Source organism: Sphingopyxis sp. LC81, from assembly GCF_000756375.1.
Taxonomy (GTDB): Bacteria; Pseudomonadota; Alphaproteobacteria; order Sphingomonadales; family Sphingomonadaceae; genus Sphingopyxis.
The window spans coordinates 207,307-292,346 of the sequence record NZ_JNFD01000035.1; the positions used below are offsets into that span (position 1 = coordinate 207,307).

Here is an 85,040-nt window from a genome sequence, read left to right on the forward strand (position 1 = left end):
GCGACGACTTCGACGCCATGAACCGGACCGCGCAGGAAATCGCCGCGATCTTGCGGAAGACCGACGGCGCGACCGATGTGCGTGTCGAAGAAACCGAAGGTCTCTCGATGCTCGATATTCGGGCGAACCGCGAGGCGATGGCGCGACTCGGCGTCACCGCACAGGATGTGCAGGATGTCGTAACCGCGACGATCGGCGGCCGCCAGGCCGGCACGATCTTCGAGGGCGACCGCCGCTTCCCCGTGGTCGTCCGGCTGTCGGACGCGCAGCGCTCGGACCTCTCGGTGCTCGAACAGGTGCAGGTCCGCGTTCCCGGCGGCTCTTTCGTGCCGCTCGCCAGCGTCGCCGACATCCGCGTCGTCGATGGACCCAACCAGATCAGTCGCGAAAATGGCAAGCGGCGCGTCGTCGTCCAGGCCAATGTTCGCGGCCGCGCGATTTCCGACGTCGTCGCCGATGCCAAGGCAGGTATCGCGAAGGACGTCCGCTTACCCGCGGGCAGCTACCTCGAATGGGGCGGCCAGTTCGAGAATCTGGCCTCCGCTCGCGATCGGCTCCTGCTCGTCATCCCGGCGTGTTTCATCCTGATCCTGCTGCTGCTCTACGGCGCGCTTCGTTCGCCGCGCGACGCGGCGATCGTGTTCACCGGGGTGCCGCTGGCGTTGATCGGCGGCGTGCTTGCCCTGTTCCTGCGCGGCATGGACTTCTCCATCTCGGCAGCGGTCGGGTTCATCGCGCTGTCGGGTATCGCGGTGCTCAACGGGCTCGTGATGGTGTCGTCGATCCAGGAGCTGATGCGCTCGGGCATGGCGCGCGCCGAAGCCGCGCGGCAAGGCGCGCTCATGCGCCTTCGCCCGGTGGTGATGACCGCGCTTGTCGCAAGTCTCGGATTCGTGCCGATGGCGCTAGCGACCGGCGCTGGCGCCGAGGTGCAGAAACCGCTCGCGACGGTGGTGATCGGGGGGCTGATCTCGGCGACCTTGCTCACCCTGTTCGTACTTCCGACGCTCTACGCGCGTTATGGAGGCGGACGCGCGCTGAAGGACGAAAGGACGAACGATGGCGCATTCGCATAGTCAAGAAGAGGGCGGCCATTCCGGGCACGACCATGCGGCGGGCGCGAACAGCCGGAGCCTGACAATCGCGCTGGCGCTGACGGGCACATTTCTCGTCGCCGAACTGGTGGGGGCGTGGCTGTTCAACAGCCTCGCCCTGCTCTCCGATGCCGCGCATATGTTCACCGATGCGGCCGCGCTCGCGATTGCGCTGGCCGCGATCCGCATCGGCCGCCGCCCCGCCGACGTCAAGCGAACCTATGGCTACCGCCGCTTCGAAATCCTCGCCGCAGCGTTCAATGCCCTGCTGCTCTTCGCGGTTGCCGCTTATGTTCTCTACGAAGGGATCAAGCGTTTCGTCGAGCCGCAGGAGGTTCAGTCGCTCGGCATGCTGGCGGTTGCCGCCGCAGGGCTCATCATCAATCTTGTATCGATGCGCGTGCTTTCGCGCGGCAAGGACGAGAGCCTCAACGTCAAGGGCGCCTATCTCGAGGTTTGGGCCGATATGCTCGGTTCGCTCGGGGTCATCGGGGCCGCGATCCTGATCTATTTCACCGGCTGGAGCTGGGTCGACCCGATCGTCGCGATCGCGATCGGTCTCTGGGTGCTGCCGCGGACGTGGATTCTTCTGCGCGACACCACCAATATCCTGCTGCAAGGCGTTCCGCGCGGCGTCGATCTTGGGGCGGTGCGCGCAAGCATCGCAGCTGTCGAGGGTGTGGCCGAAGTCCATGACCTCCATCTCTGGTCCATCGCTGGCCGCGATATGAGCCTGACGGCGCATGTCGTCCTGACACCGGGGCATGAAGCAGACGCGGTTCGGCTGGCGGTTTCGGAAGCGTTGCACGACGCGTTCGAAATCTCGCACGCAACATTGCAGATGGAATCCGCCAGCGAGCAATGCGCCGAGCCGGAGCATGACTAGCCGCGGCGCGGGCTAGCGCTCCGCCCGATAGAGGGAGATCGATCCCGTCGGGGTCGGGATGGCCCGGACTTCCTCGACATCGCGAAAACCCGCGCCGCGCAGGATTTCGGGGACGCAGCCCCGCGCATTCGGCTCGGTAAGCTCGAAGCCATCGATCATCTGAACCTGCCGGAACAAAGTTCGCATCAGGAGCGAGCGTTGCTCGCCATAGTCGGCGATGTAGAGCCCGCCGCCCGGTTTCAGCAGCCGCCACATCTGACCGACGATCGCTTCCTTCACCTCCATCGGACATTGATGGAGCACGAGGCTCGAGACGATCTTGTCGCATTGCTGGAGCGGGCCGATTTGATCGAGCGCATCGCCCATCGCCTCGAACCAGAGGATATCCGCATCCGCCTCTCTTGCCTTTCTCCGGGCGATGTCGAGCACCTCCGGATCGGGATCGACGCCCAAGATGATGCTGGTCGGGGCCGCCGCCTTGAGCGCTATCGCAAGCGTTCCGGTGCCGCATCCGATATCGACGATCGTCTCACCGGCCCCCGGCGCGACGAGCTTCACCAGCTCGCCGCGCCACCTCTTCTCGCGCGTCATCAAGGCGAGCACCGCATCATATCGCTTGATATTGCCTACCTTGCCCAGCGCGGGCACGAAATCTCGATTTGTATCTGCCATGATCAGAACGCTAACCCCGCAGGGACCGGCACGCTTGAACGATGCGGCTATCGCTCCAGAAGGATGTCGCTGGCGCGGACGCCGAACATGGCCTTGATCGTCCGGGCAAAATGCGCGGCGTCGGCAAAGCCGGCTGCATGGGCCGCCTCGGTGATGTTCGATCCTGCCAGCAGCTCCTCGAACGCCGCGCTCAGGCGCCGCCACAGGATATAGCGTTGGAACGGCATGCCAATCTCGGAAGCGAACAGGTGCCGAAGCCGGCCGACCGAAAGCCGCGTCCCGGCGGCGACATCGAACAGACGAACCGTGCCGAGCGGGAGGCGCCGTTCGATCGTCGCAATCACGTCCGAGATGCGCGTGTCGATGCTTCGCCGCGGGGCGCGCATCACCCAGTCTTGCCAGAAGGGACGCGTCGCAGCGCCCGGCACGATCTGAAACCGGCCTGCTTCGATGCGATCCCGCAGCCTGTCCGGCGGACCGAAACCGGCGGTCGGTTCGACAAAACAGATATCCGCACCGGCGGACGGGAGCAGTTGGTGCCGGGCGTTGGGTTCGATCAACAGGCAGGTGCCCGAAATTTCGCGGCCGTCGCTCCCGATGGCTCGCACGGGCGAATCCGCGAAGACCGCCTGGGCCGCAAAATGACGATGGGGAATCGCATCGCCGATCGTGCCCGACCACCAGGCCGTCTCACCCTCGATGCGCAAGGCGCCCTGCCAGAAATTCCTCGCCATCGGCGGCAGGCTAACGCGGCGATCCGGCGCCGTCATTCGTCGATTGTCTCGCGGACGGGATAATTATGGCTGATCTCGCCGACGAGCGCCCTCCCAGCCATTACCCATCCCGGAAGTCCGGAATACCTCTCACTCTCGCTGCGCTCCACCGGGAACAAGCGGCTCCCGCGGAGACGCAATCCGCGCCTCACTAAATCACTGATTTTATGAAGAAAACTGGAGCGGGCGAAGGGATTCGAACCCTCGACCCCAACCTTGGCAACTTTGGGGCATTGCGTCCGCGGCGTATCGCTGCAATACGTGCTCGGCCACTAAAACATTGATATTTAGATATTTCTAGTTCGCACATGGCCGTCGCCGTCCGCTGACGTCCGCCGGAAACCGACTCATTTGCTACCCCAATCTGACCCCAATTAGGATTGCCCATGACGACAAGTGCCCCGAATAGCAAGCTGACAGACGTCCGCTTGCGCGCGTTGCTGGATCGCCCACCCAGCGAACGCATCGAACTTAAGGACGGGACTATCGACGGCTTGACCCTGCGCGTCGGCCCACGCGGACGCCCGACATGGACATTCAGGTTCAGGATTCGCGGCGAAGGTGGGATCACCGAGCGAGGCACAAAGCTCAATGGTGTTCGCTATCACCGAGTCAGCTTGGGAAGCTATCCCGACGTAACGATCAAGGAAGCGCGTCGCAAAGCGGCTGCTTATGCCGACGACGCGGCGGCGGGCCGGAATCCGCTGACTGATTTCCAAGAGCGCGCGATCGACAAAAGGGATACGGTCGCCGCGCTGGTTGAAGACTATGTGGCCCATGCCGAGCAATCGATGCGATCTTGGCGCAATGCGAAGTGGACGCTTGAACGACACATAGTGTCGGCATGGGGTGAAAGGCCAACGGGCGGCATCACCGACAGCGATGCAAAATCCCTCATAAACAAGGTGGCACAGGGAACCCCTGACCCGGAGACAGGCATTATTGTTCCACGTCCCGGCGCAGCGAATGAAACCCGCAAATGGGGTTCGCTGTTGTTCCAGTGGGCGATCGACGAACGCCGGGCAAAGGCCAATCCGTTTACGAAGGTGAAAACGCCTAAGCTGGGCACCCGTCAAAGATATCTCAGCATGGAAGAGGCCCGAGCGGTATGGGCCGCGGCGGATGCCATGCGCGAGCCGTGGGGTCCGGCGATCCAATTGTTGATGCTCACAGGCTGCCGCGAGATGGAAATATGCGCTGCGCGCTGGTCTTGGTTCGATGCCCAGAATGCTGAACTGATCGTCCCGCCCGAACACTACAAGTCGGGTCGCCATTTCCTTGTGGGCCTGCCCTTCCAGGCAATGACCGTGATCGATACGTTGACGCGATGGAATGAAGGCGATTTCATGTTGTCGACCACGAACGGCGCAAAGCCCATCGCCGGCGTGCCGCGTAAGATCATCGATCAACTCCATAGCAGCGCCGAGAAAATCCTTGGCAGCCCCATGCCCCGATTTGCACTGCACGATTTTCGCCGATCAGTGCGCACCCACCTTTCCCGGCTCGAGGTCGATGCTCACGTGGCTGAAATGGTGCTCGGGCATGCGATCAAAGGTCTCCGGGCAAGCTATGATTTGTATGGCTATTCCAAAGAGAAGAGACACGCGCTTGCTCTATGGGCAACGGACCTTCTGGTCCCCCCAGAAGACGAAGGGGGCAATGGCGTCTCGGTTCTTTCAACGGCGTTGGAGGCGCTGGCAGCCAACGAACCGCTGAGTGAAGAGCAGCGCGAAGCACTGCTAGCGCACGTAGGGGAACCAAGCAGATGAGGGCGCCCTCAAAATATGAACCATTTGACAATTTCGTGGTGACCGAGGGCGTTCGGTCGCTGCCCGATTTTGACCTTCCTCAACTGATAAAAGTCGTTACCGATATCATTGAATCGGAAAGGGGCGCTTGGCCCTCAGAAGCCGCCGCGCCCATGTCCTTTGATCTCTTCGGGGCATGTTTGGCCGTGGCATTCGATGGCGACGAACTTGTTTACGATCTGGGCGCCAGCGCACCGTCATCACCCTTCGGCATCTTAACGGTGATGCTGGCATCTGAGCGGGCAGACGGGCAGTGACAACTACGCCAGTCGCTTACCCAGTTTCATTCAAGAGTGCGATGAGCTCATCCAGAGTTAGGCAAGGATAACGTGAATGCACGATGCGGTGGCAACTTGCACAAATTAAAGCGATATCCTCTTCTCGAGTGACGCTATCGGGTTGCAGTTCCTGAATCGGAATTCGATGATGCGCCTCAATGCAGCGCTCGCCTTCCGCTCCGTAGGTGGTCAACGGGTCTAAGCCGCAAGCCTCGCATGGAATTTTACCATTTAGCTTCTTTCGATGCTTTTTCACCTTTGCCACAAAGGCGCGATCGCGTTCCCGGTACGAATGTATCCTAGTGAGGATACGGCCTTCTTTTCCGGTGATCGCTTCCTCGATCTCGCTTTCAGGCAGTTTTTGATATTTTAGCACCTCATCCGCAGAGCCGGCATTCGTGTCGCCAAAGGCTGCGGCGCTTTCAGTATTGAACTTCGTCGCCACGGTTCGGATCGAAGCGGAGTTCACTCCCTTCATCACTTCAGCATAATGCCCGCGAATCGCATCCGCCAAAGCTGGAAATTCCGACTCTATGGGGGTGAGGTCGGCTACATCCTTCGCGATGGCAGTTAGCCGGTCCTCCAAATTGATCACATAGCCTGAGTGCATGATGGACACTCGCAAGGGTGCCAATGTGGCTACGCCCGCATTCATATCCACGATGTCGAAGTCCATCGCGTCGATCAGAAACGACTTATCGCGCAAAGGGAAGTGAGCCGTATTGTCTAAATCTTGACGCCTCGGTTCCGGCAATCTGCACACCGCCATGACCAGCGCCGGAAGATGCAGTTTGTTCCGATTATCCTTTTCCAGCTTTCTAAGGCGCGGCTTGCCCTGCACCTTACGGGCCATCACCTCAGCTGGGATGGTGATACCAAGCGGATCAAAGCTAACTTCGATGGCATGATCCGTCAGGCTGTCGGCAGGCACATACTCCCATTCCCCCCGACCCCCTGACGATCTCCATCGGATGGAGCAGGTGGACATAGTTTCGTGTCGAACACGATTTTGGGTGGATTGCCAGAAATTTTTGTGCGATTCCCGGCAACAGAGCCGATTGACGGCGAGGGGACAATCATACTATGGCGCACCTGTTCCCCATTTGTTCTCAATGAGGGTGGGTTTGTCGTACTCTGTTGCATCTTTCTTTTCGGGTATCGGCGGACTCGATTTGGGCTTGGAAAGAGCCGGCTTTGAGGTCCTCTTTCAATGCGAGGCCAAGCCTTTTTGCCGCGACATTCTAAAGCGGCACTGGCCCGACTTGCCTCTCGACCATGACATCAGGAAGCTCGATGAAACAGACATCCCTGAAGCTGATATATGGGCAGCAGGATTCCCCTGCCAAGACCTCTCGCTTGCACGAATGGGGAAGCGGTCGGGGCTTCGAGGGAGCCAATCTGGACTCTTTCACGACTTTATCTCTCTCGTTGGAGACCGTTCTCCAAGAGGAATTATCCTCGAAAATGTTCACGGGCTTCTGTCTAGCCACGGAGGACGTGACTTCTCCATCGTACTCAAGGCGTTGGACGAACTCGGGTATGGTGTCGCATGGCGTGTGCTTAACAGTAAAGACTTCGGAGTCCCCCAGCAACGTCGTCGAGTCTACATTGTTGCCCTCCATCGAGACGCAAGAGGTGCCGCAGAAGTACTTTTTGAGCCCCAATGCGGCGACTGGAATTCTCCGAAGGGTCGATCGAATGGGGAGAAATCTCCCTCCGTCTTTCAGACAATCCTTGGAGATCCTAGCCAAGGCCCCCTCGTAAAAAGCATCGCCCATTGCATTTACGCGGAATCGGCCCGCCATACCGGAACCGACTGGTCGCGAAACTACGTCTGGTATCCAGATGGCAGGGTCCGCCGGTTTACGCCAAATGAAGTGGAGCGAGTGCAAGGTTTCCCCGAGGATTGGACTCTTCCCGAGAACTTCGATGCCCGTCAGGCTGACAGGATTGACAGTCTGCGTTATCACGCTGTGGGCAACGCCGTAACGCCGCCTGTCGCGGAATGGGTAGGTCGCCGCTTGCGCAATGTTCTTGAGGCTCAAGATCGGAATCTGCTTCGGACGACCCTCAACGGGACGGCAGTGGCCGCGGGATAAGCCGCTCACTTGGAAATCCAATGGTGGATCAAGTTTCGCCGGAACGCCGCTCGGCAATAATGGCCCGCATCTCAGGGAAAAATACTGGTCCCGAAATGCGTGTCCGAAAGCTTGCTCACGCGATGGGTTTCCGCTTTCGGCTTCATCGATCAGATTTGCCCGGCAAGCCGGATATCGTCTTTCCCAAGCGGCGCATCGCATTGTTCGTCCACGGCTGCTTTTGGCACCAACACGAAGGATGCCGAAGAGCCTCCATGCCAAAGTCCCGCCAAGACTATTGGACTCACAAACTCCGCCGGAACCGGGAGAGAGATGCAGTCAATCAGGACAAGCTCGTCAAAGCCGGTTGGAAGGTCGTGGTTATTTGGGAGTGCCAGACCAATGATACCGCAAAGCTGGCGGAAATCATATCCGAGAGAATTGTCTGACGGCTTGCCCGCTGCGACAGAAACCGCATTGGCGCTTACTAGGTAAACCGCGTTTTTTGGCATCACCGCGGCTCCATGCTACACTGGCGGTGCGCCAACGGCGTTTTGATCCCCATAAAAACAATTCATGATGATGTTGAAGCCGAAGTGATTTCGGCTCGGAGATCGGCATTGCTCGGTCAACGGCGCGCGCGTCGCGAGTGCTGTCAACCTGGGGATTACCGACGCATCGTTGCTGCAATGCTGGCCCGATAATTTCGGCAGCATTTTCCTTCACACTCAAACTTCAGGAATCTTTGTCATGGATGGCAACGACACGACGACGCACGCCCATATGCCTACGTCACGCACATCGCGAATTGCATATTTGAACGACGAACTCCGATGCCATCTCAGAGGCGGGCAGCTCGCCGTAACTTACGGAATCTTGGATTTTCATGGCGGCGTATATGTTCCCGAAATTCTCGAGCGCGTCCGAGCTTTCAGTGATTTTTCGGCCGACAACGACCCATATTACGAAAGGGATTTCGGAGCGTTCGATTTCCTCGGACACCGGATCAACTGGAAGATCGACTATTACGACCTCGATATGCGGTATCGGTCGACAGACCCCGCCGACCCGGCGATCACAATTCGTCTGCTCACCGTGATGCTAGCGGCAGAATATTGATGGCGGGGCGCATAGCGATGGCCAATCCGGTTGCCCGAGCCGCCGCCCGGCTGACACCTTTCCGACAGGGGCAGCTCGGCGCACTTTGCGGGATCTATTGCACGTTGAATGCGCTGCAGATCGCTGCCTATCCTTTGCGGCCGCTCGGCTTGCCCAAAGCGCGGTCTCTGTTCGCCTCGGCAGTCGCCATAACGCGCAAACAGCATCCTTCCCTGAACCCAGTCACGCATGGCATGGCAAACGAAAGGATGATTTGGCTCGCGCATCACATGGCCAAGTTGGCCAGCACGAAACAGATGCGGTTCGTCGCCGAGGCTTGCGATCGCGAAGACATCCGAGGCTGGATCGAAGAGAGCCTCAATTCTGGGGCGCCGGTGGTAGCTTGCCTCATCGATTGGGCGCATTTCAGCGTCATCGTCGACATGACGCCTAACAGGCTGGTCCTTTTCGACAGTCAGGGCATGTCATCTCTGCCGGTCAGCCTGAACGACCCGCTCGCCGATGTCATCGACCGGGCCGGGACAATTCGAGTTCGCCGAAATACGCTAACATAGACCGGTAGGATCGAAGAAATCCCTATCAGACACCCGCTCGCTCGAACAGGGTCGCGATTGGTAGATTGAGCGCACCAGCCACACGCTTGACGTTCAGCACGGTCACGTTGCGCTCGCCACGCTCGATTTTGCCCATATGGCTCCGGTCGATTCCAGCGGCATCTGCCAACGCCTCCTGCGATATCTCTCGATCCGCACGAGCGCGACGGATGGCATCGCCAAGCGCGATAAGAACGGGATCGCCTGATTTTCCTGAAACACGAGGCATCAGGATCATCAAGCGTCATTCTGTATTTATGGCCACGGTATTTAAGGACACTGTATTTACGACCCGTAGTTGTCTCGGCTACACAACCTTCAACCATCGAACAGGGGGAATACCAAATGCACTTAAGTGGAATCTGGCGACTAGCGGTGATTGCTGCCGCTGCAACAACCGCGGCCATTACGATCCAGTCCGTTTCCTATGCGCAAGTCTCGGGCGAAAAGCCGACCGTCTGCCACGGTTTTTATTCGCATGTTCCTGATGGCTTCCATCCCAACAGCACCAGAAAATTCGACAGCTATCCCTTTTCGGTCGAAGTGCAGCCGCGCGCCGTGAAGATCATGTGGCTCGACTTCGTGACTGAGTATGTCGAGAAACAGCCTAGCATCGGCGAGATCGTGACCGGTTATGATGATTGGGCATTCGGAAACTTCCGCATCCTGTGCGGCGACAAAGGGTCCGTCGTGCTTGTCGCGGATCGCAAAGGCGAAGGCGTGCAGACGTTGAAGCTGTCGCGATCGAACGGCGACATTTTTACCGTGGCCGAAGCTCGCGGCTGGCCGATGGCCGAGTAGGTCCATTGGACGGCGGACTGATAAGGGGAGGGTACGATGGATTTAGCTTGTCCGAATTGCCGAAGCGACAACACGCAGAAGCTATCGCTCGCCGTTGAGGGTGGGACATTCAGCAGCAAGGCAACGACTGTGGGCGTCGGTGCGACCGGAGGCAGTGCTGGCTTAATGGCAGCATCCACGAGCGGTTCTTCGACGTCAACGCTCGCTCAGAAACATGCCGCGCCGGAGAAGTGGCCTGTCATTTCAGGTGGAATAGGGATCATAGCGACATCTTGGATCGCGTCTCTTTTTGCCGGACACTGGGTGTTCCTTTCCGGGTGCGTACTGGCTGCGATACTGGCCGTCATCGGTTGGAAATACAATCTCAAAGACTACCCTCGCGAATTGGCCGAGTGGAACGCGAAATTCCTATGTCTGAGATGCTCAGAAATCTTCACGCCGGACCGCGGCGCTGAGGATGCCTTCGCGGTGAAAGCCGAGGCCACTAACTAAAAACCGATCCGACGCCCCTCAGGCAAAATCATGAGGAATCCAAAATGACCATCAAGAAGTCGCTGTTGGCCGTAGCGTGCGTCATCGCCGGCTGCTCGGAAGTTCCCCAGGAAAAGGAAAACGCCGCTCCTCATTCAAGTAGCGCCGCAGGGACCTTCGAAGAACAGGTAGCGCAGGCCGAATCCGAGCTGGGGACCTCCTCTTCAGCGGCTGCGCCTGCTCCTTCTGCGCCTGAATCGTACTTCGCTAAATCCGATCTCCTCACAGCAGAAGAACAAACTGCCATCGACAATTCGGCTGCGTCCCCTCAGGCGAGGGCGCTCCTTGCCGCCGTCTTGATGGCCGAGAAACGAGACAAGCGCCTCGGGATCAAGCGAACTTCATTGGAAGAACAAACAGCGCAGTTCCGAAAGAAGCACGATGAGGATGCGCGCCGATATGCCAAAGAGTATGAGTTGGAGAAGGCGCGGTCCGATGCCGAAGCAGCGGAGTCTCAAAAGCGCAATCAGGCTCACGAGGAACGTCGGCAAACAGCGATACAATGCAAAGAAAGGAAGGAGATCGAAATTCTCCGGCATCTGAAAGACACCGGATCACCGCCGGATGGTTCACAGGATCGAAGCAGCGCTTTTTGGGCAGAATGCCGCCTTGAGAATCTTTGATTTGGAATTGGGCGAAGGGAATGAAAACGTAAAACCCAGAGCCCAATTCTCCGCAAACTTTGTACACGAATACGCCTTGGTCACCTCGCTTCGTTGTGTTCGCTTGAATCCGCCATTATCCGATCAGACCCCAAGCTATACCCAAGTAGGGGGAACACTGTCGCGCCATTTGCCTCTCCCATCGAACATCGTCAGCATGACGGGCGAGAACGAGACTACGATGGGGCGAACATCAATGTACGCAAGCCATCGGTATTCGTCCGTGTGAAGGGCAAAAGCCCAATAGCAGTGTTACCCCTTGGTATAACTCTATATGGCCACTCCCTGCCTCAACAGGCGCCATAGTCGATTGGCTTGATCGATCAGGCTTCACTTTACGTGTACACTCTCAGTGTACCTCAAAGCGCCCTTCTCGCACCGACATCCCCATCAGAAGCGCCAGATTCTGTATGCTCCACCGGTCCTGCCAGAGCAGATGTTCGGCAAACGGTTGGAGATAGTTGATGCGTCGCTTTCCACGCGGTCTCTTTGGCTTCATCTCCGCATCTTCGAACACCGGTCGCTCGCACCAGAAACTTTTCATACAATATGTCGCCAGTTTTTTGGGCGTCCTCACCATCCTTTTGAACTGAACCGGTAAGCGCACCGCGCCCGGCAACTTTGACTTGCCCTCGGGCTGAAGGTTTCGAGCATTCTTAATGCGCCGCACAACATCAATCATCTCGCCAGATGCAAGGCCATGGACATGGAGGCGAAATGTGCGAGACGTGGGATCATACTCGCCGTCAATATATGCAAACAGCCAGCCGGATGCTCGATCGGCTCCTTTTCGCCTTAGTGCTTGCCGAAGTGCCGCCAAGAGTTTGATGGCGTCGGCTCCATGGAGCGATCCTGCCGGATACACCCAGTTTGCGGGGAGTAATGTGAAGAATCTGACATCGCCACCGGTCCGGTGTCTGAACCACTCCAAGTGCCCGCCAACTCGCTTGCGGTGTTTTCGCATTCGAACCGACGAGGCGATCGTCGATGCAGATTCGATGCAATCAACAAGGGCACGGATTTCACGACGGCGCCACTGATGATCAATCCTGCTCTTCTTGCTTGTAAGCCGAGACAGAATCTTAACGCGCGTCTCGTCCTCCGATCGCGCTTCATCCAATGTTTCGAATGCGAACCAGCTACCGTCTTCGAGGATACCGGCTTTGATCCGGTATTTTTTTGGAGGCTTGGAAAGCCCGCCTATTCCTCGACGGCTCATCCTTGCTCGCCTTCGCTCAGCAGATTCTTGACGTACGCTTTCGCGCTTCTGCGGCAGACAAGCCGACGACGGCCGATCTTTACGGATTTAACCCCGGGCAAAATTTCATAAGCCTTGGTCTTTTGAACTCCAAGCATTTTGCAGAACTCGGTCATCGATATTAGCTCTCTTTTCATTGCCTTACTCCTTGTTACGGCAAGGCCCGTCGTGCGGAACCTCCATTCGCAGACGTGCCTCAACTCATTCGGCGTATGGAATTTAGCGAGCTTGGGAGAGCGGATACGAAATCGCCCGTCCGGCTCAGACGGCAACGGGCTAAACTCGGCCGTTAGAGATGTCTGCGAGATGTGTAGAAGGCGCTGCGAGGAGCAATGCATCGCTTCTAGATGCGATTCTGATATTTGCAGTGATGAACCCAGATTGATGGAAGGTTTGTGTGGCTATGGCGCCAAGGCGTGACAGGAATGCTAAACCTAGGCGCAGCAAAGGTGAGCCTTCCGAGGCTGAACTCGACTTTATGATCCATGCGGAGAAAATTTTGGCAGGCTACCGCGCAAGACAAAAGGAGCGCGAAGCAAATCCGGGGAAGCAGCCACGCCCTCCCTTCGATCAAGCCGAAGGGTTCTTGAAACGCGAATGTTACTCGCTCATCCGCAATTGCATCTCTGGAAAGAAGGGGGCGCAAATCATCAAATCGATAGTACGGAGGAACCTCATAGAGCCGCCCTACCATCGATACGCCGACAACCCATATTTCTGGGGTCTCATAGCAATCGACGCGCCAGATCAGGAACTCGGAGCTCAGCGCATCTCCAGATATGCCATGCAGATGTTCTATGCGCACCAGAACTATGTGCCGCCGATCCATCTCGTCGGGTTTCTATATCAGATCGGAGGACACGTCGCGCTGCGAGAAATCAGATCGGATGCACGCAAGCATCCGTCGCTTACGATGGCTAGCTTGGACGAGTATTGGGGTTAGGCAATGGGCAGTGGAAATGAGCACTACGCAGCCGATTATCTCAAGATCGCACCCCAATCTGGCCCCAAATACGCGAATCTCACCCAAACGCAGAATGCAATTCTGCGCCAAATCACTGATATACATTGGAAAAACTGGAGCGGGCGAAGGGATTCGAACCCTCGACCCCAACCTTGGCAAGGTTGTGCTCTACCCCTGAGCTACGCCCGCTCTGGCGGCTGGAAACCGGTCGGTTCCAGCGGGTGAGGCGGGCGATTAGCACCGGCTTTTTGACTCGGCAACCCCTGATTGTGCATTTTCTCCGAAGGGTTGGCATATCGCCCGCAAATCCCACATAAGCGGGGCAAGAGTCTTTCCGCCGGCGCAGAAGCGACGGCAAATCAAAACAGGAGCATATCTGCGTGGCCACGCTCGGTCTGAATCCCACCGAAAAGGAAGCTGTCGAAGCCTTCCGCCGCGATGTCGTCGAACCGTCGATGACCAGTCTCGTCATCCTCGATTTCTGGGCCGAATGGTGCGGTCCGTGCAAGCAGCTCGGCCCGGTGCTCGAAAAAGTCGCCGCCGATTATGCCGACAAGGGCGTCGTGCTGGTGAAGGTCGACGTCGATGCGAATCGCTTCATCGCCGGCCAGTTCCAGGTCCAGTCGATCCCGACCGTCTATGCGATCTTTCAGGGCCAGCCGGTCGCGAACCTGACCAACGCGCGCACCGAAAGCCAATTGAAGGCGATTCTCGATCAGCTGCTCGCGCAGCTCCCGATCGAGAGCGAAGCGACCGCGCGCGCGGTCGAGATCGCGCCGCTGATCGAAATGGGCGAAAGCGTTCTCGCCGAAGGCGACGGTCCCCGCGCCGCGAGCCTCTTTGCGCAAATCCTCGACATGGCGCCCGACAATGCCGCGGCGCATGGCGGGCTGATTCGGGCGCTTGTGCTCGCGGGCGATATCGAGGGCGCGCAGGCCGCGCTCGACGTGGTGCCGGCCGAGGTCAGCGAAGATCCCGCGGTCGCGCAGGCGAAAAGCGCGCTCGCGCTCGCCGCCGATGCCCCCGATGCGGGCGAGCTCGCCGCGTTCGAGGCCGCTGTGGCCGCGAATCCCGGCGACCATCAGGCACGCTTCGACCTTGCGAGCGCGCAGATCGGCGCCGGCCAGCGCGATGCCGCCGCGGAAAATTTGCTCCACATTGTCGCCGCCGACCGCGAATGGAACGAGGACGCCGCGCGCGCCAAGCTGCTCTCGCTGTTCGAGGCCGTCGGCCTCGAAGACGCGTGGGTCGCCGCGCAGCGCCGCCGCCTGTCGCTCATCCTGTTCGGCTGATGGGCGAAACCGCGCCTCTGACTATCCAGCGGATCGCGATCTTTCCGCTCACCGGCGCGGTGCTGTTTCCCGGGCTGCACCTGCCGCTGCACATTTTCGAGCCGCGCTATTCGGCGATGGTGCAGGAGGTGCTGGCGCGCGACCGGCAGATCGGGATGATCCAGCCGCGCCAGCTTCCCGGCGAAGAGGATCGCGAGCCGCCCGCGCTCTATGACGTCGGCTGCGTCGGCCGCATCGTCGATGTCGAGGCGCTCGACGAGGGGCGCTTCAACCTCGTTCTCGAAGGCGTCGCGCGCTTTCGCGTCCGCCGCGAGCTCGACGTCACGACGCCGTTCCGGCAGGTCGAGGCCGAGATCGAACTCGAAGCCGAGGACGAGGCGGTCCTCGCGAGCATCGAGCGCGCCAGCCTCGAACGCGAGGCCAAGCGCTTTGCGGCGCGGCAGGGCTATGTCGTCGACTGGGATTCGGTGGGCCAGCTCGACGATGCGACGCTGGTGAACGGCATCGCACAGGTCGCTCCGTTCGATGCCGCCGCCAAGCAGGCGCTGCTCGAAGCGTCGCCGATCGACGCGCGCGCCGAACTGGTCGTCCAGCTGATGCAGTTTTTCGGCCGTTTCGACGGCGACGACGGCCGCGCCACGCTGCAATAGACGATTAGTGCGGCTTGCGGACCGGCGCATGATGGACGATGTCGGCGAGCGCCCGGCGTACGATATGCCGGTCGCTTTCGCGCAAGCGTTCCGCCGCGTCGCTCACCATCAGATGATGGCGAACGAGTTTCTTTTCGGCGGCAAGCCGGGTTTCCATCCGGCTTTCATCGCCGCGCGATGCGCCCAGCCTGGCGCGGCGACGGCCCGCCCACGCCTCGACCAACCGGTCGGCCAAAAGCGCGGCAAGATTGTCGGCGGCGCCCTGTTCGGTCGCGCTTTCGGCGGCCGGATCGGTCAGCCAGGCGTCGGCGCCTTCCTCCTGCAACGCGTCGAGCGATAGCGTCGCGGTGACATGCCGCCGCCCGGCGCAACGCTGGTCGCCGTGAAGCCGGTGCCGCAGCGCCTGCAGTTCGGCGCGGAATTGCCAGTTCACATAGGTGGTGAAACGTGCGCGCGCCGGATCATAGCGTTCGGCGGCGCGATGCAGCGCGATCGCGCATACCTGCGCGGCATCCTCGGCGACATCGGTCAGGCCGTAGCTGCGCGTGAAATAGCGGATACGCGGCGCGGCGAGCGCTGCCAGCCGGGCGAAGCGGCGGTCGGCCAAAGCCCGCGTCCGCGCGCCCGGCGCCGCGTCGAGCGCGGTTCGCGCCTGAATATAGTCCGTCACCGCTGCTTCGAGCGCGTCGCTTTTTGCCGACATGGTCCCGTCCCCATCCTGCCCGCGGCGTGGTTACCGCGCGCTCAGGGATAGGATGTCATGCTTAGCGCCACGCTGCCGGCGGCCTAGGTAGTAATACCTAGACCTCGGTGCCCGCGAGCAGGCGCGGCAGGTCGCCCGCCTCGCCGCGCGCCTCGTCCATGAAAAAGCGCTTGAGCACCGGCATCCGCTGCACCGCGCCGAGCCCGGTGCGGCGCACCGCGGCGGCGGTGCGCCCCGGAATGCCGAACAGCCGCGTCAGCCCGTCGGTCGCGAGGCTGACCATCATATTGTCGAGCCCGCGCCAGCGCTGATAGCGCGCGAGCAGCGCCGCATCGCCAAGGTCGAGCCCGAGCCGCGCGCCCTCGACGAGCACTTCGGTCAGCGCCGCAACGTCGCGGAGGCCGAGGTTGAGCCCCTGCCCCGCGATCGGATGGATGCCGTGCGCGGCATCGCCGACGAGCGCGATGCGGTCGGCGACGATCGACGCGCTGTGATGAAAGCCGAGCGGATAGGTCATGCGCGGCGCGACGAGCTCCATCGCGCCGAGCACGCCGCCGGCGCGCTTCTGCAGCTCGGCAACGAAGCCGCGCTCGCCGAGCTTGGCGAAACCGGGACCGTCCTTTTCGGCGACCGTCCACACGAACGCCGAACGGTGCCGCCCCTGCTCGTCGTCAACGAGCGGCAGCAGCGCGAACGGCCCCGACGGATAGAAGATTTCGTGCGCGACATTCCCGTGCGGCTTTTCGTGCGCGACCGCGCCGATCATCGCGTGGTGATGGTACGACCAGTTCGCGATGCTGAATCCCGCGGCATCGCGCGTTGGCGAGCGGCGGCCCTCGGCGACTATCAGCAGCGGCGCCGCGAGCTTTGTCCCGTCGGTCAGCGTCAGCGTGACGCCATGCGCATCGATCTCGCGCGATACGACCTGCGCCGGCATCAGCAGCCGCACCAGCGGCGCCTCGGCGAGCGCCGCGGCAAGCACGAGGCGGAGCTGGCGATTCTCGACCATCGTGCCGAGCGGCGGATCACCCTCGGCGGTGACGAAGTCGAGTTCGCCGCCGCGGCCGCTGTCGGGGGCACCGTCGCCCACTTTAATGGCGCGGATCGGGCAGCCGTGACCGGCAAGGCGCTCCGCAATCCCCAGCACTTCGAACATCTGCCATGTCGCGCTCGCGATCGCCGAGGCGCGCCCGTCAAACCCCGGCGCGATCGTCGTGACCGGATCGGCGGGATCGACCACCTGCACCGACAGGCCGTGATGGGCAAGGGCAAGGGCGAGCGCCTGGCCGACCAGGCCGCCACCCGAAATCAGGACATCGCTGCGCAGCGTTTCACTCATGCCGTTGCCCTAGCGTGCGGCAGGGCGGTTGGAAAGGCTGTGGGCGAGCGCGGGGCCGTGCTTGACGACGAGTCCGCCCCATGCGCATATCGCCGTGGTTAACTGACAGGGACCGGAAAAGAGCATGGCTAGCCGCAAGGCCGCACCCGCAAAGGCCGATTGGCGCACGGTTTTCCGCCAAAGCATCGCGCGATCGCTCGTGATCGCCGCCGCGGTGGCGCTCGGCCTGTTCACGCTCTTCCTGACCCTCGCGCTCGTCACCTATGACAGCACCGACGCGGCGCTCAACACCGCCGCGCACGGCACCGCCGCCAACTGGATGGGCGCTGCGGGCGCGTGGTTCGCCGACCTTGGCCTGTCGATCGGTGGCGCGCCGATCGTCCTGCTGCTGCCGCTGCTCGGTGTCATCGCGTGGCGGCTGTGGACGGGCGAGGCGCAGCCCTATTGGCCGCGCCAGCTTGCCTACAGCTTCATCGGCATATTGCTCGTCGGGCTCGGTGCCGAACTCTGGTCGCCGGCGACGAACGCGCCGATGCCCGCAGGTTGGGGCGGGATCATCGCGCTGCTGATCGGCGGCGCGGTCGCACCGCTGTTCGCGCAGGCGGGCGAACCCGCCGCGGCGCTGATCCGCTTTGCGACGATCCTGCTGCTCGTCGGGCTCGGCCTGTGGCTCGCGTGGCGCGCGCTGCGGCTCGAAAAGGGCTGGGCGTCGCGCTTCAAACTGCCCGCGGCCGAGGGCAGCAGCCGCATTGTCGAACCCGCGCGCGTGCCAAGCGACGAGGTGAAGGCGCCGAACCTGATGGACCGTGTCGTGCGGCCGCGCGCAGTTGCCGAGCCGAGCGATCGCGCCCCGCCCGAAATCGCCGACCCGGCGGAGCGCACCGCGCCCTCGAAACCCAAGCCGAAACCGCAGACCGAGCTGTTCACCAATTACCAGCTGCCGTCGATCGATCTGCTCGCGCCCCCGCCGCCGGGGCCGACCGGGCAGATCGACAAGGCGGGGCTGGAACGCAACGCGCGCTTGCTCGAATCGGTGCTCGAGGATTTCCAGGTCAAGGGCGTCGTCACTGCGGTGCGCCCCGGCCCGGTGGTCACCATGTACGAACTCGAGCCCGCGCCGGGCACGAAAGCGAGCCGCGTGTCGAACCTCGCCGACGATATCGCGCGCAACATGTCGGCGCTGTCGGCGCGTATCGCGCCGATCCCTGGCCGCACCGTGATCGGTATCGAACTGCCGAACGCGCACCGCGAATCGGTGGTGCTGCACGAAATCATCGGCAGCGCGCTGTTTCAGGACCAGACCGGCGCGCTGCCGATCATCCTGGGGAAGAATATCAGCGGCGACGCGATGATCGCCGACCTCGCGCCGATGCCGCATCTGCTGATCGCGGGTACGACGGGGTCGGGTAAGTCGGTCGGCCTCAACGCGATGATCCTCTCTTTGCTCTATCGCCTTGGTCCCGACCAGGTGAAGATGATCATGATCGATCCCAAGATGCTGGAACTCAGCGTCTATGACGACATTCCGCACCTGCTCGCCCCCGTCGTGACCGAGCCCAAGAAGGCGATCCGCGCGCTCAAATGGGCGGTCGAGCAGATGGAGGACCGCTACCGCATGATGTCGTCGCTGTCGGTGCGCAACCTCGCATCCTACAACGACAAGGTGCGCGGCGCGCTCGCCAAGGGCAAGTCGCTCGGGCGCCGCGTCCAGACGGGCTATGATCCCGACACCGGCCAGCCGGTCTATGAGGAAGAGACGCTCGACTATGCGCCGCTGCCGCAGATCGTCGTCGTCGTCGACGAACTCGCCGACCTGATGATGACCGCAGGCAAGGAAGTCGAATTCCTGATCCAGCGTCTCGCGCAAAAAGCGCGTGCCGCGGGCATCCACCTGATCCTCGCGACGCAGCGCCCCTCGGTCGACGTCATCACCGGCGTGATCAAGGCGAACCTGCCGACGCGCATCAGCTTCAACGTGACCTCGAAGATCGACAGCCGCACCATCCTTGGCGAAGCGGGCGCCGAACAACTGCTCGGCAAGGGCGACATGCTCTATGTGCCGGGCGGCAAGCAGATCACGCGTATCCACGGGCCGTTCGTGTCGGATGACGAGGTGCGCGCGGTCGCCGATCACTGGAAAGGTCAGGGCCGCCCCGACTATATCGAAAGCGTCACCGAAGACCCCGAGGACGGCGGTTTCGCGATGGAAGGCGCCCCCGCGGGCGGCGACAGCGCCGAGGACCGCATGTACGCCAAGGCTTGCCAGATCGTGGTCGAAAGCCAGAAGGCCTCGACGAGCTGGCTGCAGCGTCAACTCCGCATCGGCTACAACAGCGCGGCGCGCCTGATCGAACGGATGGAGGAGGAAGGGCTGGTGAGTCCGCCCAACCACGTCGGCCGCCGCGACGTGCTCACCGACCAGTACGGCCAGCAAAGATGAGGAACCATTGCTGGCCTCACGACTTGAACAGCGTCTAACGAGAGGTTCAGCGCGGGTTCAATGCCCGCCTGCGATGACCGGCCACCATGTTTGAAAATGAGAGCCAGATGACCCTGAAGACGAATATGACCCGCCTTGCTGCCTGGACGCTCGCGCCGCTGGCTGCCGCCGGCCTCGCCATCGGCGCGCCCGCAATCGCCCAATCGGCGAGCGCACTGTCGTCGGTGCAGTCGCATCTCAAGTCGACCAGCTCGATGACCGCCGATTTCGTGCAGACCGATCGCAACGGCCAGCGCCTGAGCGGCAAGTTGACGCTGAAACGCCCGGGCAAGATCCGGTTCCAGTATCAGAAAGACGTGCCTTTGCTGATCGTCGGCGACGGCAGCTCGCTGACGATGATCGACTATGAGGTGAGGCAGGTGCAGCGCTGGCCGGTGAAGAATTCACCGCTCGGCGCGCTGCTCGATCCCGACCGCGACCTCACCAAATATGCCAAGGTTCTGCCGACCGGCAGCGGCGACGTGCTGAGCGTCGAGGTCAAGGATCCGAAGCGCCCCGAATATGGTACGATCACCATGGTATTCGTCCGCGACGGCTCGGCGCCCGCAGGGCTGCGCCTTCGCGGCTGGGTCGCGCTCGATTCGCAGAACAACCGGACGCGGATCGACCTCAGCAACCAGAAATTCAACGTCGCGGTCGCCGATTCGGCGTTCAAATGGACCGACCCGCGGCCCAAGCAGCGCGGCCGCGCGGGCTGACACCACGAGCTCTTTTGACGACCGATTCAGGCGGCGCCGGATCCCCCAACGGATTCGGCGCCGTTTTCCGGACCAACCGTCGCCCTGCATCGACGAACTGCAAAAAACGGCTCGAAGGCGTCCATTTTCGTTCAGCTTGGCGACAGGGAAGACCGGCTATTCCATCTCTCGAAGGCGCCAACACGGCCCCCGGATTTGGGTTTCCCCCTGTTGCCCCACCGGGTTGCCAGGCACCTTCATTCAAGAGCGTGACGAACGCTGACCTTGAACCCCCGTTCCACCGCCCCTGGGACGGGGGTTTAATTTATCCGGTGTTTGGGACGTTGCGCCCCTCGGCGCGCGCCGATAGAGCCACCGCATGACTCGCACCAGCATCGCTTCGTGGAACATCAACAGCGTTCGCGCCCGCATCGGCATCGTCGAAAAATTCCTTCGCGAAGAAGCGCCTGACGTCCTTTGCCTGCAGGAGACGAAGGTCGAATGCACGCTGTTCCCGCCCGAGATGTTCAAGCGGCTGGGCTATGAACATATCGTCACCCACGGCCAGCGCATGCACCACGGCGTCGCGATCGTCAGCAAGCTGCCGCTGACCGACGTGCGCAAATATGACTGGCAGGCGAATGGCGAGGCGCGCCATGTCGGCGTGACGCTGCCGTCCGGCGTGCGGCTCGACAATGTCTATATTCCCGCCGGCGGCGACATTCCCGACCGCGAACTCAATCCGAAATTCGGCCAGAAACTCGATTTCTTCGGCCGCATGACCGAATGGTCGAGCGCCCTTGTCGACGCGCCAACGGTGCTGACCGGCGATTTTAACGTCGCACCGCTCGAAAGCGACGTCTGGAACCACAAGGCGCTGCTCGACGTCGTCAGCCACACCCCGATCGAGGTCGAAACGCTCGCACGGCTGCAGGCGGCATCGAACTGGGTCGACCTCGGGCGCCACTTCATCCCGGCGCCGGAGCGTCTCTACACCTGGTGGAGCTACCGCGCGAAGGATTGGGAAGCGTCGAACCGCGGCCGCCGCCTCGACCATATGTGGGTGACCCCCGACCTGATGCCCAAGGCGGTATCGCACCGCATCGTCCAGCCCGCGCGTAGCTGGGAACGGCCGTCGGACCATATCCCACTGATCACCGAGTTCGATTTTTGAGCGATGCCGGCGCCCGTCGGGCGGCGCGCGCCATCGACGCGCTGCGGCGCGGCTGGCCGTTTCGCGTCGAGGCCGCGGACGGGTCGCTCGACCTGCTAGCGGTCGAAAGCGCGCGCGATGAGGCGCTGGTCGAGTTTGGAAGCCATGACGTGCTGCTCTCGGGCGAGCGCGCGGTCACCCTCAAGCTCACCAATCAGCGCGTCGCCGCAACCCCGGGTCCGGTCCGGCTGGCGGGTGCCGGCGATACGGTCACTGCGGCGCTCGCGATTGCCGATCCGGCGCTCGACCTTGCAAACCCGCTCAAGGGGCCCTTTCGTACCATCGCGACGGGCGGGGAAGCGGCAGCGGACGCCGCGATGACCATGGCGCGTCATGCGGGGCTGCTCCCCGCTTTCTTCGTGCGCGAGGCGACTGGCGAAGCTGAGACCGAGTGCAGTGTCGACGATGTCGCCGCGCTGCTCGACCCGGCGCGCCTCCAGATTGCCGCGCGCGCGCGGCTGCCCGTCGAGGCCAGCGAAAGCGCCGAAATCGTCGCCTTCCGTAGCCCCGAAGAAGCGTCGGACCATGTCGCGCTCGTCATTGGCAAACGCGATGGTAATCCGCCCGTCGTTCGCCTGCACAGCGAATGCCTGACCGGCGATGTCCTCGGCAGCCTCAAATGCGATTGCGGGCCGCAGCTCCACGCCGCGCTCCACGCCATGGCCGATGCGCCGTGGGGGGTGCTGCTCTACTTGCGACAGGAGGGGCGCGGCATCGGCCTCGTCAACAAGTTACGCGCCTATGCGCTGCAGGATCAGGGCTATGACACGGTCGATGCGAACCTCAGGCTCGGCTTCCCGGTCGAGGCGCGCGATTTCGCGATTGCCGGGCGGATGCTCGAACTGCTCAATATCCCGCGCATCCGGCTGATGACGAACAATCCGGAGAAGGTCGCACGACTGGAAAAGGAAGGCGTCGAAGTCGCCGAACGCATTCCGCTCGCGCTGCCGACGAACAAATATAACGAGCAATATCTGGCGACAAAGCGCGATCGCACGGGACACCAGCTTTAGAATCCCTCCCCCTTGATGGGGGAGGCAGCGAGACTTGGCCATTTATGGCCCTAGTCGCAGCGGTGGGGGTGAGTTCGCAGGCGCAAACCGACGCACGCGAACCCACCCCCACCCAACCCTCCCCCATCAAGGGGGAGGGCTATTCATTAATGCACGAACCGCGCGACGACGTCGCGATAGCTGCGGCTGACCTTTACCTGCGCGCCCGATCCGAGCACGAGGAAGCATTCGCCGTTGGTGTGCGGCTTGACCTGCTTCACCTGCGACAAATTCACGATCGTCGAGCGATGCACGCGCTGGAAGTTGCGCGGGTCGAGCCGTTTTTCCAGATCCTTCATCGTCTCGCGCAGGATCAGGCTGTTGTCGGCGGTGTAGATGCACATATAGTCGCCCGCGGCGTCGATGCGTTCGATGCTGTCGACGTCGACGCGGAAAATCTGGCCGCGATCCTTGATGTTGATCATCTTTTCATAGCGATCGGCGGCGTGCGTGTCGGGGGCGACCTCGGCATCATAATCCTCGACCGCTTCGGGCGCGACTTCGGCGAGCACGGTCTTGAGGCGTTCGACCTCGGCGACGCCGCGCTTTTCGGCGAGGCGCTGGCGGACGCGGTCGAGCGCATCGGCGAGCCTTTCGGGCTCGACCGGCTTGACGAGATAATCGACCGCCTGCGCCTCGAACGCGCGGATGGCGTGATCCGAGTAAGCGGTGACGAACACCACCAGCGGCGGTTCGACTTCCATCAATCCCTGGATCACCGAAAAGCCGTCGAAACCCGGCATCTGGATGTCGAGGAAAACCAGGTCGGGCTTGTGGGTCTTGATCTTTCTGATGGCTTCGCGGCCATTTTGCGCGGTGTCGACGATTTCGACGTCCGTATGCGGTTCGAGCCGCAGTTGCAGGCCTTGGGTGGCCAATTTTTCATCATCCACCAGGATGGTTCTGATCGTCATGTTCTTTCGGTTCCAATCGTCATTTGCCCATCGGGCTGGAACGGAAACTCGATAACCACCGTGAAGCCGCCCTCAGTGCCCACATGGACGTCGAACCGGTGCTGGTCGCCAAAAGCCTGCGCCAGCCGGTCCCTGATATTGGCTAAACCCACACCGGTCGATTCCGTTGCAATGCCTGTGGTGGGGTCGGTGCGGTCGGCTGACAATCCCGCGCCGGTGTCGGACACGGTAATCCGAACATTTTGACCGGCCAACTGTGCGGACAGCGTGATATCGGCGCCGTCCTCCTGCGGCGTCACCGCATATTTGATCGCATTTTCGATGAGCGGCTGAAGCAAAAGCGAGGGCAAACGCGCCCGCGCGACCGCCGGATCGATCGCAAAGTGCGGACGCAGCCGCTCCTCGAACCGCATTTTCTCGATTTCGAGATAGAGCTTCAGCGTCTCGATCTCCTGCGCCAGCGTCACCTGCGCGGTCGGCTCGTTCGCGAGCGTATAGCGGAGGAATGCCGACAGCCGCGACAGCATCGCGTTGGCGGGCTCGGCCTGCTTCAGGAGCACGAGGGTCGAAATGCTGTTCAGCGTGTTGAACAGGAAATGCGGGTTGAGCTGATAACGCAGCATCGCGAGCTGCGCCGACGCCGCCTGCGCCTCGAGCCGCAGCACGCGATCATTCTGTTCCTCAAGCTGAAGGAAATAGTTGATCGCGAAATAAAGCGCCGACCAGGCCGCGAGCGAGGTCGCGTCGATATACATCGCGCCGAGGAGCAGGCTGGTGAAGCCCGCATCACTCGCCGGATTCTGGATTTGCGCGACCCACGCATCGATAAAGGCCCAGAGCGCGGTCGCGATCCCGGCAAGCCCGAAACTGACGCCCCACATCAAAAGCGGCCGCCGGTTGATCAGCGCGCGGTAACAGGCCGACAAGATCAGCGTCAGCGAAAAGCCGGTGATCGCCGAAATCGTCTGGGGAATCAGAAAGGTGAAGGCCTGGCCATTGGCAAGCCCCGACACCCCGCGCAGGCCGAGCCATGCGGCCCAGCCCAATATCTGCAGGTTCCAGAAGGCGCGGACCTTATTGTCGAAAAAGGGCCCCGGCGAGGACAGTCGGAAAAGCGGCATGGGTGTCCGTGCGATGTCGATGGTCAGTCGCCGCGCGCGCGGCAGCCGGCGCAGCCGGTCATTCGGCGGCCACCGGCGCGAGTCCGCCGTCGCTGCGCACGCGCGCCTGGCCGAGCGGCTGCAATTCGGCACGATGCTTCCACAGCAATTCCTTATACCCGATCACCCGGCCGTCGTGCGCGGTCAGCGTAACGGGGCCGATCGGCTGTTCGTCGCGCGCATCGACCAGCACCGGGGTCGACGGCACGCCAGCGCCCCATTTCTCGCCCCATTGGCGGAGCGCGATCATCGCGGGGAGCAGCTCGATGCCCTTTTCGGTCAGCTGATATTGAACCTTGCGGCGGTCCTCGGCCATCACTTCGCGCGCCATAATGCCATGATCGACCAGCCGCGACAGCCGGTTCGACAGGATGTTGCGCGCGATGTTCAGTTCCTGCTGGAACTCCTCGAAATGATGGACGCCGTTGAAGGCCGCGCGAAGGATCATGAACGACCATCGTTCGCCCATCGCTTCCAGCGCCAGCGGCAGGGCGCAATTGCCCCCGTCCATGTCGTTCAGCAGTTCGCGTAATTTTCCCATGACCCAAGCCCTAACGTAAAATCGGCATATCCGTCAAAAAAATATAGGGCCTCCGTTGCATTTCGCAACTCAAACTCTAGGTAGCGCTTCGCAACCTATCGGTTGCGCAAAAACAGGAGGTCCTAATGCCCATATTCAAGCTTTCTCCCCACTCCCGTTCCTTCGCGATCGCAGGCGCCGCGCTGTTCGGCGGGCTCGCCTTCGCATCCACGGCCGCAACCGCCGCGGGCGGCTCCTTTTATCGCGCCGAGCTTGCCAGCCCGACTACCCAGGCGCGTTTCGTCGCACGCGACGTGGTGTGGGTCTGCAAGGATGCGAGCTGCGCCGCGGGCCAGGGAACGAGCCGCCCGCTGATCATGTGCTCGGCGCTCGCGAAAGCCGCCGGTCCGGTGACGAGCTTCACCGCGGGCGGCAAGGCGCTCGAAGCCGACGACCTCGCGCGCTGCAACGCCGCGAAATAATTTAGCCTCAAGCCTTGGAAAGCCGTCACGCTTCGCCCCCCCTCGCGGGCGGGACGCGGCGGCTTTCCAGCGCCTTTTTCCGCACCGCGAACGATGCTTCCAACCGGCTTTATCAAAGTTGCTGATCTCAGGCCGTTCCACGCAAGCAAATTTCGCATTGCAATATTGCCTGCATGAACGACATTGGTCGCGATGCTGAGGCAATATGAACTTGTCGAGCGCGTGCGCGCTTATGATCCCGACGTCGACGAGGCGCTGCTCAATCGCGCCTATGTGTTTACCGTCCAGAAGCACGGCAGCCAGAAACGCGCGTCGGGCGATCCCTATTTCAGCCATCCGGTCGAGGTCGCGGGCATTTTGACCGACCTCCATCTCGACGCCGAGACGATCGTCACCGCGCTGCTCCACGACACGCTCGAAGATACGCTGACGACGCCCGAGGAGATCGAACGCCTGTTCGGCAGCGACGTCGGCCGACTCGTCGACGGTGTCACCAAGCTCAGCAAGATCGAGGCGCAGACCGAGAATGAGCGCGCCGCCGAGAATCTCCGCAAATTCCTGCTCGCGATGTCCGACGATATTCGCGTGCTGCTGGTCAAGCTCGCCGACCGGCTGCACAATATGCGGACGCTGCATTTCATCAAGAATCCCGAGAAGCGCCGCCGCATCGCCAAGGAGACGATGGATATCTATGCCCCGCTCGCCGAGCGGATCGGCATGTATGAATATATGCGCGAGATGCAGCTGCTCGCGTTCAGCGAGCTCGAGCCCGAAGCCTATGCGACGATCACCGGGCGCCTCGCCAAGCTGACCGCGGGCGGCAAGGACAAGGTCGCGGCGATCAGCCGCGAATTCAAGGAGCTGCTCGCGAAGAACGGGATCGAGGCCGAGGTGTCGGGGCGCGAGAAGCACCCCTATTCGATCTGGCGCAAGATGCAGGAACGGCATGTCAGCTTCGAACAGGTAACCGACATTATCGCGTTCCGCATCATCACCCCGACCGACGCCGATTGCTACGCCGCGCTGGGGCTGATCCATCGCAAGTGGAAAATGGTGCCAGGCCGGTTCAAGGATTATATCTCGACGCCGAAACGCAACGGCTACAAATCGCTGCACACGACGATCATGCACCAGCAGAATATGCGGATCGAAATCCAGCTTCGTAGCCTCGGCATGCACCAGCAGTCCGAATTCGGCTTCGCCGCGCACTGGGCGTATAAACAGGGCGGTGCCGTTCCCGACGGACAGGCGGGGTGGATCCGCGACCTGATCGAAATCCTCGAACAGACGCACGATCCCGAAGAGTTCCTCGAAAACACGCGCATCGCGATGTATCAGGACCGCATCTTCGCTTTCACGCCGAAGGGCAGCCTGCACCAGCTACCCAAGGGCGCGACGCCGGTCGATTTCGCCTATGCGGTTCACACCGGGCTCGGCGACCGCACCGTCGGCGCGAAGGTCAACGGCCGGCTGGTGCCGCTCCGCACGCAGCTCAACAATGGCGATACGGTCGAGATTCTCTCGTCCGACAAGCAGACGCCGCAGCCCGCGTGGCTGGGCTTCGCGGTCACCGGCAAGGCGCGCGCGGCGATCCGCCGCCATGTGCGGTCGAAGGAAAAGGTCGAACTCGCGGCGCTCGGCCGCAAGATGTACGACGAGATCGCGCTCCGCCTGCCGAACAAGGTCGGCGACAAGGCGCGAATCGCGGCGCGCGAGCGGCTGAAGCTCGACGACGACACCGCGCTCTATGTCGCGATCGCCAAGCAGCGGATCACCGACAATGCGCTGCTCGAAGCGCTCGTCCCCGGCATCACCGCCGAGATGAAGACCAAGCCGGGCAAACTCGTGCAAGGCGCGGCGGTGTCGATCGCCGGGCTGACCCCGGGTGTCGCCTATCAGCTTGCCGATTGCTGCCACCCCGTCCCGGGCGACCGCATCGTCGGCCTGTCGCGCCCCGGCGAGGGGATCGAGGTGCACGTCATCGACTGCCCCCGCCTTGCCGACGGGATCGACGCCGACTGGATCGACCTTCGGTGGCAGGAAGACAGCGAGGGCGGCAATGCGCGGCTGTGCATCGTCATCCTCAACGAACCCGGCACGCTCGCCGAAATGTCGGGCATCCTCGCCGCGAATATGGCGAACATCACCAATTTGCGCCTGTCGAACCGCGAAGGCGGTTTCCACACCTATGACGTCGTCGTCGAGGTGCGCGATGTGCAGCATGTGATGCGCATCCTGTCGGCGCTGCGCGCGTCGGACACGGTGGTGCAGGCCGAGCGGCAATAACCGTCATCCCAGCGAAAGCTGGGATCGCTGGCGCATTTCAAAACGATAGCGGTCCCAGCTGTCGCTGGGACGACGATTCATCAGTTCGCGTAGACCAGCGGCGGCCGCCAGGCATTCTGGTCGACCTCGTCGCTGACCTTGTAGACCATGCCCCCGCTGTTCAGGAACAGCTTCTCCATCTCGGGCCGCGTGAACGGCCGCGATCCGACACGCCCGAACACTGCCATCTGCCCGCCGGTCTCGTCGACCGCGCGGTCGCGGTCGAGCCCCTTCGACAGCGCGAGCGCGGGTGACGGTGTCTTCGCCCACGCGATCAGTTCGGGAGTCGGCTTGGGCGAGAAGCCATAGAGGCCCGGATTGTCGGGGCTGGTCAGCTGCAGCACCTTGATGCCGTTCCGCCCGTCGGCGACGTAACCGAACAGCGACGCATTGGTCGATGCGACGATGACGTCCTCGGCATCATTGAGCGCGCCGCCGAACGTCAGCCCCGGCCACACAATCGGCGCCGCGGGGCGCGTCACATCGACGATCACAAGGCCGTCCGCCTTAGCCGCGACATACATATAGGTGCGCGCGAGATAGATTTTCCGCGCGTTCGCCAGCCGTACCGTGCCCGACGGCACCGCGACCGGCTGCGCGAGGTTGGTGACGTCGAACAGCTTCACCCCTTCGGCATCGGTAACCCAGAGGTAACGGAACTGCACCGCGCTCGCGCGCGCATCGGTCAGCGGCAGCTGCGCGGTGACCTTGGGCTGGAGCGGGGTCGAGAGGTCGAGCACGACGAGCCCCGCGTCGGTGGTGACATAGGCGATGCTGCCCGCCAGCGTCACATGCCGCGCGCCCGCCAGCACATTGCCCTCGTTCCACGTCAACGCGCGCTTGAACTTGTTATTGCGGAATTCAGCGTCGGCCAATGTGTCGATGTCGACCAGAACCAACCCTTCGACGCTGTCGGTGATCACCGCGTAACGGTAGATATCGTGCATCACCTGTTCGTGGTTCTCGGGGAAATTCTTTACGATATTCTCGTTGCGCGACACGCTGACCGGCTGCGTCGTCGCAATCGCCATACAGGTCGCATTCTTCGTCTTCACATGCGTGTCCTGCCCGAGCGCCGAGAAGGGCGCGCGGATGATGCGTTCGGAGAAGCCCTTGTTGCCGATCGACGCGACGTCATAGACGCGGAAGCCGCCCCTGCCCTCGGCGACGAACATATATTCGCCACGCTGTTGCAGGCAGTTCACGCGGCCGCTCGTCCCCTGGACGATATTGGCGAATTCCTCGAGCGCATGCGTCTCGCCAGACAGTTTCTTGTCGAAGATCTTGCCGCGCACCCAATTCTTCAGCTCGCGGCCATTCTGTTCGACGTGCAGCTTCCAATAGTCGGGGTAGGCATATTTCTGCAGATAGCTGCCGATCACCGCCTGCGGTTCGTCCCATTCGGTGACGCGCGTCGCCTGGAAGCTGTTTTCCTGACCCGACCAGACGTTCAGACCGACGAAATTGACGAAATTGGTGCCGAGCAAATTGAGCTGCGCCATGATCGCATTATTGTCATCGGCGGCCGACAGATGGCAGTCGCTGCACTGCTTCGTTTCGGAACGCCGCACCGTATGCGGAAAATGCGGCGCAAAGGCCTGGCTCGAATAGCCCGCCGACGAGATCGGCGGCTGCTGCACATAGATGCGCTCGCGGTTGATGTTGGTCGACGACAGGACGAGCGCCGAGGTCGAGCGCACCGGGGTGATGATCCCGCGCGCTTCGCCATTCGGGCCCGGCTCGCCGGGCTTGGTGAGCTGGTGGCGGCCGAGCTGGAACATCTCGTCGCGCGCCACCTGCGGGTTGTACGTCGCGAAGTTGCGCGTCTCCTCACCCTCGAAATGGTGCATCTTGGTCTTCCAGTTCGCCTCGATCGGCAAATGACAGCCGCCGCAACTCGTCGTCCACGACAGGTGGCAGGTAAAGCAGGTCATCTTGTCGTCGCCGTGCGCGCGATCTTCCTTCGCGATCCCCGGCCCCCATTCGAACTTGCCGTCCTCCGACCCGCTGCGCGCCATCAGCTTGGCGCGCGCCGCCTTCGCGTTGAAGTGCGGCCCCGGGGTCACCGCCTGCTTGACCAGGCTGACCTGCCATTCGAGCTTCGGATCGACGATCGAGCGCTGGATCAGGCCAATGACTTCGGCATCGTCATTATACTGGAATTCGAAGCGCCGGCGCCCGTCGGGATTGCGGAGCAGCGCCAGATTATTGCCCTGCGGCCGCGCCGCGACGTTCGAGGTGAGCAGGTTAGGGAAGGCGTCGGCGGTGCCGTGGCAATCCTTGCAGCTGATCTCGACCGCGTTCGCGACCTCGCCCTGGATATAGCCGTTGCCGTGGCTGTCCTGCGCGAAGTGGCAGTCGGCGCATTGCATGCCCTTTTCGGCATGGATGTCCATCATATGGACCGCCTTGCCGGGGTTCAGCCCGGGCGGCACGAACTTGCCCTCTATCCCCGGACGCCCCGGATCGGCGCTCGTCAGGCAGAGGTCGCGTTCTTTCGGATCGGTATAATGGCTGCAGCTTTTGCGCCACTTCTCGGGATCCTTCGGATCGATGATGTTGGCGGTGTCGGTGCCATAGGTCGCCATATTGCCGTCGGCGGTCAGCAGATTGCCGCTCCGGTCGCGCTTGAAGATGCCGCGGAAGTTCCAGCCATGGCCGTGATAGTCGGCGAACTGCGTATCCTTGTTGCTGTCGTTGACGTCATAGACGTCGCGCAGGAATTCGACGTCGGCCCACAGCCCGCGCGTCGCCGCACCCTCGGGATTGCGTTCGAGCACCTGATGGACCTCGGCGGCGGTCGGATAGCGCTGCTGCTTATATTTCTTCCGATACTCCTCGTCGCTCATCCCGGGCGGACGCGGCGCCGTGTTGTCCGGCCCCGGCCACATCTGCGGCGCGTCCGATTCATAATCCCACATCGTGTAGCCGAGGTAAGAATTCAGGAAGATGTTCGGCTGGTGCATGTGGCACGACATGCACTGCGAGGTCGGGATCGCGCGGGTGAAGGCGTGGCTGATCGGGTGGCCCGATTCGCCGCGCGCCGGCGATCCGGGGCGTGCCGGAACGTCGGGATCGGCGGGGTCGATCAGCGCGCCGTGACCGCCACCGGCCTGATGGCCATCCCCGGCGCCATGCGCATCGCCGCCGTGCCCGCTCTCGGGCTTCCATTTCTTCTCCGCAATCGTCGGATCGACCGTCGCCGTCTCGCCATCGCGGCCGAACTTGGCATAGGTCAGGCTGTGCCGCGGCTCGCGGTCGTTGGCGTAGATGACGTGACAGCCCGAGCAGCCCGAATGGCGATAGTCGCCGGGCTGGTCGTTCGTCCCCATGAACCACGACAGCGGGTCGTTGAGGCGCGTCTTGTGGATGTTGAGCACGGGGATCGAGACACGCAGCCCGGTGCCGGGCCCGCGGTTCGATTGCTTGAGGTCGGGACGCCCCGGCTCCTCGAGCCGCTGGATGCTGCCCGTCGGATTGGGCAGGCCGATTTCGGGGAATTGCGTGTTGATGTTGCGCCCGCCGCGCTCGAAGACGCGGAAGACGTCGCCCGGCGGCAGTACGCTCCAGCGCGGCAGCGGGTACATTTTCGCGAGCGCGCCGCGCTTTTTCTCTTCGTCGGTCAATATCTTGTCGAAACCGAAGCCTGGCTTGCACGCTTCCTTATACTCCTCGGCGGTCAGCCGCGACGAGGGCGACAGGATGCACGCGGCTTCGCCGGTGCGCGTATAGGCTTCGCCGAAGATGTAGTTCTTATACGGCACGATGCCGTTGTTATACGCCGCGCCGCCCCACAACATCGCGCCGGTCGACATCATCGACCGCTCGGTCGCCTCGATCACCTCGAGGTGACAGGCGCCGCATGCTTCGCGCGCGACGCGGTAGTCGCTCGGGTTCACGAAGCGGATGAATTCGGGCGATTCCTTGTTGAGCAACGTATAGCTGCGCTCGGGGTTCGCCGAGCTGTCGTGCCAGGCGCCGGGCAAGGTCGGCTGCGGATGCGCGAGCTTCATCACTGCCTTGTTCGTCGGATGCTGGTAGCCGAGGCTGGGCGTGCCGCGCTGGCTCGCATCGCCGCCATGGCAGTCGGTGCAGCCGAGCTTCACCGCGGGGGTCGCGTGCATCGACGGCTGGTCGGTGCGCGTGTGGCAGCTGTAGCAGCCTTCCGACTTCGCACTGACATCGGCGTCGCTCTGCTCGCGCGGTGCCGGCGGGGTGAAGCGATATTCGATCTTGAGCGGCTTCTCTTCCTCGGCCGCGCGCACGACGCTCGCGCCAAAGGCGGCGCACATCGTCACGAAAGCGAGCAGGGCGAAGAGTTTGCGCATCAGCATCAGAAACTCAAAATCACATTGGCGAGGATGGAGACGTAAGCGTCATTCTTCTGCTTGTTGTCGAACAGGTCCTTGAACCCCTTGCCGGGTAGCAACACCGCACCGCTGAGGCGCCCGACGATATTCTGCGTCGCCTTTGGCCGCCAGATCGTCGCGACCGACAGGTCGAAGCCGATGTCCTTGGGGATCGAGCCTTCGGTGCGCAGCGCCTGCAGGCTCGACGTGTTCTCGAACCACAGATGGTTGAAATTGGTGCTGACGCGAAATTCGGGGGTCAGGTCGAAATCGGCGCCCGCGCCGATGAAGACGGTGCCGGGGTTGTTGAAATTCGACTGCCCCTCCTCCTTCGACGAGCGCAGCGAATTCAGGATACCGTTGCGGCCGCTGATCGCGATGACGCGCCCGCCGCCCGCGAAGGGGATCGTCTGACGGATCCAGTAGCTGGTATCGGCGCCGCCGAAGATCGGATTCTCGAAGATCGCGTCGAACCCGCCCTCGGTCTTGTTATACGGGTCTCCGTCGCCTGTCGCGTAGAGCCCCGACAGGCGGAAGCGCATCCAGTCGTGGTCATAGCTGAGCTCGACCGCGCCGAAGCCCGCGCGAATTTCGGCGGGCTTGCTCGTGAAGAAGCTGTTCCGGTCCTCGCCCAGCGCGGCATAGAAGCTCGCGGTGACGTTGATCCGGCCGATCCGCCCGTCGGCGCTGTAGCCCAGGTAAACGACGTCATATTCGCGCCCGCGCAGATCGCCGAGCAGCGCGGGGCGCACCGGAAAACCGTTGTGGTCGATCTGCACGTCATTCTTTTCGCGGTTCATATTGTACGTCACGCTGACCTGACTGGTCAGCCCGACGACCGGGAAATCCTGCCGATAAAGATTGCCGGTGAAGATGAAATCGCTGCGCGGGGTCTGCGTGATGTCGTTGAGACCCGAGTTGGTGTCCTTTTCGAGCCGCCAGAAGGCCGCGAGATTATACTGGAAGCGGTTGTTGTCGCGATTGCCGAACAGCCGGATGCCAAGCTGGCTGTCGTTGAACAGAAAACCGCGAAAATCGCTCTGGAACGGCTGGATGCCAAGCCGGATCGAATAGAAATCATAGCGGTCGGACGTGTTGCCGAGATGCTTGTCGACGAACAGTTCCTGCACGCCGAGGAAGCTGTCATAGCGATGGCTCGCTTTCGACGGGCGCACGTCGAGCACGCGCCGTTCGGGCACGTCGACATAATTGGCCTGATAGGCGAGCGTGACGCGATATTCGATGTCGGGCGGCTTGAACGCGGTCGAACCCTTGATCAGCGCCGCGCCCGCGATGAAGGTCTGCGCGAAGACAAAGCTGCGATCCTTGCCGAACACGTCGAGGCTGCCCGGCCGCTCGGTCGTCTGGACGCCGACGGGGATCGGGAAGGTGCGCGGTTCGAACACCGTGTCGGACACCGCATTGGCGACGATGAACCAGTCGTCACCCTTGATCGGCAGCCACTTGACCTTGCTGCGGTCGATCGCACGGTCGCCCTTGTAGGTATTCTGGTTATAAGGATCGAACCAGCGTTCCTTGACCACGCCAAGCGTTTCGATGAGGCGCCAGCGGTCCGGAACGGGCAGCTGGTCCTCCATCCCAGGGAATGCCTGCGGCGGCGGCGGACGCAGCGCGCCGACATTGTCCTGACTCAGCGCGTCGGGAAGGTCGGGACGATAACCGGGGCGGCGGCGACCCTCGATGATGTCGGTGACGAGGTCGTCCTTGACCATCTGCTGCCAGTCGACCGGTGGCGGCGGCGGGATCAGTTCTTCGGCGGGCTGCCCGGCGGGCGCCGCATCACCCGCGACCGGCGGCCCCTCGGGCGCGGGCGGCGGCGGCGTGACATCGCCCCCCGGCGCGCCCTGCGCCGCGAGTGTCGCGATGATCGGCCAAAGGCTGCCCCCCGTCATCATCGCCTATAGCCCGTTGCAGACATTTTGCTGCGCGGTGTCGAGGAACGGGGCGAAGGGGCAGCTGATATAGCGCAGGCGCACCCCGGCGCCGACATTCACGACAACCGTATCCGAACGGATCGCGGCGGGCGCATTGCCGATGCCGCCGACGCGCGCGCCGCCATTATGCGCACCGAGGAAGCTGATCATGTCGTCCTGATCGATGCCGTCGCCCGACACCCCGATCGCGCCAACGAGCTGGTTTCCGCGATAGATGGGAACCGAACCGGGGAAGATCTGGATGCCGTTCTGCAGCCGGTTCTGCCCCGCCGTGACGTCGGGCAAGGTCGTGCAGCGCGCCGGGGTATCGGTCGGGCTGGCGCCCGAAACGAAGCCGAGGTGCGCGCCGAGATTGCCGATGATCAGCGCCGATTGCAGCCCCGTCGAGAAAGGATTGAATTGCGCGATCGGACGCGACAGCGGGCCTTGCGGCCGGCCGACCTCGCCATCGGGGAAATAGGGCCGCGCGAGGTTACCGACCGCACGGTCAGCGTAAGCGATATTGCCGGTGAGCGCCGCGGGGCTGTTCAGGAAGGCTCGCGTCGCGGCGACGAACTGACGCACGTCGGCGCTGGCGTTGGCGCCGAGTTCGGTTCCCGCTTGGGTGCCCGAGAAAAAAGCTGCGGTGCGCGCTTTTTGCAAGGACACGTCGGTGCCGAAGATCGGGGCGTCGGGCGAGCGCACGATGCCGAGCACCGCCCCGTGCGTGTCGACGATGCTGATCGTCACCTGCGCGCGGCTGTCGAGCGGGCGGCGGATCTGCGCGCGCGCGCGGCTCATCACCGTGAAGGCTTCCTCGAGCACCGCGCGCGCCTCCGCCTGCGTCAGCGGCGCACTGTTCGTGGCGCCGTCGGTGCCGGCGCGCAGCGGATAGCGGTTCGCGCCGCTGCCGTTGGTGAGAACGAACGCATCGCGATTCGAAAATTCGGCCGGCGTCGAAGCACGCACGCCCGACGCCTCGCTGCCATAGGCGACCCCCGCGGTCACCGCGGCATTGGCATAGCCGATCACCGCGACAAGATTGCCCGCGGTGCCATTGAGGCTCGCGAAGCTTGCGCTGCCGCTGCTCATCACGCCCGCAAAGGTCGCGTCGGCGAAGCGCAGCGACGTCCCGTCGACGGTGATCTTGTCGGCGGTGATCGTGCTCGGTGCCTCGAACCCGCGCGTGCCCGCGAGCGCGATAAACTCCTCGGGGTCATTGTCCACGTCGCGCGTGTCAGCGTCGCTGCCGTAAACGCCGTCGCCCATCACCCCGACGCCGCCGACGAGCACGCCATTCTTGTAAAGCGGTAACCCGCCCGGGTCGGCAGCAAGGCCGAGCGGCGAGCGTTTGGGGCCGATCAGCGCCGCCGCGCCCGGCGCACCGAAACGCGCCGAGAGGTCGCTGCACGGCAACTGGCTGAACTGCACCCCGAACAACGGCCCGCTTTCAAGCCCGGCCGTAACGCCCGGAGCGGGCGGAAAATGTTCCTGCACGATCTGGCTCGCGGTGCGCGTCGAAAAGGCATTGCCGCCGCTCGAGAGGTACGCGCCGGTCACCGCCTTGGCGATCGCGCCGCCCTCGGCCGGGAAAGTGACATTCTGCGCGTCGATATTCACGCCGTTCGGAGCGGCCGAGGTTGTCGCGATCGCGCGCGCGCCGGTCATGCGGAACACGCCGAGCACATTGCCGACACGGTCGGTCACCGCGATCACCGACGGCAAGCCTCGCGCCTGCGCTTCCGATATAGCCTGTGCGAGCACGCGCTCGACGTCCACCGTGGTCAGCGCCTCGGCGGCGGGCGGCGTATACACCGTGGTCGGCGTGGGAGTGGGGGTCGGCGTGGGCGTCGGGGTCGGCGTGCTCCCGCCGCCTCCACCACCGCCGCACGAGGTGAGCAGCAACGCGCCCATCACAGCGAAGGCGGCCGAACGGAAAAGGTGGGTCTTGCTTCGCATGATCTTACCGCAGCGCCCCGATCGCGCGCACCGCGCTGCCGAACGACGCCTGGAATTCGGAGGGTTTGTAGGCGTTGGGGTCCTTCACCGCCGCATAAGCGCGGTCGATGTCGCCGCGGATGCCCGCCGCCGCACCCACGGTGACGCGGCCCGACGACACCATCGCGTTGAGCAAGGTGTCGACCCCCATCACCGCCTGCTGCGACCCCGAATAGTCGGTGTAGCGATCGCTGATCGCCTTCGCCGAAATCGCATCGACCATCGCAAAGGCGTCGGCACCCGAGAAACTCCGCGAGGCGAACGCACCCTTGAGCGCCGCGACGGTCTGCGAGAGCTGCGCCGCCGCGGCGACCGCGCTTTGCCGGTCGGTCGCCATCGCCTTGTGGAACGCCGCGGTGCGCACCGCGAGTTGGTCGGCGAGCGCGGGCGAGGCCATCCGTGCCGCGGCGGCGAGCATGATCAGATTCTCGTCATTATAGGGCGGCATGCCCTCGGGGATCGAACGGCCCGGATTGTCGAGGCCGGTGCGCACGGGTTTCGCCTGATCGAAGATGCGGCGGTGGCAGCTGTGGCAGTCGAGGAAATAAAATTCAGGGAACATGCCCTCGGTCCCGCGCCGCGTCTGGAACAGCGCGAGGCTGCGCTCGATCGCGGTCGCCTGTCCGACCGCCCACATCTGGACATGATCAGTGCGCCGGTTCGCGGCACCGAACTTGCGCCAGCCATAGTCGGCATCCTCCTGATGATGCGCCTGGAGCGACGAAAAGAGGTCGAGTTCGAAGGCGATGCGCGGATGCCCGGCCGCCATGATGCGGTGCGTGACGAACTGGCCATCGGCGGCCGAACCGAAGTGGCAGTCGACGCACACGCCCGCGCGGACGACCGGATCCTCAAGCTTTTTCAGCCCCGCCGATAGGTTAGCGAGATGTTTCTGGCGCATTTCGCGGTCGGGATCGGCGTTCGTTCCGACGCCCGCATAATGGCTCGCGAGCCAGCCGCCCGCGGGGCCGTGGCACGATTCGCAGCCGACGCCGTCTTCGGCCGGGACCGCGCGTGCGGTTCCCGCCGTGCTGTGGCAACCAAGGCACATCTGCGCCTTCGCGGGGTCACCGATACCGAGGTTGCGCGCGATGAACTGGCTGCGATTGTTGCTGAGCACCGCCCAGGCGCGGCTGTGTGCGCCGCCGGGGGTCGAGGGTTCCTGCCATTTCATCAGCTCGTCCTGGCGGACGACGGTGCCGTCGCCTTCCATCCGGCCGTGGCAGGTCGACCCCGCGCACGAGGCGACGCCAGTGTAACGCACGCCGCTTTCGCCCTGCGAGCGGGCGGGGGGAGCGAAGACGAACGCCGCGATGGCGAGCACCAGCAACATCAGCACGAGGGCAGCAAATGCCGCCCAAGGCCGATCGCCGCGCTCCTTTCCAGCGTGCGTCATCATCCGCAGAACCCCTTTTCCCCAACCCGGCGCTTTTACGCCTTGAGCCGAATTACACCACCCCGAAAGCCAGCATCGCGTCGGCAACCTTCTTGAATCCCGCGATATTGGCGCCCTTCACATAATCGATATAGCCGTCGCCCGCATCGCCATAGGTCAGGCAGCTTTTGTGGATGCCGTCCATGATGTCCTTGAGCATCTGCTGCAACTCACCCTCGCTCCAGGCGCGGCGCCCGCTGTTCTGGCTCATTTCGAGCCCCGACACCGCGACACCGCCGGCGTTTGCCGCCTTGCCCGGCGCGAACATGATCTTCGCGTCCTTGAAGACATGTACACCCTCGAGGTTCGTCGGCATGTTGGCGCCTTCGCTGACCGCGATACAGCCATTCTTGACCAGCGTCCTGGCGTCCTCGCCGAGCAGCTCATTCTGCGTCGCGCACGGCAATGCAACGTCGCACTTCACACCCCACGGCGTCTTGCCCGCCGTGAAGCTTGCCGATTTAAACTCGTCGCAATATTCCTCGATCCGGCCGCGGCGGTGCGTCTTGTGCGCCTTCACCCAGTCGATCTTTTCCTGCGTGATCCCGTCGGGGTCGTGGATGAACCCGCCCGAATCCGAAAGCGTCAGCACCTTGCCGCCGAGCTGGACGATCTTTTCGGCCGCGTGCGTCGCAACATTGCCCGATCCCGAAATCACCGCAGTCTTGCCAACCAGATCCTGCCCCTTCGCCGCGAGCATGTTGGCGAGGAAGTAAACCGCGCCATAGCCCGTCGCCTCGGTGCGGATCAGCGAACCGCCCCATTCGAGGCCCTTGCCGGTCAGCACCCCGGTGAATTCGTTGGTGATCCGCTTATACTGGCCGAACATGAAGCCGATCTCGCGCCCGCCGACGCCGATGTCGCCCGCGGGCACATCGATGTCGGCGCCGATGTGGCGATAAAGTTCGGTCATGAAGCTCTGGCAGAAGCGCATGATCTCGCGCACGCTCTTGCCCTTGGGGTTGAAGTTCGAGCCGCCCTTGCCGCCGCCCATCGGCAGCCCCGTCAGCGCATTCTTGAACGTCTGTTCGAACGCGAGGAATTTCAGCACGCTTTCGGTGACGCTGGGGTGGAAACGGATGCCGCCCTTATAGGGTCCGATCGCATTGTTGTTCTGGACGCGCCAGCCGCGTTGGACGCGGATATTGCCGTTGTCGTCTTCCCAGCACACGCGGAAGGAAACGACCCGGTCGGGTTCGGCGATGCGCCGCAGGATTTGCTGCGCGTGATATTCTTCCTTGTCGGCGATGAAATCGAAGATGTCCTCGGACACCTCCTGCACCGCCTGGACGAACTCGGGCTGACCCGGGTTGCGCTTTTTCACGCCTTCCATGAACGTCGAAAAGTCGACGTGATCCGAAACTGCCATGCACCCCTCCCCTGTGTGACTGGGAAAGTCGGTGCGACCCCTGACGATTTTATCGTTGACCGACCTTGTATGCCAAAGGCTACACCATCGCCAAGCAAAGGCAATATGACGGCGCGCACAGGCGGCATTTTTTCGCCGCGCGCACAATGGGGGCAAAAATGAGCGAGAGCAACAAGATGGCGGGCGGCATGACGCGCACCAACCGGATGATATTGATCGCCGCCTTCATCCTGCTGGCAGCCGCGATCGGCTATGCGATCTGGCGCGATTCCAGCCCCTCGGCGCAGGGTCTCGTAGCGCAGGGCACGGGCGCGCCGTCCGACCAGCTCGCCGAGCTGGAAGCGCGCACGAAGCGCGAGCCGAACAGCGCCGAAGCGTGGACCGCGCTCGGCGCGGCGCGATTCGACATGAGCGATTTCGCAGGTGCGGCCGGGGCGTATGAGAAAGCGGTCGCGCTTTCGCCCGATTCGGCGGGCCTCTGGTCGGCGCTGGGCGAGGCGCGGGTGATGGGAAGCGACAGCGACCCGATGCCCGCCGCCGGACTCGAAGCGTTCAACAAAGCGATCGCGCTCGACGCCAAGGATCCGCGTGCGCGCTATTTCCTCGCGGTGAAGAAGGATATCGGCGGCGATCATAAGGGCGCGATCGAAGACTGGTTCGCGCTGCTCGCCGACACGCCGCAGGGGGCGCCATGGGAGGCGGACCTGCGCCGCACGATCGAGCAGGTCGGGCAGATCCACAAGATCGACGTCGCGGCACGGCTCGCGAGCACAGCGGCGCGCCCGCTGACCGCCAACGAAATGCCGGTTGCCGCACGCGCGATTCCGGGGCCGAGCCGCGCCGACATGGAAGCGGCGTCGCAGCTCCCCAAGGGCCAGCAGGATCAGATGATCCAAGGCATGGTGAGCGGGCTCGAAGCGAAGCTCAAGGCCAACCCCGCCGACGTCGACCGCTGGATCATGCTGATGCGCAGCCGCATGACGCTCGGCGAAACCGCAAAGGCCGCGCAGGCGCTAAAGGACGGGATAGCAGCGAACCCGGCGGCGGCGGGACGGTTGAAGGCGCAGGCGCAGCTGCTCGGCGTACCGGGTACGTAAAATTACCCATTGGCGCGCGCGCGGCGAAGCGGTACGCCGTCATCGCTGCGGGGGGCAACCATAAGACTAAGGGTCGCCGCGGCTTTTTTGCCGCGAGACGATTTCGGACGTATTTGCCCGGGACAGTTGTCCACTCTGTATCGGGCCTCGTGGTCGCAAGTGGCCGGCCGATGCGCAGCTCGCCGAAGCTACCGCACATCAGCCGGCGCAGAATCTAACCCGCCATCAACGCCGCATTGCCGCCCGCCGCGGTGATGTCGGTGCTGATCGACTTTTCCTCGGCAAAGCGGTGCAGATAGTGCGGGCCGCCCGCCTTCGGGCCGGTGCCCGACAGGCCGCGCCCGCCGAATGGCTGCGACCCGACGATCGCGCCGATCTGGTTGCGGTTCACATAGACGTTACCGACCTGCGCGCGCGCCGCGATATGCGCCGCCACGCCGTCAATGCGCGTGTGGACGCCCAATGTCAGCCCGTAGCCCGAGGCGTTGATCGCATCGATAAGCGCATCGAGCTCGCCGCCCTTCCACGTCGCGACGTGGAGCACGGGCCCGAAAATCTCGCGCTTCAAATCGGTGACATGGTCGATCCGGATCGCCACCGGCGGCACGAAATGGCCATCTGCCGGCAGATTCGTCCGCCCGGCTTCGGCGATCACGCGGCCTGCTGCCCGCGCTTCGGTGACATAGGCGGCGATGTTCGCACGCGCCTCGTCATCGATGATCGGGCCCACATCGGTCGCGAGGATCGACGGGTCGCCGATATTGAGTTCGGCCATTGCACCCGCGACCATCTCGATCATCGTATCGGCAACATCTTCCTGCACGCAGAGCAGGCGCAGCGCCGAGCAGCGCTGCCCCGCCGACTGGAAGGCCGAGGCGACGGCATCGCGCGCGACCTGTTCGGGCAGCGCGGTCGAATCAACGATCATCGCATTGGCGCCGCCGGTCTCGGCAATCAGCGTCGCGATGGGGCCGTTGCGCCCGGCGAGGCTGCGGTTGATCATCCGCGCGACCTCGGTCGAGCCGGTGAAGGCGACGCCGATGATCTCGTTGTTGCTGGTCAGCGCCGCGCCGACGGTTTCGCCGCGGCCGGGGAGGTAATGGAGCACGTCGCCGGGGATGCCGGCCTCGAGCAACAGTTCGACCGCGGCGTGCGCGATCAGCGGGGTCTGCTCGGCGGGTTTCGCGAGCACGCTGTTGCCCGCCGCGAGCGCCGCCGACACTTGCCCCAGGAAGATGGCGAGCGGGAAATTCCACGGGCTGATGCACACGAACACGCCCTTGCCTTCGAGCATCAGCTCGTTGCGCTCGCCCGTCGGGCCGGGCAGCGCCACCGGATAGGTGAAGTCGGCGCGCGCTTGGCCCGCATAATAGCGGAGGAAATCGACCGCTTCGCGGACTTCGGCGACCGCGTCGACGAGCGTCTTGCCCGCCTCGTCGATCGCAAGGCCGAGAAAGAGCGCGTCATGCTCTTCGAGCAGGTCGGCGGCGCGTTCAAGCCGTTCGGCGCGGAATGCACCGCCCGCGAGGCTCCAGTCGCTCTGCGCCTTGCGCGCCGCGGCGACGGCATCGGCGACCGTCGCGGCGTCGGCCTCGATCACCTGTCCGACGACCGCGCCCGTCGCGGGATTGCGCACCGCTTCGGCTTTGCCTTTTCGCGAAACGCCGCCAACGATCGGCGCCGCGACAAGGTCGCCCCGCCGCGCCGCACCGATCGCCGAAATGAGCGCCTCGGGCACGCCGGGGTCGCCAAGGTCATAGCCGCGCGAGTTGCGGCGAACAGGATCGAAGAGGCCAAGGCCGGTCGCGATGTTCGACGACGCCGCGCTCGCAACGCTGCGCGGATCGACCGCAAGCTGCTCGGCGGTCACGCCGGGATCGGAGAATTGATGCACGAAGCTCGAGTTCGCGCCATTTTCGAGCAGGCGGCGGACGAGATAGGCGAGCAGGTCGCGGTGCGTGCCCACCGGCGCATAGACGCGCACCGGGCGCGGCGGCGGGAACAGCGCGACGAGCGCATCGTGCGCACCCTCGCCCATGCCGTGGAGCCGCTGCAACTCGTAATCGGCGCCCGTGAACAGCTCGGACACATAGGCTAGCGTCATCGCATTGTGGCTCGCGAACGCCGGATAGATGCAATCCTGACAATCGCGGAGCAACTGCGCACAGCGCATGTAATTGAGGTCGGTGTGCAGCTTTGCCGTGAACACCGGGAAATCGCCGAGGCCGAGCGTCTGCGCGCGTTTGATCTCGGTATCCCAATAGGCACCCTTGACGAGACGCATCGACAGCTTGACCCCGCGCGTCCGTGCGCGGTTGGCGAGCCAGTCGATCACCGCGGGCGCGCGCTTCTGATACGCCTGAATCACGATGCCGAGCCCGGTCCAGCCGTCGGCGACCCCCGCGTCGATCAACGCCGCGAACACGTCCATATGCGGTTCCAGCCGGTCGCTTTCCTCGGCGTCGATCATCAGCGGGATGTTCACCGCGCGCGCCGCCTTGGCGAGTTCGATCACTTGCGGCACCAGTTCGCCGATCACGCGCGCGTGCTGGAGATATTCGTAGCGCGGGTGAAGCGCCGAGAGCTTGATCGAGATGCCATGGTTGGCGTGCGGATCGCCCGGCTTCGCACCCTTGCCGATGCGCGCGATGGCATTGGCGTAGCTCTCATAATAACGCTGCGCATCTTCGGCGGTGCGCGCCGCTTCGCCGAGCATGTCGAAACTCGCGAGTTCGGATTTTTCCTTGTCGGCGCGCTTGACCGCGGCGTCGATCGTCTCGCCCATCACGAACTGCTGGCCGAGCATCTTCATCGCCGCCAGCGCCGCCTGGCGGATCACCGGCTCGCCCGAGCGGCGGACCATCGATTTGAGCAAGGTCAGCGGGTTCGCGCGGCTGCCCATCGCGTCGAGCATCAGTGTCGCCGAGCCCAATGAAAGCCCGCGCGACGAGAGCGCGACGATCAGCGGGCTGTCCTCATCCTCGCCATCCTTCCAGTGGCGCCCGGCGATCTTGTCGCGGATCAGCGCATTGGCGGTCGCATTGTCGGGCACGCGGAGCAGCGCCTCGGCGAGGCACATCAACACGACGCCCTCTTCTGTCGACAGGCGATAACGGTTCATCAACTGCGCGACGAGCGTCTCGCGCTCGCCCTCGGCCTTCGCCTTGCGGATCAGTTCGAGCCCGCGGCGGGTGACCGCCTCGACACTGGCCGATGATGTGGCAAGGGCGCTACGCAGCTCGGCGACGATGTCGGATTCGCTGCGGCGGGCGAGGACGCGGATGGACGCGCGGTCGGGGCTTTGAGTCATGCGGCCTGATACCATATTGCCTGCCGTCGATCCGACTTGTTTTTGCGCAAATCATATATGAATTGACCGACATTCCATTCGAACTTAGTCGATTCATATGAAAAATAGCCAACACACAGTCGAACTGGACGATTTCGATCGCAAGATCCTTGCCATCATGGGCCGCGATGGGCGTATCACCTTTACCGAGCTGGCGCTGCAGGTCGGGCTGTCGAAAACGCCGTGCCAGCAGCGCGTGAAGCGCCTTGTCGACAGCGGGCTGATCGTCGGTTTTCGCGCGATCGTCGATCCGGCCAAGGTCGGGCTCGACCATGTCGCCTTCACCGAGGTCAAGCTGTCGGACACGCGCGAGGATGCGCTGATGCAGTTCAACATGGCGGTGCGGCAGATTCCCGAGGTCGAGGAATGCCATATGATCGCGAGCAGCTTCGACTATCTGCTCAAGGTCCGCACTCCCGACATCCGCCGTTACCGGATCGTGCTCGGCGAAAAAATCTCGAGCCTGCCGCATGTCGCGAGCACATCGACCTTCGTCGCGATGGAGACGATCTGCGAATCGGCGCGCTGACGCCGCGCCGCCAGCAAAGGATTGACCCGCGACGCGGATGACGGCAAAGGCCGCCTATCGGTCGTTGCCGAGTGCGGGTGTAGCTCAATGGTAGAGCTTTTGCTTCCCAAGCAAGTGACGAGGGTTCGATTCCCTTCACCCGCTCCAACTTTCGCAGCGATTTAGTCACGCTAAATAGCGATCAGCGAAAGTTCGGCCGACCTCGCACAGCGAGGATCGACGGCGTGGCTTCGCCACGACGGCCCCTCAGTCCTCGACGCGCTCCACCTTCACCTTCTGACTGACGAACGCGATATCGCGGTACGCCGTCAGGAAGGAAATGTCGGCGGCATCGCGCCCGACGCAGATGCGCGCCATTTCGGAGGCGCGCGCCATGCCCGTCGCATCGACGAGGTGCCAGTCGCCATCGAGAAAGACCTCGGCGACGGCGTGGAAATCCTGCGGCTGAGCGCGCAGCGCATAGGCGCTCGCCATGCGCGCCGGGATATGCGCGGCGCGCGCGAGCGCGATCATCACATGCGCATAGTCGCGGCACACGCCGCGGCGTTCGACGAAGCTGTCGAGCGCGCCCGTCTCGGCATCGCTCGACCCCGAGACATAGGTGAAGCGGCTTTCGATCCAGTCGCGCATGCGGCCGATCTTCGCCCCGCCCTCTTGGTCGCCGAAGCGGCGCTCGACGAAGGCATGGAACTTGTTCGACGGGCAATAGCGCGATTCGTTGAGATAGGGGATCGCCCCGGCGGGAAGCCGGTGGAGCGGCACCGCGGCGAGCGAGCGAAAGTCGGTGTCGGGGCGGTCGATCTCGACCGTCGCGCGATATTCGGCGCGCAGGCTTCCTTCGGCGCGCAGCCAGATCGGCTCGCAGATGCCGTCGGCGGCCGGAACGCGCGCGACAAATTCGGGGGCGCCGACGTCGAGCGACGCGCCCAGGACGCGCTGGCCGTGCCCGTTCGCGGCCTCGATCTGCAGCATCAGGTCGACGGGTTCGGACAGGCGATAATTTAGGGAAGCGGAAATTTCGAGTTTCATCTATCGGCAACGCATGAAGGAGGGTTCGGTGGCGCTAGGGACAGCAGAAAGAAAGAGCAAGTGACGCCGGCGCGGACCATCCCGTTCATCGTCGCGACGATCTTCATGGACGCGGTCGGCTTCGGCATCATCATGCCGGTGCTGCCGCAGCTTGTGATGGAGGTCGGCGAGATCGACCTGCCGCACGCGATCGAGGTCGGCGCATGGATCGGGCTGGTCATGGCGGTCGCGACCTTCCTCGCCTCGCCCGTCCTTGGCAATCTCTCGGACCATTTCGGGCGGCGGCGCGTGCTGCTGCTCGCGCTCGGCGGGCTCGCGGTCGATTATGCGCTGCTGACGATTGTCGAGACTTTGCCCTGGCTGTTCGTCGCGCGCGCATTGTCGGGCATTTTCGGCGGCAGCTATGCCGCGGCGCAGGCGGCGATCGCCGACATTACGAAGCCCGAGGAACGCGCACGAAATTTCGGCTTCGTCGGCGCGGCGTTCGGCATCGGCTTCGTCGCGGGACCCGCGCTCGGCGGTTTCCTCGGCGAGATCAGCCCGCGTGCGCCGTTCGTGGCGGCGGCGGTCCTTGCCGCGGCCAACATGCTCTATGGCTATTTCATCTTCCCCGAGACGCTGCCTCCCGAACGCCGCCGCGCCTTCGACCGGCGCCGCGCCAATCCGCTCGGCGCGTGGAAGACGATGCGCACGCTGCCCGGCATGGACGGCGTCGCGGGGGTGCTCGTGCTGTGGCAGATCGCGAGCCTCGTCTATCCGATGACGTGGAGCTTCTATTGCATCGCGCAGCTCGGCTGGACGCCGGGGATGATCGGCGCGAGCCTCGCCGCGGTCGGCGTGATGATCGCGCTCGGGCAGGTTTTCGTCGTCGGCCCCGCGGTCGCGCGCTTCGGCGAGCGCGACGCGGCGACGCTCGGCATCCTCGTCGCGGTCGCGGTCTATGTTGGTTATGCCTTCACCACCTCGACGATCGGCGCCTTCCTGCTGCTGATCCCCGTCGCGTTGCAGGCGCCGGTGCAGCCGTCGCTGATGGCGATGATGTCGCGCCGCGCAACTGCCGAAACGCAGGGCGAGGTGCAGGGGATTTCGGCGATGGCGATGGGGCTTGGGCAGCTGTTTGCGCCGCTGCTGCTCACCGGAACGATGGCCTATTTCACCGCCGACGCCGCGCCCGTCCATTTCCCGGGCGCCGCCTTTGTCGTCGCGGCGATCTTTGGCCTGCTTGCGATCCTGATGCTCCGCCGCCTGCCGCGCGCGACGCGGACAAGCGACGATGAGGCGGCCGATCAGATGCCGCCGTCGGTCACCGCATAGCCGAGCGCCTCGAAGCCGGCGGTCAACGCCCCGACGCACGCCGCGACCTGATCGCCGTCGGTCGAACGGACGACGAAATTGGCGCCGATCTTGCCGTCGCGAAAGAAGGGGTAGCTGCCGATCGCGACGCCCGGATGATCCTTTTCGCCCTGCCGCAACAGGTCGGCGATCTCGCTTTCGGGCGCCCATGCGCCGATCGTGTGCGCAACCAGCGGCGCCCCACCCTCAAGCTCGCCGGTGAGCGCGTCGAGCATGCCCGCGGTGATATGCGGCACCCCCGCCATCACGAACAGATTGCCGATGCGGATGCCAGGCGCCCCCGACATGCGGTTGGGGATCAGGTCGGCACCGTCGGGCACGCGCGCCATGCGCAGCCGTGCCTCGGTCAGCTCGCTGCCGCGCGCGGTGTAATAATTTTCGAGGATCGCGCGCGCCGCCGGGTGGATGATAACCCCGACGCCGAGCGCCTTCGCCACCGCATCGACCGTGATGTCGTCGTGCGTCGGGCCAATGCCGCCGGTGGTGAAGACATAGTCGTAGCGCGCGCGGATCGCGTTCAGCGCATCCACGATCTCCTGCTCGACATCCGGGACGATGCGGACTTCGCGCAGGCGAATGCCCTGCACGTCGAGCCAGGTCGCGATCTGCGATACATTCTTGTCCTGCGTGCGGCCCGAGAGAATCTCGTCGCCGATCACCAGCACGGCGGCGGTCCAGATGCGTTCGTCGCTCATGCCTTTGCCTTAGCTGCGAATGGTGACAAAACAAGCCCGCTGGCGGTCGGATCATGTTCTTGATATGTTCGCGTCCGAATCGAACCGCATGGGAGAAACGCGATGGCCGAAGACCTGATTTTCTATACCAATCCGATGTCGCGCGGGCAGATCGTCCGCTGGATGCTCGAAGAGGTCGGCGCGCCCTATGAACCGCGTGTCCTGGGTTATGGCACGACGATGAAGGGCGCCGACTATCTCGCGATCAACCCGATGGGCAAGGTTCCGGCGGTGGTTCACAACGGCAAGGTCGTCACCGAATGCGCCGCGATCTGCGCCTATCTGGCCGACGCCTTCCCCGAGGCCGGCCTCGCGCCCGATGCGGCCGACCGCGCCGATTATTATCGCTGGCTGTTCTTTGCCGCGGGCCCCGTCGAGCAGGCGATCACCGCCAAGAGTTCGGGCTCGAACCCGATGCCGACCAGCAGCGCATGGCGGGCTTCGGCTCGCTTCCTGCCGCGCTCGACGCGCTCGAAAGCGCGGTTACGGGTAAAGCCTATGTCGCGGGCGACCGCTTCAGCGCCGCCGACGTTTATGTCGGCAGCCAGATCGACTGGGGGCTCCAGTTCGGCACCATCGCGTCGCGCCCGGCGTTCGAAGCCTATGTCGCCCCCCTACGCGACCGCCCGGCCTACAAGCGCGCGAAGGAAATCGACAATGCGCTGATCGCCGAGATGCAGGCGGCGCAATGACGTCACCATTTCCGGACCTCACGACCGAAACACTCCTGCTGCGGCCGCTGGTTCTGGAAGATCATTCGGCCATTCAGGCCATTTTCCCGCAATGGCAGATCGTGCGCCATTTGAATCCGTTCGTTCCATGGCCCTATCCCGACGACGGCGCGCTGACCTTTGTCCGCGACGTCGCGCTTCCGGCGATGCGCGAGGGCAAGGCCTGGCACTGGTCGATCCGAACGCGTCGAGAGCCCGGCACCCTGATCGGCGTCATCAGCCTGATGCTCAATCCCGACGACAACCGCGGTTTCTGGCTCGATCCCGTCCATTGGGGCAAAGGCTTGATGCGCGAAGCGAGCGATGCCGTGACTGATTTTTGGTTCGACGTGCTGGATCAGCCCGTCCTGCGCGTGCCCAAGGCGATCGACAATCGCGCATCGCGCGCCATCTCGACCGGCAGCGGCATGCGAGCCGTCTGGTGCGGCGAAAAGCGCTATGTCGAAGGCTCCTTGCCCTCGGAACTATGGGAAATCACCGCCGATGAATGGCGGGCGAGGCGCATCCTCCGCCCTGACCAATAAAAGAGCCCGGCGGATCGCTCCGCCGGGCTCCTTGTTTCGTTCGTCGTCCGTCCCGCTTATTCGCGGTTGCCCAAGAGGTTGAGCAGGAAGGTGAACATGTTGACGAAGTCGAGGTAGAGCGTCAGCGCGCCCATGATCACCGACTTGCCGACAAAGTCGGTCCCGCGGACATAGAAATACATGCTCTTGATCTTCTGCGTGTCATAGGCGGTGAGGCCCGCGAACAGCAGCACACCGATCACGCTGATCGCGAGGCTGAGCGCGCTCGACTGCACGAACATGTTGATCAGCATCGCGACGAGGATGCCGACGACACCCATGATCAGGAAGGTGCCGAAGCCCGACAGGTCCTTCTTGGTCGTATAGCCATAGAGGCTAAGGCCAAGGAAAGCCGCCGCGGTCGCGAAGAAGGTGGTCGCGATCGACGATGCCGTAAAGGCGAGGAAGATCGTCGACATCGACAGGCCCATCACCGCGGCATAGACCCAGAACAATGTCTGCGCCGCCGTGGTCGACAGCTTGTTGATCCCGAAGCTCAGCACCAGCACGAAGGCCAGCGGCGCGAGCATCACCACCCACATCAGCGGGCTGCCGATCAGCGACTGGGTAAAGCCGCTATTGAACGCCAGCATCGCGACGATGCCGGTCAGCAGCACGCCCGAGCCCATATAATTGTAAACCGACAGCATGTACGACCGCAGGCCGGCATCGACGGCCTGGTCCATTGCGTTCGCGCCGGCACCAAAACCGGAAGCCGCCATATTGGGGTCGTTCCAATTCGCCATTGTCATTACTCCATCATCGGCCAGCCCATACCGGCCGTAGACAGCAATATCGGGCGTTTCCCCTCCTGTTTCAAGCGAAACCGGACAAGAGCAATATTATTGCCTGCCCGGCGGTTAGGGGGTCGCGATCCGAAACCCCGCCCATTATGTTGCCCGCCATGTCCACGCACCGCCTGTTCGTCGCGCTGCGCCCGCCGCGCCCGGTCCGCGACATATTGCTCGCGGCGATGCACGGCATCGCGGGCGCGCGCTGGCAAAATGACGAGCAGCTCCACCTGACCCTGCGCTTCATCGGCGAGGTCGATCGCCACAAGGCCGAGGACATCGCGGCGGCGCTTGGCACGCTCCATGCGCCGCGCGTTGCGGCGCGGATTGCGGGCGTCGGCCTGTTCGAACGGCAAGGCCGGCCCAACATGATCTGGGCCGGGGTCGAGCCGCACGATCCGCTTGTGGCGCTGCACCGCAAGGTCGACCAGCGCCTCGCGCGCGTCGGCATCGCGCCCGAGACGCGCGCGTTTGTTCCGCATGTCACGCTCGCGCGCCTGAACCGCAACTCAGGACCGGTCGCGCCCTTCCTTGCGCTGAACGGCGACCTTGCGAGCCCGGCGTTCGAATTCGGCCATGTCACGCTGTATGAAAGCGAGCTCGGCCATGGCGGATCGCGCTATCACCCCGTGGCGCGTTATCCGCTGGAAGGCGAAAATTCGGCAACGAGCGCCGCCGCGACCGCATCGACATCGTCCCAGGTCGCGGCAAAACCATCGTCTTCGCCATAATAGGGATCGGTGACGCCCTCGCCGCCGCGACCGGGCAGCAGGTCGAGCATCAGCCGGAGGTCGGCGGTCGCGTCGGGCGGCCGGATCGCGCGGGCGTCGCGCAAATTGCTCGCATCGGCGGCAAGGATCAGGTCGAAATCATAGAAGTCGGCGCGGCGGAGCTGGCGGCCGCGCAGCGCCGAAATGTCGACGCCGCGGCGGCGCGCTTCGGCCTGCGCACGGGCATCGGGGGCGCGGCCGATGTGCCAGTCGCCGGTGCCCGCCGAATCGAGCGTCGCGTCGATGCCCGCGCGGGCAAAGGCGGCGCGCGCGGCGCCCTCGGCTAATGGCGAGCGGCAGATATTGCCGAGGCAGAGGAAGAGGATCGCGGGCCCCGCAATTTCTCTATCGTTGCGCATATCGACCATGTTCTCCATAAAGTTGAACCGACTTTCAACTTGCGCCTTCGTCCGGCTCTGCTAGCCATGAGCCACAACAGATAATGGGTCAGGGAGAGGGTTGCCAGATGGCTGAGACCGCCAGCGAGAATGTCACGTCCGATGCGCCGGTTCCGGCCGAACCGAAGGCCACCGGATATAGCTGGTACGTCCTGTCGGTGCTCGTCGTCGTCTATATCCTCAATTTCATCGACCGGCAGATCATCAGCATCCTCGCGGTCGACATCAAGGCCGACCTCGGCCTGACCGATGGCGACATGGGCTTCCTCGGCGGCGCGGCTTTCGCGGTTTTCTATGCGCTGTTCGGAATTCCGCTCGGGCGCCTCGCCGACAATTGGAACCGCGTGAAATTGCTGTCGATCGGGCTGACCCTGTGGTCGGCGATGACCGCGGCATCGGGCTTTGCCTACAACCAGCTCAGCCTGACGTTCGCGCGCATGGGCGTCGGCGTCGGCGAGGCGACCGCGAGCCCGACCGCCTATTCGCTGATCTCGGACTATTTCCCGAAGCGGCAGAAAGCGACCGCGCTCGCGATCTATTCGTCGGGTCTCTACCTCGGCGGCGGCGTGTCGCTGTTCATCGGCGCGCTGATCGTCGAGGCATGGAACCGGAACTTCCCTGCGGGCGGGCCGATGGGGCTGGTCGGCTGGCAAGCGGCCTTCCTCGCGGTCGGCATCCCCGGCCTGCTCCTCGCGCTCTGGGTCGCCAGCCTGCGCGAACCGGTGCGCGGCGCGATGGACGGCGTCGCGAGCCCCGGTTGCCCGAGCCCCTTTCGCGAGTTCGGCAAGGACCTGTCGATGATCGTGCCGCCGCTGACGCTGTGGGGCGCCGCAAAACGTGGTCCCGCGGCGCTGGCGATCAACGTCGGTTTTGCCGCCGCGATCGCGGCCTTTGCCTGGTGGATGATCCGCCTGACGGGCAATTTCCCGCAATGGACGGCGGTCGCGCTCGGCTATTATGCGGTCTTTTCGTGGGCGAGCGCGCTGCGCGCACATGATCCCGCGACCTTCCGGCTGATCTGGGGGACCCCGGCGTTCATCTGCACGACGCTTGGCTATGGCCTCGTCAGCCTCGCCGCCTATGCGCTCGCCTTCTGGTCGGCGCCCTATGCCGAAATCGTGCTGGGCCTGCCCAAGCAGGAACTCGCCTTCATCCTCGGCGCGAACGGCGCGGTCGCGGGTTTCGTCGGCGTGATTCTGGGCGGCCGCCTCGCCGATCATCTGCGGTCGAAAAATCCGGCGGGCCGCGTCCTGATGATCATCTTCGGCGTCGTCGCCCCGATCATCCCGATCTGGGTCGGCTATACGACCGAGAATTCGACGCTCTTCTATATCATGAACTTCCTCGCCGGCATGCTCGGTGCCGCCGCACTCGGCGCCGCTGCCGCCACGACGCAGGACCTGGTGCTGCCGCGGATGCGCGGCACCGCGACCGCGGCCTTCTTCCTCGGCACGACGCTCGTCGGCCTGTCGTTCGGCCCCTATATGGTCGGGCAGATTTCGGATCTGGCGGGGACGATCGTCGACGGCAAGCCCGTCGGCGACCTGCGCACCGGCATATTGTCGCTGATCGGGGTCGCGCCGATCGCGCTCGGCCTGTTGCTCTATGCCTATCGCGCGGTGCCAGCGGCCGAAGCGACGATCGCCGAACGCGCGGCGGGCGCCTGACCTTTCGGTCGAGACGCCCGCAAAAGTTAGTCAGCCAAGGCTTGAAATCCGCCTCCGTCAGTCCCCAGGGGACCGACGGGGCGGAAGCCGCTTACCTCGCCGCTTCTTTGACGATCACGCCGCACGCGACGCGCCCACCGCTGTTGCCGCTGGGATCGGTCTTGTAATCGTCGGGTCCGGCGTGGATCACGAACGCGGCGCCGTCAGCGTCGAGCAGCGCGCCATCGCCTTCGAAACGCGAGCCGACGAGGCGCAGCGTCGCGCGGCCGATCTGGTCGGGCTCGATGACGAGGTTGGGCAGGTCGCCATGGTGCGCGCCCATCGGATTGTCGCGGCCGTGCTGGACGCCGGTCGGGTTCCAGTGCGGACCCGCGCTCGCGAAATCGGGCGCATTGCACTGGCCGACGGCATGGACGTGCATGCCGTAAGTGCCCGGCGCAAAGCCGCGCGCGACGAGTTCGATGCGCAGACCCGTCGTGTCGCGATAGATGTCCGCACGGCCGCGGTCGGCGCCCTTATTGTCGTAAAGCTGAGCATAGGCGTCGGCGGGAGGCAGCGTCGTCGTCGACTTCTTGCCCATCCCGGCGCAGCCCGCGAGCGCCAGCGCCCCGATGACAACGGCTCCCTGGATCATGATCTGTTTACGGTGCGAACCCATCGTCATCTTGCTGCTCCCTTTGATCCGGATCGGAATCAGAACGTCGTCTCGGCGCGTTTCGATCCCGCTGCGCCGTTGATGCCCGCAATTGCCGCGAGTTCCAAGGGGATAAGTCTGCTTTGGAGTGGTGCGGGTCCTGAGTTCAGGTCCTGCGAAGCAGAGGCCAGGTGGTGAACCAGCCTTTGGTCTGCGACCGATCTTCAAAGATAGCGCGCTTTTCGCCCGAGAAGTGAGGAGAAGGGCGCAGTACCAGATTCATCAAATCGTCCAAACCCAATGGGGCTGCTATTTCAAAGCCCTCCAGTCCCTGCCGCCGGGCTGCAATCGCCGTCGCGGTTTCCGGCCAGTAGCGCATCGCGTCGACCGAGGAGGAATAGGGTGTGTCGCCATTGCGAATGTGCATCCGCGCCTGATTCTTCACCGACCAGGCGAAGCTCGGCTCCGCAAGTCGCAGCATGGCTTCGAATTTCCTGTCCTCGGCCGGCTCCGTTCGAGCTCGATCATACCATATCACGTCGATGTCGCCGGTCAGCGGCGATGCCGACCTTTCGTGCAGATGATCCCAAACGGCATTTCTGACGAAACCCGCGCCGATCCAGCAGTCGGGTAAATCGAGAATCCGCACAACGTCCAGAAGGTGCCAACGAAGCGGGTCGGCGCGCAGGATGGAACCGATGCGGGAAGCGGCACTCATAATCGGATGGATAAAGGCGTCATGGGCAGGAGGAAATGTCCGCGCGGATCAGCTGTGCCCCAAAATTACAAAAAAAAAGGGCCGCGAATTGCTTCGCGGCCCCATATTTTTGCCTGACGGCCCTGATCGAAGATCAGAAGACGCGGGCGTATTGCTCGTTGCCGACGAAGCCCAGCTTGCCGACGCCGCTGCGCTTGATCACCGCCATGACATTGTCGACGACGATATAGCGTGCATAGGGGTCGGGCTGGACCTGCAACTCGGGTTCGACCGGCAGTGCCTTGGTCTGTTCCAGATAATTCGCCAGCTGAGCGAGGTCGACCGGCGAACCGTTCCAGGTGATCGTTCCCGCAGGATCGATCATCACCTTGTTCTTTTCGGGGTCGACATTGCTCTGGCTGTCGGTCGGGACCGGCAGGTCGATCTTCACCGCGTGGGTCTGGACCGGGATGGTGATGATGAACATGATGAGGAGCACGAGCATGACGTCGATCAACGGCGTCGTGTTCATGTCCATCATCGGTTCATTTTCGTCCCGATCTCCAACTGCCATGGACATGCGATTATTCCTTCGTTCCTAAACGGAGCGCGCCCTTACAGGCGGCCCACCGTACCCGAACCAGGAGCCGGTTCCGAAATGAACCCGATCTTCTGGAAGCCGGCATATTGCATCGTGTAGATCACGCCACCGATGCACTGGTACGGCGTGTTGACGTCGCCGCGGATGTGCACTTCGGGGAAATTTTCCTCGGTGATATTCTGCGGACCGCCGATATCTTCGAGCAGCTGCTCGAGCTTCTTTTGTCCACGTTCCAGCAACTGCTTGGAATCCACCGGGGTCTGGCCCCAATATACTTCACACGCCGTGCTCTCGGGGTTGGGCTCGCCATCGCCGTCGGTATCAGCCGAACGGATCGAAAGCAGCACATTCTCAGGCTTCGTCGTCGTCACCTCAAACGCCACGTCGGGCAGTTTCAGGTTCACCGTCTCCAACACCACGGGAACCGTGATGAGGAAGATGATGAGCAACACAAGCATGATGTCCACGAGCGGAGTCGTGTTGATTTCGGACATCGGGGCGTCTTCGCCACCCTTGTCGCCTACACTCATCGCCATAGGATTAGCATCCTGTCACAAAATTTCTGTCACGGACATCGGGACGGCGTGCCTTGAGCCCGCCTTCCCTGTCCAAACGGACCCCGCCTTTCGCCACGCGGCGACAAGGCGGGGGTCCAGGAGACCGATCAGGCCTTCTTCGGTGCCGCGGCCGGAGCAGCAGCCTTCGCCGGGGTCAGCGAAGCCGGCTTCACCTGGCCGTTCGACATGATCGAACCGAGAACGTCGTTCGAGAAGGTCGACAGACGGCGGGCGATCGCCTTGTTGCGGCTCTGGAGCCAGTTGAACGCGAGCACGGCGGGAACCGCCACGATCAGACCGATGGCGGTCATGATCAGAGCTTCACCGACCGGACCGGCGACGGTGTCGATCGAAGCCTGGCCCGACGCACCGATCTTCACGAGGGCGCGAAGAATACCGATAACCGTACCGAACAGACCGACGAACGGAGCGGTCGAACCGACGGTCGCGAGGAACGCGAGGCCCGAGTTCAGCTTCGAGTTGATGTGGTTCTGCGAACGCTCGAGCGTGCCGTGCATCCAGTCATGGGCTTCAACGGGGTTGGCGAGCTTGTTATGCTCTTCGTTGGCGCGCAGACCGTCTTCGACGACCTGGCGATACGCGCTGTTCTTTTCGAGCTTCGAAGCGCCGTCGGCGAGCGTCGGGGCGCGCCAGAAGTTGGCGTCGACGGCCTTGCCCTGGTTCATCACCTTATTCTGTTCGAACAGCTTGGTGAACAGGATGTAGAGCGTGCCGACGAACATGATCAGCAGGACGAGGAAGGTGACCTGCGAGACGATGCCGCCTTCGCACAGTGCAGGAACGAGACCATAGGGGCTCGCGCCTTCTTCCTTCACGCACATCGCGGCGGGCATCAGGCTGAGCCCCGCGTCGTGGGCCGGTGCTGCCGCAGCGGCGGCATTTGCGATCAGATTAAACATACTGGAAAATCCCTCTCAAAATATTCGATAAGTTCGAAACACAGATCCGGTCGCGCGATCAGCGCGGAATCTGCCAACGGATACGATTGCTGTAGCTGCCGCCCGTGGGGTTACCCGCGCGATCCTTGCCCGGATTGAACCGGCCACGGCGCTGGATAAGCTTGCACGTTTCGGCATCGAGATCGGCATGGCCGCTCGACGAGGTCACATCGCACGAGGTGATGCGGCCATCGACGCCATAGGTGACGCGGAACCCGGTCGTGCCTTCGCGCTCTTCGCGCATCGCACGGGCCGGATAGTCGTCGTTCGTCGCCCAGCGGCCCGGGTTGCCCTTTGGCGTACCGGCGGCGCTGAGATCAGGCGTCGGCGGCGGCGCCGGCGGTGCCGGCGGCGTATAGACGGGCGGGGGCGGCGTCGGCGGCGCCTTCGGCACCGACTGGACCGTGTTGGTCGTCACCGGCGGCGGAATGGGCGACGGCGGCGTCACAACCGGCGGCGGCGGCGGCAATTTATTGTCCGGCGGCGGCGGCGGCGGGGGTTCCTCCGGCGGCGGCGGCTCTTCTACGTCCACCACATCCAATTTTTCGGCGAGTTTCTTGACGATACTGATATTCAAGCCGTTGACCAGGCCGTAGCCCAGAACCGCTGTAAGCAGACCAACCAAGACAATCGCCACTACCCTGTTTTTAGGGTCGACATTATCACCATAAGCCATTCAGGGACGACGCTCCTTGCTAGATCATCCTGACACCAATTCCCTGCCGACGGGTTCGGTTGCCAAATGCCCGGATGATTTCCGATGCGTTGTGCGAGACCCGACGGCGCTACGTTCGGCTTATTATGTTTTTGCCGGACGCTTCGCGGCCCGTCCTATCGCGGTGGCGGCACATTCGCAAACCCTTTATCAGCGGTTAATGTGCCTTGTCCCATGATGGGGATTTCAGCGCCGATACCGGTGTCATAAACGACGGAAAGTGGAACGATCATGCGCCTCCCCCACCCGGCCGCTATCGCCGGCATTCTCGCCTTAACTCTTGGAATCCCCAGCGTTTCCGCGATGCAGGCGGCCCCGGCGGCGGCGGCGGCCAGTCCGTACAGCTATGCCGACATCGCCGATCTGGCGAGCGCGGCGCCGATCGCGCTGCACGCGCGTATATATAAGGCCACACCGCTCAAACCCGCCCAGGCACCCGGAGTCGCGGCGGGCCATACCCGATTCTATGTCGAGTCCGAGGTTGTCAGCCTGATTCGCGGCGCGGGGCCGCTCGCGGCGCGAATCTCCTACCTCGTCGACCTGCCGCAGGACGCGAAGGGAAAGCCGGCGAAGCTGAAGAAGAAACAGCCCGTCCTGCTCTTTGCCCGGCCCGTCGCCGGGGCGACGGCGGGAAGCAGCAACACCGGCAGCGTCCAGCTGATCGCGCCCGATGCGCAGCTGCCCTGGGATCCGGCGACCGAGGCGCAATTGCGCGCGGTGCTGACCGAACTCGTCAAGCCGGGCGCGCCGCCCGCGATCACCGGCGTCGCGAACGGCTTCCATGTTCCGGGCACCCTGCCCGGCGAAGGCGAGACGCAGCTGTTCCTCAACACCCGGACGGGGGAGCCCGTGTCGCTGACGATCCTGACCGCCGCCGACGGGTCGCGGCGCTGGGCGGCGGCGTTCGGCGAGATCGTCGACGCGTCGGCGGCGGTGCCCGCGCGCAATACGCTCGCCTGGTATCGGCTCGCCTGCGGATTGCCGCGCCAGCTGCCGCTGAGCAAGCTCGCCGGAACCGCCCCCGAGGATCGGCGCAAGGCGGCGTCGGATTATAGTGTCGTCCTCGGCGCGCTCGGCGAATGCACGCGCACGCGCAAGGCGCCGGTGAGTTGATCTTCTTCGCCTGACGGCGAGGGCGGCACCGGCCCGCTCCCCCTCCCGGCCTCCCCGACGATAGTAGCTTATGGGAGGCCGGGAGGGGGAGCGGGCCGGTGCCGCTTTCCATAACCGGATAAAGCTCAGCTTCGGCGCGCCCTAGGCGCGCCGGGCTTGTTTCCATGGCAAAAGCCGATAGGGCGCTCGCAACGGCGGGGCGCGGCTCCGCGTCTAATCGGAGTCCTTTGCATGTCGCCTTATTCCGCCCCGACCGCCCCCCGCCCGCCGCTGCGTGTCGCGCTCGCGGGGATTGGCGTCGGCGGCGGCGGGGTCGTCCGGCTGCTCGAGGCGAACCGCGACCTGATCGCGCGGCGCGCCGGACGCGCGATCGAGATCGTCGCGCTGTCGGCGCGCGACCGGCACAAGGATCGCGGTGTCGACCTCACCCCCTATCGCTGGGAAGACGATATGGACGCGCTCGTCGCGGCGGACGATGTCGATGTCATCGTCGAGATGATCGGCGGCGCCGACGGCCCGGCGCTGACGCTGGCGCGCCATGCGCTGGGCGCGGGCAAGGCGCTGGTCACCGCGAACAAGGCGATGATCGCGCATCACGGCCTCGATCTCGCGCGGCTCGCCGAAGAGAAAGACACGCCGCTGAAATATGAAGCCGCGGTCGCGGGCGGCATCCCGGTGATCAAGGCGATCCGCGAAGGCGCATCGGCGAACGAGATCGCGCGCGTCTATGGCATCCTCAACGGCACCTGCAATTATATCCTGACGCAGATGGAGCGGAACGGCGCGAGCTTCGCCGACGCGCTGAGCGCTGCGCAGGCCGAGGGCTATGCCGAGGCCGACCCGACCTTCGACGTCGACGGGATCGACGCCGCGCATAAATTGTCGATCCTCGCCGCGCTATGCTTCGGGACCAAGCTCGACATCGGCGCGGTGACCGCCGACGGGATCCGCGGGCTGATCGCCGCCGACATTCGCGAGGCCGAGGCACTCGGCCACCGCGTCCGCCTGATCGGCATGGCCGAGCGCGATTCGAATGGCCTGTACCAGCATGTCCAGCCGTGCCTCGTCCCCGCCGATCATCCGCTCGCTTATGTGCCAGGCGCATTGAACGCCGTCGTCGCCGAGGGCAATTTCGTCGGCCGCCTGTTCTTCGAGGGCGCGGGCGCGGGCGCGGGGCCGACGGCATCGGCAATCGTCGCCGACATCATCGACATCGCGCGCGACGAATATGGCCCCGCCTTCGCGATGCCGGTCGATTCGCTCGACCAGGCGCCCGTCGCCGACGCCGGCGCGCGGATCGGCAAACATTATGTCCGCCTGATCGTCGAGGACCGGATCGGCGTGCTCGCCGAGATCGCGACGGCGATGCGCGATGCCGGCGTCTCGATCGAAAGCCTGATCCAGCGCGGCAGCGAGGACGGCAGCGGCGTCGTCATCGTGCTCGTCACCCACGAAGGCCCGGCCAGCACGATCCATGCGGCGCTCGCTATCCTCGGCGCGTCGGACCATGTCGTCGGCGCGCCGATGCACATGCCGATCCTCGCACTTTAACCTCCGCTTGAAATCCCACGCCCCTTTGTTACCCCGATAAACGGGGAACGGGGGCGGACATGGACATCGAAATCAGGCGCGGGCTAACCGAAGCGCGGATGCTGGCGGGCGAACATTGGCGGGCGCTGCTCGCCTATATGCTTCTCGGCGTCGTGCTCCCCTACCTGTTGCTGGCGAGCGAGCCGGTGCTGAGCATCGAGGTGCTCGTCGCGCTGGCCCTCGTGCCCGAAGATTTCCGGTTCACGGGGTCGATCGTGGGTCCGCTGTACCTGCTCGGCATCTGCGCGGCGCTGCTGTGCGGAGGGATGCTCGCGCTGTGGAGGGCGCTGCTTGCCGAGATACGCGAGGGCTATATCGCCGAAATCATGTACGGCATGGTCGCGGGCGCCGCCTATCTGATCGCCGGGCTCCTCTTCTATTATCTCATCGGCTTCCTGCTCGCCCTGCCCTTCCGATTGACCGTCGGGATGGAGGTCGCGCGCGCCGAGGGCACGCCGATCGCGATCGGCCGCCAGATTCTGCTGGTCCTGCTCAGCGCCTGGTTCAACGCACGCCTCTGCCTGATCGGGCCGATCATGGCCGAAGCCGGCAAGCTGGAGCCCGTGACGGCTTTTAGCGAATCATGGCACCGGACAGCGTCGCGCCAATGGTCGCTGGCCGCACTCTATCTGGCATTTAATATCGTCGCCGCGCTGCTGATCGGGTTGCTTTTCGTGTCGCATAGCTATCTGATTGTGGGCGGTGAAACGATGCGGATCGCCGCCATGGCGATGAGCAGCGTCTGGCTGATCTTCTGGTGCGGCTATTTCGCCGCCGCCACGCTGGTTCCCGCCGGCCTCTACCGCGCATCGAAGGCCGGAGCCCCTGCCGCGACCTTCGCCTAAGGCTCCTCTTCGGGCGTCGGCGGCGTACCCGTTTCGGGGTCGGTCGCGCGCTTCACCGCTTCGTAGAGCGCATTATATTCGGGGCCGGGTTTCACTCGGCCGCCGAGCGACATCCAATTGTGCGGCAGCGTGTCCCACATCATCATCTGCGCCTCGGCACGCGGGAGCTTCGGCGGTGCCTCGCGGCCCTCGTTCGCGATCGCGCGCAGTTCGGGCGACAGGCGGTGCAGATCGGTGTCGGAACCGCACACAGTGATCGAACCGTCGTCGGCGGGTTTGCAGCGCTTGATCGGGTCGACCATTTCCTTTGCCTTCGCGGCGGCGCTCTCGGCATCGCGCGGCGGCGGCGGCGCGGGCGGTCCCTGCGTCTGCGCGGCGGCGGGCGTCATCGCGGTCATCGCCCCGGTCATCACGACGACACAGCTCATGGCGAAAGCGGCACCGAATCGGGTGAAGCGTTCTCGACAAGTGGCGCGGGCGACCATATGGCGCCCACCATGCCGACGCGGCGGAACAAGTAAAGACGGAGAGTGGCGAACATGACGAATAGCAGCAACCTCGACCGGGTGCTCGTGCTCGAAATGGTGCGCGTCACCGAAGCCGCGGCGATCGCCGCCGCGAAGCTGATCGGGCGCGGCGACGAGAAAGCCGCCGACGCCGCCGCGGTCGAAGCGATGCGCACCGCGTTCAACACGCTCTATATGGACGGCACGATCGTCATCGGCGAAGGCGAGCGCGACGAGGCACCGATGCTCTATATCGGCGAAAAGGTCGGCAACGCACCGGGCAAGGGCCCGAAGATCGACATCGCGGTCGACCCGCTGGAAGGCACGACGATCACCGCCAAGGCCGGCCCGAACGCGCTCGCGGTGCTCGCGATCGCCGAGGAAGGCTGCCTGCTCAACGCCCCCGACGTCTATATGGACAAGCTCGCGGTCGGCGCCGGCTATTCGCCGAACATCGTCAATTTCGACAATAGCGTGCGCGAGAATGTCGAAGCGGTCGCGCGCGAAAAGGGCTGCAAGCCCGAACAGATCATCGTCTGCGTGCTCGACCGTCCGCGCCACGAGGCGATCATCGCCGAACTGCGCGCGATCGGCTGCGGTGTCGCGCTGATCCCCGACGGCGACGTCGCCGGCGTGATCGCGACGACGAACCCCGACACCAATATCGACATTTATATGGGTTCGGGCGGCGCCCCCGAAGGCGTGCTCGCCGCCGCGGCGCTGCGCTGCGTCGGCGGCCAGTTCAAGGGCCGCCTGCTCTTCCGCAACGACGACGAGCGGCTGCGCGCGAAGAAATGGGGCATCGAGGATCTCGACCGCGTTTACGACCTTGAGGATCTTGCCAAGGGCGACGTGATCTTCGCCGCCACGGGTGTCACCGACGGATCGCTGCTGCGCGGCGTCAAGCGCCGCCGCGACGGCGTGATGACCACCGAGACGGTGGTGATGCGCGCCTCGTCGGGCACGGTGCGCTGGGTGAAGGGCGAGCATCGCTCGCACTGACCGCGAAACGGCGGGCGGAGGCCCGCTGCCGACGTTACCGTTCGTCGCCCCTGCGAAGGCGGGGGCGACGATATAGACGATATATTACGACGCGGCCTGCGTCAGCTTTTCGCCCGGCCTTGCGCGGGGAACTGCCATCAATTCCCGGCGGTCAGGCCGGGAATATATCGTGCCGCGATCTTATCGACGAATTTCTCGGGCGAAGCGCCCATCAGGTTGGTCAGAACGACAATCGAGAGATCGTCGCCGGGATAGATGAATATGGCGGCGCGGGCTCCGCCGACCGGCGTGATGGCCGGATGATCGGCACGTCGCGCCGACGGCCAACCCAATCCATAGCCATTGATGGTCGAGCCAAAACCGCGATAGGTGCCGTCCGCTTGCGGCTGTGGCTTCCAAAGCTGCTGCAGGCCGTCCTTGCTGACAAGCTTCTGCTTTTGCAGAGCGATGACCCACTTTGCCAAATCGGTGGACGTCGTTCGGACACCACCGGCCGGGAATACCATTTCTGTCCATGGTTCGTGCCGCGCAAACGGAACCTTGCTTCGTTCGACGCCGACGGTCTTCATCCCCTCGATCCGCAGCGTCAGATGCGTATAGAGCGTCGCCGCCTGGGGCCTGGCTTTGGCGCCGGTAGTGTCGGCAAAGCGCGTGCGCTTCATCCCCACGACATCGAACTGCCGATCGCGCACGAAGTCGGCGTAGGACTCGCCCGTGATCTTCTCGATAATTTTCCCCATCGCGACATAGTTGGTCTGGGTGTAGTCGAATTTCGTTCCCGGCGAGAGTTTCAGGGGAAGCATCTGCACCTTTGCCCAGGCGGCATCTGGCGCAGCGCCGTCGAGCAGCCGAACATTGTCATCCGCGATTTCGGGCAGACCCGACGTGTGGGTCAGAAGCTGCCGAGCGGTAATGCCGCTCCACGTCTCGGGCAGTGTTTCCAGATATGTTTTTATTGGGGCATCGAGATCGAGTTTGCCGGCTTCGACGAGCTGCATCGCCGCGACGCCGGCAACGGCCTTGCTGATCGAGTTGATCGGAAAGCTGGTTTGTTCGGTGACGGGGGTCGAGGCCTCGATATTGGCCTGACCATAGGCGCCGGTGAACAGGATCTTGCCCTGCCGCACGATCGTCAACTGGAGCCCTGGAATGCCGCGCGAGGTCATCTCGCTCTGGACCAGCTGTTCAATGGCTGCCTTGTTTTCAGCCTCCGCGACGGACGGTGTGCGGGCACTGACACTATCGCCAAGCCCGCCCAGGACCGCAATCAGGCCGATTGCGGCAGAAATTCTATTCAGCATTATTTGATGGTCCTGAAGCTTGAGGAGTATATCAACTGCGTTTTTCTTGCCGTATCAATACTGTCGCGGGCGTCAAGCTTCGGCAATAAAAGAGAAAAAGTTGTTCAAAATATTCCCGCCGTCAATCCTTCGGCGAGGGCTGCGCCCAGATCGCGCGCTTCGGCGAGGCGATCCGGGGCTATCGTCTTGGGTGCAAGGATCGCTTCGGGCGTCTGCGCGTCGGTGTTGACGATGATATGATCGGCGACGCGCCGCAGCCGCCAGCCGGTGGCGATCCGGTCGAGCTGGCGCTGGGCATTTTCGCCGTCGGAGCCCGCGCAGATGATCGTCGCATAGGGGCGGCCCTCAAGCCGTCCGAGGCAGGGGTAATAGCAGCGGTCGAACATCTCCTTCATCGCGCCCGACAGCGCGGCGAGATTTTCGGGGCCGACGAAGAGATAGCCGCCCGCGGCGTGGAGATCATCGGGCGTCACATCGGCGGCGGCGATCAGCCTTGCCGCCGTACCGGCACCTTCGGCGGCCGCCGCGGCGAGCGCCTCGCTGCCACCGGTGCGGCTGTGCCAGGCGATCAGGAGGTGCGGCGCGTCGGTCATGCACCGATGCTTGCCAAGCCCAGGCACGCGGCGCAAGCTGCCGCGAAACATGGGGGAGACATGACATGCGCCGACTGACCGCCCTGCTGCTTGCCGGCACCCTGCCCTTCGCCGCTGTGGCGCAGGACGCCGCGAGCGAGGCGACGCGCACCGCGCAGGCCGAAATCGCGAAACGCCTGCCGCTCGACGATCCGCGCGACGAAGCCAATGTGATGCGCGGCAAGCTCGCCGAGATTCCGGGCGGGGTGATTACGGGCAAGGACGGCAAGATTGTGTGGGACCGGCGGCCCTACGCCTTCCTCGATGCCAAGGCGGCGCCCGATACGGTCAATCCATCGCTGTGGCGGCAGGCGCGGCTGAACGCGGTGCACGGGTTGTTCGAGGTCGTGCCAGGCAAGATCTGGCAGGTTCGCGGTTACGATATTTCGGTGATGACGATCATCCGCGGCAAGAGCGGGTGGATACTCGTCGACCCGTTGCTGTCCGAAGAGGCGGCGGCGGCGAGCTGGAAATTGTTCGCCGACACCGTCGAGGCGAAATCGGGCAAGTTACCGATCAAGGCGGTGATCTTCAGCCACAGCCACAGCGACCATTTCGGCGGCGTCGGCGGCATCGTCACCCCCGAACAGGTCAAGCGCGAGAAGATCCGCATCATCGCGCCGCACGGCTTTTCGGAGGAAGCGACGTCGGAGAATGTCCTTGCCGGCACGGCGATGGGACGCCGCGCGCTGTACATGTTCGGGTCGATCCTCGCCCCGGGGCCGACGGGACAGGTCGACACCGGGCTGGGGCCGAAACTGTCGTCGGGGACAATCGGTTATATGGAGCCGACCGAGAGTGTCGCCGCGACGGGCGGCACGCTGACGATCGACGGGCTGGCGTTCGAATTCCTCGACGCGGGCGGCACCGAGGCGCCGTCGGAGTTCGTCTTCTATATCCCCGCGTATAACGCGTTACATACCACCGAGGTGGTCACGCACACGCTGCACAATGTGCTGACGCTGCGTGGCGCGCAGGTGCGCGATGCGCTGCACTGGTCGAAGGTGATCGACGCCGCGCTCGTCCGGTGGGGCGGCAAGGCCGAGGTTGCGCTGGCGTCGCATCACTGGCCGACGTGGGGCGCGGGCGAGGTCAGCAGCCTGCTCACCAGCCAGCGCGACATCTATCGTTATGTCCACGACCGGACCTTGTTCCTCGCCAACCGCGGCGCGACGCTCCACGAGCTCGCCGATGTCACGCCCGAGGCGCCGGGGCAGGCGACGGACTTCGGTGCGCGCGGCTATTATGGCACGGTCAACCACGACATGAAGGCGACCTATCAACGCTATTTCGGCTGGTGGGACGGCAATCCCGCCAATTTCAACCCGCTGCCGCCCGAGCAATCGGCGCCGAAATATGTCGCGCTCGCGGGCGGTGCCGACAAATTGCTCGCGGCGGGCAAGGCGGCGATCGCGGCGGGCGATTATCGCTGGGCGGCCGAACTTTTGAACAAGCTCGTCTTTGCCCAGCCGAACAACAAGGATGCGCGCGCGGCGCTCGCCTCGGCCTATGACCAGATGGGCTATCAGGCAGAGTCAGGCGCGTGGCGGAATTATTATCTCGCCGCCGCGGCAAGCCTGCGCGGCACCGCGGTCGAAAGCCTGTCGGGCAACGGGCAGAGCCGGTCGTTCGTCAGCGCGATCCCGACCGCGGTGTTTTTCGACGCGCTCGCGACGCGCTTCGACGCCGCGAAAGGGAGCGCGGTCAAAGGCACGTTCCAGTTCATCCTGCCCGACAGCCAGGAAGCGGTCGCGATCGTCGTCGGCGGCGGGGTCGAGGTGCCGCGGTACGGCATGACCGACCCCGCGCCGACCGCAACGATCATAATAAACCGGGCGACGCTCGACGATGTGATGCTGGGGCAGGCGCAGTTTCCGGCGTTGCTCCAGTCGGGTGCGATCAAGATCGACGGTGACCGCATGGCGTTCCTGTCGTGGTTCGCGCTCCATCCGCCCGCCGACCCGCGCTTCAATGTGGTTGTGCCATAGGGCCGCCACCGACTATCGGAGGAATATGACCGACACGCCCGCGCACCCGACCGACCCTTTCGACGCAGAGGCGCTCAATGCCGCCGAGGGGCTCGATCCGGTCGACCCCGCCTATGCGCAGGTGCTGCGCATCGCGACCGCGCTCAACCTGATCCCGCTCGCGATCGGTGCGAGCGTGTTCGATGCGCTGCTGATCCGCCATATCGAGGGACCGTACGGGCTGATCACCGCCGCCGCGTGGGTGATCGCGGCGATCGTGATCGTCAGCTTTCCCTCGCGCCGCGTGTCGCGCTGGGGGTACAGGATCGGCGAAGGGCAGCTGCGCGTCGCGCGCGGCTGGCTGTTCCGCACCGACACCATCGTGCCCTTTGTGCGCGTCCAGCATATCGACGTCGGGCAGGGACCGATCGAGCGCTGGTTCGGGCTGTCGCACCTGATCGTCCACACCTCGGGCACGCATAACAGCACGGTGACGCTGCCCGGGCTGCACGCCGACCTGGCGGCCGCGATGCGCGAGACGATCCGCCGGCATATCCAGACCGATTTCGCATGAGCGACGGCGCCGTCATCGCTGCGACCGAAAGCGAGCCGGACTGGCAGCGGCTGCACCCCGCGACGCTCGCGCTCGCCGTCGTCAAGCTCGGGCCGCGCTCGCTCAACTTCCTGCCCGCGGTCGCCGCCTTGGGGTTTACCGGGAACTGGGTGTATATCGTGCCCGCGATCGGCGCTTTTCTGCTCATCTCGCTGCTCGCAGCGTGGTTTCACTGGCTGCGCTTCCGCTTTCTCGTCGGCGACGACGAGGTCGTGATCGAAAGCGGCGTTTTCGCGCGCCAGCATCGCACCATCCCCTTCGACCGCATCCAGGACGTCGGCATCGAACAGGGGCTGGTCGCGCGCGCGCTCGGCATCGCCAAGGTCGGGTTCGAGACGGGTGCGGGCGGCAAGGAGAATGACGCGAGCCTCGACGCGATCGCGCTCGATTCGGCGCAGGCGCTGCGCGCGACAATCCGCGCGCATCGCAGCGGCGAGGTGGCGGCGCCTGTTGCAGCCGATGCGCCCGAGGCATCGCCCGCCACCGAGGACCGGTTGCTCTTTGCGATGGGGCCGCGCCAGTTGCTGCTCGCGGGTCTGTTCAACTTCTCGCTCGCCGCGCTCGCCGTCGTCGGCGCGGGCATGCAGTTTTTCGACGGGCTGCTGCCGTTCGATTTCAACGTCTTCAACCCAAGGGACTGGATCGATATCGCCGAGGATTATGGACTCGACCAGTGGGTGATCGCGCACCGCTGGGTCGCGGGCGTCGGCGCCGCCATCTCGCTGATCTTCATCGGTTTTGCGAGCGGGATCGCGACGATGTTTTTCGCCAACTGGGATTTCCGCCTGACACGTGAGCCGCGCACGCTGCGCCGCACCCGCGGCCTGACGACGCGCACCGACGTCGCGGTGCCGGTGAAGCGCGTGCAGGCCGCGATCCTCGTCACCGGCTGGTTTCGCCAGCGCTTCGGCTGGCACGAACTGCGCCTCCAGAGCCTGGCGAGCGACGGCGGGAAGGAAAATGACCATCAGGTCGTGCCCTTTGCGAAGCTCGACGCGATCGACCCGGTGCTGGACGAGGTCGCGATCCGGCGCTCCGACGCCGGCCAGTCATGGCAGCGGAGTCACGGCATCGTTGCGCTCGGCGGGCTGATCGGCGCGGTCGGCGCGACCACAGGCGGCCTCGTCGCGGTTTCGTTCGGGCAGGAACTCGGCTGGTTCGGGCCCGTCGCAGGGCTGCTGATCGGCGCTGGCTCCCTGTTCGGCGCCCGTTTCCATCGCTGGGCCGACCTTGGCGAACAGGTCGCGATCCGGCGCGGCGCGTGGAAACCCAAGACGACGCTGCTGCCGCACGCGTCGGTGCAAAGCGTCGACCTCAAGAGCGATTTCATCCTGCGCCCGCTCGGCCTTGCGACCCTGGTGTTCGGCGTCCCCGGCGGCAGCGCGCTCGCGGCGCACGAGATCCCCGCGATCCCACTCGCCGCCGCGCAGGACCTGCGCACCCGCATCCTCGCCGCGAGGGCACGGTCGTGAGCGAAACGGCGCTGGGGATTACGCACTCGATCAAGGGCCAGCCGTGGCACTGGCGGCGCGCGAGCGCCGACATGGCATCCGAAAATCTCGCCCCCGACGATCTTGTCACGCAACTGCTGCTCGCGCGCGGGGTGACGCGCGACGACCTCGACCGCCAGCGCACGCCAACCTTGCGCGGATTCATGCCCGACCCCTCGCTGTTCCGCGACATGGACGCGGCCGCCGCACGGCTCGCCGATGCGGTCGAGCGCAAGGAAGCGGTGACGATCTTTGGCGATTATGACGTCGACGGCGCGACCTCGGCGGCTTTGCTCGTGCGGTTGCTGCGCGGGCTCGGGCTGCCCGCCGGCGCCTATATCCCCGACCGGTTGATGGAGGGTTATGGCCCCTCGGGCGCGGCGCTGGTCAAGATCGGCGAGGCGGGGTCGAAACTCGTCGTCACGGTCGATTGCGGCGCGCAGGCGTTCGACGCGATCGCCGAAGCCAAGGCGGCGGGGGTCGAGGTGATCGTCGTCGACCATCACCAATGCGCGACGACGCTGCCCGCGGCCTTTGCGCTGGTGAATCCCAACCGGCTCGACGAGGAACCGGGTGCCGCGATCCACGGCAATCTCGCCGCGGTCGGGGTCGCCTTCCTGCTCGGCGCGGCGCTGCTCCGTACCCTCCGCGCACGCGGCTTCTTCGCGACGCGCGACGAGCCGGCACTGATCGACCTGCTCGACCTTGTCGCGCTCGGCACCGTCGCCGACGTCGCGCGGCTCACCGGTTTCAACCGCGCGCTGGTGACGCAGGGGCTGAAGGTGATGGCGCGGCGCGGGAACACCGGCCTCGCCGCGCTGATGGACGCCGCGCGCCTCACCAAGCCGCCGAGCGCGAGCGACATGGGCTTTGCGCTTGGTCCGCGGATCAACGCCGGCGGGCGCGTCGGCAAATCCGACCTTGGCGTGCGATTGCTCACGACATCGGACCCGCAGGAAGCCGCCGACATCGCGGTCGAGCTCAACCGCCTCAACGAGGAACGCCGCGCGATCGAGGCCGCGGTGCTCGAACAGGCGATCGACGCCAGCGCGGCGTGCGGCAACGCGCCGGTCGCGATCGTCGCCGGGCAGGGCTGGCACCCGGGGGTGATCGGCATCGTCGCCGGGCGGCTGAAAGAACGGCTGCACCGCCCCGCGATCGTCATCGCGCTCGACGAGGATGGCGTCGGCAAGGGATCGGGGCGCTCGATTTCGGGCGTCGACCTCGGCGCCGCGATCCTCGCCGCGAAGGAGACGGGGCTGCTCGTCGCGGGCGGGGGCCATGCGATGGCGGCGGGGCTGACCGTCGCCGCCGACAAGGTCGACGCGCTCGGCGCTTATCTGAACGACCGCCTCGCCGCCGATGTCGAGCGCGCGAGCGGCGACAAGTCGCTGCTGATCGACGCGGTGCTCGCGCCGCGCGGGATCAACCCTTTGTGGTGCGACGCGATCGAGAGCGCGGGCCCGTACGGCGCCGGCTGGCCCGCACCGCGCGTCGCGACCGGGCCGGTGCGGATCGTCGAATCGGGGATCGTCGGCACCGACCATGTCCGCCTGATCGTGTCGGGCGACGACGGCGCACGCTTCAAGGCGGTCGCGTTCCGCAGCGCCGAGACCGAATTGGGTCAGGCGTTGCTCCACGCACGCGGCAGCCGCAAACTATGGCTCGCGGGCCGCGCGAAACGCGACGATTGGGGCAGCCGGCCGGCCGCCGAACTCCACCTCGAGGACGCGGCCTGGGCCGACTGAGGGCACGAAGGGAAAAGCAACGATGTACAGCCACACCACAATCGGCGTCGACGATTTCGCCAGCGCCGAACCCTTTTACGACGCGATCATGGCGGTGCTCGGGCATCCCGGTTTCGCGCGGCAGAGCGAAGGCAAGGGCTATGGCACGCCGACCGGCCCCAAGGTCTTCGTCGGCCCGGCCTTTAATGGCGAACCGGCGTCGGTCGGCAATGGCACCCACATCGCCTTCATCGCCGCCGACCGGGCGACGGTCGATGCCTTTCATGCCGCGGCGCTTGCCAACGGCGGCAGCGACGAGGGCGCGCCGGGGCTCCGCCCCCATTATCACGCCAACTATTACGCCGCCTATGTCCGCGATCCGGAAGGCAACAAGCTGCAGGCGGTATGCCATTCGCGGCGCGGTTAAATTAGCGCCGATTGAGTCCTTGACCGGGGGAACACTCACGGCTAATGCGCCGCTTCACCGATCAGACGGCCCCTTCGTCTAGCGGTCTAGGACGTCGCCCTTTCACGGCGAAAACACGGGTTCGAGTCCCGTAGGGGTCACCATCAGTCAAGCGCATGGACCGTGCGCACCATCAAAACTTCTTTCGCACCGTCAATCGCACCACGCGGCCGAGCGGCTCGACTTCGTTGCGGCTATATCCAGCAGGGACCGTCCCGTCTTCGCGCGTCACCCGGCGATACCCGCCCAGGAGATCGTTGATATCGACGGACAGTTTGAGCCCGCTCATCAAACCCTTCTGGCCCGGAACCCCGAACACACGGTCGGGTTCGATGAAGGCCGAAAGATTGAGCTTCAGCGGCGGCTTGAAGACAAAGACTTCATCGCCCCCCCGCAATCGTCCCGGGCTGCTCCAGTTGCCGCTGAGCGTGCCGCCGATCCCCCGCCTGCCGATCGATGCCTGAAACGACAGGCTGTGACGCGATTGCCCGCCGGCGCGAAGCTGGTCGATCACCGGGACGCCGGGACGGGTGAGCAACTCGCTTTTCAACCGCATGCCGTGATTGAGCGACAGGTTGAGCTGCAGCGGATCGCCGGCCGTTTCGTTTCGCCCCTCCCCGCCCCCGAGCGCCAGCCGCAGCGCGACGCCGGAGGACAGATCGGCATTGGTATCGCGCGCGAGATTGATCGCACGCGCATCGACCGCGACGAGCCGCCCCGCCGCATCGCGCGTGACCCGCTCGGGAAACGCGGCCTCGATCGCGGGGGTCAGTTCGGGAAAGGCCGCCAGGCCGCCCTTGGCGACCGACTGGCGATAACCGAAGTTGAGGGTCAGTATCTGGTTACCCAGCGGCCGCACCGTCGCCGAGAAAGCCAGACTTTGCCGGCGGCCGCGCTTCAGGTCGGGATTTCCGCCGGTGATCCAGACGGGTTCGGCGACCTCCTGACGCGCATAGTCGAAGATGCGATTGATCGTCGTGACGATCGGTCCATCGAGCTGGTCGAACGTCGGCGCGGCGTCGGCATAATCGATTCCCCCGCGAAGCTGGAGAACCGGCCATGGCGACCAGCTGATATTGCCGCCGAACCCCTTTTGCAGCCGGCTGTTCGTCATCGCGTGCGCGTTGGCGGTGAGGTCCACGGTCAGGTCGCCCAGCCAGCCCGCGCCCGTCCCACCGCCGCGCGAAATCGGGACGCTGAGCGACATCAGCCCGCTCGACTGGTTGCGCGTCACGCTGTTCGAGGCGATCAAATTCCCCGAAGCATCGCTTTCCCGGTTTTGCGTGCGGTTGCGGCCGGTGTTGGCGGTGAGATTCCAGGTGAGCGGCCCCGCCGGAAGGTCGATGACCGCCTTTCGCACATTGAGCCGGGCGCTGAGATTCTCGCCGTTCGTCCGGGTGCGGGTCGCGATCATCAGGCCTTCGTCCCACAGGCCATAGGGATTGAAGGCGGGATCGCGGTCATCGATCAATTGCTGGACGCGCGCGACATCAATGCCGCTTTCAAGGAAATTGTCCGCCCAGCTCCGCGCATAGCTCGCCGCAACGCTGGTCTGCCAGCCGCGAATATTGCCGGTCAGCGTCAGCGAGGCGCCGAGCGACGTGGCACCATTGTCGGCGCGAAGCGCGCGCTCGCCCGCAAAAGGCCGCGTCAGCACGACATCGCCCGCAAAGGGCGACCAGGGATGGCCCGCGGGGAGGACGACCGACGCCATCGGCAGGCCGCGCAGCCCGTCGCTGCTGTTGCGGCTCACATCGACGTTCAGCGAGACGGAAAAATCGCCCAGCGGGCGCGTAACGCCGACCCCGAGCGCGGCGTTGCGCCGCGACGATTGCAGCGTTTCGAAGCGGTTGGGATCGACGGGATGGAGGTCGCCGGCGGTCGCGGCAAAATCGTCGAGGCCGGGCACCTCCGTCAGCGCGCCCGCGGGGATGGCAGCGGCCGTCACCCGCTCTCCCGCGGCAAGGCTGAGCGCGGGATCGATCTCTCCGCCGCCGGGCACGGAAATGAAGCCGACGCTGTCGAACACCCCGTCCCGCCGTGGCAGTCGGCGCGCGGTCTTGCGAAAGGCGCTGTCCGCACCGACCCGTGCCTGGGCGTTCCAGCGCGTGTCGCCGTCGATCGCCGTTCGCCTGACCGACAGCGTCCCGCCATAGCGGCCGCCAGCGGTCGCGAAATCGGCGCCCGCATCGGCATTGAGCATCGCGAACTTCTTCTTGAGCACCAGATTGACGACGCGCTTGCCCGCCCGTTCGCCATAGAGCGCCGCCGCTTCCGGTTTCAGCACGGCGAGCCGGTCGAGCGCTTCGGCGGGATAGGAAAGAATCGAGCGATCGAAGCCCGCGGGCTTGCCGTTGATCAGGATGACGGGTTCTTCGCCGCTGCCGTCGATGAAGGGCGCAAGGCGCGTCAGCAGATCCTGGATGCTGTCGGCGCCGCGGCTGGCGATCTCTCCCTCGCCGAATTCGGTTTCGGCCGGCACCTCGGCCTCGCCGCGGCGCGCGGCCGTGACGACGATTTCATCGGGGTCATCCGGCGAAACTATAACGCCCGGCGGAGCCGACCCTTGCGGACCCGGCCCCGCCGCGACGTCCCCCTTATCCGTTTCGGCATGGGCTTCCATGCCGTGCACCGCGGCCATCACAATGGCCAGCGACGCCACTTTCGCGGCACAGACCATCTTCTGTCCCAGATACTCCAAAACCAGCGTCGTCGCTTCCATTGCAGGGAATGATTAACCCGCAATGGCGGGCGCATCCATTGGACGCGCCCGCCATCCTATTCCTATAGTATTCTATAGAAATGACCTGGTTACGGAGCAGGCTTGTACACGGTCCCCGAAACATAGCAGGGCAAAGTGCCCGTTTCCGGCGGGAGCACATCATCGACCGCAATGCTCCCGCTACCATCAGGATTGGTCGTGACCGTTCCATGCAGATCACCAAAGCAGTTGCCAAGGGTGACGGTCTCCACGCGCATGCCCGCGATCGTCAGCGCGCCGCCAACGAGGGAGTAGCTATGCGGATTGCTGGTGATATTCAGCGCCGCACACGTCGGCTCCGGCGCTCCGATGGCGACAGTGGCCGTACCCGTAGTGGCGGTAGCGGGAGTCAAAGTTATGCTGGCCGTGCAATTCAGGTCAATGCCTTTGAAAACATCGACCGTTCCGGTGTACGTCTGGGCCTGCGCCTGAGCCGGCGCCACGGCGCCAGCGAAAGCAGAACCCATCATTGCCAAAGCGGCAAAAGCAGATGTGAATTTTTTCATATTAAACACCCTTTCCCATTAAGTTGATACTATAATTGAAAGAATTAATGATGAAATTTTACACCGTACTTTTCTATACAACTTCTCCCTGTTTCCTCTAACTGTTGCGAATGATGTAAATCAGAATTTCACCGCTGCGCTAAGACCAATGATGCGCGGATCAGGCGTAAACACATTGGTGGTAAGTCCATTGTCATCGCTATTCACAAAGAAGCCGGTAATTGGTGTCTTTTTGAACAGGTTTTTGACATAGAACTGGAGCGCGAAATCGGATTCCGAACGGGCCAGCGTGACGGCCACGTTGACATTATCCCAAGCACGAAGCCTGTCGAACTCCGTGTTATAAACCCGGCCATAGCTTTTCGACTGGCGATAATAGTCGCCGCGGAATGTCAGTTCCCAATCACCGCCTTCGATAAAGAAGGTATATTGAGCGCCGATATTGGCCGTAAGGCGCGGAGCATTGGGCAGTTCATTGCCGGTCAGATCGGCATAGAAGCCGCGGCCGCCATTGGGCGCGCCACTTGTTGCGCCCTTCCAGGCATTCGGATTGGCGGGATCGAAGGGAGCAATCACCCCCACCTTGGTCGGATCGTAGGGCGCCAGCGGATTATAGGTAACGCCATACAACCGCCAGAAATCAGGACCATTGGCCCTTCTGTCGGGTGCATAGCTGCCGAGACGATCGGCTCCGGGACATAGAGCCGCAAGGGCAACCGCGCCGCCGCCTCTGGCCAGAATTCGTTCGACCAACGCGCTCGGCGCAATGCAGTTCGACGGAACCTGCAGCCAGGGGCGCAGCACGACCCAGTCGGGATCGCCCTGCGTCCGGTTCATCACGTCGATCGACTGCGCCCCCTTGCCCAGCCGGGTCTTGAGATAGCCCAGATTGGCGTCGACACGGAAAGCACGGGAGGGCCGCCACGCCGCCTCGAATTCCAGTCCCCAACTCGTCGCATTGAAATTCTCGTTATAGGCGATGCGATCGACGATCTGGGAAACCTGAAAATCCTTATAGTCGTAAAAGAAGCCGGTAGCATTCAGCGTGAAGCGCCCGCCATCGAAACTGTTCTTCGTGCCGATTTCAAAGGCGTTGACATATTCCGGCCTGAAAGTTTGCGGCAGAAACTGGAACTGCACGACATTCGGATTGAAGTCGATGCGGGGTGGATTGACCCCGCCGCCCTTGTATCCGCGCGAGACCGAGGCGTAGATCAGCGTGTCATCGGTAAAATTCAGATCCGGCTTCCAGTCGAGCACCGCCCGCCCGGTGAACCGGCCCCAGGACTGCACGATATCGTCCAGCGCAGGATATCCGCTATTGACGCGGCCGCCGGTGATGTCCCCCACAAATGCCGGCCCCGACGGATTATTGATTCCTCCACCGAGCAGCAATTGGCTGGGAACCTGATCTGCGCGCTTTTTGTCCTTTGTATAACGAGCGCCAAGCGTCAGCTTGAGGTCTTCATTGATATTCCAATAGGCTTCACCAAAAGCCGCCCAGGACTTTATACGAACGCCATTCTGACTCAGAAAATAATTATGACCCTGATTGTTCAAGCTATCGAGCGGATTTGGATCGACATAGGGGCATTCCCTGTCTTCATTCCCGAGTTCGCACGGAAGCAGGCCTCTTCCAGGAACACTACCGGGGCCGAGAGGAGGGGTGCTGCTATATTGCCGTTCCGCGATCAGCGTGAACATATTGTTGAATACATAATAATTGTCTTGCGACTTGAAATCGAGATAGTTCGCGCCGGTAAGAAAATTTACCGGCCCGTCGAAACTGGACTGAAGCCGAAACTCCTGTGACCATTGCCTGTTTCTTGAGTGATTCAAGTCGGCTGAGATCATGCGATCCGAGCACCCCAGTTGCGGGTCGCAAAATATCCCTCCCGGGGTGGGGCCCGGATAATTTGCAGAATCTATCGGCCTGTTACCAATGAACAAATTTGGTTGAGCCGAATCCTCGAACAATGGAACAGTGACAAAACGGTTATAATCTTGGGACGAGAAAAAACGGTCCCGAGAATAAGCTGTTTGTGAAATGAACTGCAGCGCCTCCGATGGCTTGAATTCCATATTGAATTGGACGACATCATTTTTTGCCCGGAATATCGGATCATAATTTGATGAAATTTCACGCAAATTTCGCGATTGTGTCACGCCGGCGAGCGGATTGCGGATCTTTACCTGCGGCAATACCCGATTGGGCTGGCCTGGCCGTCGCAGGGTGCCGACATTCATGCCCTCACTGGGATGGTACAGATATACGAGCGCCGAACCGTTGGGCGTGCCGAATGCCGCATCATCATAAAGCGACCCCGGCAGACAGCCTTGACCTATGCGCCCGCGAAGATTGACGTCGGTAACCGCCACATTGCCAACTTTTGCCGCGCCCGGATCCGTGGTGCAGAGTTGCTTGCCCGTGCGCAGACGGTTGTCGTCTTCCTCGAAATGCTGCCAGATCACATTGGCGCGAAAGCTGTCGCTGGGCTCCCAAGCCACGGTGGCGCGCGTCGACCACAGGTCGCGGCCATTTATGCGGGTTTGAAAAAAGCTGTTATAATCATAACCATCGCGCTTGGTCATGATGCCTGCGACACGAACGCCCAAGGTATCGCCCAAGGGAATGTTGAGCATGCCGCTGAGGCGCCTTGTAGAATAATTTCCGACCTCGCCCTTTATCTCGCCGCCGAAGTCCGCCTCGGGCAGCGCGGGGATCATGTTCACCACGCCCGCTGTCGCGTTTCGGCCGTAAAGCGTGCCTTGCGGGCCGCGGAGCACTTCGACGCGCTGCAAATCGAAAAACTCGGCTTCGAACAGGCGATTGCGAACGAGAGGGGTCGAGTTGAAACTGACCGCGACCGCCGGGTCGCTCGACGCCGAAATCGACTGCGTCCCAATTCCGCGGATCGAGAAATTATACATGCTGAAATTGGTTTTGGAGAAACTGACGTTGGGGACCGCGCGCAGCAGTTCCGATCCGCCCTCGATCTTGCGATCATCGAGCGCGTCGCCCGACAGCGCCGTCATCGCGATCGGCACGTCGGTGATCTTCTCTTCCTTCCTCTGCGCCGTCACGATGATTTCGTTGCCGTCGCTGATTTCCCGGACCAGTGCCTCGGGCGCGGCGGCTATCGGCGCGGCGCTCGCCGTTTCCGCCGGAAGCTGCGCGATCCGGCGCATCGGGCTGATGACGAATATCTTTCCGTCGCGGCGATAGGTCAGCCCCGTCCCGCGAAGCAGTTCGCGGAGCGCCTCCTCGGCGCCCGACCGGTGCCGCAAGGTCTCGCTGCGCTTGCCGCGCACCGCCTTGCCGTCGAAAATCACCTGCACCCCCGACGCGCGCGCGAAAGCACGCAATGCGCCGCCCAGATCCTGGGCCGGAATATCGAACTGCTGAACCTGGCGCGCTTCAGCATAGGCAGGTGCCGACACGGCAACCAGCGCGCCGAGCGCAAGACTCGACAACAAATAACGACGTTTGGACATACCCTCTCCCTCTATGCGAGGGATCGATATTATTGCCCCTCTGTCATAAAGACGAACCACCCACCCGGTTGCGCCCCAGATTTTTATCTTTGGTCCATTTTTTCTTCGTCGTTATTCGAATTTACAGTTTGGATAATGATATTGCCGCCTTCTTCGTGCGCGGCCAGCGGATAGAGCGAGGTCACGCCCTTGACGAAACTGTCGGCGTCGCCCGCATCGAACACGCCATTGACCAGATGACGGCCGGCCGCCGCATCGGCGAGGACGATCGGCGATGCCGCGTAGCGGTTGATCCGCTCGACCGCGTCGCTCAGCGGCATATCGACGAAATCGACCTGCCCGCCTTCCCACCCCAGCGAGCGTCCCGCATCGACGGGAAGGATTTCCGTCGCGCCCGACGAAAGGCTGGCGACCAGTTCCTGCCCGGGCAAAAGCTGGGTCGTCGCCTGCGTGGCCGGCAGCCGCGCCTTGATATGCCTTGCGGCCGCGCCGCGCGGAACGACGGCGACCTGCCCTTCGAACAGCATGACGCGGAGTTGGTCGCGCAGCAGCTCGACGCTGAAACTCGTCCCGATCGCCACCACCGATTGCGAACCCGCGGTCACGGTGAACGGCCGGAGCGGATCTTTTGCGACATCGAACTTCGCCCGGCCGCGATCGAGTATGATCGCGCGGCGATGGTCGGTGAAGGATACCGACATCTGGCTGGCGGCATCGAGCGAGACACTCGACCCGTCGTCGAGCCGGACGATCCGCCGCTCGCCAACCTCGGTGGAATAGACGTCGGGCCTCTCGCTCCAATACCAGGCGCCCATGCCCGCGGTCATCGCGAGCGCGGCCATCGTCGCGACAGCACGGCGGCGCGTCGGCGCGGGCTCGGCCGCGCGGCGCGCCTTTTCCATCGCGGTCAAAGCTTCGGCGCGGAGCGACAGGAAGCCGGGCATTTCGGCGATCGCGTCGGTTCCCTGCCACACCGTCACCATCTGCTCGAAATGGTGGGCGTGGCGCTCGTCCGCCGCCAGCCATTCGTCGAAATCGCTTTGTTCGCCGACGGTCAGCGCGCGGTCGGCGATGAGCAGGCACCAGGCGGCGGCCTGTTCCTCCCGCTCGGCGATCCGATCATTGTCATTCTGTGGAGCCATCATGGCCGCCGCTCCATGCGGCGCGCGAGGAAGACCAGCGCGCGCGAAATATGCTTGTCGACGGTGCGGAGGTGAAATCCGAAATTATCGGCGATCGTCTGCTTCGGAATATTCTCGACGCGGTACAATATGAAAATCTGCTGCGTCGGTTCGGGAAGCGCCTGGATCGCGGCCCACAGGATCGAAATCGATTCGCGCGCCGAAGCGATCCGAAAGGGGTCAAAACCGTCGACGCCGGCGCTGGCGTCGCTTCGCACCGCGTCCGCGAAGTTCCGGCGCACGCGGTCGTGGCGCGCCCGGTCCGTCACCAAATTGGCGGCGATCCGGAAAATATAGGCGGCACTCGTCTCTTCATCGCCCCTTTGCGCGTTCGATAGCCGCAAAAAAACTTCCTGGGTCATGTCTTCGGCTTCCGCGAGGCTGGCAACGCGCCGGGAAAAAAAGGCGATCAGCGGCGGCCGGAAATTCCGGGTCAACCGCTCCAGTTCGGAGGCAGGTTCCGCCGTCACGTCTCTCCCTTTTTTCCCTCTCCAAAGACAAGACGGTTATCGGGGCCAAATGCGCCCTCTTTTTTGCAAGCACCGCCGATCCCGAAAGCTCCGTAGAGATGCGAACTTCAGAGTGCCCTCCAGCAAGTCTTCGCACGCCCAAAGCTAGGTGGCGAGTAACATTTGATTTTTTCACCTAGTTCGGGAAAACACCGGCCGACGATATAGCTGTCTGTCTTTCGGGGGGAGGATGTGTTGGGGCTTGAGCGCAAGCATAAGCGGGATGTGGCGCGGGTGTCATGGCGCGCGTATATTCTGGCCGCGACAGTGCCTCTTTTCTCTCCGGGCACGCTCGCCGCGGCGGATTCCAAAGCGCCGACCGTAACCCCGACCTTTGCCCCGTTGCCGACCAGCGCCTTCGCCGCGCTGCCGTTCGTCGAAGATGTCGATCTGTCGCCCGACGGCACGCATATCGCGGGGCTGTTCGGGATCGCGGGCGAGCAGCGCATCATGATGATGTCCCTGCAGGGCGACCGGTCGAAACGGGTCTTGATCGCCGTTCCCGACCAGACTCAGGTCGCGTGGATCCGCTGGGTCGGAAACGACAATATCATCGTCGGCCTCTATTCATTGATGCCGGTCGAGGCCGACCGCTGGTATATTTCGCGGGTGATCGGCATCAACCGCGGGACGGGAAAGATCACCAGGCTGCTCTGGGACAGCGGCGGGCAAAATGCGTCCGACGTGTTGTGGGTTCCGGCCGACGGCGGCACCGAAATCCTCATCGCGGCGCAAAACTCGATCTATAGCAACCTTCCCGATTTCTGGCCGGCGGTCTATCGCGTCGACGTAGCGACCGGGCGCAAGCGGATCGCCGAAAGACCGCGTCCCAATGTCTTCGACTGGGGTGCAGACCATCTCGGCCAGATACGCTTTGGCATCGGCTATCGCGACGCAAGTACCCAGTCGACCCTGCTGTACCGATCGCAGGGCGAAGGGGCGTTGCGCGTGATCGACAGCGCAAAGCTCGGCGCCGAAGAGGAATTGACCATTCCTTTCCACTTCGTGCCCGGCAGCAACAACGGGTTCGTCATCAAGGAAATCGAGGGTGGCCGGTCCGCGGTCGTCGAGATCGACGTTCCAACTGGCAAGGCGGTGCGAACGGTCTACGCGGCCGACGATGCCGATGTCGAAAGCGTATTGCTGGCATCGAACGGGGCGAAGCTGCTCGGCGTCCGGACCAGCGACCGCAGCACGCCCTTGCGCTGGATCGATCCGGCGATGGCGGCGCATCAAAAGACGCTCGAGGCGGCCTCGCCGCAATCGAAGGTCCGGATCGAGAGCCTGAGCGCCGATCAGAGCAAGATGCTGGTACGCTTCAGCACCCCCGACAATCCCGGCCTGCTCTTCTATTTCGACGCGGCGACGGGCGATCTGGTCAAGCTGGCGGCGATGAACGACATGATCGGCGGCAAACGCCTCTCGCGCGGGCGGATGGTCCAGTACAAGGCGCGCGACGGGCTCGAGATCGAGAGTGTGCTGACGATGCCGCGCGGCCGGCGCGACAAGAATTTGCCCTTCATCGTCATGCCGCACGGCGGGCCGTGGGGCCACGACGAGCTAAGCTATGACTATTGGGCGCAGTTCCTCGCCGAACGCGGCTACGCCGTGCTCCAGCCCAATTTCCGCGGATCGACCGGCTATGGCGCCGCGTTCGAAAAAGCGGGTCAGGGACAGCTGGGTTTCGCGATGCAGGACGATGTCACCGACGGCGTCCACTGGGCGGTGAAGGAGGGGATCGCCGACCCCAAACGCGTGTGCATCGTCGGCGGCTCCTATGGCGGCTATGCCGCGATGTGGGGGACCGTCAAGGATCCCGACCTGTATCGCTGCGCGATTTCGATCAACGGCGTCGCCAACCTGCGCCGCGAAGTCAATGATTTCGGCGGGATGATGCGCGAACGCCTCTATCGCGGCCAGTGGCAGAAGATGACCCCCGATTTCGCCGCCGTCTCGCCGATCAACGCCATCGCCCGGATCAAGGCGCCGCTGCTGCTCATCCACGGCAAGAAGGATGTCACCGTCGACCACGGCCAGTCGGCGCGCATGTATTCGGCGATGACGAAAGCCGGCAAGACGGTCGAGTTCGTGTCGGTCCCGCTCGCCGACCATTATTTCACGCGTCAGGCCGATCGCATGACCTTGCTGACCTCGATCGAAACCTTCCTCGCCAAGCATAATCCCGCCGACTGACCTGCGGCGCCAACCGCCGCGCGCCAGCCCGCGGTCGATCGGCGGCTCCAAAATGGCGCCATCGCCGACCCTTCGCCGCTGTTCGCACGCGGCCTCAACCGGCATCCCGGTTTTCGTGATCGAAAGCGGGGGCCATATCCATCTGATCCTGCCCGACCCGACCGAGCGGGCGGCCTGTTTCCGTGTGCTCGCGGCGGGGTCCGAACGGATCGTGCGCAGCTTTGCCAGCGCCGACGCGTGGGTTGAAGCCGAGGGCCAGGATTCGTGCGGCATCCTGCTCTTTCACTGGTGCCAGCCCGGCCGGATCGGCGGCGCGGCGCTGCTCGACCGCGTCGCGGCGCGCGCTGGGATCGTCGCCTTCGTCGCCGCCGAGCAGCTGAGCATCGCCGAATCGCGCGCGATCCTGCGCGGCGGGGCACAGGATCTGCTACCCGCGCCGCTCGACCCACGCCTCGTCCGCCGCACGATCGATGCGGCGCTCGCCGACTGGCGCGCGCGGCAGGGTGCGCTCGACCGACACCGCGAGGCCGAGGCACGGCTGGCGGCGCTGACCCCGCGCGAGCGCGATATATTGGACGCGATCGCGGCGGGGCTCGGCAACAAGGCGATCGCGCGTCAGCTGGAACTCAGCCCCCGCACGGTCGAGGTGCACCGCGCGAACATCATGCGCCGCGCCGGTGCAGGCAACGTCGCCGAATTGCTGCGGCTGCAGTTCATCGCCGAGTTCGCGCGCGGCGCGGCGGGCAATCCGCTCCGTTTTGGCGCTTGATTGTGCAGGACGCCCGGCCGGATGCGGCGCCGTGCGCCTATAAGGGACATGAACGGTGTCCCGCCCTTGAGTTGGTCCCCATTGGCGCTGCCGTTCATCCGCATGGGGTCAACCCCACCTGATTCCATGCGAACGGGCCGGCAGGGGATGTTCCTCCTCTGCCGGCCCTATCCTTATTCGGTGACGAGCGCGCGCTGTTCGGCGCGGCCCATCGACAGCAGGATCGGGTCGGCCAGCTGCCGCGCCGCGAAATCGGCCTTGCTCCGGATTCCCTGCCAGCCGATGCCGATCAGCGACTGCGCGATCGCGCCGCCGAGCGTGTCGCCGGGGCCCGGCAGGATGATGACGTCGGGGGCATATTCCCTGACCGCGACCTGCACCGACAGCGCAAAATCATAGGGCGCGAGGATCTGGTGGCCGAAGGTGTAATCCCAAATCGCGGCCGGATCGCTCGCATGGCGGCGCCAGATATGCCCGCGCCCGTCGACCAGCGGCAGCGCGGGGCGGTGGAAGAGCGAATGCGGCAGTTCGGCCATCGCCTTGTCCGAACTGCCGAACATCAGCGGCGTATGGAACGGCCCATGGCCCGCGAGGCGCAGCGGATCGCGCCCCGGCGTCGGCGGCGCTTCGGCGAGCAGCGCGGCAAGACCTTCTTCATTGCCCGCGAACACGAGCATGCCAGCGAGGTCGATCGACAGCGCGAGCGCGTGGCCCGGACGCACCGATATGTCGGCGACAAGACCAAACAGCGTCTCGCGCAGCCCCGGCACCGGCCGCCAATCCTCATCGACGACTTGCAGCAATATCTGCCCGCCGGGACCGTGCGTCTGACTGTTGAGTCCCATCGCGTTCGAGATGCGGAAGCCGTCCTCGACCGACACCGCACCGCCCAGGGCGAGCGCGCTGTACCAGCCCATCGAATTGCCCAGGGCGGCGGCGATGTCGAACTTGTCGCGGTCGATGCTGAGATAGTCGAGCGCGGTCGCAGTGTAGATCAGCGGCGCGGCGACATCGCCGCGCATATGCGTCGCGACGCTGAAACGCTCGGCGCCGTCGAGTTCGGTCACCGTCGGCTGGCCGCGCTCGCGGCGCTGCGCGTCGAAATTGGCGATCAGCTCGCCGAACCGCGCGCCGTGCAGCCGCGCGATGCTGCCAAGCTCGCTCTTGCCATAGGTGCCGCGGCCGGGGGCGACGACGAGCGCGGTCTTGCGCGCGCTCATGCGAGCAGCTCCTTCGCGGCGGCATAGATCGAATCGCGGCTCGGCAAGGTCAGCGTCGCCGCGCGGCCGAGCGGAATGAAGCTGTCGTCGGCCGCGATGCGCGCGAGTTTCTTGCCCGGCGTACGCTCGACAAAGGTCGCCATCAGCGCCTCGCTCTGCGATCCGGTGATGCGGCATTCGTCGACGATCAGGATGCGTTTCGCGTCGCCGACGGCTGCCACCAGTTTCTCCTCATCGACCGGGCCGAGCCAGCGGAGGTCGATCACGCGCGCCTTGACGCCGTCGGCGGCGAGCAGCTTTTCGGCCTGACGCGACAGGTAATAACCGTTGCCATAGGTGACGATCGCGAGGTCGGTGCCGTTGCCGTACACCCCGACGTCGCCGAAGCGGATCGGCGCGCCGTCGCCCGGCGCTTCATAGGCGCTTGTCCACAGGCCATCGCCTTCCTCGTGCAAGTCGCGCGTCATATAGAGCGCGATCGGTTCGACAAAGACGACGACGCGCTGTTCCTCGCGCGCCAGCCGCACACATTCGCGCAGCATCGCGACCGCATCGCGCCCGTTCGACGGCACCGCGAGGATCACGCCCGGAATATCGCGGAAGACGGCCAGGCTATTGTCGTTGTGGAAATGGCCGCCGAAGCCCTTCTGATAACCGAGCCCCGCGATGCGGAGCACCATCGGGTTGGTATACTGCCCGTCCGAGAAGAAGCTGAGCGTCGCCGCCTCGCCGCGGATCTGGTCCTCGGCATTATGGACATAGGCGAGGAACTGGATCTCGGGCATCGGAATAAAGCCATTGTGCGCCATACCGATCGCGAGCCCGAGGATCGCCTGTTCGTCGAGCAAGGTGTTGACGACGCGCGCCGATCCGAAGCGCTGGTGGAGCTTGGCGGTGACATTATAGACGCCGCCCTTCGGCCCGACATCCTCGCCCGCGACGACGATCTCCTTGTGCGCGAGCATCAGGTCGGCGAGCGCCCAGCTCAAAAGCCGCGCCATATGCTGCGGCTTGTCCATCGCGCCGGCGTCGCTGCCGAACATCGCCTTGCGATCCTCGTCCGACGGCGTATTGGCGCGCGTCACCTCGCGCTTCGGCGGGATCAGGCTTTCCATCACATGCTTCGGGGTCGTGATCTTCGGGCGCAGGATCGCCGCCTCGGCCTGCCGCGCGAGCGTGCCGCCGATATCCTCATAGGCGTCGGCGATCTCGGCGGGCGACATCCAGCCATGTTCGGCCATCAGCGCGGCGCCCGCGAGCAATGGGTCGCGCGCCTCGTCGGCCTCGATCAAGGCTTTGGGCAGATAAGCGCCCTGCACGTCCGAGCCGGCGTGGCCATAGAGGCGCACCGTCGCCATGTGGAGAAACACCGGTTTGCGGTAGCGGCGCGCATAGTCGGCGGCCTCGGCCGCACCGGCATAGGCCGAGACGAGGTCGGTGCCGTCGCACTTGATATAATGCAGCCCCGCGCGGTGGCGGAATTGCGCCTCGATCCAGCCCGTCGGCGTGCGCGTCGAAATGCCGATACCATTGTCTTCGCAGAGGAAGATGAGCGGCATCGGCGACCCTTGGAACGCCGCCCAGCCCGCGGTGTTGAACGCGCCCTGCGCGGTCGAATGGTTCGCCGACGCGTCGCCGAAGCTCGTCAGCACGACGGCGTCGTCGGGGAGCGGCAGCCCGGTCATACCGAGCCGGCGCGCGATGCCGATCGAGAAAGCGGCGCCGACCGCTTTGGGCAGGTGCGAGGCGATCGTCGAGGTCTGCGGCGGGATATTGAGCGGCTTCGATCCGATCACCTTGTGGCGTCCGCCCGAGATCGGGTCTTCGGACGACGCCGCGAAGCTCAGCAACATGTCCCACGTCGGCGTCCCACCCGGAAGCTGGCGCGACCGGTGGAGCTGGAACGCGTTCGAACGATAATGGAGGAACGCCATGTCGGTGACGCGCAGCGCCGCGGCGACCGCGGCATTGCCCTCGTGCCCCGACGATCCGATCGTATAAAAGCCCTCGCCGCGCGCCTGCAGATGGCGCGAGAGGCGGTCCATCTGGCGGCTGGTCAGCTGCGACAGGAAGATATCGGTCGCCTCGGCGCGCGACAGGCCGACCACCGCGGGATCGGGCGCGTCGGCGCGATCGGGCAATCTACCTCCGGCCAGCGCTGCCAAGAATTTTTCATGCACCGCTTGGGCCGCGTCCACGTGTCTCTCCTGTCGCGCGGCCGGTGGTTACAAGCGTAACAAACCGGCCGAATTTTTCCGCGCGCTAGAACGGGGCCGCCCAGCGCGCAAGCATCTCTTGCCTTGCTCGGTCCGCTCGCGCTACCACCATAATCGATGCACGATCGGGGCCGGGCCATCTTTTCAACATGATATCGATGTGGATCGCCCAGGGGTCGGCCGCGTCCGAACCGCCCAGCGCCGATACAGGCGGAGGATGGCTGATCGATCCCGAACTCGTCGATCCGGGCTATAGCCAGACGATCGCAGGCGGCGAGATCCAGACCGCCTTTCCGCCCCCACCGCCGTCGCCGCCACCGAAACGCGAGTGGCTG

General features: G+C 64.0%; 74 protein-coding genes, 3 tRNA genes and 1 pseudogene (1 of these 78 running past the window's edge). 40 read left to right on the forward strand and 38 right to left on the reverse strand.

Annotated elements, in window-relative coordinates; genetic code table 11:
• Positions 1–1,076 carry the 3' portion of an efflux RND transporter permease subunit gene (locus tag FG91_RS16885; RefSeq protein ID WP_037517171.1) on the forward strand. The gene continues 2,134 nt to the left of window position 1, outside the view, so 1,076 of the gene's 3,210 nt are visible here — the last part of the coding sequence; its start codon lies beyond the left edge, outside the window; its stop codon occupies positions 1,074–1,076.
• Positions 1,060–1,980 carry a cation diffusion facilitator family transporter gene (locus tag FG91_RS16890; protein ID WP_037517174.1) on the forward strand — a complete coding sequence of 307 codons (921 nt, stop codon included), beginning with the start codon at positions 1,060–1,062 and terminating at the stop codon, positions 1,978–1,980. The genes FG91_RS16885 and FG91_RS16890 overlap by 17 nt, the downstream gene beginning before the upstream one ends.
• Before the next feature lie 12 nt (positions 1,981–1,992).
• Here the strand turns inward: FG91_RS16890 and FG91_RS16895 are convergent, their stop codons facing one another.
• Both FG91_RS16895 and FG91_RS21115 read right to left on the reverse strand, forming a co-directional pair.
• Complete coding sequence (locus tag FG91_RS16895) at positions 1,993–2,652, reverse strand: class I SAM-dependent methyltransferase (protein WP_037517177.1); 660 nt, start codon at positions 2,650–2,652, stop codon at positions 1,993–1,995.
• A 47-nt stretch (positions 2,653–2,699) separates the two neighbouring features.
• Positions 2,700–3,422: a helix-turn-helix domain-containing protein gene (locus tag FG91_RS21115; protein WP_052187783.1), complete on the reverse strand. Its 723-nt coding sequence runs from the start codon at positions 3,420–3,422 to the stop codon at positions 2,700–2,702.
• A gap of 389 nt (positions 3,423–3,811) precedes the next feature.
• Here FG91_RS21115 and FG91_RS16905 point away from each other — a divergent pair, with 389 nt between their 5' ends.
• Both FG91_RS16905 and FG91_RS16910 read left to right on the forward strand, forming a co-directional pair.
• On the forward strand, positions 3,812–5,194 hold the full coding sequence (locus FG91_RS16905; protein WP_037517179.1) for a tyrosine-type recombinase/integrase: 1,383 nt from the start codon (positions 3,812–3,814) through the stop codon (positions 5,192–5,194).
• A complete protein-coding gene (locus FG91_RS16910; RefSeq protein ID WP_152568150.1) occupies positions 5,191–5,490 on the forward strand; it encodes a hypothetical protein in 300 nt (99 codons plus the stop codon). The genes FG91_RS16905 and FG91_RS16910 overlap by 4 nt, the downstream gene beginning before the upstream one ends.
• A 16-nt stretch (positions 5,491–5,506) precedes the next feature.
• On the opposite strand, the gene FG91_RS21120 is transcribed toward FG91_RS16910, so the two are convergent.
• Complete coding sequence (locus tag FG91_RS21120) at positions 5,507–6,442, reverse strand: HNH endonuclease (RefSeq protein WP_052187785.1); 936 nt, start codon at positions 6,440–6,442, stop codon at positions 5,507–5,509.
• A gap of 181 nt (positions 6,443–6,623) precedes the next feature.
• On the opposite strand from FG91_RS21120, the gene FG91_RS22610 reads away from it, so the two are divergent.
• The 4 genes from FG91_RS22610 (at position 6,624) to FG91_RS16935 (ending at position 9,262) form a co-directional block, all read left to right on the forward strand.
• Positions 6,624–7,610: a DNA (cytosine-5-)-methyltransferase gene (locus FG91_RS22610; RefSeq protein ID WP_037517186.1), complete on the forward strand. Its 987-nt coding sequence runs from the start codon at positions 6,624–6,626 to the stop codon at positions 7,608–7,610.
• Positions 7,611–7,669: 59 nt separating this feature from the next.
• Positions 7,670–8,038 (forward strand): very short patch repair endonuclease, encoded by a 369-nt coding sequence (locus FG91_RS16925; protein ID WP_235212081.1) that lies wholly within the window; start codon positions 7,670–7,672, stop codon positions 8,036–8,038.
• 301 nt (positions 8,039–8,339) lie between these two features.
• Positions 8,340–8,708 (forward strand): DUF3768 domain-containing protein, encoded by a 369-nt coding sequence (locus tag FG91_RS16930; RefSeq protein WP_052187789.1) that lies wholly within the window; start codon positions 8,340–8,342, stop codon positions 8,706–8,708.
• Between the two features lie 17 nt (positions 8,709–8,725).
• Positions 8,726–9,262, forward strand: coding sequence for a hypothetical protein (locus tag FG91_RS16935; RefSeq protein ID WP_152568152.1), 537 nt, complete (start codon positions 8,726–8,728; stop codon positions 9,260–9,262).
• A gap of 25 nt (positions 9,263–9,287) precedes the next feature.
• On the opposite strand, the gene FG91_RS16940 is transcribed toward FG91_RS16935, so the two are convergent.
• Positions 9,288–9,539 carry a helix-turn-helix domain-containing protein gene (locus FG91_RS16940; protein ID WP_235212082.1) on the reverse strand — a complete coding sequence of 84 codons (252 nt, stop codon included), beginning with the start codon at positions 9,537–9,539 and terminating at the stop codon, positions 9,288–9,290.
• Positions 9,540–9,676: 137 nt separating this feature from the next.
• Here FG91_RS16940 and FG91_RS16945 point away from each other — a divergent pair, with 137 nt between their 5' ends.
• From FG91_RS16945 to FG91_RS21870, 3 genes are read left to right on the forward strand one after another with little or no spacing between them, the layout of a single operon-like run.
• The gene (locus FG91_RS16945; RefSeq protein ID WP_037517194.1) at positions 9,677–10,102 is read left to right on the forward strand and encodes a hypothetical protein; all 426 of its coding nucleotides are present in this window, start codon (positions 9,677–9,679) and stop codon (positions 10,100–10,102) included.
• Positions 10,103–10,138: 36 nt separating this feature from the next.
• Positions 10,139–10,594 carry a hypothetical protein gene (locus FG91_RS21865; RefSeq protein ID WP_152568153.1) on the forward strand — a complete coding sequence of 152 codons (456 nt, stop codon included), beginning with the start codon at positions 10,139–10,141 and terminating at the stop codon, positions 10,592–10,594.
• 44 nt (positions 10,595–10,638) lie between these two features.
• Positions 10,639–11,256, forward strand: a complete 618-nt coding sequence (locus FG91_RS21870) for a hypothetical protein (RefSeq protein ID WP_152568154.1) — start codon at positions 10,639–10,641, stop codon at positions 11,254–11,256.
• 388 nt (positions 11,257–11,644) lie between these two features.
• Here the strand turns inward: FG91_RS21870 and FG91_RS21875 are convergent, their stop codons facing one another.
• Together FG91_RS21875 and FG91_RS22085 are read right to left on the reverse strand one after the other, a co-directional pair.
• A complete protein-coding gene (locus FG91_RS21875; protein ID WP_152568155.1) occupies positions 11,645–12,514 on the reverse strand; it encodes a hypothetical protein in 870 nt (289 codons plus the stop codon).
• The gene (locus FG91_RS22085) at positions 12,511–12,669 is read right to left on the reverse strand and encodes a hypothetical protein (RefSeq protein WP_161785673.1); all 159 of its coding nucleotides are present in this window, start codon (positions 12,667–12,669) and stop codon (positions 12,511–12,513) included. Before FG91_RS22085 ends, FG91_RS21875 begins: the two co-directional genes overlap by 4 nt.
• A gap of 281 nt (positions 12,670–12,950) precedes the next feature.
• Between FG91_RS22085 and FG91_RS16965 the strand changes: the two genes are divergently transcribed.
• Positions 12,951–13,496, forward strand: coding sequence for a hypothetical protein (locus tag FG91_RS16965; RefSeq protein WP_161785674.1), 546 nt, complete (start codon positions 12,951–12,953; stop codon positions 13,494–13,496).
• A gap of 135 nt (positions 13,497–13,631) precedes the next feature.
• Here the strand turns inward: FG91_RS16965 and FG91_RS16970 are convergent.
• Positions 13,632–13,706 (reverse strand) — tRNA-Gly (locus FG91_RS16970).
• A 191-nt stretch (positions 13,707–13,897) separates the two neighbouring features.
• On the opposite strand from FG91_RS16970, the gene FG91_RS16975 reads away from it, so the two are divergent.
• Complete coding sequence (locus FG91_RS16975; protein WP_037517207.1) at positions 13,898–14,809, forward strand: tetratricopeptide repeat protein; 912 nt, start codon at positions 13,898–13,900, stop codon at positions 14,807–14,809.
• Entirely contained in the window at positions 14,809–15,459 is a 651-nt protein-coding gene (locus tag FG91_RS16980; protein WP_037517208.1) for an LON peptidase substrate-binding domain-containing protein, read from the forward strand. Before FG91_RS16975 ends, FG91_RS16980 begins: the two co-directional genes overlap by 1 nt.
• Before the next feature lie 4 nt (positions 15,460–15,463).
• Here the strand turns inward: FG91_RS16980 and FG91_RS16985 are convergent, their stop codons facing one another.
• Together FG91_RS16985 and FG91_RS16990 are read right to left on the reverse strand one after the other, a co-directional pair.
• On the reverse strand, positions 15,464–16,162 hold the full coding sequence (locus FG91_RS16985; protein ID WP_037517210.1) for a sigma factor: 699 nt from the start codon (positions 16,160–16,162) through the stop codon (positions 15,464–15,466).
• A gap of 97 nt (positions 16,163–16,259) precedes the next feature.
• The gene (locus FG91_RS16990; protein WP_037517212.1) at positions 16,260–17,501 is read right to left on the reverse strand and encodes an FAD-dependent monooxygenase; all 1,242 of its coding nucleotides are present in this window, start codon (positions 17,499–17,501) and stop codon (positions 16,260–16,262) included.
• Between the two features lie 124 nt (positions 17,502–17,625).
• Between FG91_RS16990 and FG91_RS16995 the strand changes: the two genes are divergently transcribed.
• The 4 genes from FG91_RS16995 to ribA all read left to right on the forward strand — a co-directional run bounded on the left by FG91_RS16995 (position 17,626) and on the right by ribA (position 22,904).
• Positions 17,626–19,941, forward strand: a complete 2,316-nt coding sequence (locus FG91_RS16995; RefSeq protein WP_037517213.1) for an FtsK/SpoIIIE family DNA translocase — start codon at positions 17,626–17,628, stop codon at positions 19,939–19,941.
• Positions 19,942–20,066: 125 nt separating this feature from the next.
• Positions 20,067–20,699, forward strand: a complete 633-nt coding sequence (locus FG91_RS17000; protein ID WP_037517392.1) for a LolA family protein — start codon at positions 20,067–20,069, stop codon at positions 20,697–20,699.
• Positions 20,700–21,057: 358 nt separating this feature from the next.
• Positions 21,058–21,852 (forward strand): exodeoxyribonuclease III, encoded by a 795-nt coding sequence (locus FG91_RS17005; RefSeq protein WP_037517216.1) that lies wholly within the window; start codon positions 21,058–21,060, stop codon positions 21,850–21,852.
• Positions 21,849–22,904, forward strand: a complete 1,056-nt coding sequence (gene ribA, locus FG91_RS17010; protein ID WP_037517219.1) for a GTP cyclohydrolase II — start codon at positions 21,849–21,851, stop codon at positions 22,902–22,904. The genes FG91_RS17005 and ribA overlap by 4 nt, the downstream gene beginning before the upstream one ends.
• A gap of 146 nt (positions 22,905–23,050) precedes the next feature.
• Here the strand turns inward: ribA and FG91_RS17015 are convergent, their stop codons facing one another.
• The 3 genes from FG91_RS17015 to FG91_RS17025 are packed head-to-tail and all read right to left on the reverse strand — an operon-like array spanning position 23,051 to position 25,558.
• Positions 23,051–23,857, reverse strand: a complete 807-nt coding sequence (locus tag FG91_RS17015; protein ID WP_037517222.1) for a LytR/AlgR family response regulator transcription factor — start codon at positions 23,855–23,857, stop codon at positions 23,051–23,053.
• Positions 23,854–24,978 carry a sensor histidine kinase gene (locus FG91_RS17020; RefSeq protein WP_037517225.1) on the reverse strand — a complete coding sequence of 375 codons (1,125 nt, stop codon included), beginning with the start codon at positions 24,976–24,978 and terminating at the stop codon, positions 23,854–23,856. Before FG91_RS17020 ends, FG91_RS17015 begins: the two co-directional genes overlap by 4 nt.
• Before the next feature lie 58 nt (positions 24,979–25,036).
• Entirely contained in the window at positions 25,037–25,558 is a 522-nt protein-coding gene (locus FG91_RS17025; protein ID WP_037517228.1) for a winged helix-turn-helix transcriptional regulator, read from the reverse strand.
• 125 nt (positions 25,559–25,683) lie between these two features.
• On the opposite strand from FG91_RS17025, the gene FG91_RS17030 reads away from it, so the two are divergent.
• Together FG91_RS17030 and FG91_RS17035 are read left to right on the forward strand one after the other, a co-directional pair.
• On the forward strand, positions 25,684–26,019 hold the full coding sequence (locus tag FG91_RS17030; RefSeq protein WP_037517231.1) for a CC_3452 family protein: 336 nt from the start codon (positions 25,684–25,686) through the stop codon (positions 26,017–26,019).
• A gap of 192 nt (positions 26,020–26,211) precedes the next feature.
• Positions 26,212–28,305: a RelA/SpoT family protein gene (locus tag FG91_RS17035; protein ID WP_037517395.1), complete on the forward strand. Its 2,094-nt coding sequence runs from the start codon at positions 26,212–26,214 to the stop codon at positions 28,303–28,305.
• Between the two features lie 80 nt (positions 28,306–28,385).
• Here the strand turns inward: FG91_RS17035 and FG91_RS17040 are convergent, their stop codons facing one another.
• The 5 genes from FG91_RS17040 to gdhA are packed head-to-tail and all read right to left on the reverse strand — an operon-like array spanning position 28,386 to position 39,429.
• The gene (locus FG91_RS17040; RefSeq protein WP_037517397.1) at positions 28,386–32,672 is read right to left on the reverse strand and encodes an LVIVD; all 4,287 of its coding nucleotides are present in this window, start codon (positions 32,670–32,672) and stop codon (positions 28,386–28,388) included.
• Between the two features lie 5 nt (positions 32,673–32,677).
• Positions 32,678–34,609 carry a hypothetical protein gene (locus tag FG91_RS17045; protein ID WP_037517234.1) on the reverse strand — a complete coding sequence of 644 codons (1,932 nt, stop codon included), beginning with the start codon at positions 34,607–34,609 and terminating at the stop codon, positions 32,678–32,680.
• A gap of 3 nt (positions 34,610–34,612) precedes the next feature.
• On the reverse strand, positions 34,613–36,586 hold the full coding sequence (locus FG91_RS17050) for a heme-binding protein (RefSeq protein WP_037517236.1): 1,974 nt from the start codon (positions 36,584–36,586) through the stop codon (positions 34,613–34,615).
• A 4-nt stretch (positions 36,587–36,590) separates the two neighbouring features.
• The gene (locus FG91_RS17055; RefSeq protein WP_037517239.1) at positions 36,591–38,024 is read right to left on the reverse strand and encodes a multiheme c-type cytochrome; all 1,434 of its coding nucleotides are present in this window, start codon (positions 38,022–38,024) and stop codon (positions 36,591–36,593) included.
• 49 nt (positions 38,025–38,073) lie between these two features.
• Positions 38,074–39,429 (reverse strand): NADP-specific glutamate dehydrogenase, encoded by a 1,356-nt coding sequence (gdhA, locus tag FG91_RS17060; RefSeq protein ID WP_037517242.1) that lies wholly within the window; start codon positions 39,427–39,429, stop codon positions 38,074–38,076.
• A gap of 158 nt (positions 39,430–39,587) precedes the next feature.
• On the opposite strand from gdhA, the gene FG91_RS17065 reads away from it, so the two are divergent.
• Positions 39,588–40,526 (forward strand): tetratricopeptide repeat protein, encoded by a 939-nt coding sequence (locus tag FG91_RS17065; RefSeq protein WP_037517399.1) that lies wholly within the window; start codon positions 39,588–39,590, stop codon positions 40,524–40,526.
• 214 nt (positions 40,527–40,740) lie between these two features.
• Here the strand turns inward: FG91_RS17065 and putA are convergent, their stop codons facing one another.
• Positions 40,741–43,836, reverse strand: coding sequence for a bifunctional proline dehydrogenase/L-glutamate gamma-semialdehyde dehydrogenase PutA (putA, locus tag FG91_RS17070; protein WP_200878481.1), 3,096 nt, complete (start codon positions 43,834–43,836; stop codon positions 40,741–40,743).
• Between the two features lie 97 nt (positions 43,837–43,933).
• On the opposite strand from putA, the gene FG91_RS17075 reads away from it, so the two are divergent.
• Both FG91_RS17075 and FG91_RS17080 read left to right on the forward strand, forming a co-directional pair.
• Complete coding sequence (locus FG91_RS17075) at positions 43,934–44,404, forward strand: Lrp/AsnC family transcriptional regulator (RefSeq protein WP_037517248.1); 471 nt, start codon at positions 43,934–43,936, stop codon at positions 44,402–44,404.
• Between the two features lie 73 nt (positions 44,405–44,477).
• A tRNA-Gly gene (locus FG91_RS17080) sits at positions 44,478–44,551 on the forward strand.
• Between the two features lie 99 nt (positions 44,552–44,650).
• Here FG91_RS17080 and FG91_RS17085 read toward each other — a convergent pair.
• Positions 44,651–45,433, reverse strand: a complete 783-nt coding sequence (locus tag FG91_RS17085) for a transglutaminase-like domain-containing protein (protein ID WP_037517251.1) — start codon at positions 45,431–45,433, stop codon at positions 44,651–44,653.
• Positions 45,434–45,493: 60 nt separating this feature from the next.
• Here FG91_RS17085 and FG91_RS17090 point away from each other — a divergent pair, with 60 nt between their 5' ends.
• Positions 45,494–46,747 (forward strand): tetracycline resistance MFS efflux pump, encoded by a 1,254-nt coding sequence (locus tag FG91_RS17090; RefSeq protein WP_037517254.1) that lies wholly within the window; start codon positions 45,494–45,496, stop codon positions 46,745–46,747.
• On the opposite strand, the gene FG91_RS17095 is transcribed toward FG91_RS17090, so the two are convergent.
• Positions 46,720–47,481 (reverse strand): competence/damage-inducible protein A, encoded by a 762-nt coding sequence (locus FG91_RS17095; protein ID WP_037517257.1) that lies wholly within the window; start codon positions 47,479–47,481, stop codon positions 46,720–46,722. The genes FG91_RS17090 and FG91_RS17095 overlap by 28 nt on opposite strands.
• A gap of 102 nt (positions 47,482–47,583) precedes the next feature.
• On the opposite strand from FG91_RS17095, the pseudogene FG91_RS17100 reads away from it, so the two are divergent.
• A pseudogene (locus FG91_RS17100) lies at positions 47,584–48,212 on the forward strand (glutathione S-transferase family protein).
• The gene (locus tag FG91_RS17105) at positions 48,209–48,775 is read left to right on the forward strand and encodes a GNAT family N-acetyltransferase (protein WP_037517259.1); all 567 of its coding nucleotides are present in this window, start codon (positions 48,209–48,211) and stop codon (positions 48,773–48,775) included. Before FG91_RS17100 ends, FG91_RS17105 begins: the two are co-directional and overlap by 4 nt.
• 56 nt (positions 48,776–48,831) lie before the next feature.
• Here FG91_RS17105 and FG91_RS17110 read toward each other — a convergent pair whose 3' ends face one another.
• Positions 48,832–49,560, reverse strand: a complete 729-nt coding sequence (locus FG91_RS17110; protein WP_037517262.1) for a Bax inhibitor-1/YccA family protein — start codon at positions 49,558–49,560, stop codon at positions 48,832–48,834.
• Positions 49,561–49,718: 158 nt separating this feature from the next.
• Between FG91_RS17110 and thpR the strand changes: the two genes are divergently transcribed.
• Positions 49,719–50,336 (forward strand): RNA 2',3'-cyclic phosphodiesterase, encoded by a 618-nt coding sequence (thpR, locus tag FG91_RS17115; protein WP_037517401.1) that lies wholly within the window; start codon positions 49,719–49,721, stop codon positions 50,334–50,336.
• On the opposite strand, the gene FG91_RS17120 is transcribed toward thpR, so the two are convergent.
• Complete coding sequence (locus tag FG91_RS17120) at positions 50,243–50,734, reverse strand: low molecular weight protein-tyrosine-phosphatase (protein ID WP_037517404.1); 492 nt, start codon at positions 50,732–50,734, stop codon at positions 50,243–50,245. The two genes, thpR and FG91_RS17120, sit on opposite strands and share 94 nt — an antisense overlap.
• Before the next feature lie 107 nt (positions 50,735–50,841).
• On the opposite strand from FG91_RS17120, the gene FG91_RS17125 reads away from it, so the two are divergent.
• On the forward strand, positions 50,842–52,440 hold the full coding sequence (locus FG91_RS17125) for a spinster family MFS transporter (RefSeq protein WP_037517264.1): 1,599 nt from the start codon (positions 50,842–50,844) through the stop codon (positions 52,438–52,440).
• Between the two features lie 91 nt (positions 52,441–52,531).
• On the opposite strand, the gene FG91_RS17130 is transcribed toward FG91_RS17125, so the two are convergent.
• The 6 genes from FG91_RS17130 to FG91_RS17155 all read right to left on the reverse strand — a co-directional run bounded on the left by FG91_RS17130 (position 52,532) and on the right by FG91_RS17155 (position 56,564).
• Positions 52,532–53,104: a superoxide dismutase family protein gene (locus FG91_RS17130; RefSeq protein ID WP_052187792.1), complete on the reverse strand. Its 573-nt coding sequence runs from the start codon at positions 53,102–53,104 to the stop codon at positions 52,532–52,534.
• A 136-nt stretch (positions 53,105–53,240) separates the two neighbouring features.
• Positions 53,241–53,792 carry a nucleotidyltransferase family protein gene (locus tag FG91_RS17135; RefSeq protein WP_037517266.1) on the reverse strand — a complete coding sequence of 184 codons (552 nt, stop codon included), beginning with the start codon at positions 53,790–53,792 and terminating at the stop codon, positions 53,241–53,243.
• 133 nt (positions 53,793–53,925) lie between these two features.
• The gene (locus FG91_RS17140; protein WP_037517269.1) at positions 53,926–54,351 is read right to left on the reverse strand and encodes an ExbD/TolR family protein; all 426 of its coding nucleotides are present in this window, start codon (positions 54,349–54,351) and stop codon (positions 53,926–53,928) included.
• Positions 54,352–54,386: 35 nt separating this feature from the next.
• A complete protein-coding gene (locus tag FG91_RS17145) occupies positions 54,387–54,908 on the reverse strand; it encodes an ExbD/TolR family protein (RefSeq protein WP_037517271.1) in 522 nt (173 codons plus the stop codon).
• A gap of 128 nt (positions 54,909–55,036) precedes the next feature.
• Positions 55,037–55,849: a MotA/TolQ/ExbB proton channel family protein gene (locus FG91_RS17150; protein ID WP_171013629.1), complete on the reverse strand. Its 813-nt coding sequence runs from the start codon at positions 55,847–55,849 to the stop codon at positions 55,037–55,039.
• A 58-nt stretch (positions 55,850–55,907) separates the two neighbouring features.
• Positions 55,908–56,564, reverse strand: coding sequence for an energy transducer TonB (locus tag FG91_RS17155; protein ID WP_037517274.1), 657 nt, complete (start codon positions 56,562–56,564; stop codon positions 55,908–55,910).
• A 342-nt stretch (positions 56,565–56,906) separates the two neighbouring features.
• Here FG91_RS17155 and FG91_RS17160 point away from each other — a divergent pair, with 342 nt between their 5' ends.
• The 3 genes from FG91_RS17160 to FG91_RS17170 all read left to right on the forward strand — a co-directional run bounded on the left by FG91_RS17160 (position 56,907) and on the right by FG91_RS17170 (position 60,151).
• Positions 56,907–57,716, forward strand: a complete 810-nt coding sequence (locus tag FG91_RS17160) for a hypothetical protein (RefSeq protein ID WP_235212077.1) — start codon at positions 56,907–56,909, stop codon at positions 57,714–57,716.
• Positions 57,717–57,947: 231 nt separating this feature from the next.
• A complete protein-coding gene (locus FG91_RS17165; RefSeq protein WP_052187794.1) occupies positions 57,948–59,267 on the forward strand; it encodes a homoserine dehydrogenase in 1,320 nt (439 codons plus the stop codon).
• A gap of 59 nt (positions 59,268–59,326) precedes the next feature.
• Positions 59,327–60,151, forward strand: a complete 825-nt coding sequence (locus FG91_RS17170) for a hypothetical protein (protein WP_037517276.1) — start codon at positions 59,327–59,329, stop codon at positions 60,149–60,151.
• Here FG91_RS17170 and FG91_RS17175 read toward each other — a convergent pair.
• On the reverse strand, positions 60,148–60,579 hold the full coding sequence (locus FG91_RS17175; protein WP_235212078.1) for a hypothetical protein: 432 nt from the start codon (positions 60,577–60,579) through the stop codon (positions 60,148–60,150). The two genes, FG91_RS17170 and FG91_RS17175, sit on opposite strands and share 4 nt — an antisense overlap.
• 111 nt (positions 60,580–60,690) lie before the next feature.
• On the opposite strand from FG91_RS17175, the gene glpX reads away from it, so the two are divergent.
• Positions 60,691–61,659 (forward strand): class II fructose-bisphosphatase, encoded by a 969-nt coding sequence (gene glpX, locus FG91_RS17180; RefSeq protein ID WP_037517418.1) that lies wholly within the window; start codon positions 60,691–60,693, stop codon positions 61,657–61,659.
• Between the two features lie 137 nt (positions 61,660–61,796).
• On the opposite strand, the gene FG91_RS17185 is transcribed toward glpX, so the two are convergent.
• Both FG91_RS17185 and FG91_RS17190 read right to left on the reverse strand, forming a co-directional pair.
• On the reverse strand, positions 61,797–62,960 hold the full coding sequence (locus FG91_RS17185; RefSeq protein WP_081940654.1) for a serine hydrolase domain-containing protein: 1,164 nt from the start codon (positions 62,958–62,960) through the stop codon (positions 61,797–61,799).
• Positions 62,961–63,064: 104 nt separating this feature from the next.
• Entirely contained in the window at positions 63,065–63,553 is a 489-nt protein-coding gene (locus FG91_RS17190; RefSeq protein ID WP_037517422.1) for a flavodoxin family protein, read from the reverse strand.
• Between the two features lie 65 nt (positions 63,554–63,618).
• Here FG91_RS17190 and FG91_RS17195 point away from each other — a divergent pair, with 65 nt between their 5' ends.
• The 6 genes from FG91_RS17195 to FG91_RS17220 all read left to right on the forward strand — a co-directional run bounded on the left by FG91_RS17195 (position 63,619) and on the right by FG91_RS17220 (position 69,959).
• Positions 63,619–65,580: an alkyl/aryl-sulfatase gene (locus FG91_RS17195; RefSeq protein WP_037517279.1), complete on the forward strand. Its 1,962-nt coding sequence runs from the start codon at positions 63,619–63,621 to the stop codon at positions 65,578–65,580.
• A gap of 25 nt (positions 65,581–65,605) precedes the next feature.
• The gene (locus FG91_RS17200) at positions 65,606–66,133 is read left to right on the forward strand and encodes a PH domain-containing protein (protein ID WP_037517281.1); all 528 of its coding nucleotides are present in this window, start codon (positions 65,606–65,608) and stop codon (positions 66,131–66,133) included.
• Positions 66,130–67,644, forward strand: coding sequence for a PH domain-containing protein (locus tag FG91_RS17205; RefSeq protein WP_037517284.1), 1,515 nt, complete (start codon positions 66,130–66,132; stop codon positions 67,642–67,644). The genes FG91_RS17200 and FG91_RS17205 overlap by 4 nt, the downstream gene beginning before the upstream one ends.
• Entirely contained in the window at positions 67,641–69,410 is a 1,770-nt protein-coding gene (recJ, locus tag FG91_RS17210; RefSeq protein ID WP_037517287.1) for a single-stranded-DNA-specific exonuclease RecJ, read from the forward strand. The genes FG91_RS17205 and recJ overlap by 4 nt, the downstream gene beginning before the upstream one ends.
• 22 nt (positions 69,411–69,432) lie before the next feature.
• Positions 69,433–69,816, forward strand: coding sequence for a VOC family protein (locus tag FG91_RS17215; RefSeq protein WP_037517288.1), 384 nt, complete (start codon positions 69,433–69,435; stop codon positions 69,814–69,816).
• A 67-nt stretch (positions 69,817–69,883) separates the two neighbouring features.
• Positions 69,884–69,959, forward strand: a tRNA-Glu gene (locus FG91_RS17220).
• 29 nt (positions 69,960–69,988) lie between these two features.
• On the opposite strand, the gene FG91_RS17225 is transcribed toward FG91_RS17220, so the two are convergent.
• The 5 genes from FG91_RS17225 to FG91_RS17245 form a co-directional block, all read right to left on the reverse strand.
• Positions 69,989–72,577, reverse strand: coding sequence for a hypothetical protein (locus tag FG91_RS17225; RefSeq protein ID WP_037517291.1), 2,589 nt, complete (start codon positions 72,575–72,577; stop codon positions 69,989–69,991).
• An 89-nt stretch (positions 72,578–72,666) separates the two neighbouring features.
• Complete coding sequence (locus tag FG91_RS17230; protein ID WP_152568156.1) at positions 72,667–73,122, reverse strand: hypothetical protein; 456 nt, start codon at positions 73,120–73,122, stop codon at positions 72,667–72,669.
• Positions 73,123–73,242: 120 nt separating this feature from the next.
• Entirely contained in the window at positions 73,243–76,617 is a 3,375-nt protein-coding gene (locus tag FG91_RS17235; RefSeq protein ID WP_052187798.1) for a TonB-dependent receptor domain-containing protein, read from the reverse strand.
• A gap of 83 nt (positions 76,618–76,700) precedes the next feature.
• On the reverse strand, positions 76,701–77,762 hold the full coding sequence (locus FG91_RS17240; protein WP_081940655.1) for a FecR family protein: 1,062 nt from the start codon (positions 77,760–77,762) through the stop codon (positions 76,701–76,703).
• Complete coding sequence (locus FG91_RS17245; protein ID WP_037517297.1) at positions 77,759–78,268, reverse strand: RNA polymerase sigma factor; 510 nt, start codon at positions 78,266–78,268, stop codon at positions 77,759–77,761. Before FG91_RS17245 ends, FG91_RS17240 begins: the two co-directional genes overlap by 4 nt.
• A gap of 306 nt (positions 78,269–78,574) precedes the next feature.
• Here FG91_RS17245 and FG91_RS17250 point away from each other — a divergent pair, with 306 nt between their 5' ends.
• Complete coding sequence (locus FG91_RS17250) at positions 78,575–80,500, forward strand: alpha/beta hydrolase family protein (RefSeq protein WP_152568157.1); 1,926 nt, start codon at positions 78,575–78,577, stop codon at positions 80,498–80,500.
• A gap of 52 nt (positions 80,501–80,552) precedes the next feature.
• On the forward strand, positions 80,553–81,269 hold the full coding sequence (locus tag FG91_RS17255) for a response regulator transcription factor (protein WP_081940656.1): 717 nt from the start codon (positions 80,553–80,555) through the stop codon (positions 81,267–81,269).
• A gap of 173 nt (positions 81,270–81,442) precedes the next feature.
• On the opposite strand, the gene FG91_RS17260 is transcribed toward FG91_RS17255, so the two are convergent.
• A complete protein-coding gene (locus tag FG91_RS17260; protein WP_037517299.1) occupies positions 81,443–82,489 on the reverse strand; it encodes an ACP S-malonyltransferase in 1,047 nt (348 codons plus the stop codon).
• On the reverse strand, positions 82,486–84,687 hold the full coding sequence (locus FG91_RS17265) for a thiamine pyrophosphate-dependent enzyme (RefSeq protein ID WP_037517302.1): 2,202 nt from the start codon (positions 84,685–84,687) through the stop codon (positions 82,486–82,488). The genes FG91_RS17260 and FG91_RS17265 overlap by 4 nt, the downstream gene beginning before the upstream one ends.
• Between the last annotated feature and the right edge of the window lie 353 nt (positions 84,688–85,040).

Bases quoted from the DNA above. Each gene is read 5' to 3' on its own strand.
- FG91_RS16890 (WP_037517174.1), top strand. From the start codon at position 1,060: ATGGCGCATTCGCATAGTCAAGAAGAGGGCGGCCATTCCGGGCACGAC.
- FG91_RS16895 (WP_037517177.1), bottom strand. From the start codon at position 2,652: ATGGCAGATACAAATCGAGATTTCGTGCCCGCGCTGGGCAAGGTAGGC.
- FG91_RS21115 (WP_052187783.1), bottom strand. From the start codon at position 3,422: ATGACGGCGCCGGATCGCCGCGTTAGCCTGCCGCCGATGGCGAGGAAT.
- FG91_RS16905 (WP_037517179.1), top strand. From the start codon at position 3,812: ATGACGACAAGTGCCCCGAATAGCAAGCTGACAGACGTCCGCTTGCGC.
- FG91_RS16910 (WP_152568150.1), top strand. From the start codon at position 5,191: ATGAGGGCGCCCTCAAAATATGAACCATTTGACAATTTCGTGGTGACC.
- FG91_RS22610 (WP_037517186.1), top strand. From the start codon at position 6,624: ATGAGGGTGGGTTTGTCGTACTCTGTTGCATCTTTCTTTTCGGGTATC.
- FG91_RS16925 (WP_235212081.1), top strand. From the start codon at position 7,670: ATGGCCCGCATCTCAGGGAAAAATACTGGTCCCGAAATGCGTGTCCGA.
- FG91_RS16930 (WP_052187789.1), top strand. From the start codon at position 8,340: ATGGATGGCAACGACACGACGACGCACGCCCATATGCCTACGTCACGC.
- FG91_RS16935 (WP_152568152.1), top strand. From the start codon at position 8,726: ATGGCCAATCCGGTTGCCCGAGCCGCCGCCCGGCTGACACCTTTCCGA.
- FG91_RS16940 (WP_235212082.1), bottom strand. From the start codon at position 9,539: ATGATCCTGATGCCTCGTGTTTCAGGAAAATCAGGCGATCCCGTTCTT.
- FG91_RS21865 (WP_152568153.1), top strand. From the start codon at position 10,139: ATGGATTTAGCTTGTCCGAATTGCCGAAGCGACAACACGCAGAAGCTA.
- FG91_RS21870 (WP_152568154.1), top strand. From the start codon at position 10,639: ATGACCATCAAGAAGTCGCTGTTGGCCGTAGCGTGCGTCATCGCCGGC.
- FG91_RS21875 (WP_152568155.1), bottom strand. From the start codon at position 12,514: ATGAGCCGTCGAGGAATAGGCGGGCTTTCCAAGCCTCCAAAAAAATAC.
- FG91_RS22085 (WP_161785673.1), bottom strand. From the start codon at position 12,669: ATGACCGAGTTCTGCAAAATGCTTGGAGTTCAAAAGACCAAGGCTTAT.
- FG91_RS16980 (WP_037517208.1), top strand. From the start codon at position 14,809: ATGGGCGAAACCGCGCCTCTGACTATCCAGCGGATCGCGATCTTTCCG.
- FG91_RS16985 (WP_037517210.1), bottom strand. From the start codon at position 16,162: ATGTCGGCAAAAAGCGACGCGCTCGAAGCAGCGGTGACGGACTATATT.
- FG91_RS16990 (WP_037517212.1), bottom strand. From the start codon at position 17,501: ATGAGTGAAACGCTGCGCAGCGATGTCCTGATTTCGGGTGGCGGCCTG.
- FG91_RS16995 (WP_037517213.1), top strand. From the start codon at position 17,626: ATGGCTAGCCGCAAGGCCGCACCCGCAAAGGCCGATTGGCGCACGGTT.
- FG91_RS17000 (WP_037517392.1), top strand. From the start codon at position 20,067: ATGACCCGCCTTGCTGCCTGGACGCTCGCGCCGCTGGCTGCCGCCGGC.
- FG91_RS17005 (WP_037517216.1), top strand. From the start codon at position 21,058: ATGACTCGCACCAGCATCGCTTCGTGGAACATCAACAGCGTTCGCGCC.
- FG91_RS17015 (WP_037517222.1), bottom strand. From the start codon at position 23,857: ATGACGATCAGAACCATCCTGGTGGATGATGAAAAATTGGCCACCCAA.
- FG91_RS17020 (WP_037517225.1), bottom strand. From the start codon at position 24,978: ATGCCGCTTTTCCGACTGTCCTCGCCGGGGCCCTTTTTCGACAATAAG.
- FG91_RS17025 (WP_037517228.1), bottom strand. From the start codon at position 25,558: ATGGGAAAATTACGCGAACTGCTGAACGACATGGACGGGGGCAATTGC.
- FG91_RS17030 (WP_037517231.1), top strand. From the start codon at position 25,684: ATGCCCATATTCAAGCTTTCTCCCCACTCCCGTTCCTTCGCGATCGCA.
- FG91_RS17035 (WP_037517395.1), top strand. From the start codon at position 26,212: ATGCTGAGGCAATATGAACTTGTCGAGCGCGTGCGCGCTTATGATCCC.
- FG91_RS17040 (WP_037517397.1), bottom strand. From the start codon at position 32,672: ATGCGCAAACTCTTCGCCCTGCTCGCTTTCGTGACGATGTGCGCCGCC.
- FG91_RS17045 (WP_037517234.1), bottom strand. From the start codon at position 34,609: ATGATGACGGGGGGCAGCCTTTGGCCGATCATCGCGACACTCGCGGCG.
- FG91_RS17050 (WP_037517236.1), bottom strand. From the start codon at position 36,586: ATGCGAAGCAAGACCCACCTTTTCCGTTCGGCCGCCTTCGCTGTGATG.
- FG91_RS17055 (WP_037517239.1), bottom strand. From the start codon at position 38,024: ATGATGACGCACGCTGGAAAGGAGCGCGGCGATCGGCCTTGGGCGGCA.
- gdhA (WP_037517242.1), bottom strand. From the start codon at position 39,429: ATGGCAGTTTCGGATCACGTCGACTTTTCGACGTTCATGGAAGGCGTG.
- FG91_RS17065 (WP_037517399.1), top strand. From the start codon at position 39,588: ATGAGCGAGAGCAACAAGATGGCGGGCGGCATGACGCGCACCAACCGG.
- putA (WP_200878481.1), bottom strand. From the start codon at position 43,836: ATGACTCAAAGCCCCGACCGCGCGTCCATCCGCGTCCTCGCCCGCCGC.
- FG91_RS17075 (WP_037517248.1), top strand. From the start codon at position 43,934: ATGAAAAATAGCCAACACACAGTCGAACTGGACGATTTCGATCGCAAG.
- FG91_RS17085 (WP_037517251.1), bottom strand. From the start codon at position 45,433: ATGAAACTCGAAATTTCCGCTTCCCTAAATTATCGCCTGTCCGAACCC.
- FG91_RS17095 (WP_037517257.1), bottom strand. From the start codon at position 47,481: ATGAGCGACGAACGCATCTGGACCGCCGCCGTGCTGGTGATCGGCGAC.
- FG91_RS17105 (WP_037517259.1), top strand. From the start codon at position 48,209: ATGACGTCACCATTTCCGGACCTCACGACCGAAACACTCCTGCTGCGG.
- FG91_RS17110 (WP_037517262.1), bottom strand. From the start codon at position 49,560: ATGGCGAATTGGAACGACCCCAATATGGCGGCTTCCGGTTTTGGTGCC.
- thpR (WP_037517401.1), top strand. From the start codon at position 49,719: ATGTCCACGCACCGCCTGTTCGTCGCGCTGCGCCCGCCGCGCCCGGTC.
- FG91_RS17120 (WP_037517404.1), bottom strand. From the start codon at position 50,734: ATGCGCAACGATAGAGAAATTGCGGGGCCCGCGATCCTCTTCCTCTGC.
- FG91_RS17125 (WP_037517264.1), top strand. From the start codon at position 50,842: ATGGCTGAGACCGCCAGCGAGAATGTCACGTCCGATGCGCCGGTTCCG.
- FG91_RS17130 (WP_052187792.1), bottom strand. From the start codon at position 53,104: ATGACGATGGGTTCGCACCGTAAACAGATCATGATCCAGGGAGCCGTT.
- FG91_RS17135 (WP_037517266.1), bottom strand. From the start codon at position 53,792: ATGAGTGCCGCTTCCCGCATCGGTTCCATCCTGCGCGCCGACCCGCTT.
- FG91_RS17140 (WP_037517269.1), bottom strand. From the start codon at position 54,351: ATGTCCATGGCAGTTGGAGATCGGGACGAAAATGAACCGATGATGGAC.
- FG91_RS17145 (WP_037517271.1), bottom strand. From the start codon at position 54,908: ATGGCGATGAGTGTAGGCGACAAGGGTGGCGAAGACGCCCCGATGTCC.
- FG91_RS17150 (WP_171013629.1), bottom strand. From the start codon at position 55,849: ATGTTTAATCTGATCGCAAATGCCGCCGCTGCGGCAGCACCGGCCCAC.
- FG91_RS17155 (WP_037517274.1), bottom strand. From the start codon at position 56,564: ATGGCTTATGGTGATAATGTCGACCCTAAAAACAGGGTAGTGGCGATT.
- FG91_RS17160 (WP_235212077.1), top strand. From the start codon at position 56,907: ATGCAGGCGGCCCCGGCGGCGGCGGCGGCCAGTCCGTACAGCTATGCC.
- FG91_RS17165 (WP_052187794.1), top strand. From the start codon at position 57,948: ATGTCGCCTTATTCCGCCCCGACCGCCCCCCGCCCGCCGCTGCGTGTC.
- FG91_RS17170 (WP_037517276.1), top strand. From the start codon at position 59,327: ATGGACATCGAAATCAGGCGCGGGCTAACCGAAGCGCGGATGCTGGCG.
- FG91_RS17175 (WP_235212078.1), bottom strand. From the start codon at position 60,579: ATGAGCTGTGTCGTCGTGATGACCGGGGCGATGACCGCGATGACGCCC.
- glpX (WP_037517418.1), top strand. From the start codon at position 60,691: ATGACGAATAGCAGCAACCTCGACCGGGTGCTCGTGCTCGAAATGGTG.
- FG91_RS17185 (WP_081940654.1), bottom strand. From the start codon at position 62,960: ATGCTGAATAGAATTTCTGCCGCAATCGGCCTGATTGCGGTCCTGGGC.
- FG91_RS17190 (WP_037517422.1), bottom strand. From the start codon at position 63,553: ATGACCGACGCGCCGCACCTCCTGATCGCCTGGCACAGCCGCACCGGT.
- FG91_RS17195 (WP_037517279.1), top strand. From the start codon at position 63,619: ATGCGCCGACTGACCGCCCTGCTGCTTGCCGGCACCCTGCCCTTCGCC.
- FG91_RS17200 (WP_037517281.1), top strand. From the start codon at position 65,606: ATGACCGACACGCCCGCGCACCCGACCGACCCTTTCGACGCAGAGGCG.
- FG91_RS17205 (WP_037517284.1), top strand. From the start codon at position 66,130: ATGAGCGACGGCGCCGTCATCGCTGCGACCGAAAGCGAGCCGGACTGG.
- FG91_RS17215 (WP_037517288.1), top strand. From the start codon at position 69,433: ATGTACAGCCACACCACAATCGGCGTCGACGATTTCGCCAGCGCCGAA.
- FG91_RS17225 (WP_037517291.1), bottom strand. From the start codon at position 72,577: ATGGAAGCGACGACGCTGGTTTTGGAGTATCTGGGACAGAAGATGGTC.
- FG91_RS17230 (WP_152568156.1), bottom strand. From the start codon at position 73,122: ATGAAAAAATTCACATCTGCTTTTGCCGCTTTGGCAATGATGGGTTCT.
- FG91_RS17235 (WP_052187798.1), bottom strand. From the start codon at position 76,617: ATGTCCAAACGTCGTTATTTGTTGTCGAGTCTTGCGCTCGGCGCGCTG.
- FG91_RS17240 (WP_081940655.1), bottom strand. From the start codon at position 77,762: ATGATGGCTCCACAGAATGACAATGATCGGATCGCCGAGCGGGAGGAA.
- FG91_RS17255 (WP_081940656.1), top strand. From the start codon at position 80,553: ATGGCGCCATCGCCGACCCTTCGCCGCTGTTCGCACGCGGCCTCAACC.
- FG91_RS17260 (WP_037517299.1), bottom strand. From the start codon at position 82,489: ATGAGCGCGCGCAAGACCGCGCTCGTCGTCGCCCCCGGCCGCGGCACC.